Below are 115,343 nucleotides of genomic sequence, written 5' to 3' on the forward strand. Positions count from 1 at the left end.
CCGCCAATTCGGTATAAAAGTCTTCTTTGAGCTTATTAGAAAACCCTTTCCCGAAAAGGACAATTTCTTTCTTCAAAATAGAAGAGATATCCGATTGCTTCTTTTGGGAAACAGCTTTTTTTGGGCTGATATTTTCTAACTTAAAACTCATGGATTCATAAAGGTATTTGCAGTATTTCGCTTGTAAATAAAAATAGCAGCATTTCTAAATTCTTTTCCAGCAGTCAATTTAAACGCATCAATTTTATTAGAATTGGTTTCTACACCTTCAAAGTAAAATTTAGTATCTGTAACAACTACATCAAACGTATCGGTTGCTTTTTGAACCGTTGTTTTATCAAATCTATAACTCACTGTATCAATTTCGGAGATAAAATGAAGTGTATTCTCCAAGTCATCATACTGAATATGATTGGATCGATGGGCATCTATTGTTAATGATTGTTCTAATAAAGTCATACTTGTGGTATGCTGAAAGTTTGTTTTTATACCAAACATTTGCTTTTGTACAAGTTGTAACACAGAAAATGCAATGCCAACCACAATGACCGTAATCATGATCACGATGATGAGTTCACTGAGTGTAAAAGCAGCTATTTTGTGTTTCTGACTATTCATAATGTTCTATATGAATTATTTTGTTGGTTTCTTTATGCGAAGCTTCAAAAATGAGCTTTTTACCTTCTCGTGTTACAGAAATATACCAGTTCTCAAATTCATCATCATACGGAATTGCAATCTGATTATGAGTAGATAAATAAGTTAGCTCCGAAATATGCGTTTTTAAGGTGTCTGTATTTTGTCTAACGGTAGTATTAAATAGTGAATTCAATAAAAAAGTTGAAATCATAAACACTAGTACAATCAATACGGTGGCAACCAAAGTTTCCATCAATGTAGCGGCTTTTATTTTTTTTAGTACAACCATTTCACCACTTTATAATCGAGATTCTCAAAAGGAAAACCTACGTATTCATCTATCAATTCTGTACTTGAAATTACACCATTATAAATATGATTCTGATATACAGAACCATATTGTTTCGTTATAAATCCGCTAGTATAGATACTTCCATACACATTTCCTAACAATTCTATCTGTTGTTCACAATACAAAAAACCTTCAAGTGTTGTGTTTTCTTTTAATAGTACTTGCGGTTCAAATCGATTTTTAGTTTCGTTTTGTAAATAGCAAATAATACCTTTAATACTAGTGTTCTTATCTATAAAAATATGTTTTTTGAGTTCTTGGTTAGAAGGTACTTCTACATCATCTTTAGCAGTTAAGACAAGTGCGGAAGGATACGCTAACTCACAATTTTTTCCAACACTAATTTGTTTGCTAGTAATGGCTTGAAACGTTCCTTTGGTATTGGATTCAATCTCGATTTCTGGTGCAATCAAAATCACATCTTTTAAGCAGCTTGAAGCTGCCACTTTTATTTTTGTATCTGATCGAACTATAATATTTCCAACAAGCTTTACATCAAAAAGATCCAATTCGCCACGACTAAACACTGTTTTTACAGGTTTTGTAAATGAATTTGTGTAGGTTTTTCCTTGTTTGAGATTAATGTAAAGATCATCATCAGTTGGGAGCGGCATTTTTTGTAAAAAAGCCAGATGATTTTTTAATTGCTGCGAAAGTTTAGGAAGTGTTTCGTTACTTTTTAAAATAGTTCCATACACCAATTGACTTCCATAATACGAATTCCCAGAAATGGTTCCTGCTCTAACGCCTCTTGCCGGCAAATACGATTTTCCCTGAATTTTGGTATTACCAACGACAATCAAAGGACGATTTGTTTCTTTTAGATACAATGCAGTTCTATCTATATTGGATTGCCAACCACTCACCAAAGCTAGTCTTTCAAATCCTTTTCCTTTGGTTTCCGTTTGCGCATATACTTTTCCATAGATGCCCCAATAGCTTTTATGAAGTTTGGAAGTTCTATTTTTTTCTTCTTCTAAGAGATTAAAAACAGTATCTTTTTTTACTGAAAAATTAGTGAGTTCTGCAAATAGAACATGCTCTGTTTGCTGAATGGTTTCTATGAGTAGATTGGACTTTTTTTCAAATAACGAATGTGAATGGACCAGCACAATAAAAACAGATAGCAATACAGCAATAATGGCCGAAACCATAATAGCAAATTGTAACGCACCGGCTTTGATTTTGTGAAATTTCATACGCTATTTAGATACTGAAATAGTTTTTCGTTTTCCTTTAAAAGATATGGTGATTGACTTTTTATCTCCTTTCAAAAGTTTTACTTCTTGAATGGTTTTTCCAAGTTTAAAAAGTTGCTGCGTTCCACTAATATCAATGATGTAAATGTTTTCAGAACTTTGCTGTTTGGAAATTACACCTTTGTATGCAATTGGAGGAAAAACGACTGGATCTTTCTTTATGGTTGAAGCTTTTCTGCCTGTACTACTTGTACGCTTCTGTTGATACGGTTTTCCTAAAAAAGGATCACGATGTTCAGTATTAATACGAAAGGTATCCTTTTCAATAGTTTGTTTTGGTGTAAAGCGAATGTCAGTATTTGAAGCAAGCGCAGGCGAATCGTCTGGACTTAGTTTTGAAAAAATCTGATAGCCAATCGTTCCCCAAATCCCTAGTACAACAGTTAATAAGATATATGTCTTCCTTTTTTTTTTCATTATTCTAATGAAAATGTATTGATTGTATATGGTGTTATAGATTCACTATTTATAGCGCGAACACGCCATTGATAGGTGTTTCCAGCTTCTAGTTGAACTGAAATCGAATTCTCTGTAACTGTTGAATCTAGTTCTAACTGAAGAATATTTTCAAAATTGGGACGTACAACCTGTACTTGATAACTTTCTGCATCTTCCACTGTTTCCCAAGATAGAGTCAATGTTGTAATGTTAAGTGTAGCATTATCAGCTGGAGCAACAAGATTCACAGTATTAGAACTGATATCTGGAACTTCAGTAATATTAGCAAATGAATATGTTGTGTAAGGTGTTGCAGAATTACTGTTTTTTGCACGGACACGCCATTGATAAGAATTACCTACTTCTATATCTATCGAAATTGAATTTTCAGTAAGAGTAGAATCTAGTTCAAGTTGTAAAATATTCTCAAAATTGGGACGTACAACTTGTACTTGATAGTTTTCTGCATCTTCTACCGTTTCCCAAGACAACGTTAATGTGGTAATATTAAGTGCAGCGTTATCAGCTGGAGCAACAAGATTCACAGTATTAGAACTGATATCTGGAACTTCAATAATATCAGAGCAACTTATAAAAAAGAACATAACAAATATGCTGTATATATATTTTTTCATCTTTTCTTATAATTTAAAATAATCGTCTTTTTGAACTGCTTTTGAAGCTTTACGATGTGTATTTGGTGGACAACCTTCGGAACCACTGACAATATCAGTAATAACAAGTTTGTGTCTGTTATTTTCTTTCCAACAAAAACCTGAAGTTTGATACGCAAATACAACACTATTAGAAAGTTCTAGAATTTGTTTTTTTCCATCTAAAAAGACAAGTTGTAAACTAAATTTCTTAGAAGTGGATTGTACTAAAAAAACTTCTTCCGCCTTCTTTAGTAAACTAATATCACTTGCAGAAAATGCTACAGAAACACTCGTCACCATTTGTGCATCCTCCTTATTTTCTAAATACGAACGCAACCCTGTATTTTTTGAATTATTCAGCGCTGAGGTAATCGCAACACGATCTACAAATTGTAACAATGCATATTCGGGTTTTACTTTGACTGAATCTACATACGTAAGTGCTACTTTTTTTGTTTGTTCATTTGCTTTCGCGAAGGCCTTAAAAGTCTGTTTTGAAAACGAAACAGGTTGTACGCTCAACTTTATTTCTTTTTTAAAAGTAGGAAGTGCAATGCTCTGATACGAATGCGAAATTACGGTTCCGTTTGACAAACCAATAGAACCTAATTCGACATTGATTTCGGTAAGTTTTTGTGCTTTTTGATGTACAGAAATTGTTTTGCAACCAAACACTAAAAAACTAAGAAAAATAAGGGTTATTACTCTACGCATATAGTCAGTTTTATTCAAAGCTAACTAAAGATATCGGGATTGTTGAAAATAATATATAAGCGTCATTTTTTATCCAGAAACATAGGTTTTATCTTACATAAACATAGATTTGTACAATTTTTGCGCTACTAAGTAGCTTTTACTTATACTGCTATTTGAAGTGGCATTTTTAGTTCTTGATTCCGAATCATTTTGGATAACAAACGATTTTTTCGAAAACTTACAGGTAAAGTAATATCACCTTTCAAATGCACCAATCGGTATTTTAATTCGTATAATTTTATACACGAAAAGTTGATAAGATACGAACGATGAATTCGTATAAATCTAGTATTTTCCATGTTTTGTTCGTGATAGCCAATAGGTTTAGAACTAAGCATTTTTGAGCCATCTTGCAAATGCAACCAAGTATAACTTTCATTGGCTTCTATATATACAATGTGAGATTTGTGGATGTACGTTCCTGGGAGTTAATTTTTGGTTACAATTACTTATTCATCGCTCTTTCTTGAAAATAACGCTTATATTTATTAGGAGGATCAGCGCTGAAATTTAAGAAAGAGAAAATTTTTATAGCTAAAATAATATGATTTGGATTTAATTAACATAATAGACATATTATCTAACGACTTGAAAATAAATCAGGTAGATAAGATATGAATAGCGTAAGTGAATATAGATCAGCAAGTTCGAATTTTCGAACCCACTGTTTTAGGATTCATATTAGTTTTTGAAGGTATATAATTGACAAAAAAATCTATCTTTGAAATTCATTCTGTGATGCAAATCGCAAATACAAAATAATTCTGGTAGAAAGAGTGAAATAATTACGTTCTTTGACGTATTGAGAGATAAAAAAGGTAAAATAAGTATCTATTTTCCAATATAATTACACAGGAACCTTACAACAATAGTTTTTGTTGTATTCTAATCGTTCTTTGTTTGATTTACTTAAGACCAGTTTAGCTTTGGCAAGTTTAGGATTTTCATGCACCTCGCTGGGGGTATAAATTTTATGCTTGTTACAGGGCTTTTCGTCATTGTAATTCTCAACAAAGAAATCGAGTTCTTGATGTATGGTAGTAGAAAGTATCTTTTTGATTCTGAAATAATATGATTTCATAATCTTGTAGGGTCCTTCAACGATGGAGTTTGAAAACGTTACGTCTTTCAGCGCAATCTTTTTATTAATCGTAAGCTGACATTCTTGAATAAACTGATGAATGGTTTTGTTGTTGTTCTCAGTTCCACCATCAACGATAAGGTCAAGGGAACGATCTTTCAGATCAACACCAAACTCTTTTTTGATGGCTTTCTTTACTGTACCGGTTCTTATACTTGCAGATTTTTGTGTAGAAATGTCATAAGAAATAATCTTACGAGAGAAGTTGTCAACCACGGTATATATGTAAAAGGTAATATTATCAAATGTCTTGTACTGAGAAATATCCATGTGCCACGTTTCATTGGGACGAGAGGCATCATACGAACCACGTTTACGTTTGATCTTTTGTGGTTTTCTAGCTTTTGAAAAGCCAAGTTTACGAACGTACTTGTACCATGTAGACTCAGCCATAGAGATAGCACCGTCACGAACAGCTTTACCCCAGACCGAACGAATACACCAAATCTTGTACTTAGGATTGTTCATGTAGCGTTTTAAGGTATTAATTTCCAACGAAGAAATTTGATTGGGTCTTCGTTTAAAGCATTGACCAATAATAGAGGTATTACAATAGGAAGCACGTTCATTGAGCCAAATCATGTACTTATGTTTAGAAATACCAAGAAAACGAAGTAAGATATGCTTACTGATAGGAAAGTCATCTGAGATATTCTCAAAGGCATTAAGAAAAACATCTTTGTTATTTTTGATAAGTTTCACCAAATTCTCTTTACCAATCAGATTAATGATAGTTATATAGAGTCGTGCAAATTGCACAAAAGCTTTTCTGCTAAACATTAAACGTTGATCAAGAAATAACTTTGTGTCATCTAAAGAGCTTTGAATCTTATCAGCGAATTCCCCACCAATATACTTTTGTGGGTCTTCCCTTCTCCAGTAGAAGGATGTACTTCGTGAAATGTCTTTGGTAAATGAATATGGAAGGACTTGTTCGTGGATGCCAAGAGCATATGATGTTTTGACATCGGAATGATACTTTTTATAAATCTGCATGTTCAAAAGAAATAAAAAAGGAATAAAAACTAAAATCTCTCAATATGAAAATCGAATCTTCCTCGATTCGAAAATTCGAACCAAAATAAGGAAAAATACTACTGGTTCGATGCCTAAGAAGGGTCTAAAAAACAGTTAAGTCTCTAAAAATCAAATTAATGTGGTTCGATAATTGACTAAAAGGGGGAGCAAATAAACACCTCTTGAAACTACAAAATCATGATCGAAAATTAGATCAGAAAACAGTCATGATTTTAGATGTCTGTAGAAGAGAATATTGAGCCTTGAAAATTTCATTAACATTTTTTTAACAAGAAATAACATCGTTTTTTGGTTAAAATTCGACGCTTATTTGAAAAATTCGACGCTTACAAAATAATGTTGCAACGAATAAGAAAGATAGTTTCCTTTAATACACAGATACAATACTCAACTGCCAATTTCCCCAACCCATTTAAGAGAGTTATTAACTAAAAACACATTGCATGATGATTCAAAAAAGACAAACCTCAAGGCAGGGCATAACTGATCATAGAAAATACATTCGTATCGGTAGTAAGCATCAAGGAGACTACATTGAAAAGACAAACATTTTATATGTAGAAGCTTGTGAGAGCTACTCATGGCTATATCTTAAAAATGGTTCAAGAATACTTAGCTGTAAAACTATTGGATTTTATGAAGCGCTTTTTTCAACAGAAAATTTTATACGTATTCATCGTTCGTATTTAATTAATCTTTCCTATTTAAAATTGTATGAACCAAAATATAGAATCATACACCTTAAAGGCGAGATTGTTTTACCAGTAAGTCATCGAAAGAATCGCTTAATTTCAAAGATGATAAGTAATAAAGAAACAAATACACCATTTAAAATAGCAGTATGATGCTTCTTGTAAAAGTAGGATTAAACAAAAGCATGAAGCTTTTTAAAAATAGAAAATCACTCAATAAAAAAAGCTTATTCAATATATTTTTATAAATAGTTTAGGTAAGCTTTTTTTAAATAATTACTAAAAGTAGTGCATCAATCCTGATAATCAGGACAACCAAAACATCTCTTTTTTTCAGAATCAAACTGATAAGTAAGTGATAGTTCATATACACCGCCAGTTCGACCAATTTGAGAAGTATTAAAATCATACGATATTCCAAATCGGAAATTGGTATACTGCAATCCTGTAAATGTGTTTACCGAAGTTAACAAATGACTGTTTCCACTATTTTTTCCGGGATTTGTCACTAAAGTAGATCCTACAAAGAAACGCCCAACAGACAATGAAGTTCCCAAATCAAATCGGTTAAAACGACCTTGATGCATATAATTTCCTGTGAGTAATAAACGAGTTTCAAAAGTTAAAAAACTAATATCTATAAAATCAGTAACTAAAAATTCATATCCTGCACTGACGGAGAAAAATGTTTCCAAAGGTGAATTTCCACCAAGGGTAAGAGAAATATTTGGTCGGTTTAAATGTTTGGCAGAAACGCCAATCCAAGCATTTTCGGTATTAAATAACAATCCCGCAGAAATATCCCAAAAACCAATGGCACCATCACTATCAAAGAAAATTGCATCGATAGACGTAGGACTAATAGTGTTTGTTTGAATATTAATTTGATCTTCCAGCAATAATCCTTGGAATCCAATATTTTTCCAACCTCGACCAAATTCCAATCCCGGTCTAAAATACCAGTCTTCTCCAAGTTGTACTTGATAAGCATAATTTACATTTACTTGTGAAAAAGTATATCCGCTTTGGCTTTCACGCTGATTTAAAAAACTAACACCAACACCACTATTTGCTTCAGCAAACCAAGTGCTTGCAAAACCATAATTCGTATCGATTCTAAAACCTAAAGCTGGCCATTGCGTTCTGTGTATAATTCCTATATGTGTGGTTTCTAAAAACCCAGCAAATCCAGGGTTTAAGGTTTGTGGTACCAAAAAGTATTGTGTAAAAATAGGGTCTTGTGCTTTCATTTGAGGAACAAAGCATAAACCAATAATAAAAAGGCATATTTTTAATTTCATACTGTAATTATAAGATTAATGTAAGTGGTCCGTTTTCACGAACAATTGTTCCAAAAAATGTTTTAGCAGTAAATGTATAATAGTAATTTCCGTTTTCGACGAATTCTCCTTTCACCTTTCCGTCCCAACCTTGTACATTGTCTCCGGTTTCCGAATATATCAAGCTTCCCCATGTATCATAAATGTTTAATTCCATAGAATCCAGCCCAATAAAAACAGGTCTGAAACGATCGTTTAAACCATCATCATTTGGAGTAAAAGCTGAAGGCATGATCAATTTATATCCTTTTTCAATAAGCAATGTAATGACTCTTGTATATACACAGCCTTCTGGGAATGTGACCGTTTGTACAACGGTATAACCACCAGGAGCTGAGTAGGAATGCACGGGGTTTTCTTCGTTAGAAAAATTCCCATCGCCAAAATCCCAAGAAATATTTGTGTAATCTCCTGTGGTTGTGTTTGTAAATTGTATCGGATCTATTTGAGAATAAATTCCAAAGGTTTCAAAAGCAGTAGAAGTAGTGGTAAAATCTGGATTGCTATATTCAGGAATATCGACTTCAAATGTATAACTGCTTATACAACCTAATGCATCAGTTGCTTCTAAAATGACCAAGCCATTTTGTGAAGTTGTCATCATTTCATTATTAACACCTGTCACAATTCCGCTTGACCAATTTAAAGAAAATGGCGGAACGCCACCGGAAGGTTGTGCTGTAAAGGTTTGGCTTGCTGTGAAAGTTTCACAATTCACAACAGTTTCTGTGGTAACATCAATTACAATGGCTGGTGGACGAATAATAGTATACGTTTCAGAAGCTTCACAACCATTTGCATCTACAACTGTAACGAAATAATCTCCTGATGTTATATCATCTAAATCTTCGGTAGTTTCTCCATTTGACCAACTAACCATAAACGGTTCAGAGCCTCCAGAAATTATTAAATTAATGGCTCCCGAACTCGCATCGTCACAATCCAAGGCATTGGTTATATTGGCGGATAAAGTTAATTCGGCGGGTTCAATAATAACAAATGTTTCCGTAATTGTGCAGGGCGTTCCATCTACAATAGTAACGGTATATGCGCCAGGACCTAGATTATTACGTTCTACACCTGCATTTGGATCATCTGCCCATGCAAACTCGATAGGGTCTTGTCCACCTTGAAAATTTAAATTGATACTTCCATCGTTTGCTTCAAAACAAGAAATCTGTTGCACAACGGGTTCAATAGTAAATATAGGCGGCTCAGCAATAGTAACCGTCACAGAAGCAGTACAATTATTAGTGTCGGTAACCGTAATGGTATAATCGCCTGCAGATAAATCGGTTTGACTTAATCCTTCTCCAAAATTACTCCACTCAATAGTATATGAGCCCGATCCGCCAGTAATATCTGTAATTGTGATAGAAGCATTGTTATCACCAAAACATAACAATTCAGTAGAAGTAAAAGAAATAACAATCTCGTCAGGTTGTGTCAATACCACACTTAAGGAGTCAGTACAACCGTTTTCATCTGTCACAATAAGATCATAAGTTCCACCTTCTAAATTGCTTATATTTTGATCTGTGCTTGTATATCCATTCGGACCAGTCCAAGCATAGGTATATTCAAATACACCAGGAGCTGTTTCTGTAGGCGTTCCTCCAGTGATGTTGATATCAATTGCTCCTGAAGTTTCTCCAAAACAAGCAACATTAGTCTGACTTACCAAGGAAGCTATTAATTCGTCGGGTTCTGTAATTACAAATGATTGGGTTATTGGACCACAACCATTCGCATCTGTAACGGTTAGTTCATAGGTTGCGGCAGTTAGGTTTGAAATATCTTCATCCATAGAAAAAGCAACACCATTTCTGGTCCAATTATAAACATAATCGAGTGTTCCACCTGTAATTGTAACCGCAATTTCACCGTCATTTTCTCCAAAACAACTAATCGGATTTTCGGTGTCTACCGTAAGTATCAATTCGTCAGGTTCCGTAATTGTATAGGTTTCTGAAAAAGGACAACCGCCTTCATCAGTGACTGTCAACGTATAATCACCAGGAACAAGATTGGAAATAGTAGCGTCACTTGAAGTAAATCCATCAGGACCTGCCCAAGAAATAATATAGGGCGCTCCAGAAGTAAACGGTACGCCACCAGTGATATTGGTAGCAATCTCACCATTATTTGCAGCAAAACAATCAATTTGAGTAATATTGATATTGGCAGAAATTGCAGGGTTGATCGTAATTTCTATCGTAAAAGGAGTTCCATTACAAATCCCAGCAGTTGGTGTTACGGTGTATGTAACAACCGCCGGAGAAGTAGTAATATTTGTTAAAGTTTGACTGATATTTGTTTGTGGCGTAGTTTCGGCACTTGCGCCTGTAATACTTCCAGCAGGTGTTATTGTTGGAGCTGTCCACGTATAGGTTGTATTTGTTGGAACAATATCTCCGTTAGAAGTATCTGGTGTAATTGTAAAACTATTACCGCTACAGATTGTTTCCAAAAAATTACTCACACTCGGAGTTTCATTTACAATAATTTCAGCAGTATTTGACGTAATTTCTGAGCAACCACCTGATGAAAACGTAATAATACAATAATAGTATGTTATTCCTTCTGAAGAAATGTTTGGTGTGTAAGAATCAGTAGTTTCACCAGCAATAGCAGTTCCAGTAGTGGTATCATCAACGGTGTTAGAATACCATTGATACATTGGAGCGCCAACTCCATTGGAATAACTTATGCTTAACACATTTACGGTATCCGCAGTACATAATTCCTGCGATTGTGGTTGTGTGTCTATTTGTGGTCCAAGATTTATAATAACTTCTGAAGGATTACTCGTAGCCGTACAACTTTCACTAGCTGATTGTGAAACCACGCAGTAATAATACAATGTACCTACAGTAGTTGTTGGAGGTGTAAAAGTAGCATTTGTTTCGCCTGTAATTTCTGTTCCGCCAACATTGCTATTTGTGGTATTGCTAAACCATTGATAGGAAAATGTTCCCAAACCACCAGAAGCTTGTACTTCTATGTCTTGTGGAACACTATTTTGACAAAGTGTTTGTGTTGCTATCGGTTGCGCATCAATCACAGGAGCATCCACAACTTCTACTTCTGCAACATCACTTACGATAGAAGTACAACCACTTCCTGTAAACGATAGTGCTACATAGTAATAAAAAGTTCCTGCTGTTGTATATATTGGCGGAGTGTAATCAGCATTTGTAGCGCCTGCAATAGCAGTTCCTCCTGTGTTACTGTTGGTTGTATTGCTAAACCATTGATAAGAAACAGCGCCTGTCCCATCTGCGAACGTGACTGATAATGGACTATCAATAGTACTTCCTACACATAAACTTTGTGTTGTTGTTGGTTGATCCACGATAGTTGCATTCGGTGTCACAGTTACTAACGCAGTTTGAGAACTGAGTAAGGAACAGCCACCAGACGAAAATGTAATTTCACAATAGTAATAAATCTGGCCTACGATATCTGTTGGCGGTATATAATCAGCATTGGTTGCACCTGCAATTAGTGTTCCGCCTGTATTACTATCAACAGTATTACTATACCATTGATATTGTGGAGTGGCTGAGGTATTTCCTAAAGTAATGCTCAATGTGTTTGGTGTTCCATCTTGACAAACCGTACTTGGTTGTGGTTGCATGGTCACTTCTGGAGCGGCATTTAAAGTAATTTCAACCGTAAAAGGCGTTCCAGCACAATTTCCAGCTGTAGGAACTATTGTATAGGTAACTGTTGCAACAGCATCGGTTGTGTTTGTCAAAAATTGACTAATTTCTGTTTGTGGAGTAGTTTCAGCAGTTGCTCCAGTAACACTTCCCGCAGGAGAAATTACAGGAGTTGTCCATGTATAAGTTGTATTCGTAGGAACCGTATCTCCATTGGTATCATCAGGAGTTATTGTAAAACTATTACCACTACAAAGTGTTTCACTAAAGTTACTGATACTAGGTGTTTCGTTCACAATAATTTCCGCAGTAGTAGAAGTGACTTCTGGACAACCGCCAGACGAAAAAGTGATAATACAATAATAATAAGTTGTTCCAATAACAGAAACATCAGGTGTATATGAATCGGACGTTTCGCCCATAATCGCAGTTCCAGAAGTTGTATTGTCTACAGTATTGGAATACCATTGATACGTAGGTGTTCCTACACCATTTGTATAGCTCACCATAAGTGTATTTACTGTATCTCCTATACATAACTCTTGTGATTGTGGTTGAGAGTCGATCAACGGAGCCGCACTTACAATAACCTCTGAAACATCGCTGATAACGGTACAACTTTCGCTTGCAGCTTGTGAAATTACACAATAATAATACAATGTGCCTACAGTAGTTGACGGTGGCGTAAACGTCGAATTTGTTTCGCCTGCAATAGCAGTTCCGCCAGTAGTACTATTTGTGGTATTGCTAAACCATTGATAGGAAAATGCACCCAAACCTCCAGATGTTTGTACTTCTAATATTTGTGATGTTGTATTTTGACAAAGCGATTGTGTCGCTAGCGGCTGTAGATCAATAACAGGTAATGCTACTACAATAATTTCTGAAACATCGCTAACTACATCATTGCAACCACTTCCTGCAAAGGATAAAACTACATAATAATAGTAATTTCCAGCGGTGGTAAATATTGGTGGTGTATAATCAGCATTGGTAGCACCTGCAATAGCAGTTCCTCCTGTGTTACTGTTGGTTGTATTGCTAAACCATTGATATGAAACCATTCCAGTTCCATCTGCAAATGCAACGGATAATGGACTAGTAATTGTGCTCCCAACACATAAACTTTGTGTGGTGCTTGGTTGTGAAGTAATACTTGCGTTTGGAGTTACTTCAACTGCTGCTGTTTGAGAGTTTAAGGAAGAACAACCACCAGATGTAAAGGTAATTTCACAATAATAATATATAGTTCCGACAGTATCTGTTGGAGGCACATAATCTGCGTTAGTAGCTCCTGCAATTGGTGTTCCGCCCGTATTACTGTTGGTAGTGTTGGAAAACCATTGATATTGCGCTGAAACTCCAGAAGTCACAACGCTTAGTGTATTTGGTGTTCCGTCTTGACAAACGATGCTAGACTGTGGTTGCGTGGTGATTTCGGGTGCAGGATTTACCGTAATGATAAAATCTACAGCAGCACCTTCACAATCTCCAATAGAAGGCGTTACGGTATATGTTACTGTTCCAGATGAGGTATTACTTGTGGTAATAATCTGTGAAGGAATTATGTTTGAAGTCCCAGATGTAATAAAACCACTAATTCCTGCCGTTGCCGTTGCCGTCCATGTATATGTAGTACTGGTATTGCTAGACATTAAGTTAATTTCGGTACTTGAAGCTCCAGAACAAATATCTTGCATTAAATCGGTATTTGTAATTACAGGAACTTCTTGAATCGTAAATGTCTCTGTGGCAATTTCTGAAACACCACAATCATTGGTTACTTGTAACGAAATTGTATAAGTGCCGGGCGTAGGATAGTCAATAGCTCCAGGAGATTCTAAATTAGACGAAGTTGTATTTGCTCCTGGGAATAACCAAGAATAGGTAACAGCACCTACATTATCAGTACAAGTTTCAATAACCGCGCTAGGATTGATGGTATTTGAATTACAAAGATCGGCTATAGGATTGATGCTTACTGTTGGCGGTTGTTTGACAATCACTTGTTGTGAATTGCTTTGACTTCCGCAAGCTTCATTGGTTCCAGTTAACTGAATTGTATAAGTTCCAGGTGTTACAAAATTGAATGATGGATTTGCTGAAGTGGCCGAAGTTCCATTGGTAAAACTCCAATCTTCAGGAGCAGTTCCACAAAAATCGGATGTATAGGTAACTTGCCACAGATATTCTGGCGCTTCACAACTAGTAGATTCATCAGTATTGTTGGTTGTAGTCACAGCCAAAGGTGTACAGCCATTATCAGAACTCAAAGTAAATTGTGGATCTACAGGAGCTTCAACGCAAATAGTTTGCGAGATTACATCAATTGCACATGTATTTCCAACTGTTTGCGTAATGGTGTAATTTCCTGGTTGTGTAAAATTGACACATAAATTTTCAGAGCCTGAAATCCAAAGATCAGGATTGGTAGACCCAAAATCATCTCCTAAAGTTCCACTACTTATGGTATAGGTATTTGGAGTTATTTGCCATGTAATGTTTGGATTTGTGTCACAATCACTATTCGTACCATTGGTGGCATTTCCCATAGACAAATCTTCAAAACAAACTTCCGTATTCGTACAGGAAGGTTCTGTAGGAAATGAAAAATCGGCTACTGGATCTGATGAAACTAGAATAGGAGCCACGGTTGCTGTAGATGTTGCACACAAATTGGAAGCAGAGATAGTTGCAGAAAAAGAGTTCATAAATCCGCCACTAGTCGTTCCACAGGAAGTCACATCAAATTGATGCGTTATTGAGGATGGAGGCGGATGTGTAATAGCTGGTAAGGTAGTTCCATCACTAAAAACTACGGTGTAGGTTGTAGATGCTGGATTATTTTCAAAACCTGTAATTTGAAACGTAAGAGCACCGCCCGAACAAATTGTTGTATTTCCTGGTGTATCAAATCCAATTCCTGGTGTGGAACCCAAAAATACAGTGTATTCCTGTACCGTTGTACAACCATTATTCCCTACAATTGTATAGGTAAGCGTATAGGTTCCTTGATTATAATCATGTGTTAATAAATTCCATGTAGTTCCTGTAAAAGGTGCGCTTCCATCTCCCCAATCAATGGTATAATTGGAATTCAATGTTGAAGCTGTGGAAGAAGCATTGGTAAATGTAAACGTAGCAACTGGATCACCATCACAAATACTAAATAAAAACTGACTAGGTTCTGCTCCATCACCATTCATGGCAGGATCAGGACCTTCTGTAACATTAATGGTAATTGTTTGCCCAGTCACCATACTATTAGTTCCAGTTTGGTCTTGAACATTTGTTAAAACGTAGGTAATCATTCCTGAAAAATTCGTAGTAGTAGTTAACGTCACACTGTCCTGACCTGGCGCAGTACTAATTGTTCCAGAGACTCCATTTCGTGTGTAGGAAAACGTATACGGAGCAGTTCCTGCAGATCCTGTAAAGGTAATCACAGGCGAATCATTGTATTGACATACAGTTGTATCATCCACACTAATGGTTGCATTAGGCATCATTGCGGAGTGTGTGTTTTCAGTAATAGACGGCGAGGCACTATTTTTTTGTAAGGCAAAGCAAATCAAAAACAGCGCAAATAAGTATTTATTGCTCATAAGTAGGTTTTTCTTTTGTCAAACGAAATATTCAATTGGCATCTAAAACATATCCTTTAACATATTAAAAGTACTTAATATCTTTTGGTTAATATCAGAAATATGTTAAAAAATAATTAATAACCTGTTCATTTTCAAAATAATTCAATAAAGCGCATTTATTTTTGCGGATTTCCATATTTCGGGTGCTTTTTACAATTCCTTAACATGATTCTGTATTTATTAATGTTAAATTAATTAGAATGCTGTCACTATGAAACCTCAAAAAAGATGATTTTTTTCTCATGGTTTATGAGGGCACAACACTTCAATCTACTTTTACGACAATTCAACAGAAAGCCATATAATTTTAGATACATAAGTTTCATCTTTGAACCATCAATCAAGAAAACGAACTTTTAAAAATCAAGAAATTATGACACCATCAGACGTTTTTTCAATGGCCGGAATGCTCGCCATGCCTATGTGGATTTTGCTGATACTACTTCCAAAATGGAAAGTCACGCGATTCCTAATCGACTACAAAATCATTCCTATCATCTTATCCGTAATCTATGCCTTTTACATTATACAAGCATTAATTGCTGGCGGTATGATGGATTTTGGAAGTCTAAAATCAGTAATGCAATTATTCACGGTAGAAAATGCAGTGCTCGCAGGTTGGATTCACTATTTAGCATTCGATTTATTAGTTGGAATGTGGATTGTAAATCAAAACAAAACGTTAAACATTCATCCTGTAATTCTTGCGCCATGTCTGTTAGGAACATTTTTATTTGGACCTGTCGGGTTTTTAGTTTTCATGATCATCAGAGCTATCACACTTAAAAATTCAAAAGCATGAGACTCGTAAAACACATATTCAACACCGTAAAAAAAGAAAGTCCAATACTATATGCAATCGTACTAATACACATTGTATTTGCACTAGTTTGTATAGTCGGAATCTTTATAGATGAAAGAACAGTTACTGGAATTAGTGTATGGATAAAACCTTTTAAATTCTGGATTTCTGGCGGAATTTATATCTTAACGCTTGGTTTTTTTGTAACCAAATATCCATATTCGACCAAAAAGAAAAACATACTCAGAAATATTGTTTCTTGGACACTATTATTAGAAACAGGAATCATTTTTTATCAAGCAGTTCGTGGTGTACGCTCACATTACAATCAAGATTCAATGTTTGACGGAATGCTATTTGCTGCGATGGGAATTTTAATTGCTATCAATGTATTAGTCATGATTTGGCTTGCTGTGGATGCTGCTCGTTTAAAACTAAAAGTAGCCAAACCTATTCAGATTGCTATCTGTCTCGGTTGGATTGTCGTTATTGTTGGAAGTTGGGTTGGCGGACAAATGATTGGTCAAATGTCACACAATGTTGGTGTTGCCGATGGCGGTGAAGGTTTACCAATCTTAAATTGGAGTACAGTTGCGGGTGATTTACGTGTAGCGCACTTCGTAGCATTGCATGGCATTCAAATAATCCCGTTATTCGCATGGATACTTGTCAAAAAATGGAAGACAACAACGCGCAACAAAGTCATTGCTGTAATTTTATTCGGATTGATATTCGCAGTATGTATTGCATATGTATTCTATCAGGCAAAACAAGGAATTCCGTTCATTAAACTATAAGTGATTATGAAGCTTCTTAATAAAGAAAAACGATTGAAATACATAGGATTCAATGATATTTGGTTCATTGTAATTGGAGTATTTGTGCTAGGTTTCGTAACCGATTATATCTTTGCAAATTCATTTGCTCGCTATCCTTTGAAAAGAGCATTGATCAATTGGAGTATCTCTTTCTTTTTCTCTATTGCGAATTGGTCTATCATGCGAATGAATTTTATTTTTTTGCGAAAGAAATTTCCAAGAGTAGAACAAGTTGGTAAACGTGCAATTATATTATTTTTTACCATTGTAGTTTCAGTGTGTGTTATTGATGCAGTAGGAGGAATTATTATTGCAGCTATTTTAGATGGTAACTATTATTTTACAGAACGTTTTCAAGTATTAATACCAATCATCATTATTAGTGTAATGATCATGGCGATTTATGAAGCGATTTTCTTTTACATTCAACTCAAAGAATCAATTCGAGAAGAAGAACAAGCAAAGCAAGTTGTTGTTCTAGCACAATTAGATGCATTGCGCAATCAAGCACAACCACATTTTTTCTTTAACAGTTTAAACACGTTGCGCGATATTATTGATCAAAATTCCAAAGAAGATGCCAAACAATTTGTAGATAAACTCTCCGATGTATATCGTTATATCTTAGATGCCGGCGATGCAAATGTAATTCCACTACGTGACGAACTTAAATTTGCACGTGCGTACATTCACATTCAACAAGAACGTTTTGGACCAAATTTAAAACTCCATTGGGAATTGCCCGAAACAGCTTTGGATCGTATGATTGTGCCAATGAGTTTACAATTATTACTCGAAAATGCCATCAAACACAATGTCATTTCACGTTCAAAACCGTTGACAGTTCATATTGCAGTTCAAGACGATTATTTAGTAGTCCACAACAAAATTCAACCAAAATCTACACAATTACCATCTACCAAACTAGGTTTAATCAATATTGAAAAAAGACACGCATTAATTTCAGAAAGACGACCAAAAATTGAAAATGATGGCAAAGAATTTACCGTATCCATACCATTATTAAAATCATCTGACTTAAAAACAGAATCATGAATGTACTCATTATAGAAGATGAATTTCGCGCAGCCAATCAGTTGCAAAACATGCTGCAAAAATGTGATTTTCAATACAATTTATTAGATACGATTGATACGGTTGAAGATGCCGTGCAATGGTTTCAAACCAACGAAATGCCTAATTTGGTATTTATGGACATTCAATTGGCAGATGGTTTAAGTTTTGAAATCTTTCAGAAGGTTGAGGTAGAAGCGCCCATTATTTTTACAACGGCTTTTGATCAATATGCGATTCAAGCGTTTAAAGTGAATAGTGTCGATTATTTATTAAAACCAATAAAGGAAGAAGATTTACAAAAAGCATTGGGGAAATTCAACAAATCCAACCAATCGCAACAAATAGAAACTTCAGTATTAAAACAATTATTAACGAGTATACAATCGCAAACCGAACGTAAAAATACCAAACAACGCAGCGGATTGTTAGTAAAAGAAGGAACAGGTTTTGTACAAATCAAAATTGCCGATTTGTTATACGCATACTCAGAAGATAGTGTCACATTCGGCGTCACAGAAAAAAAACGGTATGTCATTGACGAAACTATCGATCAATTATTCAGTACGCTTCTTGAAGATGATTTTTACCGAATCAATCGTGGGCAAATTGTAGCCAAACGCGCCATTCAAAAAATAAATCCGTATTTTAACCATCGTGTAAAACTATCTGTTTCCAAAGAACGCGATCAGGAATTTATCGTAAGTCGACAAAAAACGAGTGATTTTAAGTCTTGGATGAATCAGTAGCTACAAGTTTTAAATTATAAATTGGTATTTTCGTCCTCGTAATGCCAAAAAAACTCAAACTCATACTTATCAACATCGCCATTCTACTGATTGGTGTTCTCATCATTGAACTTTGTTTTGGAGGTTGGTTGAGCAATAGCAATCAGTTGAGTAATCTTGGAATTATAAAAGACGCCAAATTTGAATTCGACGTAAGTCATTTGTACAAAACCAGCAATCCAACAATTACCTATACAAGAGACAAATATGGTTTGCGAGGTGTTTCAACTCATAACGAACCCGAAAAAATAAACATTCTTACTGTTGGCGGAAGTACTACCGATCAACGTTACTTGGACGATTCCCAAACATGGCAAGAAGTCCTGGAAAAAGAACTGCATAGCAATGGCAAAAAAATGTATGTTTCCAATGCTGGTGTTGACGGACAATCTACGTATGGACATCTAAAAAGCACCGAAATTTGGTTTCCTAAAATTGAAAATCTACAACCAAAAATCATTTTATTCTATGTCGGAATTAATGATTTTTACACTGTAAATGGTGATTCCGAATACGATAATATTCAAGAATTGGAAAGTGACGGATTCATGAGTCAACTCAAAGACAAATCGGTATTGTACAATGCCTATCGAAAGCTAAAAGGCATGCAAAAAGCGACTAAATTTGAAGTCGGACATCGCAAAATCAATTTTTCAAGAGTGGATTACACCAAAGAAGAAGTGGTGAATGAAAAACTGCTAGAAATCTATGATGAAACCAATTTAAAAGCTTTCAAAGTACGCATTCAAAAACTTATTGATTACGCACAAAGTATCAAGGCAATTCCTGTATTTGTCACACAACCGACTTTGCATTACAAAATTAGAAATGGTGTTATTTTTGGAACTGAAAAAATCAAATATCTCGAAGACAAATACGCATATAATGGTGTGGGATATTTAAAATTACTCAACAAACTCAACGAAGCCATGAAAGAAGTGGCAACACCAGAATTTGTGATTGATTTTACCAACGATGAAACTTGGAACACTGTGGATTTTTATGATTATTACCATATGACGCCAACAGGAGTCAAAAAACTTGGAGAAAAGTTGTCTCAAAAACTTTCAAAATATGACGTTTTAAAATAAAACGATCTCGTGTCTTCGCAAGGATTTTTCACATTGAGCGTAGTCGAATGAAAAAATATAAATACTTTTACCAAAACGATAATGGTGAAGTGGATACAACAAAAAAGTAACATTGCAATCGGAATTTTATTTCTGATGACCTTGGTTGTGGTTCTTCGCAATCAGACCGAAATGTTTCCAGATTCCATCGGTTATCTCAATATGCACATCATTCGTACACCTGGTTATCCATTATTTTTACAACTGATACAAAACGTTTTTGGAGATTATTATGATTCTGGAATCGCTATTTTTCAAATTGTATTCGGTTGTTTTAGTGTATATTATTTCATTCATAAATTACGATCAAATCAAGTTTTAAATGATTTTTTCAGTGTTTGTTTCGCTTTTGTTTTACTGTTGCCTTTCTTGGTAGGTTTAAAAATTGCCAACAACATTCTTACAGAATCCATCTCATATTCGCTATACTTAATTATTGTAGCAAAGTTTATTTCGTTCTTTATCTCAAAACAAATCAAAGAACTCTATTATTCGTTGCCAATTTTAGCATGCTTACTCATCACGCGTTACCAATTTATATATCTAATTCCCATTGGGTTAGGGTTGATTTTTTGGATCAGCTATCAACAAAAATCATTCAAAAAACACGCCATTAGTATTGTGTTATTTATAACGCTTCCGCTGATCACTTCTTTGATTGATAGAACCTACCACAAAGTAGTTCACGGACATTTTGTAAGTACGCCTTGGACAGGAATGAACATGATTACAGCTCCTTTTTTTGTGTCTGATGCTGAAGATGAAGCTCTTTTTGAAGATCGGATAGAAAAAGAATTCTTTCAAAGAACGCACTACAGTTTGATTGAAAATAACATGAATATCAATGATGTAGATTTGACTGTATTTCCAACACCAACGCAATTCTATATTGGAAGATTTGCAGATATTACGATGGGACCCATTTTTAAAAATGGTAAAAAAGTATTAGAGGATTCGCCTAGCCAAATTGAACGTTTTATAGCATTGGACAAAATGACGTCAAACATGGTAAAACCATTGATTTGGGATAATTTTTCCAAATGGAAACGTCTCTACATTCAAAATGCAATTCACGGTTTTGGCGGCATCAAAAATGTCATATTATATATCTTCATTGCTCTATGTAGTTTATTTTTTCTCTGGAAACAAGATCAAAACACATATAAAGTACTTGGACTTAGTTCATTATTGCTTATTGCTAACGTACTTATAGTCGCCATTGGAATGCACGCAGTCATTCGCTTTACTTTTTACAACGATTGGGTAATATTCCTTACGATTTTTGTATTATTGAATTCGCTTAACAAAAAACTGTATGAATCCTGAATTATCCATCGTAATGCCTTGTCTCAATGAAGCAGAGACGTTGGAAATCTGTATCAAAAAAGCACAAGGTTTCTTTGAGAAACATCAAGTAGCTGGAGAAGTAGTAATTGCCGACAACGGAAGTACTGATGGTTCGCAAGCTATTGCCGAACGATTGAATGCCAGAGTAGTGCCCGTAGCTGAAAAAGGATATGGAAATGCGCTCAAAGGCGGTATTAAAGCTGCCAAAGGGAAATACATTATCATGGGCGATGCAGATGATAGTTATGATTTTTCAAAGCTAGAATTGTTTCTAGAAAAACTACGTGAAGGATATGACTTGGTGATGGGAAATCGTTTCAAAGGTGGCATTAAAAAAGGAGCGATGCCATTTTTACATAAATACTTGGGAAATCCAGTATTGTCATTCATCGGAAGACTCTTTTTCAATATCAAAATTGGCGATTTTCATTGTGGATTGCGCGGTTTTTCCAAAGAAGCATTTCACAAAATGAATCTCAATACTACGGGAATGGAATTTGCTTCGGAAATGATTGTAAAATCAAAACTCAATGGATTAACGTTTGCAGAAGTACCCACAATTTTACATCCTGATGGACGTTCGCGTCCGCCACATTTAAATACGTGGCGTGATGGTTGGCGACACTTACGTTTCTTGCTATTATACAGTCCGCGATGGTTGTTTTTATATCCTGCATTTTTATTGATTATTATAGGAACTGTTTTATCGACACTATTAATTATTGAACCAATCAATTTCAAAGGAATTGTCTTTGATGTACATACGCTTTTATACACGGCAGGCGCTGTTATTGTAGGATTTCAATTTCTTATGTTTTATGGCTTAACCAAAATCTTTGCGGTTGAAAACGGATTGCTGCCCAAAAGTGATCGGTATAGCAAACTCTTCAAGATATTTACACTTGAAAAAGGTTTAATTGTTGGGTTTTTAACGTTTGCATTGGGAATTTACCTTAGTATTTCAGGTTTTTTAGATTGGAAAGCCACGAGTTTTAGCGATTTAAAACCTGCGGAAACATTACGTGTCATTGTTCCGGCAGTATTCACCATCATGCTAGGATTACAGGTGATTCTTTTTAGCTTTTTCTTTAGTATTTTAGGTTTGAAACAGCAGCTTAAAGAAGATGCATAAAACTAAGCAGCATTTTGATACATATTTTTTATCAAGAAAAAATGAACGTTATTAAAATTAGGTTTTAATAACACACACAAACTGATACTTTCCTTTAAAAATATACTTCACTAACGGAAGATGATTGTACAAGTAAATTGGGCAAATCAACTTGATTTCTTGTAATTGTTCTTGTGCTAAAATAGCTTGAAATCGTTCTTTGGAAAAATACCGTTTCGGAATGGAAACGCCGTAGCCATAATTCCCAATAATATCTGCCAATTGTAATAACGATCTTGAGAAAAAACCATACTCAAAATGATCTTTGATAATGATAAAATCGGCAACACGTTTGGCTTCTTGCAATAGTCGATTCATGTTTTCCGCATCGTGATGTAGTACATCGCTAAATAAAACTACATCGTATGATTTATCCGTAAAAGGAAGCGTTTTTCCATCAAACTCAGCATAATGATCCCAGTTTTTAGTATTTGGATAAATATCAACGCCTGTACAGGTAATATTCGTTCCTTTTTCAGCTAAAATATTCGTAATCGTCATATCGCCACAACCAATATCTAACAATTGAATAGCTTCTTTTTTTTCAATGGATATATTCTGAATTTCCTTGATAAAAAGTGCACTCAGGATATCAATTCTGTTGCCATGAGAAGCTTTTTTGTGGAATCGAATCAACAGCTTATCTAGAATACTTTTTTTATCTTTTGCTAATGGAGAACTCATGTAGTTTTACGCTAAGGTGTAAAGATAACCAATATAACTTCTTAATATAAAATTGGCACGCATGCTTTTTTAGTGTAGCATTCAAATGATGAACGCTCATAAATTTGGTTTTATAGTGTTTAATAGTATCTTTAAAAACAAAAAACACTTCACAATAACGAATAGCATACATGAGTTTTTTTAAAAAATTATTTGGAAAGAAATCAGAAAAGAATCAAGCACCTGAAAGTAATCCTGAGAACTTTCAAATAGAACTGCCAGCCACACGTTTACAATCATTGGCAATTTGTGCAAAAGCAGGATTTCAACCAGCAAAATCACTTCCAACAAGTTGGGATACAAAGTTGAGACCTTCCATTGAAATAGCAGGAAGATTGCACGCCATCAAAGCAATGATTTTTTGGCTTTTGGTACCATCTGAACATGTGTCAGACGATAAGATCTTACAATTTATTGATCAAAATAGACTTGAAAAATTCATGACAGATGACGAATTGATAATTTTTAGAGCATCTAGAGACGATCAAGGATTAAAAGATTCCATTGGCTGGAAATTTGAAAACGCTTGGCCATTAGCATGGTATTTTGGGTATGAGGAACCTAAAATTTATGGAAACATGATGGCAGGTGAACAAATGCAAGAAATTCTAATGAATTATACCTGTTCTTTGGATGAAAATCTTAACGAATGGGCTTCTCAACAAGAGACCTTAACAGAAGAAGCTGTGATTCAAAAAGAAGATTTATTTTATTGTTTGCATAATGCTGTTCGAAGTGCGCAATTAGGAAGAGATACAGTTCCTGATGGATTTGATCCTGTTGGAAATGGTGGTGTTATTCACGAACGCAGACATTCGTTAACATGGATGCTTTCTGCTGGTACAACTTGGGATGATACGGATTTGAGTACGTAATTTAGATTAAAACTCCAATCGTATTATAAAATTTAAGTTTTTATCTAGATAAACTCAGTTTTATAGTGGACTGAATATAAGTCTGATAATTTAGTATCTTTGGTATAAATAGAATGAAAATGAATTTAGAGGCTCGAAAAATAGAATTTGTTCAGGAATTTTTGAAACTTCAAAGTGAAGAAATCATTAGTGGTTTAGAAGAATTACTGAAAAAAAGAAAAGTTGAAATGATGGAAAGCAATATCAAGCCTATGACTATGGAACAGTATAATTCTGAAATTGATCAAGCAATGAGTGACTCAAAAGAAGGACGCATGATGAAAGCGACTGATCTTCAATCTAAAATCCAAAAATGGAGTTAGAAGTTTATTGGTTAGAATTTGCTGAAAATAAATTGCATGATATTTATGATTACTATTCATTAAAAGCTAATAAAAGAGTAGCACAAAAATTAGTAAAAGGAATTCTAGATACTACTATAGGTGTTGAAAAACAGCCAAAAATTGGTCAAATTGAAATTAGTCTACAGCATAGAAAAGAGGAATTCCGATATCTAATATTCAAAAACTATAAAATTATTTATTGGATAAATGACGAGTTTCAACGAATTGAAATTGTCAATGTTTTCGCTACAAAACAAGATCCTAAAAAAATTAATGAAATGGAGTAAGGATTAAATTTTTTACATTAAAACTCCAATCGCACCATAAAATTAGGCGTTCTTCCCAAAGAAATTTTATCAATCGTACGCAATTGGAATTCGGCGTTTTGTGTGTTTAGAATAACGCGGTAATTTCGGTTTAAAATATTCCTCTGATTGTAAATATTTAATAAAGAAATTCCCAAAGTAGCTTTTAAATCTTTGTTCTTAAAAGGCTTGATTTCATATTTCGCGGAGAAATCCAAACGATGATACGGATTCAAACGTTCCGCATTTCGTTCGCCATACACAATGGTAATATTATCTGCATTGTCACCTTGCAAACCTGTAGCCAGTGTATACGGACGCGAAGTTCGGTAACGCCAACCCAAGGATAATTCCAAATCGCCAAATTTTGCTGATTGTACTAGTGACAAATAATGTCTGATGTCAAAATTTCCATCAAATGGATTGGTATTGTTCAAATTTTCAAATCGAAATTCATTTTGTGTAAAGGCATAACTCACCAAACTTGTAAAGTTGTAAAAGCGCTTTTTAACCAATACATCCAAACCTGTAATCGTACTTTCACCAATGGAAAGTCCGGTAGTTTCAATATCAAATCCGCGCGTAAGCGAAGTAAGGTTGCTAATTTTTTTATAATAGACTTCGGCATCGACATTCCAAGAATCGTACTGAAAGTTTCCACCCAAACTGATTTGCTCACTGCGCAATACTGGAATTTCATTATCTGTAGCAACCCAAACCTGATTTTCCAATCCAAAGTTTTGCGTTTCAAACTCCGTAATCTGACTGATAAACTGATATTGTCGTTCCGCAGAAAAAACCGCATTCAATTGATTGTTCAATTTTTTGGAAATATGGATACTTGGTTCGAAAAAGAATTTGCCAAGTTCTGTCGCATAATTTCCACGAATGCCTGTAAAAATATTCCAATCGTTTTGCTTCCAGCGATGTTCTCCAAAAATAGCATGAATGGTGTTTTGCGAGTTTTCAGAATTCACAAAAAAATCGGGATCAAAAATAACATCCGATTGTCGTCCGATTGTATAATCTAGTTCATTTAAAATCAGTTCATAACCGCCAATAAAACGATGTTTCTTATTTAAAGTATAGCTCGCTTGTGCATGCAAACCAATTTCGGAAATTCCATTTTCTTTGATGGTTTGATAATCGAATAAGTTGGACAATAATTCTTCACCCAAATATTCTAAATCATACCGAGAAGTCGTCAAATTCAATTCTGTAGCAAATTTTTTGTCCCAAGTCTGCTTCCACGAAACACCAATGCCAAGATTATTGATAAATAATTCATCATCGGTTCGGCGATTAATTTCGTCAAATTGTGATATAAAAATAAGATCATTTTTAGAGACAATAGAACTCACCGAAAGTTGACTGTTTTCAGAAAGTTCGGCAATGACTTTTGCAGTAAAATCGATAAAATAAAAACTATTATTCGTCAGCGAAAGTACATCGCTAAATGTTCCTGTATTGTCAGTAATTTTTGTGTTTTGAAAAATTTGCTCGGAAAACTCATCAAAGGTTACAGTTTCAAACACATCGGAATACGAACGACGAAATGAAGCAATAACAGCTACTTTGTCGCCAATAGGTTGTTGTACAAACGCATCTACATAAATCATATTTGCGCCCAATCCGACAACAGTTTTTTTAGGAATCTTAGAATACGATTCTATATCAACAACGCCCGAAATATGATTCCCGTATCGTGAAGGTGCTGCGTTTTTATAAATATTTACACTTTCAATAAGGTACGGATTAAAGGAAGAAATCATCCCAAAAAAATGATCGTATTGATACATTTTAATGCCGTCCCATAAAATCAAATTCTGGTCTGGAGTTCCACCACGAATGTTCAATCCTGTAGAAGTTTCGTCAGGACTTTGAATACCTGGAATTAATTGTACACTCTGCATAACATCCGATTCTACAAAGCCTGGAAGGACTTGAAAATCTTTTGGGACTGCTTTAATAGCGCCATCAACAGTTTTAGAAAATCCTGTGGTTAAATATTCGGCAATGACAACTTCGTCTAACTTAATAGTGCGCGCTGCCATATTTCTGCTTCTCTTTTTTCGCTTTTTTAGCACGTAAGAGTTTGATGTAATTTTCCGAAAAGTCAATCGTGTTTGTTGCTCAATAATTTCAAAAGTTTCCTGAAGCGTAGCGGGCATTTTTGTCAATGTGATCACTTTGCCTGCTACAATTTTGGAGTTGTATGAAATGCTGACTTTAAAACGTTTTTCAATATCTGATAAGACGGTTTTTAGCGGCGTATTATTAGAAGAAGAGTTTGGCTCCTGAGCATGTACAACTTGGAAGCATACAAGTAAAATATATACTAAATATGCCTTCTTCATCTACTTTTTTGAGAGCGTCACAATGTTAGTATTCAGTTTGTAATCAATATCCATGGCTTCAAATACTGTTTTTAGTGCTACTTCCAAACTATCATTTACGAAGCGACCTGTAAAACGTTCTTGAGCAAAGTTTTCTTTGTTTTTTATAGTAATTTGATATTGATCTTCCAATGCGTCAAGTACTTCCAAAAGCGGCATTTCGTTAAAAGAACTCAAACCAGACATCCAAGTTTCCTCCACAGTATTGAATGTCCAGTTGGTTACTGTAGCATTGTAGGTTCTCACCGCTTTTCCTTTGGTTAAAATATGCGACTTTTTTGCTGTATTAGTCACGTTTACTTTTCCGGAAAAGCACTGTACTTCTAAAAAATTTGTATTGGTATCTACATTGAATTCGGTACCTAGAACTTCGACAGTTCCTTCATCGGTAATGACTTTAAAAGGCGAACCTTTGGTCACTTTAAAATATGCTTCACCATTTAAATGTAATGTTCTTTCTTTGTCCCAAGTATCTTTATCGTAATCTAACGTTGATTTAGCGTTTAAGATAACTTCCGAACCATCTGGAAGATTGATGGCAAGTTGTTGTCCAAAATTTGTTTGATGTGTAATGGTTGCATTTTTCAAGAAAAAGTACAATCCAAACAAAATAACTACAGACGCAGCAGCTGTGTATACATAACGGAAATTCAGTTTTCTAACTTTCGGTTGTGCTGCCAATTTCTCTTTAATTTTAGCCAATACAGCAGCTTCATCATACGCAGGATCGTTTAATTTTTCTGTAGCGTTGATGATTTTAGCATAGGTTTTATAAGCATCAGTTTGCTCAAAAGCCTGCTTTTCTTCTGGAGACAATTCTCCACTAAGCCATTTTGCTAAATCAATTTCGTTATGTTGTTCACTATTCATCATCTCTCTTAATATTACAGACAACTCAAAAGTTGTTTACCCTACCTTTTAATTTTGATTTAAATATCACCAATTTCTTTGCGTAACACTTTTAGTGCATTGTGCATGCGTTTTTCTACGGCTTTCTTTGAAATATCGAGGAATACAGCAATTTCACTATATGTTTTTTTGTCGATTCGATTTAATAAAAATACTTCACGTTGCTTTTCGGACAAGCGCGCGATTGCATTTTCTAATTTTTGTAAAAATTCTTTCTCTTCTAATAAAAACTCAGGACTTTGTATATCTACTTCCGATTTTTTAGTTTGCTCGTGTTGCAATACAATTTTTTGATGCTTTACGACATTCAAAAAAGCATTGTTAGCCACTCTTTTTAGGAAGAATAACGCATTCGCGAATGGAATCTTTTTACAATTATTCCAGAGTTTAATATAGGCTTCTTGTACCAAATCTTCAGCTAAATTTGCATCGCCACATTTATAGTATATATAGTTACGCAAAGTCCTTGAATGCTTCTTAAAAAGAGCATCAAAGTTTTTGGTTTCACAAACTGATTTTTTGGAATTCAAGATGTTAAAAGTTAGTATGAATTTTTATACGATTCAAAAATATGTAAAAAAAACGAACTCATAAATAATTAATAATCAATAAATTAACATTTTATTTAGAATTTTATTTTAGCAAAGGTAGGGTGCTCAGCTATCCAGTTGTCTATAATTCGTAAACACAAAAACAAACAAATCAAAACTAAATATCTATGAAAAAATTTCTTAAATTCTCATTGATTCTTGCACTGGCTGTTTTTACATTTTCTTGTAGTAATGACAACACAGATGTAATCCCAGAAGATCCGCAAGCTAATAACGAAGCAAAAGCGACAATTAAATCAAACATGACAGATTACGCTCGTAATGCAGCTGCTACAGGTCAGGCTGAAAGCATGTTTGAAAACAATGATGAAAACAATGACATGCTTGATGATTGTTTCACATTGAACTTTCCGTATACAGTAACAAACGGTAACACAGTTGCTACAGTAAACAGTCAAGCAGAAGCAGAAAACTTTTTTAATGCAGGGTATATGTTAGCATTTCCTGTAGATGTAACTACTGCTGATGGTGAAGTAGTAACGATTCAAGATGAATTAGGTTTCATTGAATTGTTAGAAGACTGCTTTGAAAATGGAACAGTTGGTGGTGGAAACCCTGGCGGTGGCGGAGAGCCTGGAGGAGAACCTGGTGACCCTTTTGGAAATGACTGCTTCGAGTATAACTTCCCTTTAAGTGTAGCAACTATCGATGGTAACACAGTTGTTGTAAATGACGAGTATGAGTTGTTTACTGTTGAAGGAGCTATTGGATTTGTATATCCTATTACAGTATCAACAGAAAATGGTGATGTAACAATTAACAGTGATGAAGATTTTGATGCTTTATACAATGATTGTTATGATATTGATCCATGTGATGACTGTGTAGATAACTGTTTCGAAATTGTATTCCCATTAACATTAATTGACGATGCAGGAAATGTTACTACGGTAAATGACGATGACGAATTTATTACATACTTAGATGGATTAGATAATAATACATTTTTTACAATCACGTTCCCAATGACTATCGAATACGAAGATGGAACGCAAGCAACAATAAATAGTGAAGATGAATTAATTGCAGCGTTTGACGCTTGTAATTAATAAGGTTTGGTTACGACATTAATAAACAGACGTTTTTAAGCCAACGTACAGTTTTTTAATTACTCACTAAAAAAACCCTTGTTTCGAAAGAAGCAAGGGTTTTGTGAATATCTAAAAGAAAAACTTGAACACTTTACGATTTAATATATGATGACAAATAAGTTTTTTGATAAACGATTCATACTTTTTTTTCTAGTATTAGTAGTTTTATGTTGGCTGATATTGAATATTAAATTAGATACTGTTGGCGATTTTTTTATGGAAGCAATTGAACCTTCTTCTTTAATTATAGCAATGATAGTCATTGTAATAATTATGATTAAAACAGTGACAAACCATAAAAAACAGCAATAAAACATTCGTGAATTCGTGATGAAAAACTTTCAATAACTAGCGCAACTAAAATTCTTTTCAGAACTTTACCTTAAAATTGCGCTCATGAATTCAAATACTACAAAAGAATATTGGTCACAACGGTATAAGGACGAACGTACAGGTTGGGATATTGGTTCGCCATCTACACCATTAAAAGAATATATTGATCAACTAACGGATACAACACTGAAAATTTTAATTCCTGGTGCAGGAAACGCTTATGAAGCTGAATATTTGATAGCACAAGGATTTACCAATGTATTTATTTTAGATATTTCTGAAATTCCGCTGCAAGAATTTCAAGAACGCAATCCAAAATTTCCTTCAGAACAGTTATTGTGTGACGATTTTTTTACACATGAAGGAACGTATGATTTAATTATAGAACAAACTTTCTTCTGTTCATTTCCTCCATTGTCCGAAACTCGAACACAGTATGCGCAACACATGGCTACATTGCTGAAACCAACTGGAAAACTTGTAGGTTTATGGTTTGATATTCCGCTTACGGGCGATTTGGAAAAACGTCCTTTTGGCGGAAGCAAAGAAGAATATTTACTCTATTTTAAACCGTATTTTAAAGTGAAAATATTGGAGAAAGCGTATAACTCCATTCCTCCAAGAGCAGGCAATGAACTCTTTGGGATTTTTGTGAAAAGTTAAATTTTGTTAAAATGGGAAAGGATTGGTAATTAATTCGACAAATTCACCAATCAATAAAGTACCTAACAAAACAAACTTAACTATAGTTTTCATGAAAACTACGCAAACACTATTGCTTATCACGCTATTTCTTAGTTTGATAGCATGCGATTCTAAAGAAAAACCAACAGCACAACAAAAAACAGTTGCTGTTTCAGAAACTACTCCAAAAGAAACTCCGAAAACTGCAGACAAAGCCACTAATGTTCTTCAAGAATCCATCAAAGCACATGGTGGTGAATTGTACGATCAGGCGCATTACCAATTTGTATTTCGTGATAAAGAATATACTTTTAAAAATAATGGTACAGTCTACACATATATTGTAAAAAGTGCCAAAGACGGTAATACAACACTCGACATATTAAACAACGGAACATTCTCACGCCAAGTGAATAATAAACCTGTAACACTTTCTGAAAAGAAAAAAAATAGTGCTATTGGAGCCTTAAATTCTGTGATTTATTTTGCGACATTACCACATAAATTAAACGATGCAGCTGTCAATAAAAAGTTCGTAGAAGAAACGATGATTAAAGGTCAAAAATACGATGTATTGAAAGTGACATTTAATGAAGAAGGTGGCGGCGAAGATCATGATGACGAGTATCATTATTGGATCAATCAAAACACAAAAAAAATAGACTACTTAGCGTATAATTATCAAGTAAATGGTGGCGGCGTTCGTTTTAGAAGTGCCTACAATACACGTGTCGTAGATGGAATCACCTTTCAAGATTACATCAATTACAAAGCGGAAGTTGGTACGCCATTAAAGGATTTGCCAGCTTTATACGAAAAAGGAAGTTTAAAAGAACTATCAAGAATAGAAACAGAGAAAGTAATCAATTTAAAAAAGTAATCATGAAAAAAATCATCATGTTGCTCGCATTTTTTGCAGCAGTAAGTACCGTAAACGCACAAAAATTTTCAAAACTAGGAAAGAGTCCAACAGACATTGCACATTATCCAACAAACGCAGCAAAAAGAGCTTTTGCTAAAACAGCAGAGCAAAAGAAAGCGTTGGAACCAAAAATTAGAGTGATTTATGGAAGACCTTATAAAAAAGGAAGAGAAGTTTTTGGAAGCTTATTAAAGTTTGGAAAAGCTTGGAGAGTTGGCGCTGATGAATCAACTGAAATTTTGTTTATGACAGATGTAATGGTAGGTGATACTAAAGTAAAAGCAGGTCGTTATTCAGTAATCATTATTCCAACAAAAGATTCTTGGACTTTAAAGATAAATTCAGAAAATGACGGTTGGGGAAATTATTCGTACGATGCTTCTAAAGATGTAGCGAGTATTACAGCACCAACACAAAAAAGTGATGAAGAAATAGAGCAATTATCGGTTGTTTTATACGAAAAAAGTAAAAATGTTGTGCATTTAAAAATAGGTTGGGATACTACAATTGCTGAGTTTCCAATCACATTAAAATAATAAGAAAAAGAAGCAATTATTCAATTTTAGTTTAGATTTTTTAATTGAATTTAAAAGCACTTGCGTGAATTCGTAGGTGCTTTTTTTATGTCATTTACCAACTTTTACATAGGTATTTAACGTCAATCCAATCACAATTAAAATAATACCCAGGAGACTCCAAAGCGTGTACGATTCATTAAACCAACTCAATCCGATGAGCATGGTAAAAATGACTTCAATATATTTTAACGGTGCTGCTTTGTTGGTTTCTGCTAGTTGTAAAGCTTTGGTCATGTATAATTGTCCAACATACCCAAAAACTCCCAAACTTAGCAATAAAGCCCATTCCCAGCCTACAGGTGTTTTCCAATACGGAATGCATAAAATACCACCAACAATCAAGGCAATTATCATAAAATAATTAACGACGACAATTGGATGATCGTCCGAACCAATTTTACGAATGATGATAAATACCAAACCACTAAAAAAGGAAGAAGCTATGATCAATAAAAGTCCTGTCGTATCAATTTGCGCATCAAACCCTTTTAAAATAACAACGCCGCTAAATGCAATTAGAAAAAACAACCATTGTATTGGCTTGATTTTTTCTTTTAGAATAAAAAAGGCAAAAACAGCTGCAAAAATAGGAGAGATGTACCGTAGTGAAACTGCCGATCCAATAGGAAGATACTTGATAGACATAAAAAATAAGGACATTGAAGTGACACCTAAAATACCGCGTAAAATTAACAATGTTCTTTTATTTCCTAAGAAAGATAGGTTCAGTTTTACAAGTAAAGGAATGGTGAAAAACAACGTTCCCATAGATCTAAAAAATACAATTTGATACGCATCAAAATCACCTAAATACTTGACAATTGCATTCAGAAAAGCAAAGCCAATGGCACTGATGATCATAAATTGAATGGCTTTTTTGAGCATGAATTTTGTGATGTTTTTTGAAGTCACAAAAGTAATTGAATGTGATCAATAAATTACAAGTATATATATGTTTTTAATCACTTTTTAGCTTAGGTTAACGGAATATGTTGATCATTGGCTCTATCATCATCAGGAGTCGTCCAATGTCCAGTTTTATTCGCTATTGCTCTTTCTACATCAGGTATAGGAGCTTTCTTCTTTTTTGCTCTTTTTGCTTGTTGATCCAGTAAATGTTTAGGCGCGGTTTGGTATTGTTCAGATAAAAATTTACCGCTGCTATCCTGAACCCTAGCAATTGGACCAGCTGCGGCATTTTCAGGAGGATTTTGTCTTGGATCGTTGGTATGTACCCAAATGGAATGTGTTCCTCCTTCTGGATTTGGAATTTCCCACTTTCTACCTGCCCTAATTTCATCTGCGCCTCCACCTCTTGCAGGAGGAAAAGCTACTGCTTTGTGCTTAGGTAATAACGCATTTAGTCTTGCAGTAGATATATTACCGCCTCTAACTAAAGGTTGAAATCGAGCTCGGAAATCGGCTAAATTGAGTCCTGTATGCGGTATTGAAGCACTAGGACTGATAGTATCTAATAAATTTGCTCCAGCGATAGAACCTCTTCTCGCAGGTGTTGCGTTAGGCACATTTCTATGTGTGTGTTCATGATCTTGAAGTATTCCATAAGAAATTGCTTTTACTTTTTCTCTATCAGTTAAAGGAACATTACCAGCAAGTTTTTTACGAATACGAGCTCTCAGACCTTTTTGTTTTAATTGTATAGAGTGCGTAGGATGCGATTGAATTTTATCAAATAGCTTTTGTTGTACAACAGCGGTTACACGATTATCAACCAAAGAAAAATTAGTGCGTTGATTTTGGTGACTACTGTTATGTGACGCCGCAGTAGTTAACAATTTTCCACTATTTTTATTGACTAAGTTTTGTTTCATTGGAAAAACTAGATACTAAACAAATTAGATTAACGATATTTTTTTGAAGAACTACCTTGTCCAAACGTATATCCTTTGTAGTTGCTTTTATTTTTTGCCCACCAATTATTAGCTGTTTTATGATTTTTGAATGAACCAATATATTTTTTATGTCCTGCTTTTACAACCCAATAATGTTTGTCCATTTTTTGAATGACATCAGAACTGGAAGCCAATTGTGCAGTTTCCGTATTTGAAACAGCTTTTCGTTGCAATGCTTTTGCGCCCATAACATCCGCTTCTTTTTCTAAACCAGCATTGTCATTTATTTTTGCACCATTCACCGTTTTTGTAGCTTGTACACGTCCTTGTTTTTGTTGCACCACATGCCATGCTTCATGAGGCAAATGTTTTTCTTGTCCAGAAGCTACATGAATATTAGTTCCTTGTGCGTAAGCATGTGCGTTGAGTTGTGCAGGTTTGGATGAATTGTAATGTACTTTAACATCATCCATAGAATGTCCGGAAAGACTCTCAATACCAGATTTTAAATTATTGGGCAATCCAGTGTTGTTTTTTTGTTGCTGAATCACTGTTTTAGGACGATTATCTTCAAGCGAAATTCCTTGCTTTGTTTGAGCCACTTTATGGTTATGCGCTGCCGCAGTTTGCACTGTTTTTTCTGCTGTTTTTTTGGGAAGCTGTTTTTTCATGATGGTACAATGTTTTTTTAAGTTATAATATAATATCATCTGTAGCCACAATTACAGGACTTTTTCCTCCTGAATAGTCTAACGCAGAACAATAATTATGATGATGGATATAGTGTTTTAAGTGTTTTAAATATGGATCGTAGTATGGCAGATTGACTTCTTTTCCAGTGATTAAAGCTCTGATGTAATCATTTAAAAAAGGATATGGTGTAAATAATTTGTGATACACATGATGTTCTGAATGATATGTGCCATCATATTCGTTCCTCATTTTTTTGTACTCAGCAATGCCCGTTTCAACAGTATGATAAAAATGATAGAGTATTTCTTGAAACGGTGTGTTTTCGCTAGCACCAATTATAAATACGCGTCTAGTTGTAATAAGATATCCTACCAAATTTAAATTCTTATACAATACACAATCATTGAGTGCATTGGCAATGATGATATTCCGAGATACTTCTGGAATTTCAAGTCGCCAAGAATTCATCACCAACAATCGTGAATGCTCTCGTAATAGTATTAATTCTTCGATATCTATCATACAAACAATGGTTACGCTTTTGTAATTGTTTTGTTTTCCTTTTTTAATTCTTTTTGTATTCCTGTTAGCAATTCTTGTTTGTTTACAACCGTATCGCCACGTTGTATCGCTGCTAAGGCACAATAACGAAGTACATTGATAATGGCGCCACCAGCCAATTCATAATCTTCCGAAATTTTATACAAATCAATATCATCTGCCAGTGTACAGGTTCCTGTAAATACATTTTGCCAAAGTTTGAAACGTTCTTCCACAGAAGGCATTTTAAAGTGTATAATGGATTGAAACCTTCTGGAGAAAGCTTTGTCCATATTTGCTTTTAAATTGGAAGCCAAAATGATGCATCCGGGAAAGTCTTCAATGCGTTGCAATAAATAGGCTGTTTGCTGATTGGCATGTCGATCATTTGACGAATTTGCTTTGGTACGTTTTCCAAATAACGCATCGGCTTCATCAAAAAATAGAATCCAGTTTTGATGTGCTGCCGTATCAAAAATTCGCGATAGGTTTTTTTCTGTTTCCCCAATATATTTGGATACAATCATGGATAAATCTACACGATATACATCCAAACCTAAATTTTTACCCAAAAGCGAAACAGTTAAGGTTTTACCAGTGCCTGGCGGACCGTAAAATAAAGCTCTGTATCCAGGTTTTAAATGTTTGGATAAACCCCAATCTTCCAACAAAGTATCTTTATGAGAAAGCCAAGTAGTCAATTCTGCTACTTGATCCATAATATCAGCATTTAATACAATATCATCCCAGTCTAAATTAGTGGTTATTTTTTGAGCAGGAAATGAAACGCTGTGTTCTAATTTTGGTTTTTCTCCAGTAATAAAATAATGCAACCATCGATGATTTAGACTTAGCACACCATTGTATTTTGGCAAATAACCTTCTACAGGTTCCATATTTACTACTTGTTCTTGCTGAAAAATGTGCTTGTTTTCAAAAATGGAAAATACTTCCAATCGCCATTCAGGATTAAGCGCAGTCGTTAGAAATAGTAAAGTTTGACCTGTGGGTAAAAAACCGCTGTGACTTTTGTCGATTACGCCTCCAAATTCTGTAAAACCTCTATTATAAATTTTATTCTGACCAAAGAAAATATCTAATGCTTCCGGAAGAATGTGTGGTGTTATGGCTAAGGCCAAAACAATACGTTCTAAATTGTTCAAATCCCATTCTTTCACCGTATTTGCAAAAGGCGAATCTACTTCAGAAAGATCGGGCATTGGTATATCTGTCCAATGAATATCTTCAGCATCTTCATGTTGCAAATAGCTACTAATTACCTGATTGATGACATTTTGTAACCAACTAATTTCTTCATGGAGTGAAACAATATATTCGTTAGTTTCCATAGGTTCTAAATAGCATTTCTACGTCATCAAGATTGGCATTTGCCCACGAAAAATATTGTAAAGCCGTATTCGGGTTTAATTGATTTGCCTGTAACATATCTAAGGTGCATGCTTGTGCTGTATTTGTAGTTACAGGTGGAGAATATGGACCACCTACATTATAAAAATCGTATTCATAAAAATTTTCTGCCCATACGGGAACTTGCATTCGCTCGCTGATCAATTCGCTTATAAATACATCCAATTTTTCTTGTTGTACAATTAATTTCTTTGCTTTAAAAAAAGAAGGTTTCTTCTTGTCTTCACGATGATAAAATTCGATATCTCTAGCTTGAATGGTTTTCGCACTTGAATCGCCAAAAATATCGACCAATCCAAAGTTTTCGGATTCTGTAGCAATTTCTAATTCAGCTTTGTCTGAACCTGCAATTGCCAAAGTCCAATTTTCTGTTGTAGCACTTTCTGTAACAATATAAAGTTCTCTGAATGAATAGAGAGTTTGGGTCATTTTGATAATAAGCTCTTGCTTAAAATCGCCCCAATTAGCAAATTTAACAGATTCGGGAGCACTACTTTTAAAGAAGAAACTTCCAAATCCGTCAAAAGCTAATACTTGTTTGCTAAACTCAAAATCTCCTTCAATTGGATTGTGTCCAGTATCTCTGCCAGAATATGGCTTGGTAACACCTTCACTAAGGTTCCAATTGGTAGGATTGAGTTTGATTCCACTATTAAAAACTACATCGGTAGTATTGACTATATTTTTTCTAAAAATATTTCCTAAAATGATGATTTCTCCATTTTTGATTTGAAAAAAGTCACCCGGATACATATTTTGATTTAAAGGCTTTGTGGGTATAAAACCATTCGTTTTATTATAAAAACTTCTATAAAACTTTTTAAATACGCTTTCCATAATTTTTGCTTTTAGGTAATTAATAGTCTAAATATACTTTTTTTACGACGCTAATGCTGCGGCATTTGCTGCGGCTAATCCAGCTTGTAATGAATTTAATTTTACTTGTGCTTTGCTCAATGATGCTTTTGCATCGTTTAATTGATTTGTAGTATCATTGGAAGCAGTCAATACTTCTTCGTACATATTGCTCGTAATATTGTAAGCAGTATATAAATAATACTTGAGTGATGTTTGATCAGAAGTCATACCATTCTCAACGCCATCTACTTCGGTTCCCACAATAAATTCATACAATTTTGTAGACTGTAATAATTCTAGTGACATTGCCGATTTTGATTCAATAGTCGTGGCTTGCGACGTAAATACAGATTCTAATGCAACCAAAGTTAATGAAACAGCATTAGTAGCATCTGCACTTGCTTGGTTAACCATTGTAACTAATTCGTCAGAAATTAACGGATTGCTTGCTTTTTTTCGAACGACTAAGTTTGCTAATTTATTGATCACTTCCGCAGAATAAATAAGCTTGTTAATCACCGTATTAATTTCGGTAGCAACGCTTTTAATTTTGGTTTCTGCATCTGCAGATTCTTTATACGTATTTCCGGAGCTTTCATATAAATCTTTTGCATTATTTATAACAGTATCTACAGAGTTTTTGTTAGTTAATGCTTGTGCTTTATTTGCTTCTGCTGTAGCTAATTCGCCTGCTAATTTTGTTGATTTATCTGTTAATGAATCTACAATAGCTTGGTATTGTTGTACTTCACTTTCTGCATTTAAGACTTCCTGTGTTAGTAAGTCTATTTCTTGCTTCTTCTTTTCTGTAATTCCATACCTCTGCGTCGCATCAGTACTAGGAATTAATATAGTTTCTCTACTCATGGTGTATAGCTTTTTTTAATTAGTTTATTGATGTTTGTTTTGGATACGATATCACTTGATTTGTAACAGCATACGGATCATTGTACTCAAAAGCTGCTGTATGCTGGTAATCAGAAAGCGCATTTGTAAACTGAGTGTTTACATTCTCGTCAGGGTTATTTGTAATTGAGATGATTGCAGCAATGTAGTCGTTTTTGTTAATCAAACGATTTCCAAAGTTATCAGTAGTTTCAGGAGCTAAGGTTACTTTTTTACTGTAAAATTTATATCCTCTTGCTAATAAAATTAAATCACTAATTAACTGCCCGTAATTTGAAAGAAGTACTTCCAAACCTTTGTTAATTACTTCTTTGATGACACCTTCTATCAAATCAATAGCATCTTGTATAAACTGTTCGATATCTGCTTGTGATCCTGATTTTTTCGAAACAAGGCTGTTCATACTTGTGTCTAATGATTTCATTTTATCGTCGCCAAGTTTTTTCAAGACACTTTCGTCAATCTCATTTAATAGATATTCAATTAATGTCATATCACCAGGTTCTGCTACTGTATAACTTCCTGCAGGAATTTCTTCCGCAACAGTTAGATTAAAGAAAAATCCTGGTTGTAAATGACTTTCATTGGCTAAGGCTGCTGCTTTTTCCTCTTCTAAAACTTTTAATTCCAGATTTAATAAATCTTTTCGTTGCTTTTCTGTAATGCTTAAAGGATTCGTTTTAGTTACTTTTTTACTGGATGCTTTTGTCGTCTTCGTATCCTTTGTAGGCGTATCTTCAACTTTATCTGCTTTTTGTTGACTGTTTAAAGCATCTATCCTAGCTTGAATATCACTAATTCTTTCGTTGTAAAGTGCTTCAAGTTGTTCTCTGTCTTTTACTTCTTCATCAATATATTGCAATTCATCTGTAGTTAATAAACCACGAACTAAATCTTGATCATTTGGTAAAAACGCACAACGGTATTGAATATTTTTTAACACTTCAGTACCGCTTCCATCCTGTAAATAACTTGGATTTTCAAAAACTCCAAATTTGATCACATTATCAGTATCAGGTGCTTGGATTCCACCTGCGTTAGCTGCACTCAACTGATTTTTTAGTACAAACTTTTTTGATGGTGCAGATAAATAATCGTCAAAAGTATTGATGATTTTTTTATACGCATTCGTAAATACAGCCATGACAAAAACAACATATTCTTTTCCGAGCTCTAAACTTTCTCCTTCCGAATCTGTTAAAACAGGTGTATTCTCAGAATTCTCTCCAGAGATATAAATTTTCTGATAAATTCCATTTACTGTATCCTCACTTGGAGTTATTGATACATAGCGATTTGAATATCCTTCTGTGACCAATGCTTCTGCATCATTAATATTAAAAGTACTACACTTACTATTTTCTACAAGCATAATGTAGTAGTTCTCAACAGGATATCCTGTAGGCTTATCTTTTCCGTCAGCAGACTTTACATTGAATGGACTTTTATAGTTGTTAAAGGAAACAGTATAGCTATCGTGGTCACCAACATTAATTGGAGTTGTTACTTTAAGATTTAAATTTAACTCACTATTATTTAATATATATGCCTCTTTTGTGGCATTGTATGAAACACTGTAGTCTTCCAAAATACCTTCTGCTTTTTTCTCGTTCGTGTTAGCAGTCGCTAATTCAGCACTTTGTGTAGATAATAGCGCGGTAGTATCATCATACTGCTTTGTTACAACGCCTAACAAATCTTTTATAGAAGTATCTGTTACGGTTGCTTTGTCTGCCAAAGTAGTGGTAGTAACTTCTGCAATAGCCGTTGAAGCTTCCATACTGTGTTGTGATGCTTGTTCGGCTTCATACGCTGTATCATTCATCAATACATACGCTTTGTTACTTTGCGCATAAATATCTGTATCAAAGTCTGCCGCATTTACAATACTAAAAATGCTTCCTGCATCACTTGCTAGCTTTAAAATAGCATTTGCCGCAATTTGTACATTTGCTGCTGCAACTGCCGTATTGCTTACAGATTTGTTATTGTAATCTTTCGCATTATTGGCAGATTGCAATACATTAGTAGACAAATCACTATCAATGATAGCTTGCTCATATACTTTTTTCTGAAATGCATATTTTGCAGTAGTTACTTCTAATTCTTCTGCGGTTGTAATTCGTGCACCTTGTGCATAGTAGAGCGAAAACATGGATGTTTCCAAGTTTGCTTCTACAGTTTGTAATTCTAATTCTTGTGCGTCCAATGACGTAACGACACTTGAATGTAGATTTTCATTGTAAGAACTCATAAATTTTATTTTTTAGTTTGTTAATTAATTTTGTAAACCTTTGGTAGGTTGTTTTCTCGTGATCTCTTTTATTTAAAGAGTTAGCTGCTGTCTATTTTGGGTATGTTTTTTCGGTATATTTTCATGGTGATTCGTTTTTTAAAATGGCCAAGTAACATGCAATGGTTTTTCCATCCATGGTAGTTTTATAATTGAAAATGAAAATGGTGATTTTAGCATTAATACATCATACGGTCTTTTCTCCACAGTCAATTCCCATCGTTCTTCAGTTTCCCTCAAAATTCCGTCTCGTACCAACCAATTTCCACGAAATCCATTGGTAGACGTTTGTCCAATTGCAGGCCAGTAACTAATGGCTGCTTGAATCATTCCATTAATCAAGTCTTTTTGATCTTGTGTCATCTCCACAGAATCCTTTACAGGCGTATTTGGCGAAAGCCCTGTTAAGATTTTGTTGAGAGTCAGTAATGATTCTTCTGTTTCCGTTTGTCCCGTAACAATAAATTGGAGATAATGCACAGCATTCATTTGTGCTTCGGCAGAAACAAACGCATTGTCTTTTGCAGCTCCTAAACGTTCTAGCAGCATTAAAAAATACGAGTTAAGCATTACCAGTCCTGCATTCATTATAGGTACACCTTCTGCTGGAAATGTGTTTTTGGTTGATTCCATAACTGATGTATTTGTAATTGTGTTTTCAATATTTTGTGGTGCATTCTTGGAAGATGTATCCTGAGACACCAAACTTTTATAAGTCACTAATAATGCGGTTGGCAACATCGTTTTTATGGAATTGATAGCCGCATAAAAATCTTGCTTTTGAACCGCTTTTTTTCCGCAAGTTTCCCATAACAATTCATTCCAAATATTTGTGCTTGCAATCAAAGACCAATTGGAAGTTTGCCAAGCAGTCACCACTTTTTTGATGATAATTTGTTGTAAGCTTTTGGTCGAAATTCCTCGCATACTGACAAAAGCAATCGTTTCATATAGTTTTCGGATATTCAATAATTCTTTTTGTTGCGCGCTGTATAATTTCAGCAATGCTGCAATAAAAGTTTCAAAATGAATTGTTTGTACAAATTTGATCAACTGTACTTCTGAAATGTGTTGACTGCGAATTGTTTTTAAGATGATCAATGGTTGTTGTGCAACCAATTCGTTTACCACACGTTCATAAGTGTACGATTGTGTGTGTAAAAACCAAGCAGGAATTTCATAATGCGTTAGTAAATGCTTGCTTAATTCCTCAATTTTTTCGGTTGCTGTATATTTTTTAATCGCTTCTGAAAGTGCAATGTCTTGTTTTTGTTCAGTAATCAATTCAAAAACACGATGTCTTTCTACCAACACTGTTTTAAGGATAAGAGGAATATGTATGTTGTTGTTTTGAATGTGTTTTACAATGGTAATTTGATCCAAAGTTGTAATTTCAGAAAGTGCATCAAAAGCGGTTTTCACAAGGAATTCAATGCTCTTTTTTGCGGTTGTTTTTCCTTGAATTAATGCAATAGTTTGTTTCCAAAATATAGCTTGTAAAGCCTTTACTATTTTCGCATTTCCAAGTTGTTTTACAATGTTAAATAACGTGTGCATTGCTTTAAAAGCTTCCGATTGCGCACTTGAAGCATCATTTGCATGAAAGACAATAAAGGTTTCAAATTTGATGGTATCTTTTAAGAAACGAATTTGTGTTTCTGTAATTGCAGTTTCCTGAATGATGGCGCGTATTTTTGCTGGCGACGTTTCCAATCCGAGTGCAATTATTTCTGAGAATGTATAGGTTTTTTTCGCAATTTTAAACTCAGTGTTTGTTGTTTTTAAATGTGCTTGTACAGCTTCAAACAATGCTACTACCGAGATGCGATATGGTATTTGCAAGGTTTGAATTTCCGCCGCAACCTTTTTCGTTTTTACCGTTGGTTTTGCAACCTTTTTTAGTGTTGTTTTTACCGTTGGAAATGTCTGTGCTACCATTTTCTCAAATAGCAATACAAAACTGCGTTCATTGCCACGATGTGTTTGATATGCTACAAGCGATTGCCAAAAAAGCTCTTGCAACATCGTTTTGATTTGTATCGTGTTGAAACTTGTTTTTGTGTTGGTAATTTGCGTGTAAAATGTAGCAAGCATACGTTTGCGAATTTCCACGCCATTTGAAACGAGATAGGCAATTATGGTTGCTTCATTGGCTTTGAATTCAGAAGTCGTTATTTTTTTAGCACGTACTAATTTTGAAATATGTTTGGCAACTTCTGCTTGCTGATTCGATTTTTGTACCAAACTTAGAATTTGTTCCAAAGGCGTTTGCGAACTATACTTTTTATACTGTTTTTCAACTGCAACAAATTCGCGTGCCGACCAAGAAAGTGTTCTAATTTCTTGAGTTTTCAAGATCAATTGAATGACTTCTTGAATGTTTGTTTTGGAAATTCGTACGATATTTTCTTGCTGTTCTAAGTTCTGTAAAAGCTGCGCAAAGAATACAGAAGCAATTGTTTTTGGGTATTTCCAAAGCACTTCAAAACCAGAAACCACCAATATATTTTTGATTGCTCGTAATGCACTTGCTTTTTTGGGTTGCTTTGAAATCAAGGTTTCAATAATTCGCTGAATTTTAGTTAACAACGTATATGTTTCAGGTTGAATCGCTTTTATAAATCGCGCTGTTCCATATGCTGCGACTAATGCAGCAATATGAATACTTACTTTTGATGTTTTTTCTATTTGCTGTACACGATTCCAAAATTTTATTGGCGAAGCAGCCATCCATTTTTGCAATGTTTTTTCTAAGTCTTGTAGCGTGTTTTCGGTACTTGTTTTCTGTTCAATTTCCGCTACATAATGCGCAATGATTTGTTGCAATGCTGTTTCGGAAGTATATGTTTTAGTGTTTATAATTTCTTTTTGATACAGCGTATGTAATTCTTTAAACAGTGAAATAAAACTCGTTTTCTTTTGTGTTTTCGATAGGTTAGCTGCCACAAAATGATCTAAAATAACGAGCTTACTTTGTTGTTGCTGTTTGGCTAATTTTTCTATGATAAAATCTAAGAAAGTACTCTTGGTCACGGATGTATTTTGATGCGCAATGCAAAATGTAATTCCAAACGTATACAAGTCCAACACATCCACTTTTACCTGATTTGTTTGTGGTAATTTTGATAAGAATGAAATCTGAGATAGTATATTTTTTGATAAAGAAGGTGACAATGCTAAAAATAAACGTTCGATGGCTGCAGGAATCAAATCTTTTAAAATGGCTTTCCAAACGGTTGGTTTTTGGGCTACTTTCAGAATGATTTTTTGAAAACGAGTCGCATCAAGTTTTGACAAATTAATCACCAATTCATTAAACTCATTTTTCTGAATATTGGTGCTTCTTGCGGAAGCAGTATTGAAATACGTTTCGACTTTGCCCCAGAAATTTTCTTTTTGTTTTTCGGTTTTTACACGAGAAAAAGAGGTATTGTGTAATTCTTCAGCTAATAATTTTAAAATTGCCATTAAGCCTTTATCTACCTGAGAATATTCATTCGCACGCTCAATAGCTTCTTCAATCAATTCAATCATCGCATCATACGAAATATTAAAATGACTCGCCATTTGTTCCACCGTACTTTTTACAAAGGCAATTCTGTTAAAAATAGTACCGCGTTCCGTAAATAGGTAATTTAAAATCCACAACCAGATATTCTTCTTCAGATCGTTGGTGCTCGTTTGAACAATGGTTTCTTTTTCCTGAACTTTTACAAATTCATCCGAAAAACTAAGGATTTGTTGATGGTTGTTCGGTTCTAATCCTGCAATAATTTTTCTGAGAACAGCATCTGGAAACTGCCAAGCAATGCGCTTACGAACATTTTGTGAAATACCAATTTCTTGAATCATTTGTATGACACTTAAACGATTGTTGGTTAATTGCGAGCGCATGATTTGAATTGCCGTTCCGTAAGCTTCTTGATAATTCCATGGTAGCATTCCTTGTACTAAGAAATCACGCAGTACATTGATTTGCGCAATGTCTTCATGAACAATTTCTAAGGTTTTGTCTCCATTTTTAGGATACATGATCAGGTCGTACAAAGCATTTCGCAGCGCTTCTTCCAAACGTAATGGAAGTTCACTAAGCATGTTTTCATACGTAATTGAACCCAAGTCCACGGCTAATTTTCGAATTTTTAAGGTTTGACCTTGCGGACAAATACTATCAAATACACGATTGATGATGCGCTTCATTTTATACGCACTCCACGCACTAATATCCATCTGCAATTGATGCGCAAGATTTTTGGAATCGAAAGCAGTATCCCATTGGCAACGTGTGATGATATGTGCGCCTTGACTATGCATTGGTTGGTAGTGTGTTTTTAGAAATTTGAACAAGTGTGGTAATAAGAGTTGCGGCACTTGTGGTAAGTGCTGTACTGTCTATATTTTGTGTTTTTGCGTTGTAAATATTAGCATTGTACCAATCTACATATTGTGGAATTAGTGTTTTTAAATCATCTTTACTTGCGTACATCGGATTTGCTGTAATTTGAATTGGCAATTGACTGTCCATAAAATAGGAGAGACGATGTTGCCAATCTGAAGCAATAATTTCTGGAATGTAATTTGGAAAAATCCAAAGCAATGTGTCTTCCAAAAATGGATCAGTGATATACATCGTATTTTCATTATTCCAGTTAACACTAGCAGTCCATGAATATCCTGTATTTTCAATCGCAGTAAATGTGGTGTCTTTAATCGTTGAACTTTCAATTTTTGTGAGCGTGTATGCTGCATTAATGTTCGTTAAATACGTTTGAATATCTTGTGAATCCATCGTGTTTAACTTTGTTGAAAGCATGATGAAATCCACATAATCTAACATCGTATCTAAACGATAATAAGTATTAGATATAGTATGTTCTTTAATATATATTTGAAAACTTCCCGATTGCAATAACAAGTTCGTTTCAATAGCAATCATGCCTTTTCGTTGGGTAAGTAGCCACAATACCATTTCGCTTTGCTGATATGAAAGCGTTAGCTCATCTTGTGTGGTAGTTTCTGGATCTAACTCTAAAACGCCTTGTACAAAATTGACGTAAAAAGGTTTTATCGTCAGCAACATTCCTAATTTCAGCGAAAGCGTGATATAATCTAAACTGTCTTGCGATGTAATTTTCCCTTCTTCATTGATACGATTTGTATCAAAAACACCATTCTTTTTATAGGTTTGCGTTAATATTTTATGCAACTCTTTTTTGGTGTTATATTTTGCTTTGGCAGTTTCAATTTTCTGTTGATTTTCGTCTAAAACATCTGCTAATTTTAGTTGTAAATCCGCTAGCGTTTCCGTGGAATTGATTTTGGATAATTGATCAATAAGTTCAGATGTAATTTCTATAATAAAAGCGTTCAATTTGGTAGCTCCGATATTGTGATATGCTTTTACACGATTGTAAGATAATGCCGTTAAATTCTGTAAATACAGACTTTTAATAATGACACGATCTTTTAGGATATCGCCCGAATATACTGTTCCATATACAAGCGTATTCATTACTCTAGGAGATTCGCCATGTCTTGCCAATAAATGATCGAGCAAATCGTCTCTGCGTTGTAAATTAATGGTGTCGTCTTCATTAATGATCAGCAAACCATACATATACGAGTTGTACGGATCTTCTTGATACGACACCCAATTTTTATGTGAGAGCGTAGCATCAGATTCGGATACAGGACCAAATTTAAAAATGCCGTTGTTTCGTAAAAGCGGTTCTACATTTGGTACACTTTGATATAATGATTGGTAAAAATAGGTTGGTGAAAATACTTCAAACGGAACAGGATATTTTGGATTCGCCTTTTCTTCCGCTGTTTTTGTATTGTAATAGTTTTCAAGATCAGCAGGATTTCCTGTGATGGAATTTTTGAATGAAAAAAGCTTATCAATGTTTGCCAATTGTGCAAATTGATTGCTTAACATTTGATCAAATAAACTCAAATATCCTTTTAACTGTCGTGATTGCGCCATTTGGTACGCAGGCGTATTATCATTCGTAGCATTTAAGCCTACAGCATACGCTTCTGGAAATGTGTGCTGAATGGAATAATAGCTGGTAATATCTCTGTATTTTCCCGTTGGAAGCTTTGGCGCCATTTGTACAGACGCTACTTCATTGATTTGCGAACTTGCTTGCTGCATGTTTGCCAATTCATCTAATAAAGAAGTATTCAAAGATGCATTTAGGTCTTTACCTTCGGTACTTATTTGGAAGTTTGTATTGGTCACAAATGATTCAGAAAAATTGAATTTTAAGATTTCATTGTTCTCACAAGTTGCAGTGTCAGAAGTTGTACTATTATGTGTAAACGAAACTCCTGAAATGGATTGTACACCTTCTACTCCTTGAATTAATTTGGTGATTTCAAAGGCTTGAATCGTATCTTTTTTGGGTTGAATACTTCCTGTTGAAATCCAACCATTATCTAAAGTCGGACCATTAAAAATATCATTGGTTTTTTCGCCTTCAACTTTCAATCGATCATAACCAGTTTGTACAACATCAGGAAAAATATAATCTGTGATGGATTGCATGATTTCTGGCAGAATTGTATGCAAATCGTATCCAGATGCAATGGCAAGCTTTCCGCTAATTATATATTCTTTCCCAATAAGCGTTTGTGGTTTTAAGAATAACTCACTTACGTTTCTGCAACTATTTAGCAAGTAAAAAGTTTCAGTCTCATTCGCTTGGTTAATCGTTGTTATGTCATCATCTGTAGTAGCATTTTCATAACTATTAGGATTTAATAATAAATACACTTCATACACGCCACTTACAAAAGGAAATGCCAAGGTTGTTGGTTGTATAAGCACATTTTTGACATTTGCAATTTGATCAATTACATACTTCACATAATCGTCAATAGTAATTGGTGACGTTGTTAAAATGTTCTGTGGTAAATAAAATTGATTGTCCACAGTTAAATCGCCACTTTTTTGTGTCAAAATATCCTTCATGGAGAAGTTTCCACAATAACCTAGTTCAGTAAATGCATATAATAATTGTTCCAAAATTGTCACACCAGGATCACTTGAGTTTAAGTTGGTCCATTCCATGCCACTATGCTCTTGGATATATGCAAAAGCCTCTGCTTTCAGCGCTTTAAAATCAAGCTCCAAAGGAAGTTGTCCGTCTACTATGTAGTTTTCCTGTGTCATAAATGATACTTGATTAAACTGTTTTTTGTGGTATTATTTAAGGATGGAACTAAAATGCTTCCGTCTCCTTGTGAAACTTCTTGTATGCTTTCTTGATAGTTGATGTTTCCTGTGCTAAAATCTTTCGTGCCTATTTGAAAAGAAAGATTATTGATCTCCAAAATGCTATCGTACGTATTGATAAATGCGGAGAGTTGCGCAGTGTTCAATCCGCTATCAATGGTCAACTGTGATTGTGCACTTGTGATCCAAGGAGCTAGGAAAATATTGATTCCGTCATTCACTTCTTTTTCAACAGTAGTCACATCTTGATCCGATTGTACGGTAATATCACCTGTGATTTTTACATAATTCAATTCAAAATTCTCTACTGCTACTTTTATAAATGCTGAAACACGTTCGGTGATGTATTTTTGAATATCTAATTCATAACATTCGCTTAAAAGCGGTACAAAAGCATTGGTATCGCTCGCGTCAGCAACTCTTTTGACTACATATGTAAATACTTGATTGGATGATTTTTTATAGATTGATTTTGAATAGTATACTTCCTGAAATTGCAATCGGATAGTATTAAAATAATCTTCCATCGTCACCAATCGATCTTTCGTTTTGAGACGTGTACTCACACGTGAATTCATATGAAAATTCGTTTCTGCAGCTTTCCCACCAAACGACGGAAAAGGTTGTACCGTAGCTCCAATTTGCGGAATTGCGGTTTGCGGCGTTGTAATTACATCAGCAGCAATTTGCGGTGTCGTGGTCGAAAAATCATTCTTTGCGACAATGCGCTGCAATGTGAATCCGTTGGTTTTTAAAAACGAAGTTTCTGGGAAACTATCCGGATTATTTGTGGTGCCAATGGCAATCCAATAGTTATTTCCTGCAATTGTGGTATGTTCTGTAGCAATATCATCAGGAATATTGATTGTAATGATTCCGGAACAGGTAAAATTATTCGTGCTATCTTCAATAGACGTTAGCGTTTTCCAACCATCTGTACTCAAATAAGTATAGCTCACATTTTTAGTGGTCAGTACTTTTTCGGTGTATGCACGTGCCAATTCAAAATAAAAACTCACTTTGGCAGGCACAATTAGGTCTTGTAATTCTAAATATAATTGTCCTTTTGTGGCAAAGCTTGGTACTAAAGGTATTGCAGTTAGCGGAATGATTTTTCCGTTTTCATCTCTGGCTGGCGAACTTCCAAAAGTTGTGTTTTTAGTATCAATTTTTTCTTCCAAAGTAGTATCATACACTTTATAATTCTCAAAAGGTGTATTGTAAAAACATTGTAGTGGATAGCTTTGTTCGTTTGTAGAAAAATCATAACTAACTGAAGCAGTATAATTTCCCTCAAAAACGCTTACCATGGGAACAAACGGAATGTTTGCCGGCGCAGCTAAATCTTGTGAATCATTCGGTTTTTTTATTTTTTCAGCGATCACTTCTGCATTAAACAATGCAATGGCCGCGACTACGTTTCCGTATAATGCTGTTCCAAAACCATAGGTTGGATCTGATAATTTCATCTTCAAAAATCCAGTAACAGTTTTGTCTGTAAGTTGCAATGGTGTTTGCTGTAATGTTGGATCAACGCTTGCAGGATCGAGATTCATTCCGGAAAAATCAAACGTACGAGACGAAGGAATAGTCGTTGTATCTGTGGTTGATGAAAAGAATAAATTTTCTTCAGTAATTGATGAAACTGAATTTCCATTCACGATACTATTAAAGCTTTCCCAAACACCATTTTGTAAACGTTGAAAATCTACTAAAAATGAAGTATTAGAGAATTCAAAAGTATCAGTGGTATCCGTCGCTAATCCGGTATTTTTATCTTTACTAAAGATTCCAGTTATTTTTTTGAAGAGCGATTTATTTTCTTGAATGTTGGTTGAAAGCGCCGTGTTTTGAGCGTCTTTAATTTCTTGTGAAACCGTAGTTTTGGTATTGTCAATCTCGTTTAAAATATTCGTTTTAGCAGTGTTTACAGTATCTGAGTCTACTTTATTGGCAGTTTGCATATTTGTAATCAACTCATTTTGAGTACTTGTAATTGCCGTAAGCATTTCAGTATTCAAACCCTTTATTTCGCTGACAAGATCGCCAGCTGCCGCTGCTTTTTTGTCTAATTTTTGTGCTTGTTTGTCTACAAGTTCAGCAAGATCTGTTTGATTTTTTTGAATTAATGAAACAGCATCTGCTACCGTTTTTTTACGCAATACTTTTTTGAACAATTGCTCTTCCGATTTGGTGACATCATCGTAAAATGAATTTTGCAAATTGTTAATTTTTTTGATGATAGATTTCAACTCATCCACATCTACAGTAGTACCAGAGTATGCGCCTTTTAAGTAATTATTGTACGCGTCATAATAGGTGTTAAAGTCAAAATCACTATCAAATGGATTCCACGTCAACGTAAAATCGATATCTTGAACAGGTTTACTAAATACTTCTGCATTTCCCACCATAAAGTTTTGATTCACTTTTGGTGCCGCGCCTAATAGTTGAAAAGGTTTTTTTGGATTTAATTGCCCAAAATCGTTATACAATTGAAAGTTTTGCAAACCATACACCTCAACGTCAATAGATAATGTTTTGATTTGCGGCGGATTTGCCAATACTTCAAATTCTGAAAAAAGCATTTTAAACAATGGCCATTCGCAGGTATATCCATCAGGATTTTTCTTAAAGGCTGTAATGGCAGGATCGGTTTGAAGTAAGGTAATGGTCATTTTCAAATTGCGATCAATAGTCATAGGCAATTTGTACGTTGGCGTCGTAAAGTCGAGATCTACTTGACTGCTTGGAATTTCGAACCACGCTTTTTCAGTACTGAAATAGTAGCTGGTTTGCTCTTGAAGAATAGATGAAAAGGTAGAACTTGAAAATGTAAAGTTTAACGTAATTACTCTCGATTCAGCTTCTGTCAAGTAAAACATTGGCGAACCAAAAGTCATTGCCATCGTTTTAGGATCTTCCGTTTGTGGCAATTGTGTTCCGAAAGTTTTCCAAGTTTTTACCGCGCCATCTTCATCTTTGCTGACTTCATTTACGGGCGGTAATTTTTGTAAATACAATTCGGAATTATAGGTGTTTACTACAGTTTGTGATATAGTATACGCATTTGCAATTTTAGCGGGATTCATGGAAACCTTGTTTGTGGTTTCAAATAAAATGGGCTGCTTGTCTGCGTCAACTCCAGCCGTAAATATTGTTGCTTTAGGTAATTGAAACGTCGCTGTTTTTTTGGATAAATTACTACTTGCAAAAACTGTATCGGGTGTAACACTGTTTGGAAATTGCTTTAAAATATCACTGTAATAAAAATTCAAATGCTTTTTTGACAACGAATTGAATTGCTTCTGGTAAATTTTTAGCAAACTTGTAAATGTTCTTAGCAACATTGTATCTGGGAAACTTCCAGGTGTATTTTGTAAGGTATCCAATTCGGTATCGGCATACGAAATGCATTTGCTGTAAAAAGAAAATACTTTTTTCCCTGTAGTATATAAGCAATTATACAAATCATCTTGCGTAAGATTTTCAATATAAAAACAGTCTTCATCAGGAGCATTTTTACAAGGTGACATTGGCAATCCTAAAACAGTCCAATATGGCGATTCACCTTTGTGTACATTCCATATTTTTTTATCATAATTTTCAAAGGCGTACTGATTTACATTTTGAATGCCGGGAATATTTGGCGTTGTATGTGGTGCTTTTTGATAATTGTACAATTGTTCTCGTAAGTCCAATATTGACCATAATATCAAGCCATATGTGTCTTTTACACTATTGATGATATAAGTTTTCAAGTTATATTCAATAGTGGATTCATTCATATAATGTGTCCAACGTTCTATCACTTGAAACGTGTAGCTCAATTGATCAAAAAGTTGATTAAAAGCATTGGAAATAAAGTCACTCAAGGACGTATTCGAAATTACTTTTTTCAGTTGCAAACAGGTATTTATAAATAGCGAATACGCTTTTTGGAAAGGTGTTTTTGCAATTGAAGCTACTAAAAACACAGGATCTTTCAACAAAAAAGGCGACCAGTTTCCGTTGATAGTATTGGTTCGATCATAAAAATTAAACAAGGTGGCAAATTCGGCAAGCAAACGCAAATTGTCAGTTTCCGTTCTGCTATCTACCAAACCAGTACTTGGCACTAGCGATTTTTCTAGTGAAAGCATTGCCATATGTTGATCGAATTGACTCATGTATTATCGTTGTAAATTGGTTCCTTCTTTTATGTAAAAAGGATACACATAATTGTGTCTTGTGTTGGTTTGATTGTAGAGATAATCAATAGTTACTTCTACCAAACCATTTTGTAAATCTGCAAATGCTACATTTACAGCTAATACTTTTATTCTAGGTTCGTTGTTTAAGAGTGATGTTTTGACGGCTTCTCTTATTTCACCTTGTAATGTTGGACGCATATCTCTAAAGAAAAACGTCTGTAATCCGGAACCAAATTGTGGCGAAAATGGGCGTTCGCCAAAGGTGGTTTTCATGATCAAATCGATCATATCATTAATATTCGTTTCATACTTTGAGAGTTGCAGTTGATGATTTTCCGCAGAAAATGTCACCGGAAATGACCAACCAGAACCTAGAAACTCTTTTTGTATGTTTTCTGTTCTATCCACCGATCATTACTGTAAAGTCTCCCAAAACAATTGATCCGCCATGTGCGGTAGAATCTCCCATTCGCGCGGCTGGCATTCCGCCAATCATAACGGTTGCTGAACCTTGTACTATGGAATCTGGTGGTCCAACGCATACAAGCATATCACCAACGACTGCGGCTGGTAAACTGCCAATAAGCACTGTTGGTATTCCAGGTCCGGTAATAGGCCCGCCAACATGCGGAATCGGTGATGGAACCGCCGGTGTTTGCATCGGACATTCATGAAAATCGGTTAATCTTGCTGCTGGTGGCATAGTTCTTTATTTTTGTTAGTTGTTAGTTGTTAGTTGTTAGTTGTTAGTTGTTAGTTGTTAGTTGTTAGTTGTTAGTTGTTAGTTGTTAGTTGGGTTTTCCAAGTACTTCTCGATACTAAATTTCTACGAAATTTCACTCGAAGTGACGTTTTGTTAGCCAATGGTTCTTAGGTTAATACCCAAGACCTAATACCCAAAACCCAATACCTAATTAATCATCACCATGGCTCCTTTAATGGTCGTTTGTGTTCCACCTTGAAGTGAAGCAGTCATACTTCCTTCCGCAGAATATTCCATGTCTGCCGTTTCTTTAATATTCATTCCTTTGATTTGAACATCGCCGCTGGAAGATTCAATAGTAACTCCCATATCTCCTTGTAATGTTAGGTTTTGAGATGCTTGTATTGTAATGTCTTTATCACTTTTGATGGTAATTCCACTTTCCGACATGACAATGCTGTTATTGTTTTGATCTTGAATGGTGATTTGTTTGTCTTCATCACTAAAAATTGCCTTGTTTTCACTTGGTGTTTGTAGCGTTAAGACTTTATTTTCATCATCAAATTGAATATTGATTCCCGATTTAGATACAAATGCTTTTATTGTATTCTCCTCGTTTGGATCTAAACCATCAAACGGTTTGTTACTAGATGAACTGTACATGCTTCCCAAAATGATTGGATAGCGAGGATCTTCATTCAAAAATCCAACAACAACTTCATCACCAACTTCTGGCATAAAGAATGCTCCTGCACCAGAAGTGGAGTAGAAGTTTGTTAAGCGTGCCCACAAACCTTCTCCATTTGGATCAAATAGTGGAATATCAACTAATACACGATATTGACTGTCTGGATCTTCATACATTTGCTTTACCGTAGCATTGAATAATCCTTGTGCGCCGGGTAATAATCCAGCAGCTGGTGGCGCCATTACATCAGGCTCTTCTGTAAACCAAATTGGAGATAAGCCAACTGAAACTTCGGTTGTCCAGTTTCCATGACCAATGAAATGATGTACATTTGAAATGATGTGATCGCCATTAAAACGATCGCCCAATCCAGCAAGCGTAATGTATTTTCCCGGATCGACTAAGTTGCTTCCTTGAAATTTTACATCTCCTTGAATTTTAGCATACGCACTTTTTACCAAAGCTGCTTTTGACCAATTTGTCAAATCCGTTGCTTCTAATGGAGCCGTACTTTGCAAGTCATATTCTGAAAGTCCTACTACTTCTGAAAGTGTGGAAGACGATAAATTCCCAGGTCCGTCATAACTACTAGAGGCTTCTCCCGAAGCGGTTGCTTGTTGGGTATAATCCCAAGAAGTTGCTTTGGCAGAACCTAATTGCGTTACGGAGTTTAAGGAAGCATTAAATTCTAACAAATTGTCTCCATAAGTAATCTGTAATACAGAAGTTGTATCATTATCAGGCGGAAATACCGATACAGTTCCATTAAGTGTCGTCACAATCATTCCGTTGGTTTCTGCTCTTGCGAGTAAAAAATCCCAATCGGTTGCATAGTATTGTACTTGTTCTGGCCATTGTGTTTCGGTAGCAGTTACATCTGCGGTTAATCCACTATAATTTCCAATAATGGTGCTCATAATGTCACTGTCTTTTTGCTCTGAATAGGTGAGACTTTTACGTCCCACAATCATTTTTACAGCTTCATCACGACATTCAACAATCAATACCGAACCTTCTGCACCATGCACACGAATGCTTTGCTTGGTGATGATTCCTTTGAAAATAGTTTCGTTGGTAGAATCGTATCCAGCTTCAATGGTAATGGTATTTCCAGGAACAAATGTGCTTGACGAACTTACGTCGAAGGTTTCCGTAGCGGGACTTCCATCAAGGATGACGAGCTTTGCTATCGAAATTCGATTCACTCCTTTTTCTACCTCAAAAGACTGTACGTCCATGGCGTCTGGAATAGTATTTCCGTTGGTTTTGATATCGAAGGTGACTAAACCGCCACTCTCTATGGATGTTGGTGCACTCATGTAATTTATGTTGGCTTTATAATTGGCGGAAACAGTAACTGCTGTCCACCTTTTAGTTGTCTGAATTTGTTTAAATCGTTATACTCTGCTACTTGAATGTAATAGTATGGTGTGTTCCAAACTTTGTTTGATAATTGTGGCAAACTATCGCCTTGTACTACTTCAACCAAGTGAGAAATGTCGGGAGAACTTTCATTGTCTTCTTTTTGACGCTTGTCAGCGGATACATATTTTCCGAAGCTTAATGAGATTTTTGCTCTCAGCGGACTTCCATCTGGTTTGAATAATGTATAGGTGGTATCAAACGATTTTAATACGCTGTAAAACACCAAATCGCTTCCCCATTGAATTTTTACGAAATTAGGTCTGTGAATGTCGCCGTTGTATGTGTATACAATGTCTTCCAACGCTTGAATTTCAGAAGTGAGATCCGTTCGTTTACTGTCAACAATACCTGTACAGTCAATAACAATATCAAAACTGAGATTGTCACTTGGTGTATGTTTGTATTTTTGAGAGGACGTACTCGTATCTATCGGTTGTTGTTCATTGTATTCAATACTTCGGCTCCATTTTATAGATTCTGGATTGATCATGAGATTGTACGGATCGCCAGAGATCGCTTGTGTAAAGTCCTCGTCTTTGTATCCTGTTATTTTCATGTATTCTAATGCCATAATCGTAATGTTCTCTAGGAGTTTTATCGGTTATACTTTTCTCGTTTTTGCGCTTCAGAAATCATGCGTCTGCATGTTTCCAATACTTCGTTTTTTAGTTTGGAAGTATCGTATGCATTGCGTTTTGTGTTCAAATTTTCATGAACTGTTTTTATTTCAGTCTTTATGACTAATTCTCTGATTTCTATGGGCATAATTTGAATTGTATACGTTTGTTATGAACTTGATGCAATATTGAAATAGGTATATGCCAATTCAATAGTTTCAATCATAATTTCACTTTCTTGCGATTTTAAATCTGAGACTGCATAATTAATAGGATATGCATTATAAAATGTCCATTTCATTAATACAGTTCCTTCGTTATCGAGCAAATTCACAGATACATCTTGTGTTGTAATTGCGGATGCTAATCCGTTATCAAGCGTGTCAGAACACCAAGTAATTAACTTTGATCCTGTTGGAACAATGGCTCTTTTGAGTACTAGGTTTTTACTGGCGTTTACAGTTGGCAATCGATATTTAAACCGATTTTCTCCACCGCCAGCAACTTCCTCGACTCCAAGCTCTTTACTGATTCCTGAGACTTCTTTAAAAGCCGCATCTTCACCTTCAAACGAAAGTGAAAAATAAAATCCAACAGGATACGCGCTATTATCCATTAGAAATAATTAGTTGTTCGTGTGCTATTTCTAAAGTATCAATGGCAACTTCATTTCCATCAGATTTTAGATCAGTACTCGTAATTTTTGTTGGCCACGCATTGTTTAGTGTCCATTGCATGGTTACTTTTCCTGATTCGTCTAATAGTTTTATGATTACTGTTCTACGCTTGATTGTGTTCATAGAAATTTCTGCATGCCAATCCCAAAATGTATTGTCATTCACAAATACGCCACGTTTCATAGTTACATTTCCATACTTTACAATGCCGGGCATTTTTTCGGTAGAGAAAAGTGTACTATTACTTTTTCGGTATTCAATGATTTGATTTTCTACGTCCATTCCAGAAACTTCTTGGAATGCAACTCCTTTTAGCTCAGTTCCTAGATCGACTTCGAATCGGAACTTTGGCATGGGCCATGTTGACCCTTCTTTACTTCCATCATCTGCCATAATATTATATTTTTTAAATGATTAATTTTTTGTTTTAAATGCTTGTACTTCTATTTAGCTATTAACTAGAAGTTGCTTGTTGTTGTTGGAATGTTAGTACAATAAATTCAGCAGGACGTACTACAGCAACTTTAATAGTTACATTCATAAATCCGTTTAAAATATCGTCTGAAGTCATCGTTGTTCCCAATCCGCATTGTACAGAAAATGCATCGGCAGCAGTTGCTCCTTGCAATCCTCCTTCTTTCCAAATACTTGTTAAGAAACTTCCAATCATAGTTTTAACAGCTTCCCACGTATTTTTATCATTTGGTGCAAATACATAGGCTTGTGCGGCAAGTTTACACGATTGCTCTAGGAAATTCATCGTTCTACGTACTGATAAATAACGCCAATCTTGACTGTTTCCGTCCAGCGTTCTTGCTCCCCAAATTAGGATTCCAAGTCCGTTGAAAAAACGAATTGCATTGATCGATTTTCCAGAAACCGCATCTACATTTAAGTCAGCTTGTTGCGATTCTGAGATTTTTATAGGCAATGACGATGCGCCAACCATAGAGGTATTTGCAGGTGCTTGCCAAGGACCAACTTCGTTATCTGTTACAGTAATTACACCAGCCATTCCACCACTTGGAGGCATCATATTAGCATCGCTCAATACATGATTGATAATTGTACTATACGTTTTACTAGCTGCAATAAGAGAATTGTTGTATTGACTTACCGTTAATGGAGTTCCAGAAGGATTTTCAATGTTTCCGATAATGGTTTCTACAGATTGATTTGGATTATCCGCTGGACTTAATAATGGTTGTAATTGTTTTAAGTCACCTCCAAAAAGATTGGTATAATCAATATCAGAAGTTTGCATAATAGTAGTTCCTACAAACGGATAATAAGCAGTTCCGTAATTTAATCCGTTAGCTCCTGTATTGTCACGAAATGTAGTAATATCGTCCATCCACATCACAGGATCTGGATTTCTTCCACCGATAATATCTAAGATGGCTACAGCTGTTTGCATTTCTTCTGCTTGCAATAACATAGAAGCCATTAAAGTTCCGTTGTTTGCTACAGAAAGTAAGGTTGCTTCTGGACAGATATACATGGTTGGTTCTTGTTCGTTTTTCAACAAAGCCAATCCATTGGTAAGATCGTTCAATTGTACATTTGGATTTACAATTTGGTCACCTGGCGTCATTGGATTTCCTGAAGAAGGTCCATAACTTCCCACAGAAACAATATAAGCATCACCACCGCCATTTTCATAAAATAAGCGAATGCTGTTATACAAATAGTAAATTGTGTTTGGATCTGGTACAATAGAATAATACGTTCCGTCAATAAGCATATAGTCACCTTTTTCGGGTTGACTTTTTTCTGCGACTAAATAATATTCTGGATTGTATTGTTTTGCAGGATCTGCAGGTGGTGCAGGATCAGGTAACATGAAAATTGCCTGAAAATCTGTGAAGGATGTAATTTTGGTTGGCACATTAGTGTACGATTTCCCTTCGTACATGGCTTGTGGAGTATATCCAATAAATGCAGGAACGGCGGTTGCTACAGGAACAACTGAATTTCCGAAACCATTTATTTCGTTGATATAAACCCCTGGAGATTTAATGGTTGATAAATTCATAAAACATAGTTATTAGTTCGTATTAATTTTTATAAGTACTGATAAGGCATGCTAGATATACACGTATATCAAGGATGCTATTGTATGATCGTCTTGTATTTGTAAATTTTGAGGACTTGGAATCGGTAATCCTTTGATAAGGACTTCTTTTCGGTCACCAGAAATTGTTTGTTTTGTGTTGACTAAGTCAAATGTGTAGGTTACTTCATTTTTTAAAGGAATTTTGGTAGTTTTTGATGTAAATAATAATGCTTTTTGTCCGTTTTGAAGTGTTGTTTCCGTTGGTGATGTAAACTGAATTTTGTCACTTCCTTCTATGGCCAATTCATTGTATTCTTGATTGGAATTGTTAATGATGTAATAATTCCATTGTGTTTCACGTGCTTGTAATTGAATTAAAAACGAGATGTCGCTCGTTGTTTTTTGTAAGCGAATGAGATCTTCAAATTTGATGCAGATTGCTATAGTTTTGTCTGCTGTAGTATCCGTAACAAATGTCTCTGTAAGTTGAATTTTGGTATCAGAAGTATTATTACTTACTGTTTGATCGCTTGCAAACGTAAGTACGCCCAATTCATTTATGGGAATGTTGGTGAAATTTGAAAAATTAGGATCTGTGGTAGTTCCTATAAATTCAAAACTCGTTGCGCCAGAAACTTGCGTGATATAATGTAAATGTGTTTCAATAGATTGATTGGATGAGGTATACAATTCAAAACCATCGTTCACCAATCGCAATACAAAACCATATTTGTTCATCATTGTTGTTGTTTCTTGACTTGCCTGATATCGCAAACATTCACAAATATTTGACGCATAGTATGTATGCGAAACCGTTACTTTACATAAAGATGTATAGGTCATATTCATGGTTTCTCTTCTGTATTGGTGTTTACACTGTTAATAGCGGTATCAAATCCTTCAACTTCATCAGAAAGAATCGTTACTAATCTCACTTTATAAATCACAGATGGTTGGTATTTGGCACCAAGTGCGGTCCAAAGGTTTTGCATCTGCATATAATTTTCTCCTTTTTGAAATTCGTATTCTAGTTTGCCCAATTCAGGAGGAATTGCTGCATTTTTGGTAGCGTCAATCATTTCATTGATTTGAAAAAACTGAATAGAAGCATCTAAAAACTTGATGGCTTCTATATAATCGTTAAAGTTTGGAGTAATCAATGTAAATAAGTTGTAACGCTGCGTTTTAGAAGCTCTTTGGTAATTTCCGTCTTCTAATTTTAGATTCCTATTGTAGAATTGTTGCGTGGTGTCTTGTTCTACGTGAATCAATGAAATAATGATTTTGTTTTGATTTTCTGCTGGGACAACGCCGTTTTGATCAATAATAGGATTGATCTTTACAACGTCTTCGTCTAAGCCAAATTTTTTCTTGACAAATTGGTTCAGTGCTTTTCCTGTAAATTGGAGTGCTTTTTCAATCATGTTGGTTAAATGGTTTGGTTAGCTAGCTTGCAGCATGCTAAAATTAATAATAGAATGAGCGCATGCAGTGAAGTAGGCGTATACGATTCATGCACATTTAAGAGGTGTACGAAATTTTCCGTAGACAAATCGTAGACAAAACGAGATAAACGTCAACACGTATTCCGTATCGCGTACAATATGATATGTGCGTAAGTATATTTTTGGGGCATGAAGTAGTCAGCAATACTTCCTGTTGTTAAGATATGGAAATATTGAAAAATGAAGTGTTTACTTCGCCAAAAAAATAGCTAAAAAACTGGTTATATGTTGGTTATTCATACTTTGAAGGAGCAAGACTCATAGCTTGAGGATACTTTTTAGCTCTACTAGCACGATAATCTTCTTTGGCTTTCTCCAATTTTCCTAACTGGTCATAACAATACCCGCGACTGTATTCGGCTTTTCCATCTTTAAATGCCTGCGCTTTAATGACACGAGATAAATTCTTGATGGCAGCTTCATAGTTTTTATTCACCAAATCAATGATTCCAATATTTTGAATGGAAAGAAAATCTTTAGGATTTGTTTTTAAGATTTCCTGATACACAACTCTTGCCTTTTCGTATTGTTGTATTTTAAAGAAATCATACGCTTTTTGGTGTTTTGCTTTTACTTCTTCTTTGCTTAAATATGATTTGAATTTTAACTTTCCTAAGATTTCTTTTTTAGCATCTATCAGTTTTTCACTGTATGCATTTAGTGCCAATGCCGTATCTAATACCTTTAACATTAAATCACTGTCTTTGGTATGTTCATAAATGGTGTTCGCTTTGGTTTTCCATTCATTAATATCTCTATGATTATAATTAGAATAGCGATGCATTGCTTTTACCAGACTTACCGTATCTCTTTGTTTTGCATAAATCTTTTTAAGCATGTAATAATTGGTCTTAAATGCAGGATAAATATCAAACACTTGCTCCGAATAATACTGTGCACTGTCCAAATTATCTTTAATATTTAAAAAGATCTCTGCTTTAAAAGCCTTCACCAATAAAGCATCAGTATTATAGGATTTTGACTTGTTCAATATGTCCAAAGCTTCATCATATCTTTTAGCCTTAATAGCATAGTTTGCTAAAAACACATTATTTACGGTTCCTACATAGCTTAACTGTGGATAGTTTGTCCATTGTTTCTTGACTGTTTCAAAATCGTTGCGAAGCTTTTCTTCTGTAAAAAGTGTTTTTCCTTTCAAGTCGGTTCGCAAGCTACGTTGTAGTTTATATGCATTTAAAATAGCATAATTAGAAGCCGTACTTGCCAAACTGAATAAAAATAATACTCCAAATAGTATCGGAACTAATTTTTTATTTTGTGTTGCAGTTTCTTCTGTATTTTTCTTTCTAGCAAACGCAATCATAAGGCTGACCATCAAAATAAAATATAACTGAATTGGTGGTCGCTCTAGCGGAAAATTCAAAAGTGCATCAAAGGTATAAGCACTTGCCACAAGAAATATAGAAAGATACATCCATTGCGTTTTGGGATCTTTTTCTTTGCGCAACAATCCAATAAACCAAAGTAATGGCACTACAAATAAGGAAACATACAATAGAAACCCAAAAATGCCTGTTTCTGCTAGTTTTTCTAAAAAGTCATTGTGTGCACGTCTCGGATTGGCAAAAGCTCCTTTGTTGTTTGCAAAGTTTTGGTAATGTTCTTTTTTGCCGACTGCTTTGTAATTTCCATACCCAATTCCTAGTATTGGACTTTTCTTAAAGTTACGAATTGCCAATTCCCATAAAGAAAAACGCCCTGAGCTAATGCGAGATTTTAACTGTACATTCAAATTTACAGGCATTAAGTTTTGCTCGTTAGAAACATTCGTGCTTACAGCGTTTCTTCCTTTATAGAAGTCAATATTCTTAGGGTTTAGAATATCGCTTATTGAATTCATAGCACCTTTTTCAACTCTATTTACATTCAGTACTAAAAAAATAATTAATACAGGCGCTACAGCTAAAACAATAGTTTCTCTTTTTAAAGCGATGTTTTTCTTAGTAAGAATTCCAAAAACTAAAATTCCTAAAGTTGCGATAATTATAAAGCTTAAAGAAAGCAATGCGGTTCTCGATCCTACAAAGAGTAATGCTGTAATTCCGATAAGAGTAACAATTCCCGATGCATATTTCCAAAACTTTGTGAAATACAGAAAACCATATATCAATAAAGGGATTTGAACAGCAATAAAAGCCGTGTAAATATTAATACTTGAAAATCCACTTCTAAGTCCATTTACAAATTCGAGTGAACGTATAAGGTCAGCGTTTCCAATGAAATAGTTAATAGCGCGCCAACCATAAAAAACCACTAAAAAAATAGAAATTTTACAGGCGAAGTTAAAAAAGATTTTAGGGTCTTTTTTAATAAAAGTATATACACAAAAAAACGCGACTACAACATTGACAAGGCGTGACAAGTGTACCAAGCTTTCACTAACATTAATTGCCGTAATCATAGATAAGCAACTTACAGCGAAAAAACCGGTCAATAAACCCATGTATAATTTTGCCTTTTTTTGCAATTGAAATGCTTGAAAGAATGCATTATTCTTAAAAATAAAGATCAATGAAACAATATTGAGTAACGAAATGTATAACCATTGCGGCGCATCGTAATCCATAGCATTGAACAATGGAACAAAGCATGAAATTAAATAGAACACAAGGAACAGATGGGAAACAATAAGCTGATTTGGCAATTGACTTTTTGAAGTGACAGTTTTGTTTTTAGGCTTGGTTTTTGGCATTGCTTGGATTTTACGTCAAGAAAAATACTAATTTTCACTTTGTGAGTCAAATACATATCTCTGACCACAATCGTGTTGCTAGCTGAACAAATTACGAGAAAAATATGGAAATCTGACCGATTGTTTTTTGAAAGTATTCCAGAAACCCGATTAAATGCATAAATACTGTGTTGATTGCTGTTACAATTACAACTGATTTCCTTAAAAAAGTGACATTAGATTCTATGAATAGTTAGTATCTTTGTAATGTTATAAAAATAGCACATGTTAGACATTCAGAAGATACGCAAAGACTTTCCAATTCTCAACAGAGAAGTAAACGGAAAACCCTTAATATACTTTGACAATGCGGCCACTTCACAGACGCCACAACAAGTCATAGATTGCATTACGGATTATTACACAAATTACAATGCAAACATACATCGAGGTGTACATACTTTAAGTCAGGAAGCAACAGATGCGTATGAAGAAGCACGTATTAAAATTCAAAAACATTTTAATGCAGCAAAACCGTATGAAATGATTCTTACTTCAGGAACCACCGATAGTATTAATTTAGTAGCCAATGGTTTTGCTTCTTTACTAAAAAAAGGAGACGAAATTATTGTTTCTGCTTTAGAGCATCATTCAAATATTGTGCCTTGGCAAATGTTGTGTGAACATACAGGCGCTCATTTAAAAGTGATTCCGATGTTTGAAAGTGGACAGTTAGACATGGACGCTTATACTGCTCTGTTGAATGAACGTACGAAGTTGGTTTTCTGTAATCATGTGTCAAACGCATTAGGAGTTATCAATCCAATTGAATTCATCATTGAAAAAGCACATGAAGTTGGTGCTGCGGTTTTAATTGACGGCGCGCAAGCTTCGCCACATATCAAAGCAGATGTGCAAGCATTAAATGTAGATTTCTATGTAGCTTCTGCACACAAAATTTGCGGTCCAACAGGCGTTGGTTTATTATATGGAAAAGAAGAATGGCTTACCAAACTTCCTCCATACCGAGGCGGCGGCGAAATGATTGATCAGGTGACATTTGAAAAAACAACCTACGCTGGTTTGCCACACAAATTTGAAGCTGGAACACCAAATATTTGTGGTGTTATTGCTTTTGGAGCTGCGCTCGATTATATGAATGACATCGGTTTTGAAGCGATTGCAGCCTATGAAAACGAATTGTTGGAATATGCTACGGAAAAATTACTCGCTATTGGCGATGTTACCATTTATGGTTCAGGCGCAAAAACAGCGGTGATTTCGTTCAATATCGAAAACATTCATCCGTATGACATTGGAACCATTGTAGACAAGCTAGGAATTGCAGTGCGTACAGGACATCACTGCGCGCAACCAATTATGGATTTCTATAAAATTCCAGGAACCGTGAGAGCTTCGTTTTCATTCTACAATACCAAAGAAGAAATTGATAGTTTTATTGAAGCTACTAAAAAAGCAAAAATGATGCTTTCGTAGTATAAAATGCTCATTAAAAACAGCTTAACTATAGAATCGATCCACTGGTCGATTCTTTTTTTTGCGATTAATTTAAAAAACAGGTGTGTGTTTTATCGATAAACCTACTATTCTTCACTTGTAGTTTCATTTGCACAAATTGTTATAAATGTAACAAAATGAAATAAAAAATGCGATTTATCTAAAAAATTAGTAAAAAATGTAAATAATACTTAAAAATATATACATTTGACAGAATTTTTTTAACCCGAAAACACTAATAATTAAATTATGAAAAAACTTCTATTAAGCATGGCAGCTCTTGCTTTGGTTATGGTGTCTTGTAGTGATGACCAGACTACAAACACAAACAATCTAGAGGAGCAAGGAGTCGATATGAGCGACTTTTACTTGTACACTGAAAATAGTGAAAAAGCCGCAGGCGGATGTTTTACTATGCAGAAATTGAACGCACAACTTGACAAAGATTCTGAATTATTTAACAGAATGTATGACATTGAGAAAAAGTACAGAGAAAGATCTATAGCTAAAAAACCAGGTAATGGAAATGGTAACGGAAATGGCGGCGGCGGAAACGGTGGCGGAGATCCAGAACCACCAGGAGATAACTTAGGTGTTGTTACAATTCCTGTATATATACACATAGTATATAGTAACAACAATGAAAACATTAGCGATGCGCAAATCAATTCGCAAATGGCAGTATTAAATGACGATTTTAGAAGAGCAAACAATGATGCAAACCAAACGCCATCTTTATTTGAGCCTGTAGCAGCTGATACTGAAATTCAATTTACATTGGCAGGAGTTTTCAGACATGCTAACTCAAGAACTTCTTGGGGGACAAATGACTTAGTAAAATCACAATATCCTCCAGTGACTCCAAGTACACACTTAAATATGTGGGTTTGTAATATTGGTGGAGGAATTTTAGGGTATGCGCAATTCCCAGGTGGAAACCCAGCAACAGATGGTGTTGTAATGTCTCCTCAATATTTTGGAACTACAGGATATGTAGCGGCTCCATTTGATGGAGGTAGAACTACTACACATGAAGTTGGACACTACTTAAACTTACGTCATATTTGGGGAGATGGAAGATGTAACAGAGATGATTTTGTTTCTGATACACCAACTTCTGATGCACCAAACTACGGATGTCCATCATTCCCAACAACAAATTGTCGTTCTACTGATATGACAATGAATTATATGGATTATACTGATGATGCTTGTATGAATATGTTTAGTGCAGGACAAAAAAGCAGAATGCGTGGAGTATTGGTTCCAGGCGGAGCAAGAGAAAGTTTAGTAAATTAATCTCATAAAAAGTGCTAAATTTAAAATAGGAAAGACGCCAATTTTGGCGTCTTTTTTGTATTATTATAAAATCTGAACTTAAAAAAACTCTTATGAAATATCTATTTGTTCTATTCTCTGTCGCGTTATTTACCAAAGGTTGTGGAGATAAAGAAACACAAGAAGAAACGGTAAAAAGTGCACAAGACGATATTTCAATACAATACGAAGCAGTTTCGCGTGGATTTTATGAAAGAATACAAGTTTCTAAAGAACAACTTGCATTGACAAAAGTACAAGGTGGAAAAGTATCTGCGCTACAAGAAATGGCAGAAAGCGATTGGAATGAAATTGTATCATTATTATCAAAAATAGACGCTGAAAAAATAAAAACATTGGAAGCGCCGTCTGCAAAACGATTATACGATGGTGCCGCACATGCTGTTTTAACGATACAATACAAAGATGTGGAAGTGTCTTCAAACTCTTTTGATCATGGAAATCCACCAAAAGAACTTACCGCTTTGGTAGATAAAATGCAAGCAATGGCAAAAGCTGTTGATAAACAGTAATAGTTGTTGTATTTTTGCGTCTAATAAACAATCGTGTAAACGAAGAAGAAATGACGATACAAGAAATACAGGATGAAATAGTAGACGAATTCAGCATGTTTGATGACTGGATGCAGCGCTACGAATACATGATTGATTTAGGAAAATCATTGCCTTTAATCGATGAGAATCTCAAGAAAGAGGAAAATCTTATCAAAGGTTGTCAAAGTAAAGTATGGGTTCATGGCGAAATGCAAGCTGATAAACTAGTTTTTACGGCAGATAGTGATGCCATTATCACCAAAGGAATTATTGCCATTTTAATTCGTGCATTTTCAAACCAACATCCAGCGGCTATTATCAACGCAAGTACTGATTTTATTGATGAAATTGGTCTTAAAGAACACTTGTCGCCAACAAGAGCCAACGGATTGGTAAGTATGATTAAACAACTAAAGCTATACGCAATTGCGTATCAAACACAATTAAATTAACATGTCAGAAATCACAATAGATACAGCAGCACTAGGCGAAAAAATAGTACGCGTTTTAAAAACCATCTACGATCCAGAAATTCCTGTAGACATTTACGAACTAGGATTAATTTATGATGTTTTTGTAAACGAAAATTACGATGTAAAAATCTTAATGACCTTAACATCGCCAAATTGTCCTGTAGCAGAAACACTTCCGCTAGAAATAGAAGAAAAAGTAAAATCGCTCAAAGAAGTCAACAATGCTACGGTTGAAATTACTTTTGAACCTGAATGGAGTCAGGATTTAATGAGCGAAGAAGCAAAACTAGAATTAGGTTTATTATAAACTATGGCAGACGAAATCATCAATAGAGTTGCGCAAAGCAAATTAGTCACATTCGATTTGGAAGATTATTATCCTTCCGGTGAACGTGTGCTTTTTGATATTTCCGATTGGCTCATGGAAGGCTTAATTCTTCGCGAAAAAGACTTCCGTAATTATGTTGCTGAGCACGATTGGTCACAGCATAAAAACCAGTATATAGCGCTACATTGTAGTACAGATGCCATCGTTCCTGCGTGGGCATATATGTTGGTGAGCGTACATTTGACACCTTTTGTCGAAAAAGTTATAATTGGCACCTTGGAGCATCTTGAAACTTCCATTTACCAAGAGATTATTGGAAATTTAGATGTTTCAGACTATCAAGACAAACCTGTAATTATAAAAGGTTGTGCCAACAAACCTATACCAGACAACGCTTACACGATGATGATTCAGAAACTACATGGTACGGCTAGAAGCATTATGTATGGCGAAGCTTGTTCGTCAGTTCCTTTATACAAAAAGAAGAAAAACGCTTAAAAATCATTTAACTTACTGATTATCATTTGTTTAAATAATTTATGATATTTTTGTGAACTGAAACGCAAATTTTATATTTGCCATCGCAAAAATTAAAGTGAAGAGATGTGAAATAAATTCTTACATTAGTTATGATGAACTAAGTAAATTAGAATAATTTTGCATCACTGATAACCTAATAAAAATAGACAAATGAAAAAAATCGTATTTGCCATCGCATTATGTTTGGGAATGAGTTCAATGAACGCACAAACCGCAGAAGAACTAAAAGCGAAAAAAGCAGAAAAGCAAGCAGAAGCCGATGCTATTCAAGCAGAAGCAAATGCTATTCAAGCACAAATTGATGCACTTCCAGGATGGAAAAAAGGAGCTTTTGGAACCATTGGAGGAAGCATCTCAGAATTCAGTAATTGGTACGCACAAGGAATTCCTAACAACTCTTCAGGAAATATTGGATTTACAGTAAATGCTTTTGCAAACTTAAATCAAGAAAAGTTTTTCTGGAACAATAGTGCTAATGTTAACTTAGCTTGGGTAAAACTTGACAACACTGACGATCCAACAGATAGTGATAAGTTTAGAGAAGCTACAGATGTATTCAATATTAGTTCTTTATACGGACGTAAATTAAGTGAGAAATTCGCAATTTCTGGATTGGCTGAATATAGAACAACTATCTTAAGTAACTTTAACGATCCTGGATATTTAGATGTAGGTGTTGGTGCTACTTGGACACCAATTACAAACTTAGTTGTGGTAATTCACCCATTAAACTACAACTTTGTATTTGCTGATAATGATACTGTATTTGAGTCTTCTTTAGGTGCAAAAATCGTTGCAGATTATACAAGAAGCATTGGTGCTATCAACTTTAAAACGAACTTATCAATGTTCCAAAGCTATAAGAGTAGTGATTACTCAAACTGGACATGGACTAACTCATTTAGCTACACATTGTGGAAAATGATTGGTGTTGGTTTCGATTTCGGATTAAGACAAAACAAGCAAGAAGCTGTAAACTTCAATCTTGCACAAGGAAATACAGGAACTACATTTGATAATGTAGACAACAAATTACAATCATACTGGACAATTGGTTTAAGCTACAACTTATAAAATAAAGTCCATCAATAGTATAGAAAAGCGTTTCCATTTGGAAACGCTTTTTTTGTTTCACACATTTTGATTTCAAATTTTCAGCATATATTTTTGCCCACTTATTTGTGATATACTATGAAACATACCATAATACTGTGTCTCCTATTCATAGGATTAACCGCTAAAAGTCAAGAACTACAAAAATCAACAGCAATAGAAGCTGCCATACAAAACGCTGTAGCTGTTAAAAAACCTGTTGTTGCAAAAGATACACTTCCAAAAGGTTGGCGATCTAAGGGAAATGTATCCTTTCTATTTAATCAAGCTGCATTTTCCAATTGGGCAGCTGGTGGAGAAAACAGTATCTCTGGGACTTTAGGGTTGAACTACGATTTAAATTATCATCAAGAAAATTGGGATTGGGACACTAGAGTTGTAGTTGCTTATGGTTTAACACAAACCAAGAACAGTGAATTTACTCGAAAAACCGACGATCGATTTGAACTAAATTCTGTGATTGGTAAGAAAGGAGAAAACAATTGGTTTTATTCGGCTTTCTTGAATTTTAGAACACAAATGACCAAAGGATTCAACTTTAGTACAGACGAGAATGGAAAAGAAATCCGTACGCAAAACACCAATATTTTATCGCCTGCATATTTGTCGCTCGGACCTGGAGTTTTATGGAAAAAGAGTGACAATCTTAACTTTAATATTGCGCCTGGAACTTCTAAAATGACGATTGTTGATACAGATTTTACCTTACCAAACTCAGCATATTTTGGGGTGGAAGAAGGTGAAAGTATTCGCTATGAATTGGGCATGTATGCTTCAGGTTATTACAAGTTTACATTGTTGGATAATATTGTGATGGAAAACATTTTGAATGTGTATTCTAATTACTTAGAAAAGCCTGAAAATGTTGATATCGATTACAATGTAAATTTAGTCATGACGATTAATAAATACTTGACGACAAACATCAACTTTCAAACTATTTATGACGACAATGCTTTCCGAGGTTTTCAAACGCGTGAAGTACTTGGTTTGGGCGTGAATTATGGATTCTGATGAAAAAAGTCGTCTTGACTTGATTTAGAATCTTTAATTTTTAATCAATTTCTTCATAATATATTGGTTGTTTTCGAAATAGACTTTTACAAAATACACACCTTTAGATAAGAAGGATACATTAGTTTTCATTAGATCATTTTGATACACTTTTACAATGCGTCCAGAAACATCAATGATAGATAGTTTGTTTGGAACTTTGTTTTTTGAACTCAGCAGTAACACATCAGTTACCGGATTGGGAAGCAATTGCACATCATTTTGCAAATCAAAAGATGGTGTCGAAAGTTCACAGTTAATAGCAGGAGTAATTCCTGCTTCCATATGATCTTGCATGGCAGCATGTTCTTGCGGAAGATCGTCAATGCAAGCATAACTTATATTTTCGGTATAGAACAATGAGAAAAATCCACTTGGAAAGCTATTGTTTTGCATGTTCAAATAATCGAGCGAAAGGTCTTCTATTCGCTGGTTCACAATATTCGGTAAATCGGAAATATCTATTCTTTTCAAAGAAGCACAAGATCCAATTTGTAAATCGGTAATATTTGTAAGACCCAATAATTCAACTTGTTCCAAGCTTGCTAACCAAAGAATGCGAAGCTTTTCTATATTTTCAAAATGATGTAAATCGTCTACGGATGTTATATGATACGTATCAGGAAAACTTCCCAACATCAAACTGGTTACCGCCAAAGCTTCGCTAAGTTGTATTTCATTATCATCATTGGTATCCACATCATTATCTGCAATGCCATCGTTATTGCTATCTACACAGTTTTCAGATATCAAATAGGACTTTAAATTCGCGTCAGCAAAATGAATATTCTGTGCAAAAGCGGCAATTCCAAACCCTACAAACATGCTAAAAAATAATATCTTTTTCATTCTTTGCATTTTATAACAAGGTACAATTATTTTTTAGTTCGTACTATGAAAATAAGACTAATAAATAGTATGTTATCAGAGACTTACAGCTTTCGCAACTGATTAAAATCCAAGAAATATGTCATCTTCAACGAAATGGTATTGCTATTGTCTTGTTGTAACGTATTTTTCAAATTGGTGCCGTAACTCGAATTGATTTGATTGTTAAACAAGTTCGCGCCCAACTTATAATTAAAGCTCAACTCGCTGGCTGGTGCAAATTGCCATCGCGCAATATAATCGATTGTAAAAGAGTTGAAATTATCATCAAAATCGTTTGGATCAATCGTAAAATTATTGCGAACTAAATCTCCTTGCGTATTCAGCGAAAACTGATCGTCATAATCTACCTGAATCCAGTAATGACGCACGCGAATATTCATGCTCAATTTTGAATAAATTGCATAACTCGCTTCAAATGTATTGGTGAGTTCTTGAACGCTGCGTTTCCCAAAAATCAAGTCATCATCTGCACGTCCCACAAAACCAGCATTACTCGGAATATTGGTTAAATCTTGCCTAAAATTTAAGGAAACATGTTGCCCAAGTTGAGCGCGCAATCCGTAACCTGCAATAAACTCGTTTGAAAAAATATCAGAGTCCAAGGTTTTCACATACACAGCATAACCTGCAAATGAAAAATTCTTGTTGCTATTGGTTTGATATTCTGCAAAATATTCCAACTGCGCAGGTTTGTTAAAATGACGATCTTTGGTACGCGGTTCAAAAAAATCCTTTCGAGGTTCTATATAAGCAAACGAACCAAAAACGACACTATTATTCTTCAATGTTGCATCTCCTTGAAGCTTGAAATAGGCAAATTCTTTTTCAAATAGACTGTAATAATAGCGCTGCGAATGATCGATGCCAACCGAATACTGATTGAACCATTTTTTAGGATTATTATTTTGATAATTGATGTTGGCACGAACCGAAAACTGATTGTTTCTAGGGAGAAATCCGAAGTCATTATTGTCAAACTTTTCATCATATAAATTTGCTGAAATTCCGCCTGTCCAATTGCCACTTACTTTTGACAAATAGGCAAAATACTGATGTCCGAATTCGTTTTTTTGATCGGAGAAATACTTTTGCGAAACGGCTTTTTTAACATACAAAGAATAGGTTCTGTTTTTGGTATATCCGCGGAACAGTAAGGCTGAAAAATTGCTGTCATAATCCTTTCCGCTTCGCCAAACAGAATTGTTTAAAAAGGTAATGGATGAGTTATTTTTTAAGGTTTGATCGAGCACCAAAGCATTATAATTTGTAAACGGATTTGTCTGCACGTTTCGAAATTCATTCGTTTCCGTATTTCGAATCGTAGCTTCACTTTTGTTCGTAATACCGTTTAAAACTCCGATAGAAAAACCTTTGGACGATTTCCCAGTGACTTTGACAAGATTAAGGATGTTAGAAGCAATCGGATTGTTTATGATTTCTTCGTTTTCGCCTAAAGAAATATTATTGATGTTGATAGGAACGCCGCCAATTCTTCGTGTGTACAAATAACCGCCTTTGTCAAAAATCTCGGTGCCTTCAATAAAAAACTGTCGGTTTTCATTGAAACGAACTTCAAACGGAGACAAGTTAAAAATTTGATTGTCAGACAAGGCTTGACTAAAGTCTGGAATGAGCGAAACATCTAAAGTATACGAATTGTCGTGTACATATTTTACATCCAAACCGCCGTTAAAATTGGTTTTGCTAGTTCCGTCAGGACTTTTTTCGTTCACCACAGAAACAAAAGGCAATAACGATAAGTTTAATGGTGGCGTAATTTTTGGCAAACCTTCTAATGTCCCAAATTGGTTTAAATATCCATCAACTTCAGGCTTTATAGGACTCCAATATGATTCTTCGTTCAATTTTGTGGAGACTCTTTGAAAATTGATTTTGAAATTGTCCATGGCTTCTTTAGGAAATCGAATACTATTGAACGGAATTTTAAATTCTGCAATCCATTTGTCATCATACAATTTTACAGCACTGTTCCAAACTACATTAAAGTTTCCATAGGAATCGTTCTGACTCAATTTTATATCGGTTTGCACATTGGCTGCTGTAATGGTAAAATCGTATCCTTCACGCGTTTCGCCAAAAGGATCAATCTGCAAGGCAAAAATATCTGCATTTCCTGTATTGTCACGCGCGCTTAATTGACTGCTAATTTCATCTTTGCTTTCTACATGCATGATTCCCAAAACATACAAATAGCTTTCATCGTACAATACTGCAATTTCCGTTTTGCGTGCAGAAGGCTTTCCGTTATCAGGTCGTGTTTGTGTAAAATTGCCAATTTCGGCATACTGTTTCCAATCCGTTTCATCGGCAATACCGTCAATAGTAATTGGAGAAGAAACTTTATGAATTTGAATAGATCGTTGTGCGTATAAAGACACGCTACAGAATAAGAAAGTATAAAAAATAATAAAATGTCGCATTTGATTGATGAGTTGATTTTACAATGCAAATGTGAAGAAGTCGCTTAGATAAACAGGTTAAACCGAAGTTAACGAGGAGTTAAGGTGTTTTTTAACATAAAAGGAAGTTCTGTTAACATAGAATGAGAAACTCAGTAAAACCAATAGTTTTCAGCGTTTTTTAGGTTAATGATCGGTTAACGATGTTGTTTTTTATGGCTACAAATGCCCGAATGACTACTTTTGAAATGTTGAAACTGCAAAATCAGTAAACAACCAACAATAACCATTGAATGAAAAATAAAATTACCATATTAATTATTGCGTCCATTGCTACTGTAATTGCTTTATCAGGAATTCAAGCATATTTGGTAGAAAGTGCATATCAACTTAAAAAGACTGCATTTCTACAAGAAACCAATGATGCAATTTCGGATATAGACAATCATCCCGAATTGGATTCATTAATGGATGTTTTGGCAGAAGATTTACGTGATAATTTGGGTGATTATAAAAACGAACGTATCACCAAACCTGAAGTCATTCAAAAATTACGCATCAAAAGCGATAGTATCAACATACCATACATGCAACGTTATGATAAAGAATTGAAAACTATAGATTTAGGTTATAAAATTCGTTACAAGCGAGAAATATCAAGTGTTGTACTATTTAATGGAAAGCAAACGGATACTATTTTTCCAATTCCAACTATAAAAGATGGTGCTATTTTGGGAGAAAAATTTGATAATAAAGATTCACACACTATCAAAACATCGCGCACGTTTACAGAGTTTAGTTATTATGTGACTGGTGAAAATGATAGTATTTATAGTAAAGCACTCGATGTAGAAATAAAAACGAAAGATATTATTTTAATTACCGATTGGAAAAGTATCGTATTTCGTCGTTTGGCAACCTTATTAGTCTGTGCAGTATTGCTCTTTTTATTTGTGGTCGGATTGTTCTATTATTCAATTAAAACACTCATTAATCAGAAGAAAATTACGGAAGTCAAAACAGATTTCATCAACAATATTACACACGAATTAAAAACGCCGCTGGCAACGTTAGGAGTCGCTTCCAAAAGTTTAAAAAACAAGGAAATTCGAAATTCTGCGGAAGCGTTTGACCATACTTTAAATATTGTAGACCGACAGAATACGCGTTTGCAAAAACTCATTGATCAAGTGTTGACAAATAGTTTGAGCGCCAATGATATTGTATTGTCGAAAGATACTGTGGTAGATAATGAATACTTTGAAGATTTAATTGCCGATTTTAAACTGTCAACACAACAGCGACACTTAAGTATTATTAATAATGTATGTGCCGAAGAAGTATTGTTGCGTATTGATACATTTCACTTTACCACTGCGCTTTTCAATATTTTGGAAAATGCGGTAAAATACGGAAACGATCAAACAGAAATTATCATAGAAACATCGCTGAAAGGCAATGAATATAAAATTGAAATTACGGATAATGGAGTCGGAATTGCCACCGAAGATATAGCACAGATTTTTGATAAATTTTACAGAGTTAGCCACGGAAATGTACACAATGTAAAAGGACTCGGACTCGGATTGTACTATACAAGCCAGATTGTAAATGCACACAAAGGAAAAATTTCAGTGCAAAGCGAATTAGAAAAAGGAACCACTTTTATCATATTAATACCAATTAACTAATGCAAAAAACCAAAGTTTTACTCGCAGAAGACGATTATGATTTCGGAAGTATTTTAAAACAATACTTAATGATTCACAATTTTGAGGTCACTTGGGCAAAAGACGGTCAAGAAGCTTTTGCGCTTTTTACAGCGGATGAACATCAACAAGAACAAGCATTTGATATTTGTGTATTTGATGTGATGATGCCAAAGCTAGACGGTTTTTCATTGGCAGAAAAAGTGATTCAACACAACCCAGAAATTCCCTTCATCTTTTTAACCGCTAAGAAGATGAAAGAAGATAAAATACGAGGACTAAAACTCGGAGCCGACGATTATATCGTCAAACCATTTGAAGCAGATATTTTAGTATTACGCTTACAAAACATATTGAAACGAGCTCAAAAAATGATCATTTCATCAAAAAACGAACAGCAATATGCCATCGGGAAATATGTTTTTGACACCGTAAACTATCAATTGAAATTCAATGGAGAAACACAGCGAATTACTGAGAAAGAAGCGCAACTTATTCAGTATTTCTACGATCACAAAAACCAAATGATAAAACGAGAAGACGTTCTTGAAAATGTTTGGGGAAATGATGATTTCTTTTCGGGAAGAAGCATGGACGTATTCATTAGCCGACTCCGGAAATATTTTAAGAAAGATTCTACAATTGCCATTGAAAGTACACGTGGCGTGGGATTGACTTTTAAAATCATCACAAATTAAGAATTAAAAATTCATCAAAAAATTAGAAAACATGCAAAAAATATTCATAACAACCGTTTTTATACTTGCGTTTTTGGTTGGAAATGCACAAACAACACCAGAACCGCCAACGCCACCATCTACGAGTTCAAGCTCAAGCTCAAGTTCATCATCGACCTATAGTAGTTCATCAACAAGTAGTGATTCTAATGAAAGCACTTCAATTTCTATTAGTCATACCGAAGATGATTATAAGCTTCGTGCGCGTTTTCCAAAAAATAGATACCAAAAGCTTAAAAATTTAATTGAAGAAACCTTAGGTGGAAAAAATATGGATATCGGATCAGGATATTCTAAATGGAGTAGCGATGAAAAGGTATATTATGTAAAACTTACCAAAAAAAGTTTGCGTATTTCTTTAGATCTGAATGTAGCTTCTCCTGAATTGGCTGAGAAATTTGAAAATCTAGGAAAAGATATTAAAATTATTGTTTCGGGAAGTTCTGTAAAAGTAGAGAAGGAGCGTATGCAACGTGAAGCTGATCGTATGCGAACAGAAGCAGAGCGTATGAAGCGTGAAGCAGTACGTTTGGAAAGACAATACCAACGTGAGTCAGAACGTATTGAGCAACAAGCAAAGCGTGAGTTAGAACGTGCAAAAAGAGAGGAACACCGTAAAAAAGAGCAATTGGAACGCGAGGCAAAACGTATGGAACGTGATGCAAAACGCATTGAGCGCGAAGCAAAGCGTGTAGAACTCGAAGCAAAACGTTTGGAAGAAAAAGCACGTCACAAAGGTGGCGTGAGTAGCTACATCAAACGCTTATTAGAAGATCCAAAAACAAAATATACATCAATTTCTTCTGGTTCAAATCTTAATTGGATTTGGCCAGAAGTGCAAGAAAATTTATTGACTTCGTTGCAAAAAGACAATTTGATCAAATCTACTTCCGAAGTCATATTTACCAGCGAAAAAGATCATATGTATGTAAACGGAGCAATACTTGCCGAAGCACAATATGAGAAGTATTTACAGATGTTTCGTAAAGCAGGAATCCAATCGAATGCGGATTTTTCATTTTACAAAAAAGGAGATCATATTGTGGTCATTGGTTTAAATGCTAAAATTAAAAAGGTATTTAATGATTTGCATAAAAAAGGCTATATCGCTTCTACGGATGAAGCTGTAAAACTATTAATTGATGGAGATAAGATTACTCAAAACGGACAAAAACTGACTTCAAATTTGGTAGCTACTTACAATGCAATTCTCCGTGACAACGGAATCATTCCAGCGCCAGGAAAATATATTGAAATGAAAGAAGCAGGAAGCTATCGTTTGGGATATAGTTTGGGAAGCAAAGGAATTATAGGAACTTGGATTGAAGAAGATAGATAATATAAAGTCAGAAGTAATTACTTCTGACTTTATAAAATAAAATTTTTTTAAGATTGTGGATTGTTATTTAAAGGATCCTCTTTCTTTACCTTACACATCCATGGACATTTTGTTGGAGGTATACTTTGAATTGCATTAGCTCCACCAACGAGAGCAATACTAGTCTCTAATTTTGAAACAACTTTTTTGTTAAGTTTTAATGATTTAAGATTTCTTTTTTTCATGTTAAAAGTTTTAAAATTTATTTTGTTAAAGTAGAAAGAAAGGAAATATTTACAAAAAAACTTATGAAATTTTCTCTTTTAACATGAAAATCAAACACGCTATTGAAGCTCCTCATAATCAGGATACAAAAAGTTGTTGTATGGAAAACGAGTTACATGAATTTCGCGCACTACATTATATACTTTGCGTTTAAATTCATCTAAGTTTTCTTTATTAATAGCAGAGATAAATAAAACCTTTTCTGCAGATGAGCTCATCCATGTTTTTTTCCAGTCTTCTAATGTATAATGTGCTTTGGTTTTTTCGGTAATCAAATCATCACTAGCAATAGTTTCATGCGTATATGCATCAATTTTATTGAAGACCATTACTGTTGGTTTGTCTGCACTTTTAATTTCACTCAAAATCTGGTTGACAGAAGCAATATGATCTTCAAAATTAGGATGAGAAATATCTACAACATGCAACAATAAATCAGCTTCGCGAACCTCATCAAGTGTACTTTTAAAAGAATCGACTAATTGTGTAGGCAACTTTCGGATGAATCCTACAGTATCACTTAATAAAAAAGGTAGATTTCCAATCACAACTTTACGAACGGTAGTATCTAGCGTAGCAAACAATTTGTTTTCGGCAAATACATCACTTTTACTAATTACGTTCATTAAGGTAGATTTCCCAACATTGGTATATCCTACCAAAGCCACACGAATCAGTGCGCCTCTATTTCCACGTTGCACGGCCATTTGTTTGTCAATCGTTTTCATCTTTTTTCGAAGCAACGAAATTTTATCACGTACAATACGTCTATCGGTTTCAATCTCTGTCTCTCCTGGTCCACGCATTCCAATTCCTCCTCGTTGACGTTCCAAGTGAGTCCATAATCCTGTTAATCGTGGTAACAAATATTGATATTGCGCCAGTTCTACCTGTGTACGTGCGTAACTTGTTTGTGCACGTTGCGCAAAAATATCTAAAATCAATCCGGTTCTATCAATAATCTTACATTTCAGCAAACGTTCAATATTTCGCTGTTGTCCCGGAGACAATTCATCATCAAAAATTACAGAACCAATTTCATTCGCATTCACAAACTGCTCTACTTCTTCCATTTTTCCTGTTCCAATAAATGTCTTTGGATTCGGAATATCAATCTTCTGTGTAAAACGTTTTACAACTTCACCGCCTGCAGTATATGTCAAAAACTCAAGCTCGTCCAAATACTCTGTTGATTTGGCTTCATCCTGATCTTTTGTAATTACTCCTATAAGTACAGTGCGCTCGTAAGCAATAGTTTTCTTCTCTAACATAAATAAAATTAAAAGACAAAGTTACACATTTACTTTTTTGATTTTAGTACTTTTATATTTTATTAAATACACTTTTATAGCACTTATGGAGAAAAAAGAGACGATTCGAAAATATCACACAGTAGCATTTTATAATCTTGAGAACTTATTTGATACTGAAGATGATAAATACATTCTTGACAATGATTTTTTACCTGAATCAGATCGTAATTGGACTCCAAAACGTTATGAAAAGAAAATCTACAAGCTTGGTTCTGCTATTTCAAGTTTAGGACCAGAAGATGCGCAAAATGCTCCTGTATTAATAGGCGTTGCTGAGGTAGAGAATAAAAAGGTGTTGAGTGATTTGATAGCATCAAAACAACTGGAAGAATACAATTATGATTTTGTGCACTACAACTCGCCTGACGAACGCGGTATTGATGTCGGTTTATTGTACCAAACGGAGTACTTTGAAGTCATAACGTCAGAATCTATTCCTATCTTATTATATGATGAAGAAGGAAATCGCGATTTTACACGAGATACATTATATGTAAAAGGATTATTAAACAATGAGCCCATTCACATATTTGTCAATCATTGGTCTTCACGAAGAGACGGAGCAGATGAAACGGCTCACAAACGTATCAAAGCAGCAGAAGTAGTACGCGAGAAAATAAATTACATTCAAACAGAAGAAGAAGATCCTCATATCATTATTATGGGCGATTTTAATGACGATCCTACTAGTAAAAGTATTCAGCAATATTTAATGGATACGGATTTGTACAATCCGATGGAAAAATTATTGACTATATATAAAGGTAGTCTAAACTACAAAGGAGAATGGAATTTGTTTGATCAAATCATTTTCACAACCAATTTCTTCGATTATAAAAAAAATACACACAGTTTTGCGTCTGCAGATATTTTTGACGATCACTTTTTAACACAGTGGAAAGGAAAGTACAAAGGCAATCCTTTTAGAACCTATGCAGGTAGAAAATATTTGGGTGGTTATAGTGATCACTTTCCTGTTTACATAAGATTAAAATTTAACGCCTAACCTTTATTTTTTTCAACTAAAGTGTTAAAGTAAAGTTAAGTTTATATTTTTTTACTATTTTTAGGGCTACTAACTATTAACCAACTTTTTTATGAAAAAAATTACCTTGTTGATCATGGTGACATTTTTCAGTGCGTTATCATATTCACAAACAGTAGACTGTGCTGTGGGACCTATCAATAATACTGGGTTCTGTTATGGAAATAATGATACTACATCTTTCACCTACACAAGTAGTGATGGATCGCCACTGGCAGTCATCTTCAACGCCGGACAAGTAGAGAATAACTGGGATGAACTAATCATCACTGACTCTGACGGAACTACTCAAATTTATAACGGTTACGGAGCAGGAGGAGACTTAACAGGTCTTTCTTTTGAATCTACAGGAGATACCATTACTATTGGAATTACATCTGATGGTTCGGTAAACTGTACTGGAAATGGCTTTACGCCATGGGACTTTACAATTTCCTGTGTAGATACTACGCAACCACCTTCCTGTGTTGCCGTTACTGGACCAGCTGGTGGTTCAGTTGATGTGAATGTAGAAAGTGATATTACTTGGGGATCTGCAACAGGAGGACCAACAGGATATTTAGTTTCTATTGGAACAACACCAGGAGGAACAGATATCGCCAATATGGTTGATGCTGGATTGGTAAACACGTATGATCCAGGAACACTCCCTTATTCTTCGGACATTTTTGTTACTATTACACCTTACAATGCGAATGGAAATAGTGCAGGATGTACGGAATCTATGTTTACAACAGAAGACGATCCAAATACACCTGTAGACTGTGCTGTTGGACCTGTAAATAACACAGGATTCTGTTATGGAAACAATGACAACACTATGTTTAACTTCGCAAGTACGGATGGTTCAAACTTAGCAGTTGTGTTTAATGCAGGGCAAGTAGAAAATAACTGGGATGAATTAATCATCTTAGATTCTGATGGAGTTACTGAATTGTATAATGGATATGGAAATGCTGGTGATTTAACTGGACTTTCTTTTGAATCTTCAGGATCTTCTATTATCGTTATGATTCAATCTGACGGAATCTTTGGTTGTCAGTCAGAAGGATATACTCCTTGGGATTTTACAGTATCATGTGTGGACGATTCAGTTCCTCCAACATGTGTGTCTTTAACTTCTCCAACAGATGGAGCTACTGATATTAACGAAGATGATGATATTAACTGGGGAACTGCAACAGGTGCTCCAACAGGATATTTAGTTTCTATTGGAACAACTCCAGGAGGAACAGACGTTGCTAACATGGTTGATGTTGGATTAGTAAATACATACGATCCAGGAACATTAGATTTTTCTACTACATATTATGTAACAATTACACCTTATAATGCAAACGGAAACGCTACAGGTTGTACTGAAGAAAGCTTTACGATTAGAGATGATCCTTTCGAAGTAGTAGATTGTAGTGCTGCACCAATTAACAATACAGGTTTCTGTTATACAAGTGGTGTAACAACTCGTTTTAGCTACAGAAGTTCTGACGGTACTTCTACACTTGCAGTAAGCTTTAATGCAGGACAAGTAGAAAATAACTGGGATGAATTAAATATTTATGACTCTGACGGTGTAACATTATTATACTCAGGTTATGGAAATGCTGGAGATTTAGCAGGACTTGCTTTTGAATCTACAGGAGATAGCATTATTATTGAAGTAACACCAGATGGTTCTATTAGCTGTCAAACACAAGGATATACTCCTTGGGATTTCATCGTAGGATGTATTGATCCATTGGCGCCGCCATCATGTGTATCTTTAACATTCCCAACGAATGGAGCAACTGCTGTTGAAATAGATCAAAATATTACTTGGGGATCTGCAATTGGATCACCAGCAGGATATATTCTTACTGTAGGAACAACTCCAGGAGGAAATGATATTGTAAACGGAGAAGATGTAGGATTAGTAAATACGTATGCATTAGATACGGATTACTCTACAACATACTACGTAACAATTTTACCATATAATGGAAACGGATTGGCAACAGGATGTATTGAAGAAAGCTTTACAACAAGACCTGATCCAAATCAAGTATTTAACTTAGTTTGTGCTGACGGACCAATCAACGTAAGTCACTGTTATACAAACAATGACGATAATACATTCTTATTTACTTCAGATACTGGATTCCCAGTAAGACTTTCATTCCTTACAGGAACAATTGTAGATGATTTTGATACAATTACTATTTATGACGGATCAGATGCAACAGCACCAGTATTATTTGATGGTAACAACGCAGGAGATTTAACAGGTTTAATAGTTGAATCTTCAGGAGGAAATATCTTTATGGTTATCAACAGTGGAGGATTTACAAGTTGTGCTTCTGGAAACGGAACTACTTGGGATTGGACTGCAGAATGTTTAACATGTTTCAAACCAACAGCTACGTATACTGTAGTTGAAGATTGTGCAGCAGGTGAACAATTCTTAGTTGATGTTGAAATTTTAGCTACAGGAGATGCAATGTCTATCACAATTTCTGATGACTTTGGAAGTGCACCACAAGTAGTAACTGCAGCTGGAGTATATACTTTTGGACCATATCCAAATACAACACCGGTAGTATTTACAGTAGCTGATACTGATGATACGAACTGTGTATTGACAAGTGAACCACAAACGCAAGCGTTCTGTCCAGATCAAGCATGTCGCATTATCAATGCAGGATACGATCAATTACAAACATGTGATGTAACTTCAACAGACTTATCTGCTACATTCATGGCAAGTTCTATAACGTCTGATACAAGTACATATACAATTAGTGACTTACAATGTCCTCCAGATAACTTAACAGGGCTGCCAACGTCTATTACATTAGATGATAGATGGTCTTCTGTGATTAACTTAGACTTTAATTTCCAATACTTTGGAAACGATTATAATAGTGTAATTATTGGAGCAAACGGATTACTTTCATTCGATATTGCGGATGCTGGGAACTTCTGTCCTTGGAATATAAATGCGGCAGATTTATTACCATCGCCAAACCTTCCTTTGAATGCAGTTCATGGAGCATATCACGATATTGATCCTGGTGTAGCTGGAGATCACTATATTGAATATACAACTGTTGGTACTGCACCTTCAAGACAATTTAAAGTAACGTTCTTCCGAATCCCACAATTTGGATGTAATGAACTCTTAACAACACAGCAGATCATTTTATATGAATCTTCTAATGTTGTAGATGTTCTTTTAATAGAAAAGCCACTTTGTACAACATGGAATGGAGGTCTTGCTACTACAGGTATCCAAAATATTACTGGAACTGTAGGATATGCACCTACTGGTAGAAATACTGGAGCATGGGAAGTAACTGAGCAAGAATTATGGAGATTTGTACCAGATGGTAATCCAAACTACACATTTGAGTGGTTAGATGAAGATGGAAACGTAATTAGTAATGATACTGATATTACGGTTTCTCCAACAGATGATGCAACTTATACAGCGTCTATTACCTATGCTTTAGCTGACGGATCGTTAGTAACCTTAACAGATGATGTTACAGTTACTGTACAAAAAAATCCTGAAGTTGGACCTGCAGGCCCAATTGAAGTATGTGATGAAGATCTTGATGGTAGTACGGATTTTGATTTAACATCTGTAGAAACTGATTTACTATTACCAAACGATCCTGCTGATCCTATCACAGTTACCTATTATGATTCGATGGCGGATGCAGAAGCAGGAAATAACATGCTTGCTGATCCTACAGTATATACAAGCGCAGGAGGAACTGTATATGTTCGTCTACAAAATGATGATACTGGATGTTACGCAACTGGAAGTTTTGAAGTTGTAGTATTAATGCAAATTGATCCAGCAAACATCGCTTTAGAAGGTGAGTGTATCAATGATGAGTATACAATTACTGTATCTCCTTTAAATAACGGATATGATCCAGCAACCGTAACATATGACTGGTCTGGTGGTTCATCATCTGCAAATGATGGTTCGCAATTTATTGCAACTGACGATGGAGAGTATACGGTGACAATTACAACTGCTGACGGTTGTTCAAGTTCACAAACATTTACAGTAATCAACTCTATGTGTTCATTCCCACAGGGAATTTCGCCAAATGGAGATAACTTAAATGATACTTGGGATTTAAGAGCATTTAGAGTACAAGAATTAGAGATATTTAATTCTCATGGTCGTTCTGTATACCAAAAGAATCAGTATGCAAATGAATGGAGAGGTCAAACAAATGATAATGATGAATTACCAGTAGGAACTTATTTTTATGTATTGAGACTTGAAAATGGACAAGCTAAAAATGGATGGATTTATCTAAACAAATAGGCTTCCCTAAAATTAAACATCTAAATTCTTAAAAATAATATTACATCATTTATCATGAAGAACTTATATATCGCACTATTTGTATTACTTTTTTCACTACCATCTCTTGCACAGCAAGATCCGCAGTACACACAGTACATGTACAATATGGCAGTAATCAATCCTGCATATGCAGGATCTAGAGAAGGAATATCTTTAGGAGCATTATACAGAAATCAATGGACCGGATTTGACGGTGCCCCAAGAACGTTTACGTTCTTTGGGCATTCGCCAGTCGGTAAAAACGTTGGATTAGGATTATCTTTAATTGCAGATCAAATTGGACCTGTAAAAGAGACTAATACGTACGTTGACTTTGCATATACACTAAATTTAGGAGGCGCTCACAAATTGGCGTTCGGGATTAAAGGAGGACTTACTTTCCACGATATTGGATTGTTATCTCAAGTAAACCCAACACTTATTGATCAAGGAGATGAAGCCTTTTCTAGTGATGTAAACGAGACAACTTTTAACATTGGAGCTGGACTTTTTTACTACTCTGACAATTACTACTTAGCATTATCGGTTCCTAACTTTTTGAAAGGAAAACACCTAGACGTTAATGGTAGAGCGTATGGTTCAGAAATACAACATTACTTCCTTACGGGTGGTTATGTTTTTCAAGCGAGTCCAAATACCAAAATCAAACCTTCATTCTTAGTGAAGTCTGCATTTAATGCACCGACGTCATTTGACCTTAACTTGAATGCATTATTCTATGAAAAGTTTGAAATTGGAGCTTCATACCGTTTGGATGACTCTTTTAGTGGAATGGTCAACTTTGCGATTAACCCGAGATTACGTATAGGTTATGCCTATGATGCCGTAACTTCAGAAATCTCTTCTGTAGCAAGCGCATCTCACGAAGTATTTTTATTATTTGATCTATACTTCCCAAGAAAAGTTTCTCGTTCGCCTAGATATTTCTAACACCTAAACGCCAAAAAAACAATGAAAAAATTATATATATTATTTCTAATTCTAGCGACATCAAATGTGTTTGCTCAGAATGATAAAACCAAAAAAGCAGATAAGCTTTATAACAGACTTGAATTTGTAAAAGCGGCCGAGGAGTATCAAGAAATTGCCATTGAAGAAGCTGATGCTTATGTATATGAGCAACTAGCGAATTGTTATTACAATCTTTTCAAAACGAAAGATGCAGAACGTTGGTATAGCCAAACTATTTCTGAAGGGAATACAAAGCCAGATGTGTATTATAAGTATGCTCAAATGTTGAAAGCTAATGGAAAATACCAACAGCACAACGAATTCATGGCAAAGTTTGCAAAAGCGAAACCAAGAGATAAAAGAGCTATAGCTTTTAATAAAAATCCAAACTATATTCCGCAAATCTTAGCGAAAGTGACCAAGTTTGAAGTGAAAAACTCTGAGATTAACACAAAGAACTCTGATTTCGGAGCAATCTCAGCAGGAAACACTGTATACTTTACGTCTACGCGTGATGGTGGAAGAAAATATGGATGGAACGATCAACCATACTTAGACATTTATATGGCTACGTATGATGGTGATGGCGAATTATCAAATGCAATCGCTTTATCAAAAGACATCAACACAAAGTTTCATGAAGGAACCGTAAGTTTCTCTCCTGATGGTAAAACAATGTATTTTACGCGTGAGAATTACTATGATGGTAAATTCAAGAAAAGTGAAGAAGGACAAGGTACATTAAACTTGTATACAGCAACAATGTCTGGTGGAGAATGGACAAATGTAAAATCCGTTCCATTTAACAATGATGAGTATTCTGTAGGACATCCAGCAGTAAGTGCAGATGGTAAAACATTATACTTTGCTTCTGATATGCCAGGAGGTTTAGGTCAGTCTGACTTATATAAAGTTGCTATTAATAGCGATGGATCTTTTGGAGAACCAGAAAATTTAGGTGGAGATATCAATACAGAAGGAAGAGAATTCTTCCCATACATCAGTAGCAATAATACTTTATACTTTTCTTCTGATGGTCATTTAGGTATTGGAGGATTAGATGTATTTGCTGCTAGAGTAAAAGATGCTTCTTATGGAGCGGTTCGTAACTTAGGAACACCATTAAACAGTAATGCAGATGATTTCTCATTTACATTTAATGAAGAATCTAAAAAAGGATTTGTTGCTTCTAACCGTGAAGGCGGAAAAGGAGATGACGATATTTACGAAGTAAACTTAGTCAACCCTATTTGTGATGTTGATTTTGTGATTACTGTAACAGACAAAGAAACTGGAGTTATCTTAAGTGGAGCAAAAGTTGTATTGGCTGACGATCAAGGAAACAGCGTTGGTACAAAAACTACGGATGCAGAAGGAAAAGTAGTTTTTAAAGTAGAATGCGATAAGTCTTCTCAATTAGAAGCTAGTATTGATGGATATGTTCCTGAAAAACTAGATGTAAGCAGTGGAGATAATCCAGAAAGATCTATAGGCATTCCATTAGCACCAATTGAAGAAATTATCGAAGAAGAAGTAATTGTATTAAATCCAATTTACTTTGACTTTGATAAGCATAACGTTAGACAAGATGCTGCTTTTGAATTAGATAAAGTTGTTTCTGTAATGACAAAGTATCCAAACATGGTGATTAAAGTAGAAACTCATACAGATTTTAGAGGTCCTGCTTCATACAACCAACGTTTGTCTGAAAGAAGAGCAAAATCTACAGTACAATACATCATCTCTAAAGGAATTGATGCCTCACGCTTAAGCAGTGAAGGAAAAGGAGAAAGTACTCCATTAATTGACTGTAAAAAATGTACGGATGAAGAACACCAGCAAAATCGTCGTTCTGACTTCATTATTGTAAGCAAAGACTAATTACAATTACTCTTATATACAAAACCTGCAACTCCCGTAGTTGCAGGTTTTTTTATGCAATACACTTTCAAGTATAATCCAAAATTAGTAAGTTTATTAAAAATCATTTCTATGACAATAACTATTAAGGATGAATCCCTTACGGGCGATATTCTCAATCAAATACAAATTGCTGTCGAAAGTGAAATCGTCACAGTAAAAGATATTATTGAAGCAAGAGTTACCTCAGAAGTAGAAGCGTATAATAACAAACGTCCAGATTATTTTAAAGGCTTTATTCGTCCCACAGCATCCGAAGAAACACTTAATGGTTACAAACTCAAAAAAAACCGTGCTAAAATTGATGCTGAACAACAAACATTCATCGCTTTAAATGCATTTCAGCAAAATGGATATCTCGTTTTAGTAGATGATCAACAAGCAGAAAATTTAGAACAAGAAGTGCTCGTTACAGCTACCACAACCGTTAGCTTTGTGAAACTTACGCCTTTAGTAGGTGGATAAAATGATACCATGGGATTTACAGACAGTCTAAAACATTTATTTGGCGCTAAAAAAGAAGAGATCACTTCAGAAAATGCTGTGTATGAAGAACAGCTAAGAGAAATTAGAGAAGAAGCCTTTTTAGAAGGATATACTTATTCAATAGCGTTTTCAAAATTAAAATCGTATAAAGAACTTAAAGCAAAAGAAGCCGCTTTTAAAAAAGAATTTGTCCAATACTTAGCCGAAAAAAGCATTGCATTACTCAAGAAAACTACTCGAAAATCACTCACAAATATTGAAACTACCACACGACACGTCTGTGATGATTTATTAACTACACTCTTACGTGGAAATCTTGAATATGAACCAACGGAATTTGCCAAATTGATGGATTTCTTTGAAGAATCATCGTCTTCTAAAAAGAATCTTATACATTTTTCAAATTGGCCAATCGGCTATGCAGCACAGCAAATAGAAAAAAGCGTCAAAAAAAATGGATTATCTCCAGAGTGGAAAACGTATATAGAAAAATTTCTAGCTTCTCCAGCAATGAAAAATAAAAATAATTATTGGGGAGCTGATTTGGACAAAGTGGAAACTAAACTCAAAAAACTACTCTTTGAAGATCAAAATGCCGCAGGAAAAATACTTCCGTACACACATATAGACGATCAATTTGGTAAAATATTTAATGCTGAAATCATTACCGTAGAAGAAAATCTTCGCGATCATTTTTACCAACTTTGTCATCTTTTCACAAAAGCAACCAGCGGAAAGCCTTCACAACGTTTTCTTAAAAACACCAGTAGTATCATTGATGAAATTGGTATTGCCAAATACAAAGCAGTCATACATCCTTGGTTGGAACATGTAATACAACTTAAAGAAATAGAAACTGTTACAAGAAGTACCTATGCAGGGCAAACGTATGAATACACAAATTATGAGTTTTTACAGGAAAAAAGTACCGTATTTCTAAAAGGTTTGGTGTGGAGTTTGACAAAATTTCATGATACAGCAACTTTAGCCTTAGTAGCGAAACTTGCAGAACGTTGTTATAAAAAAATTCCTGGTGTAGGTCCTGCCGCTGGCGCAGTTGGAAATGCATGCATCTATGTGTTGGGAAATACAAAAGGATTGGAAGGGATTAGTCATCTATCACGATTAAAACTAAAAATTAAGCAGAACAATACACGAAAACTTGTTGAAAAATATATTGAAGCAGCTTCTGTAAAACTTGGAATTTCTTCTTCTGAAATAGAAGAACTTTCCATTCCTACGTTCGGATTGGAAGATGGAGCAAAAACATATGTATTTGACGATTATACACTTGAAATTGCAATTGAGGAACTAGGGAAAGTAAATTTGATTTGGAAAAAACCTGATGGTAAATCGCAAAAAACGACGCCTTCATTTGTTAAAAACACTGCAAAACACGCAACAAAGCTTAAAAAAGCAAAAAACGATGTAGCACAAATCAAAAAATACCTGACAGCACAACGTGATCGCATTGATCGTTTATATTTGGATAATCGTATTTGGAGTTATGAAAACTTCAAAAAACATTATTTAAATCATGGTTTGGTTAGTTTTATCGCAAAAAGACTCTTATGGCAATTTAAAAAAGGAGAAAATTTTGTTACCGCTTTATATATCAATAATCAGTGGACAACTCAAGAAGATACTACACTAGATTGGATTACGGAAGAAACGGAAGTTCGTTTATGGCATCCAATTCATGAAACAGTGGATGGTGTATTATTTTGGAGAAAAAAGTTAGAAACACTCGAACTCAAACAACCACTTAAACAAGCCTATCGCGAGGTATACATATTAACTGATGCTGAGGTCACTACAAAAACGTATAGCAACCGAATGGCGGCGCATATTTTAAAGCAACATCAATTCAATGCATTGACAAGTATTCGTGGATGGAAATATTCATTGTTAGGTGCGTATGATGATGGATATGACCGACAACTGGCAACCATTAACGTAAAAGCGCACCACATAGAAGCACAATTTTGGATTAACGAATTGAATGCAGATGATCAATTTAATGATGCTGGAATTTGGAATTATGTCGCCACCGATCAAGTACGGTTTATTAAGAATAATGAAGTCATGGATTTGCTCGATGTGCCCAAACTCGTATTGTCTGAAATTTTACGTGATGTAGATTTATTTGTGGGCGTTTGTAGTGTTGGAAACGATCCGGAATGGAGAGATAATGGTGGATTGCCACAATATCGCGACTATTGGACTAGCTATTCTTTTGGAGATTTAACGGAAGTTGCAAAAACCAGAAAAGGCATTTTAGAAAAACTATTGCCACGATTAAAAATCAACAAAGTAGCTACAATTGACGGGAAGTTTTTACGTATCAAAGGAACCAGACGCACCTACAAAATCCACATTGGAAGTTCTAATATTTTGATGGAACCCAACGATCAATATTTATGTATTGTTCCTGCGAGAGGGAAAGATAAAAATACAAGCAATATCTTCTTGCCTTTTGAAGGCGATCGTGGATTATCATTGGTGTTAAGTAAGGCGTTTTTATTGGCAGAAGATGATAAAATCACAGATAAAACCATTCTAAGTCAAATCAAATAATGAAGGAGGCAGAAGCGTTTAAAGCAAAATTAGCACAAAGCCATATTGCCGTCATCGGTTGTGGCGGTTTGGGTTGTGGAACGCTTATGTCTTTGGCACTGCTTGGTGTTGGAACTTTGACACTTATTGATGACGATCTTGTGGAAGAAGACAATTTGCAACGTCAATTATTATATGACTTAAATGCTGTTGGAAAGTACAAATGTGACATCGCGAAAGCACAACTACAAGCACGCAACACAACGATTGAAATTAGAACATTCAGAGAACGATTAACGTCTAAAAACAGTGAACAATTACTTCAGGAAGTAGATCTTGTTTTAGATTGTACCGATAATTACGCCGCCCGATTGGTGATTGATGCTTTCTGTAGCAAACATCAAATTCCTATGATATATACAGGCGTAAAAGCTTCTGAAGGTCATATTTCGGTATTCAATTACAAAGGAGGAAAATCAATGGAGGAAACCTTTATAAACGATCAAAACATTTTCCAAGCAGAAGATTGTAATGATTCCAGAGTCATGCCGCAAATAGTCGCAATGGCATCTAGTTTTCAGGTCAACGAAGTGATCAAAATTCTGCAAGAAGCTTCAAATGTATTGCAAGGAAAGCTACAAGTATTCAATCTTTCTAAAAATGTATTTCGGGTGTTTGATTTAAGATAAAATTCTTACAAAAAATAATCACGTAGTATCACGCTATTTATAACCAATTCTCCTTTCTATATTTGGAATAACCAACCATTTCATATTATGAAAGTCATTGATATTATTCCGATAACACAAACTGGCGCCTATGCAAACGAACATTATATTGATGGCCGTCCTTGTTTTAGTCCCGATGGAAATACGGTTCTTTTTGAACGCAAAGGAAACGGTATAAACATACAAGAATTTTGGATAGTTGATATAAACACCAATATAGAAAGTGTGTATTATAAAAGCAATACATATGGCTGTTCTAGAGCTTCTTGGTCATGGAACTCAAAACAAAACAAAAACCAAATTGCTTTTACAGGCGTTTTCCCGAAAGGTAATTTGCCAAATGGAAGAATCATGCTTTTAGACGAAAATGGAGCAAATAATAGTGCGCAGCAACTCACAGTTACAGGGTATGCAAAAGCAGAACTATTTTATCCAGCATGGTATGCCAATGAACCAAAGTTATTAGTTACTGATTACTCAAATCAACAACCAAAACTTTTAAAAGTAAATATCAATTCTTTACAATCTAAAGAGTTAACATATAAAGGGTATTGGTCAGGAATGGGAACTGTAAACCCTGTAGATTCAGACTTAATTGCGTATGCGGGACAACCAATAACAAGTGGTGGGTACAATCAGCAAAATAATAAAGTCTATCTTCAAAATGGAAATAATAAACCCATAATATTTTCTTCTCCAGCTAAGAATGTTAACGGCCGTGCTCCTTGGTTTAGCAGTGATGGTCGTGTCATGGCTTTTGAATCACAATCAGGAAAGACGCCACTTCAAATTTTTCTAAAAAGGGTAGATTTAAGCAAGCCGAGCACGCCAATGATTCCTGTAAGCAACCTTAATTTTGCAGCACAACATGCTAAGTTTTCACCAGATAGTTCGCGATTAGTTTGGGCGCAAAATGATGGAGAAGGTAGATCTCGAATCTTTATGGGAACCATTGTGTACTAAATTTTAACAGTAAAACGTCAAAATCAAGTATTTCTACCGTATTATTTTAAAACTTTTAATTCTACATTTGAAATTACCATTTTTGATGTGATTCCCCAATAATACACTATTACATTTTTGAAATATAAATATAGTGATGACAACACACGAAAATATACTTATTGGAAGCGATACTTCATCTTCGTTAGCAACTATTTTAAAAAGTTTGCAAACGATGGATCAGTATAGCTTTATTACAGCAACACGTGTGTCAGACATTGTGCAACTTTCTAAATCCATTCAGCCAGTTTTACTTATTTTGAGTTTTAGAGACCATCAAAATGTAATTAATTCCTTATTGTCGTATAATCGTGATTTTTCAATTCCTATTGTGTGTTTGCGTTCTAGAAATGAACGTCGAGACTTGCAATTTCGCGAAAACTTAGTCGTGTTTACTCAATCGTTTGAATATGGAATGCAGGCAAACAATCTTATAACTAACATTCTTGGAATTTTAAACTTGATCAAAAAAACACAAGCCGTTTCATTATCAAAAACATTTGTGCCAAAAGGAAAACTATCTGAAGAGCAAAGTAAAGATTTAACACGCTACACGCTTGAACTTGATCAAAAAAAAGCCGTGTTAGATAAAATTAAAGATCGCATCAAACAATTGTATAGCAATGTGGATGCTTCTACCAAAACACAATTAATGTCTATTGTCAATACCATCAAAATGACACGCAACGATCGAAAACATTGGGATGACTTTAAACATTATTTTGAAAATGTAAATCCTAATTTCCTAAAAGAACTGAGCGCTAAATTTCCGTGTCTTACTTCAAAAGACCTAAAATATTGCTGCTATCTTAAAATGAACATGTCCAATGAAGACATTCGTTTAATCTTAGGAATCAATCAAGAAAGTGTACGTACACACAAATATCGCCTAAAGAAAAAAATGGTCTTAGAAAAAGATCAGGACTTACGCAATTATCTACAAACTTTTGCAAATTAATACTCAAAAAAGAAGCTGCCTATTACAGCAGCTCCCAAACTATAGTTTTATATACTTGTTTTTAGAAAGGACAACCTAAAGCAGATTGGCATCCGTCTACTATTGATTGACAACCAGGACCTCCAACAGTTTGAATCGTTCCGCACTCAATAATATTCAGTGTTTCGCAATTAAATCTTGTCAAACAAAAACGTGTTGGACAAAACAAAGTCACTGGGCAAGCAGCCGTAAGGAATGTTCCTCCACTCACTTGACTCTTTTCTAAATTAGACACAATATTCTTATTCAGTGTCAACTTCTTTAAACTCTTTTTATTTTTTTTCATGATTTGAAAATTTTAATGGATTAATTAAAATGGACAACCAACTGTGTCAATAGGACAAGCGATTGTATCAATAGGACATGCTAAAGTATCAATTGGACAATTCCAACGTGTATCAATAGGACAAATCCATGTTTGCGGACAATTTGCAGTCAAAATAGGACAGTTCCAACGTGTTTCAATAGGACAAATCACTACTGTATATGAACCAGTACCTCCATTGGCTTGTTGTCCTTTCAATTTAGACACTACCTTCTTGTTTAGTGTCAACTTTTTTAAACTTCTCTTGTTTTTTTTCATGGTTTTCAAGTTTTTAAAAATTATACTTCTTTACCGTTACGTAACAGTTTTACAAAGGTGATTCTATTTACTAGATTGATAAACAGCTTTCTGGATACTTTTTATGAGTGCTTTTCCTGTTTTTTAATTAGGAAAAACACCATGAAAACCGTTGCAATAATTTTCATTTTAATATATTTGAAAGTGAACTCATGTATATTGACAAAAACAATATGTTAGTGTACTAAAAAAATCAAAGAAGAGAAGATGAAAAAAGCCTTGAAAATTTTAGCGGTTATACTTGTACTTATAGTAATACTAGTTGCATTTAACTATTCTAAATTGAATATTATTTCTGGCTATTCGGCAAAAAATATGAGTTCTTCTGTTTTTGTGGCTGGAAGAGCACCTGCGTTTACAGATAGTACAGATAATGGTTTTACACCAATCAATATTGCGAGAGATTTTGTAGACATCAAAAAGAAATATGCTTCTGCTTCTGTATATGGTTTGATGGAGCGTAAAGCAATATATCGAAAAGGTTTAGGAAGTGTACTCATTGATGATGATTATGATGTGACACAAGAAACTCCAGTGCCACATCGTACAAACATTGCACGCATGTCGCCGTATCCATACGGAAACATGAAACAAAAAGATACTACGTTTTCTAATGTAGATTATGGTAAAGTTGAAAGCGCTGTAAACTATGCATTTTCAAAGGTAGAAGGAGAAGATGTTAAAAAAACACGTGCTGTATTGGTTTTATATAAAGATCAAATCATCTCGGAAAAATATGCAGAAGGCTTCAATAAAGATTCTAAGTTTTTGGGTTGGTCCATGACAAAAAGTTTATTGAGTACGATGTACGGAATTTTGCAGTACCAAGGAAAACTAAATGTGTGGGACAAAGCACCAGTAGAAGCTTGGAAAAAGGATGAGCGAAACAATATTACACTACACAACTTATTACAGATGAATAGTGGTTTGGAATGGGTAGAAGATTATGGTAAAATATCGGATGTTACCAAAATGCTCTTTCTTGAAAAAGATATGACAACTTCGCAAATAGATAAACCTTTGGTAGGAAAGCCAAACGAAACTTGGAATTATTCGTCAGGAACTTCAAACTTGCTTTCGGGAATTTTGCGTAAACAATTTAATACGCATCAAGAATACTTAGATTTTCCATATGACAACTTTATTGATAAAATAGGAATGCATTCAATGCTTATAGAAGCTGACATGGAAGGAAACTATGTAGGTTCTTCCTATGCTTGGGCAACACCACGCGATTGGGCAAAATTCGGATTGCTATACTTACACAGAGGCGATTGGAATGGTACACGTATTTTTGATGATTCTTGGGTAGATTATATCACAAAATCAACACCAACTTCCAATGGACGTTACGGAGGTCATTTTTGGCTCAATGCTGGCGGATTTCATCCAGATGTGCCAAAAGGCATGTATTCTGCCAACGGATATCAAGGACAACGCGTCTACATTATTCCTTCAAAAGATTTAGTAGTCGTGCGTTTCGGATTGGTTGGAAAAGATGAACTGGACTTCAATAAATTTTTGAGCGAAATCTGTAATTCAATTCAATAAAAAAAGCTACTGTAACTACAGTAATCATATACCTATAAAAGAGATGTATTCTATGCTTTTTGCGTATTTTACATCTCTTTTTTGATGCACAAAATCATCAAATTCTTCATAAATACAACACTTTTCTGTGCAACTTTCTATACACAGGAACATATTGCAACATATTGCTGATATTTTGTATTTTTACAATAAATAATGATGTAATATGTTTTAAATTACAAACATTTGTTGTATATTTGCATTGTAATTCTTTCGGAAGAATATAATTTTAAGCTTAAAACCTTGTAAGAAATTGTTCGCGACTATTTTTTTACAACCCAAGGAGAAAGCCGAAAAGCCTTTTACAAAGAGTAGGTGAAAAATTTTAAAAATTACAATTATGCCAGTTAGTCCAAATGAAATTGCAAGTATCAATTTCAGTGCAATGTTAGGGAAACCTTTAACAGCAGTTATCGATGCGCAAGCAGCAGCAGCTTTATCAACAGTAGATTTTATCAATGAAGTAGGATTAAACGATGATGGAACTGTAAAAACAGTTTCTTTCGATTACCTTAAAGATGTTGGTGGTACCGTTTCTTTAGTGAAGTTGACAACACCTTTGTTAACAATTGTACCAATTCCTTTCTTACGTGTAGCAGATACTACGATTGATTTTAACGCAAAAATCTCAAGTGTAACAAAAGTAGAAACAACTGCTTCACACAAGTTAGATTTAAGCGCTGAATTAAGTTTACGTTGGGCTTTTGGTCGTTTTAATTTCAAAGGAAGTTATTCGTACCAAAAGAAAACCTCATACTCTGATGAAGCTAAGCGTTCATACAGTATGAATGTTAAAATTCATGCAGTACAAGATGAAATGCCAGCAGGAATGAGTAGAGTATTAGATATGCTTGAAGAGTCTATCAGAGAAGCTTAGACCTAATTTCACAAAACTAATGAAGGAAACCTCTCCGGAGGTTTCCTCGCTAAAAAACAAAAGTAATGATTACATTAAAAGATTATATCGGAAAGATTTATAAAGAAGTCACCAATGCAAAAGTGCAATCAGATATTGAAACCTTGGCTATTGCGCAAGAATATATTCAAAATCCAATGCTAAAGCATTTTGCAGTTCCCAATATTCGTATCAAAGACATGGAGCTTACAATTCCAGTGGCGGTAGATACAACGCAAACTGTTACTAGAGAATATACTGAAAGAGAAATTCAAGATGTATACGAAAAAGCATTCTATAAAGTAATGGATGACATATATCCAAATCAGACAGAAGATCAAGCGGCATACTTACAAAGTATCAAACCACAAGTAATTTCTAAAGCACAAGCACAATCTGAAGAAGCCGTTGTTGATTTACGTCAAGCAACCGCAGCAGATCAAGCAGTAGCTACACCACAAACTGATACAGCTGCAACTACGGATTCTGCTAGCAGAACAGTACAAACAGAAGATGTAAGAACAACAGAACAGGCTTCGGCTGAATCATCATCAAACAATTATTCAGTAGCAGTAAATAAAGCAGCAATCAAATTTGCAGAAGTATCTTTTGCTTTTGTAGGTACAGCATATATGGAAGAACAAGCATATAGAGATGCATTAGTGCCAGAAATTGTAGCCAATTTACAGCCTAAATCACCAGAAATTGAAGAGCTTCCTGTAATTATAGAAACACAACGATTAAAAGAAATCAACGATCCAGCAAGCTTAATCAGTATTAAAGTCAATATTACAGACGATGCTATGGAATGGACAACAGATGTTGATGAAAATGGCAATGCTGTACAAGTGTTAGATTACCAATAAACTCACTGTACTTCATGCAAATTGTGTATGAAGCACCACAAAACAGAAACAAATGAAAACAAGTATAATAGAAAAAAATACCTTCTTTGAGGCTTCTATTTTTAAAGTAGGCTTGATTTCTGAATTGCTTCGTTCCAAATCTTCTCGCTTTTTAGCAGAGATTGAACGTTGGCTTTCAGAAAATCAAGAAGTGTTGAAGCAGTTTGGGTTTGTAGAATCGAGCCGCATGAGTATTTTGCAAAATCAACTTTTTGTAGCAAAAGCGAAAGATGTTCCGCAAAAAAGAAGACATTTAATGATGGTTGGAGCGCATTGTTTAGAAAATGCACATGAAATGCTAACAGGTTTACACGAGCCTATTAAAACAAAACTCACACAAGGAAGAGAGACTATTCAGCAAATTTTAGTCATGGTGAAAGAAGATCCTGCATACCAAAAAGGAACACGAGAAAACTTTAATCAATATGTAAAAAATACCTGGAAACGTTTACGCCAAGACCCGCAATTTAGTTCTGTAGCCATACAATTGCAAACAGTACTTCCTGAAGTAGATATTTACAGAATTATTGCGGAAGAAGTACAACTATAAGCTACTTTCAATATAATAATGCGTAGTTATTGAGTTGCTTAATTTTCTATGCTATGAAAATGAATGTCAAATCGAGCGCAGTCGAGATGCTATAGAAACAGAAATGTTCTTTAGTTTCCGGACTGCGCTTGAAGCGGCACCTGTATAAAACGCATAAAAAAATCCCAAAGCTTTCACTTCGGGATTTTCATTTCTCTTTTTCTTTCCTTTATAGATCGAATCCTAAATTTACACCTAATTTTTGTGCAATTAACTTGTTGATTCGAGTTTTAATGGCGTTTATCTTCACGCTTTCTAAAACGTTATTAGCAAAAGCATACATTAGTAATGCTTTTGCTTCCTTCTCAGGAATTCCGCGTGAACGTAGATAGAATAATGCATCTTTATCCAATTGACCAATAGTACAACCGTGCGAACATTTTACATCATCTGCAAAAATTTCCAATTGCGGTTTGGTATTAATAGTTGCTTTATCGTCTACTAAAATATTGTTGTTTGCTTGAAATGCATTTGTCTTTTGCGCTTCTTTCTCTACGACTACTTTTCCGTTGAAAACTCCCGTAGAACGATCGCCAAAAATACCTTTATAATCTTGGTGACTTTCACAATTTGGTTCAATATGATGTACCAATGTGTTGTGATCTACATGTTGCTTATCACCAATAATAGTGATTCCTTTCATCGTAGAATCAATACGTTCTCCTCTTTGGAAAAACTGTAGATTGTTACGTATTAACTTTCCACCAAAAGAAAATGTATGTACAGACACATTACTGCTTTGCTTTTGTGAAATAAACGTATTATCAATCAAAGAAGCTTCTTGATTGTCATTTTGAATCTTATAATAATCAACAATTGCACGTTTATTGGCAAAAACTTCTGTTACTGAATTTGTCAATACTACATTAGATGTTAAACTTTGATGACGCTCAATAATTTGCACATGTGAGTTTTCATCTACCACAATCAAATTACGTGGTTGCAACATCACTGAAGTTTCATTTCCGGTAGAAAAGTGTACAATTTGTATTGGTTTCTCAACTACTTTATTTCTTGGAATATGAATATAAGCACCTTCCGAAGCAAAAGCTGTATTCAAAGAAGTCAAACTATGATCAGCTTTTGCAGCTTTGTTATAGTATGAATCCATAATGATCTTGTACTTTGGTTTGTTCAGTGCAGAACTCATCAAACAAACATCAATGCCGTCATGTGTTGTTTCCGAAAGGAACGAACTATATTTTCCATCAATAAATACAATTTTATAGGTATCAATATCGTGGATAAAATATTTCTTTACATCTTTAAACTCAATAGCAGACTCTTGCTGTGGAGAAATCGTATAATCGTGCTTCAACAAAGCATTCAACGAAGTATATTTCCAATCTTCATCTTTCTTGGTAGGAAATCCTTTTTGCTGAAAGTTTTTAATCGCAGTATTTCTGATTTCATTTATGTTTTTTGACTGATGGTTTACACGATCTTCAAAAACCATAAAGGATGACAATAATTTATCTTTTAACTCCATGTATGCTGCTTAAATAGTTGCTTCTTGCTTAATCCAATCGTATCCTTTTTCTTCTAATTCTAAGGCCAATTCTTTGGTTCCTGACTTTACAATTTTTCCGTTGTGTAATACATGAACAAAATCTGGTACGATATAATCTAACAAACGTTGGTAGTGTGTAATGACAATAACTGCATTGTCTTTGCTACGTAATTTATTCACGCCATTGGCAACAATTCGCAAGGCATCAATATCTAGTCCAGAATCAGTTTCATCTAAGATGGCTAATTTTGGCTCTAACATGGCCATTTGGAAAATTTCGTTACGTTTTTTCTCTCCACCAGAAAATCCTTCGTTTAATGAACGAGATAAAAAGCGTCTGTCAATTTCTAACAATTCAGCTTTCTCGCGAATTTTCTTTAGCATTTCACTTGCAGGCATGTCTTCCAAACCTTTTGCTTTGCGTGTTTCGTTGATCGCTGTTTTTACAAAGTTGGTTACAGAAACTCCAGGAATTTCTACAGGATATTGAAATGATAAAAATACGCCTTCGTGTGCGCGTTCTTCTGGACCTAATTCTTCAATATTTTCTCCATTTAAGAAAATTTCTCCATCAGTAACTTCATACTCTTCTTTTCCTGCAATAACAGATGATAAAGTACTTTTACCTGATCCGTTTGGTCCCATAATCGCATGTACTTCTCCTGCTTTTACTTCAAGGTTAATTCCTCTCAGAATTCCTTTTTCTTCAATACCTGCGTGTAGATTTTTTATGTGTAACATTGTAAATGTGATATTTTTTAAATCGAATTATTGATTGTTTGTGATGATGATAGTACCATCTTGTCCGCTTGGTTGTTGTACCGAAAGAATTTCTTTAATTTCAATGACTTCTTTCCAAGCATTTTCTACTGGATTTGGTTTCTTGATGCCTCTAACAACAACAGGAACCATATCGTGAGCATTCTTTTTGAATTGTTGACATTGCTTGTTAAGCTCATGCATTTTTTCGTCAATAACCACGCCGTACATAATACTTCCTGCGGTTTGTAAAACAGCGGCTTTTTCACTGTCTAGATATAAAAACATTCCAGAAAATGTGTCATTGACATCTCCAACAGTACGCGTCGCTGTAATTCCCGATTCGTTTTGTGTTTCAGATTTTGTTTCTGTTTCGTTCGCTTTTTCTTCAGATTTAGAATTGTTACCACAACTTACTATGAGTAAGCTAAGTGCGAAGATGAAATAGATTTTTTTCATTTTGTAATATTTATGATTGATTATCCAACAGAACCTTCTAATGAAATTTCTAGTAATTTTTGTGCTTCTACAGCAAATTCCATTGGTAATTTGTTCAACACTTCTTTACTGAAACCGTTTACAATTAAAGCAATTGCTTTTTCAGTATCAATTCCACGTTGGTTGCAATAGAAAATTTGGTCTTCTCCAATTTTGCTAGTCGTGGCTTCGTGTTCTATTTGTGCAGTTTTATTTTTTGCTTCTATGTATGGAAACGTGTGTGCACCACATTTATTTCCCATTAAGAGTGAATCACATTGCGAGAAGTTACGTGCATTTTCAGCTTTGGAAGCAATTTGCACCAAACCTCGATAACTGTTTTGTGATTTTCCAGCAGAAATACCTTTAGAAATGATCGTACTTCTGGTATTCTTTCCAAGGTGAATCATTTTTGTTCCAGTATCTGCTTGTTGGTAGTTGTTAGTTACTGCAATGGAGTAAAATTCTCCAACCGAATGGTCACCTTTCAATACACAACTTGGATATTTCCATGTTACTGCGGAACCTGTTTCAACCTGTGTCCAAGAAATTTTAGAATTGGTTTCGCACAACCCTCTTTTGGTTACAAAATTGTAAACGCCACCTTTTCCTTCTGCATTTCCTGGGAACCAGTTTTGAACTGTAGAATATTTGATTTCGGCATCGTCCATCGCAATCAATTCTACAACAGCAGCATGCAATTGGTTTTCATCACGTGACGGAGCAGTACAACCTTCAAGGTAACTTACATAACTGCCTTCATCAGCAATTACAAGCGTACGCTCAAACTGTCCAGTTCCAGCTTCATTGATTCGGAAGTATGTTGATAATTCCATCGGGCAACGAACGCCTTTTGGAATATAACAGAAAGATCCATCAGTAAATACAGCTGAATTTAAAGCTGCATAGAAGTTGTCTTTTTTAGGAACCACAGTTCCTAAATATTTCTTAACCAATTCTGGATGTTCTTGAATGGCTTCAGAAATAGGGCAGAAGATAATGCCTTTTTCGGCCAATGTTTTTTTGAATGTTGTAGCTACAGAAACCGAATCGACTACAATATCAATCGCAACTCCTTGAAGTTTCTTTTGTTCATCGATAGAGATTCCTAATTTTTTATACATTTCCAACAACTCAGGATCTACATCATCTAAAGTTTTATTTGGATCTGCTTTTTTGGGAGCTGAATAATACGAAATTGCTTGAAAGTCTGGTTTTTCATAATGTACATTTGCCCATTCTGGCTCTTCCATTTCTGACCAAATTTTAAAAGCGTCTAATCGCCATTCGGTCATCCATTCAGGTTCATTCTTCTTCTTTGAAATGGCACGAACTATATCTTCATTGAGACCTTTTGGAAACGTATCGCTTTCAATGTCGGTATAAAAACCGTACTCATACTCTTTGGTTTCCAGCTCTTTTTGTAATTCTTCTTCAGTATATTTACTCATTCTTTTGTTTGTTCAAAGTTTAAAGTTCGATGTTTAAGGTTGTGTGTTTTTGTACTTACTTCCTTTCATGTCACTTTTTGACAAATAATTTATAAATGCGCTTATTTTTTTACTTAATACAAGTGTTTTTGTTTTAATTGTTCAAAATTCTCACTTGTAATATATTTTCTGTCTACAATTCTATACAATTGTGATCTTGTTTCTCCGCAAGATGCTTTTGCAATTGATAAGAATTGTATAAATTCTCTATTCCCGTTTCGCTCAAATCCTTCAGCAATATTGTCCATAATTGAACCTGAAGAAGCATTTATTTGATTGTAGAGTTTGTAATCATTTTTTAACCCTGTATTGCTGTTCGCTATTTCAAAAATATCTTGACAAAGTGTTCTAGCTATTTTCCAGATTTCTAAATCTTCAAACTGTTTTATAGTCGCCATGTGAACTTAACCTTGAATCAAAAACATTGAACTTTGAACAAACATTACAAAGAGAACGACTCTCCGCAACCACAAGTGCGCTGTGCATTTGGATTGTTAAAAACAAATCCTTTTCCGTTCAATCCACCAGAATATTCTAACGTGGTTCCTACGAGATACAAGAAGCTTTTTTTATCTACAATAATTTTCACACCATTGTCTTCAAATACTTTGTCTTCTTCTTTTTGACTTTTGTCAAATGTTAAATCATAAGATAGTCCGGAACATCCACCGCTTTTCACGCCAACACGAACATAATCAGCAACGGCATCAAAACCATCATCGGTCATGAGCTCCACTACTTTTTTACGGGCTGTGTCTGAAACTGTTATCATTTTTTAATTTACATTTAATTTGTACTTGCAAAGATACGCTATTTGCCGCTTTATTTTAAAAAACCTAACATTTATATAATAAATTATCCAATAGAATTTTTTGATGATGATTTTTTGAGTCTTTTTTTGAAGAGCATTTGCAATTTTGTAGTGCGTTTATTTATGTTGTAATTCAATAACTTTTGCGCCAATAAGTAAGCGTGTTACAGTTTGTTTTTAGGAATAGAAGCTGCAAATTACACAATGATTTTTGCTTTTTTTTTGACCTTCAATTTTGCTTAAAACCGTTTTGATAATTCAGCAAATCATTAGATGGTTATTTTATCTTTTTCATGCACGATATAGCTAATACTGTTTGCAATCTTTCATAGTTTCTAAAAGAATGGATCTGTTGTCATTTCTAAAAAATAAATACATGCTACGACAGAAAACCCTATAAAAACCCTAATATTCAGTGCTTTATGAATAGTTTAAATGTTAAATTTATGTTAATATTGATTCTAGAAAAGCAGCTGTATTTGTAAGAATATTTTGCTTATAAACTCATGCTTATATTTTAATTAAAATGCTGATTGTGTGACAGTTATGTTTTTAGTTCTATGGAATTTACATAAAAGATTACGAACTGAATATAAAAATATGTAAAACATGTAGATGAAAGTCGTATTAGAAGTGAAAGAATTGTGCTATGTAATTTTACCTGTTGTTATCAATTGCGTAATTCTCTGTGTCTCGGTATCCCTTGAAACTACTAGATTTGTCTCGTTCGCAAAATAAAACTACTGCGATAATATTTTTTAAAAAGACAATTAAATTATTAACCCCTATTATTAATTAAAACATTGTAAACAGATGAAACAACATTACATTTTTTTATTAGCATTTTTAACAGCAGGCATTTTTAGTGCCAATGCACAAGTCTTGGGATATGCCATCTGCTTTGATGGTGTCAATGACTTTGCTCCAGTATACAGGTCGACAGAGACAGGAATTTTTGGAACCAACGCTAACAACGATAGTTTTACCATTGAATTTTGGGTAAAAGACAATGGAAACGGAGGAAAGCACATGTATGCTAAACACTATGATAGTGGAACAGCAAAAGAAGGATACTTTATTGAAAGAGATGCTACTACAGGATTCGTGACTGCTGGAATTGCAAACAATACAAATAATTGGACTACAATTACTGGAACTAGAGCTATCAATGATGGAAATTGGCATCATGTTGCAGTTACTTTTGATATTACTATAGGTCGATTAATGTTGTATGTTGATGGACATTGGGAAGCTACTGCTAATGGAATTACACCTGTATTTGGGAATAATGTAGATGCACGCTTGGCGAGTTCTGAATATGAAAATACGTATTTTGGAGGTGCGTATGATGAAGTAAGAGTATGGAATACTATAAGAACAGCTTCAGAAATTAATATTGGAATGAACATGGAAATAGATGTTGCTTCAACAGGTTTAATTCAATACTTCAAGTGTAATGAAGGAATTCCTGATACAGATAATTGGATATTATATCAGTTAGTAGATCATACAGGAAATTCACGTCCAGGTGATTTATGGAATGTTTTTAGACTAGGACCTTGTTCAAATTGGGTACATACAGTGGCAGATTCAGTATTATCTACTGAAACGTTTACAGCAGCTACTGAAGGATTAAATTTGTATCCAAACCCAGCAAAGAATTTTGTTCAAATCAATGGATTAAAAGTTGACGAAGCATATACAATTTACAATACAATTGGTGCTGTTGTAAAAAGAGGAACAGTAGCAAACAATGAAGAAATTGCTATTGACAATTTAACAAATGGGATGTATTTCTTAAAGTTAAGCGGTAACAGAACGTTGAAGTTTATTAAGAAATAACCAATTTAAATATCAAATCATGCGCAGTTGAGATTCAAAAGAAAAAGATTGTTTAGGTATGTTTCTAGACTGCGTTTGAAGTGATTTAAAATTTATCAGACTTATTTACAAGATAGTAGCGAATGACTTCGGTTGTTCGCTATTTTTTTTGAATTGTGTTTCTACTTCGCTCAATAGGAATTTAAGTAATGCGAACCTCGTTAAAATTCCGAAAAACGCTGGTCAAAAATAAAATCCGTATCGGTTAAGGTTTTTAAGAAGTCAATAATGCGGGCTTTTTCTTCATCAGTCATCGGAATTCCTAAACTTCCGTCAGTTTGTTGAAAGATAGGATCTAAGTTTTCAGTATTGTTGATGCCAGTTCGGTAATGTTCCAACACATCTTCTAAACTCGCAAAACGTCCATCATGCATGTATGGAAATGTAACTTCAATGTTTCGAAGGTTGGGTACTTTAAATTTGTAATTGTCTGCTGGAAATCCTGTAACACGCGCGCGTCCAATATCGTTGTATTGCGGATCAATAGCCAATCCATTATTACGATAGGATTGATCTGTAAACAATTCACCAGCATGACAGGAAGCGCATTTCTGATTGAACAATTCCATACCTTGGGTTTCGTTGGCAGTTAGTGTTACATTTCCTTCATTACGACGGAATTTATCGTATTTACTATTTCCAGTCACCATCATTACCATAAATTGTGATAGCGCTTTTAGGATATTTTCTGAGTTGATTTCGCCATTTTCAAAAGCTTCACGGAACAATCGCGGATAATCTGGATGTGCTTGTAGTTTTGCGATAACATTGGTAAATGTTTCGTTCATTTCCACTTCATTCGTAATTGGAATGATAGGTTGTGTATCTAAATGGATGGCAGCACCATCCCAAGTAAATTCGTTTTGAAAAGCTAAGTTGTGTAACGGTTGTGCATTTCTGCTTCCCAACGCGCCATCAACGCCGTGACTGATAATATGTGTATGATGTGTAAAGGCAAATTCTTGAATATGGCAAAATCCGCAGGCAACTACATTATCAGATGCCATACGACCTTCATAAAACAAGCGTCTTCCCAATTCAAAACCAGTTTCTGTCGGCGGATTCGATTCTATATCATACACCAAAGGCGGAAAATTAGAAGGCACATTAAAATCCAACGGCACATTTTGGAATTCGCCAGTTTGTTGTCCGGGAATTTCCTCATACGGTTCGTTTTTGCACGCCACAAATAGGAGCGCAACAAATACATATATGTAATAGTTGAATTTCATAGCAGTTGCTAAGATACCAAATGTCTTGTGATTGGGCAACAATTCATATTGTATGAAGCTTTACAATTCCTAGTCCATAAACTCTTTTATGAGTTTAATTTGCCCTTCAAGCATTTCAATTCCTGTATGAATGGTACATCCAAGCTCTTTCGCCTTTTGTAAAGTACAAGTGATTTCAGGATGTGTAATAATGTCGGCAACAAGTGTGTTTGGGTTTAAATTTGTCAATGATAATACAGGTTTATCACTTATTTTCATACCAACCGAAGTACTATTAATCAAAACATCAATATCATTTGAAATATGATTGCTGTAAGAAATGTCAATCGAAGGATAAAAGCGTTTTAATTTCTCAATTAGTAGCAAAGCTTTGGTGTCAGTTCTGTTGTAAATTGTCAACTTTTTAATTCCATTTTCACACAAAGCAAATGCAATTGCGGCAGCAGCACCGCCAGCACCAAGTAAAAAAATATGTTTTTCTGTAAGTGTATAATTATATTTTTTTAATCCTTCAATAAAACCATTTCCATCTAAAAGTGTTCCTTTTATCAATCCGTCGGGAGTTCTTTTAATTACATTGCAAGCTCCAATACGAAGTGCTTCTGTTGACACTTCATCCACATATTTGATGATTTCTGTTTTATGTGGCATGGTAATTACCGCGCCTTTAAAATTTTGAATATTCTTTAATCCTTCTACAACCGATTGCAATCCGTTATCGTGTACGTGAAATGGAATAAGTACCTTATTCTCGTTACTTTCCTGAAAAATAGCATTCATCAGTCTGGGAGCTGCAACATGCGCAATAGGATCGCCTAAAATGGCATACATAGCTGTTTTTCCGTCAATTTTCATCAATGATTTGGTGTCGAAGTTGATTCTTATAAAACTACAGCTAACCGCAGAAATATCAAAATCATAAAAAACATTTTGCCATTATTTTTTGTGAGAATATGGACTTGGTAAAACCTACTACATTTTGTACTATTTTTCAAGGAAATAGATGGCTTTTGGGAGAATCCTACATTTTGAACGATTCTGCGTTTTGGATTCCGAACTAATTTTGAATCAAACATAAAATCAAAACATTATGAAAAAACAAGGAATGAAAAACAAATTGAACTTGAAGAGAAATGTCATCTCAAATTTTGAAAGCAATGAAGTCACAGGAAAAGGTCCTGAAACTTGGACGTGTGATTGTTGGACGCGCAGAAAAGATTGTAAAACGTATGAGCCAACACAAGATGGTTGTCAAAGTTTCTGGTGTTCAGGAATTGGATGTAGCTAATATTGAATCTTTATGAGATAATTTTTTAGTTTTACTACTAAACTCACAGTTGGCAACACAAAGTTCTTAGGTTTATTTGTTGCGCTGTGAGTTTTTTCAAATCATTTTCTTTTCGTTTGCCAATTGTATGGCTTCCGCTTTGGAGTTGACATGTAACTTTTGGTAAATGTTTCGAATATGTGTACGAACGGTAGTTTTAGACACAAACAATTCTTCTGCGATATTGCTATAGGTTTTTCCTTGTGCAAGCAATGTTAATACTTCTTTTTCACGTTTGGATAAGGTATTGTCTTGATGATTTAGCTGAAAAGATTCCACGACCATTTTTGCAATTTTATTGCTCATCGGAGCGCCGCCTTTTTCCAAATTTTCCAATGCTTTGTTGAGTTCTGGTAAGCCTAAACTTTTGGTTAAATATCCGCAAGCACCAGCTTTTAACGCTTCAAACACCATATTACTATCTTCAAAAACGGTTACAATAATCAATTCGGTTTTCGGAAATTGTTGTTTAATGCGCTTGGTACCTTCAATACCATTAATACCAGGCAATCCAATATCCATTAATACAATATCGGGATGATTTCCTGATTTAAAATCGTTGAAAGCTGTTTCAAAACTTTCATAAGCACCTAGCAAAAAATAATTGTTGAGTTGCTGAATATAGGCGACCATATTTTCTCGAAATATGGCATTGTCTTCTATGACTGAGATATACTTTTTTTTCATCATTCGTTTATATTGGTTAATTCTTCCTGTAAGTCTAAAATAAAGGTGTAAAAAACACCCTCTGATTTTTCAATATGCATTTCGGCATTGATCATTTCCATTCGTTTTTTGATGTTTTTTAAACCATTTCCATGTGTGGAAATATTATTGTTGAATCCAATTCCGTTATCTTGAATTTGAATCTCGAATTTTGTGTTTTCCAATTGTACTTTAAACACAACTTTTGTGGCCTGTGAATGTTTGAGGATATTTGCCAAAATCTCTTTAAAAGCCAAAATAATGTTTCTGCTTTTTATGTATGAAATGTCAATAGGAATGATGTCTATTTCTTGGTATAAGAAGTCAATCTCCTCAAAAAGATCAAAGAAATTTTCTCCGTAATCTCTCAGGTATTTACACAAACTATCAATATTATTATTTTTAGGATTTAGTGACCAAACAAAGTCTTTGGCTGTATGATAAATTTCTTTGGAAAGCGATGCTATTTTATCAATTTTGGGCGAGTTTACTTTTTCGCTGTGTTTGATGTTGTTGGATAAGCCAATGACAGAGGCAATTTTGTTTCCAATCTCGTCATGGAAATCGCGCGCAACTTCTTCCCGTAAATTTTCTACTTTATGTTCTAAAAAAATACGTCGGTTAATTTCGCTTGATAGAGTTTCGTTTCTGCGTTTAATCACGCGTAAGCGATATGCTAGAAATCCGAGTAGAATGATTGTAATTGCGATAAAAATCAACACTTTAATCACGGTAATTTGATACCATTTTGGTTCAATGCTAAAGCGAACAGTTTTTGGAATAGACCATTCACTATTGAAATGTTTTCCACGAAAAGAAAGGGAATAATCGCCAGGTCTTAAATTGCTCATATCTAGCTTTTTTCGTTGAATTCTTCGCCATTGAGAATTGTTGATTTTATATTCAAAGATGACCGCTTCCGAAAATTCACGTGTAATACTTTTAAAAGCAATACTCACATGATCGTCTTTAATATTTTTTTTATCGACTTCTATTTGTGGCGGAATTGTTACGTCTAATAATTGTGGATTAAACTCCATGATTCCGTTTCCGGAAGTAATCCAAATAATGCCTTTTGAATCCTGATAAAACGAATAAATATTGTTGGAATTGGTGCCATTTTTTGTGTTGAAATGATATTGAAAATTATTCGTAATCACCCAAAATCCTTTGTTCGTACCAAAGTATATATTGTCGGCAGCATCTATAAAAGTATCGTTGATATATACATTTTCTTTTGTGAATAATACAGGCGTAACCTCACGTTCATCATACATATAAGCTTCGTAAGGCGTGGTGATGATAAGGTCTTCTTTATGTGGAAGTATCTCTCTTATGACACGCTGTTTAAAATTTTGATGCAGCAACGAATCAAAAGTTTTTTCCCAAACATCAACATCATTTTTTATAAACTTTTTAATGCCATTTTGTGTGCCTATAAATACGTTATTATGATGCTTAACTCCGGTATTTATTTTCTTGTCTTTTTCGTTGTATTCAATGCAGTATACATCTTTCCGAATTCCTTGATGATACCGAATTAAAAAGTATTTGGAATAATATAGCGTATCATTTTTTTCTGCGTGCACAAAGTTGTTTACACGATTTTTGATAATTTTTTCTAGCTTGGAATTGAATAGATTTTCATGCGAAGATAAATAGTAATCTTCTTGAAATTCGAAAATAGTATTCAATCGAAATGGATTTTTTTTCTGAATAAAAGAATCATTTTCTTTGAGAACATAAGAGATATTTTCGGTAGCAAATACCATATTTCCCGCATTATTTTCATAGCTGAATTTTGTGGTTGGAATTTGGTGATCTTTGTTTTGATACGATTTTAAAAGTGATGGAAATATTTTATAAATTCCATTCCCATAACTCGCTATATAAATGGTGGAACAGTCTATAAAAATATCACTGATTCCATATTTGATATTCAACATAGATTCTATGTTCGTAATCTTAGAATAGGTTTCGTCAAAAGTAAGCATGTACAAACTGTTATATTCAGCACGATGCTCTAATTGGACTAACATTTGCCGTTTTTTATACGGAACAATTCTTTTAACTGAGGATGGTTTTTTGAATTGATGTGTATTGATTACTTCAGGATTTTTTTTAGAAACCCACGATAATGTACCTTGTTTATCTCCAAAAAATAAAAAGTCATCAATACTGTAGATTACTTCGATTTTTTCTTCAGGTTTGTACGGAAAATCTTGTGTTGGTTTGCCATTCCAATTGTATGTTTTAATTTCTTTTCCTTCGCTGACGTAAATGCGAGATTTATCTATGGCGATACGTCTTTCGGTATTCACTTCTTCATTCATGTAGATCAAAGTGTCAATTGCTTTGTTTTGATCGAGCACTAAGAGTGTATAACGGCGATATGTATTGTAAATTAAAGATTTGCCTTCATTTTTTAGAATTCTATTGATGCGAGCAGGATACAAATTTTTGATCTCATGGTCGTCTTTGGTTATAATACCATCGAGCCAAGAACCAATATAAAGAATGCTATCGTTTTGGTTGAGAAGCGAAACTGGATATCGAATTTTTTTTCTATTGTGAAGTTTAAAATTGACACCATCAAAAGTAACCAATCCGCCATCGGTAGCAACATAGATTTCGCCTTTAAATTTTTCAATAGCAAAGGTATAATTGTCGGGCAATCCATTTTCCACATTGAAGTGCTGATTTGTCCAATATTGTGCATTTAGGACAAAACAACTCAATAAAAAAATGCTATGTAGTATGGTTTTCTTCATGTAAGGAAACGTACGTTTCCTTAAAAGTAAGAATTATGAAACACTTGCAATACTACAAATTGTAGTATTTGTGTATACTGAAAATCATACAAAACAAAAAGCAGTTTGTATGTTAACTGCGTTCATTTTTGTTTTTAGAAATGTATATATAGTATAAAGGCTAGTTAATCACGATAATTAACTAGCCTTTGAAAAAAAGAACTCAAAATAATACTACTGTTTATTTTTTCTCTGCCAATTTTGCTTCCAAAGCTTTGATGCGCTTTTCTTGTTCTATAGTGTATAAGGTAAGTTCTTCTACTTTTTGTAATAAAATAGTAGTCATTTCTTTGAGTTGCATGCCTTCTTCTTTTACTTGGGCTGCACTCGGAACGTTTGGCAAATGATGGTTTGTTTTGGTAAAAGCTTCTACTTCTTCAAGTGTTGGCATTTCATAATCTGCTTTTAGGCTAGAAGAACCTGTGTAATATTTTTGAAATACATAATCAGGTAATACATCTTGTATAACTTCCACTTCTTCACAAAGAATTTTTCCGTTTATTAACAGTTTCCCATCATCTTGTGTGAAATTTGAGGTTCCAATACCTACTTTTTCTCGGACTAATAAATGACCTTCGCCTAAATCTGGTAAAGCATTATTAGCATATTGTCCCATAACAATTCCACCATTCCAAAACATGGTATTTCCATCTCTAGAAATTATTTGTGTTAAAGCTGCACCTGTGTTATTTGTTGGATCATCAAAATCTCTTAATCTTAAATATTGACTTAAAGTTGTGCTTCCGTTTTTTACATCAAGTTTAAACTCAGGTGTTGAGGTTCCAATACCAACATTACCTTGAGTGTCAATTTTCAATCTTTCCTGACCGTTTGTAGAAAAACCTAAATAACCTCCAAAAGTTCCATTACCACGATAAAAGGAAATGAATCCATTGTTTTCATCGGTGTTGTACTTTAATCCTAGTCTAAACATTTCTGTATTTACAATTCTATCTAAGGTTTTGGTATATAGAGAGAAAGGAGCTTCAGAGCTATTTGCAAGGATGGCTCCGTAAGAGTGATTTCCGTTAAATATGTGTAGTTTTGCTGTCGGATTTGTGGTTCCAATACCTACATTTCCAGCCGTACTTCCTGTGTCATTCGTAGTTGTAGTAACAGTACCTTGTGGTGTGCTAATTTGTCCAAAAGACAATCCTGTAATTAGTAATGCTATTGGTAAAAGTATCTTTTTCATAATATATCGTTTTAATTGTTATTGTAAATGCTTAAAGTGTATTACACCTATTTTTAAATTTGAGGAAGCAACGTCATCTTATTTAGTTGGTGTATTTCTAATTTTTAATAATGGATTTAGTGATTTGTTCGCCGTTTTCTAATACTACTTTAAGTAGATAAATACCTTCTTTTAGATGTTTAAAATTGTAACTGTAGCTTAAAGTTGGCTCTAAGGTTTCTTCTTGAATTTTGATGCCATACATATTGTAAATGCTGTACTTCTGTATTTTGGAAGAACTACTGGAAAATGTAGTGCTACTTTTAGTTGGATTGGGAGAAATGCTCACAGTAGAGAATATTAATTCATTCTCATTGGTTGGTCTCCCTAAACCTCCATCATTTCCTCCATTTCCGTTGCCGCCTGCTGTTGTTCTGTGCGCTTCCGCAGTATGTTCTTGTCCATCATTATACTCGGGAATTAGTCTTACTTTGCTGTAGCCTGGAATAATTCTGATACTTCCATTTTCGGAATATATGATTCCTGAGACAACAGTACCTATTGTACCCTCGTCATAAGTTGAAGTTACTACGATATCGTCTTCGCAATTTTGATGTGCATGTCCATATCCGTGAAAGTCTTCTCCACAACGCGTAGTTAAAATTTGCGAATATGAATTTATGCTATACATGAAGACAAGCATAAAAGTCATTTTAAGTAAAAGAAAGTTAATTTGTTTCATCTGTTTGCAATTTTTTAGTGATTACTTGGGAATATTCAAATTTATTATAATCATTATTTTAATAAATTTGGAATATCGTAAAATTGTAAATAAAAGTAATGTAAAACCATACCGAATTTATGGTATTTTTGTAAAAACACTAAACCTCTCTTTTTTGAATACTATTAAATATATATTCACAATTCTCTATTTTATTGTACAATTCAGTTTCGCTCAGAATGTAGACTCGATCACTAATTTACATGAGCAATTTGAAAAAGCTGTACAAACCGATTTTGAATTGGCTAATTCGATTGCGTTAGAAGCTGTGAAAAAAAGTGAATTGCTGCAAGACGATTCTCTACTATTACAATCATATTTTAATCTGAGTACTATTCATTCTATTCAAAAGAAAAATGATTCAGCAAGTAAGTATGCAAATAAAGCACTAGAATTAGCATCTAGACTAGACAATTTTGAAATGCAAGCTTTTTTGTACAATAGGTTTGGATCTTTAACGCAAAGAGAGGGTTCTTATACCAAAGCTATTACAAACTATAAAAAGGCATTACGAATTACTGAAGAACATTCGCTCCTTCATCAAAGAAGTACAATATATAATGGTTTAGCTTGGTTGTACAAGGAAAAAAGAAATAAGAAAAAGGCTTTCGAAGAAATAGAAAAAGCAATCACAATAGCGAAAAAACATAATTTTAAAACAGAATTAATTAGGAGTTATAATGTAAAAGGAGTATTGTTTTTTAATACTTCAAAAAAAGAGATTGCTCATGCTAAAGACAGTGCTATGCGTTATTATGAAAAAGCACTTTCTCTGTCCAATCAAATTAAACACAAGCATTTACAAGGTGTTGTGCTGTCAAATTTAGGAGATATTTATTTAAATATAGGAAAGTACGAGTTAGCTTTTGAATGTTTAACAAAGGCTAGAGCTACAGCATTACAAGTGCACGATTATTCAACTTTACATTATGTAGAAGTATCTTTGGGTATTTATTATGAAGAAGTAGATAATTTTCCAGAAGCCGTACGTATTTACCAAAAATCATTAAAAGAATATGGACAATATATAAGTGATGCTCAAAAGTTACGAGTATATTGGTTGTTGCCTGGAGCATATTCTCATAACAAGCAGTATAAAGAAGCATTTGAATATCAGGAAAAGTATACTGAACTCACTAAAGATTTATTTAATATAAAAAAGTCTAAAGAGTTTGACGAGATACGAACCATATATGAGGTAGAAAAGAAAGATGCTCGAATTACCTTATTAGCCAAAGAAAATGAATTGGCTGCTACACGCAGAAATTGGATTATCATTTCAAGTATCATCTTAGCAATTCCTTTAATTATTTTGATATTTTTCTATAGACATCGTGTAAAAACGCAGCGAACTATACGAGCGCAAGAAGCACAATTGCATCTAAAAGAAAAAGAACGCTTACAGAAAGAGCAAGAGGTGAAGCAGATTCAAGCCTTGATTGACGGACAAGATAATGAACGCAATCGCATTGCTAAAGAATTGCATGATGGTATTGGTGGGCAATTGGCAGGAATGAATTTGCGATTAACTCAAATCAATTCCGAAATAAACAATTCAGAGATCAAAGGTGTCAATCAATCATTGGCGAATACCTTCAAAGAATTACGCATTTTATCACACAATTTGAGCGCCAACTATTTTAGAGATAAAGACATTATTTCGTTGCTTTTGGATTTGAAGCAGCAATATGAAGGCAATGATAGTTTTATCACAGAAATCTCAGTTTTTCCTGAAAAAAATGCATTACTGCTCGATAGTGAAGTAAAACATCATTTGTATCGTATTGTACAAGAATTGCTCAGCAATGCAGCAAAACATGCCCAAGCACACACCGTTGAAGTATCTATAAATATACATGATGACGAATTAATTTTGATGTATGAAGATGATGGAACAGGATTTGATGCTACTATTGCTCATAAAGGCATAGGATTTCAAAACATGAAAGAGCGCGTTACTATAATTAATGGAAACATTACGTTTGATACGCAATTGGACAAAGGTACGCGAGTTGTGATAGAAATTCCTATGAGTAAATAAACTGTGTATGGCTAAAATAAGACTCGTTATTGTTGATGATCACCAAATGTTTTTAGATGGAATCTCTAATGTCCTCTCCAAACAAGATGATATGGAAATTTTAAAAGTTGTAGATAATGCTAATGAAGCTTTACACTTTTTAAAAGACACTATTCCCGATTTATTAATTACAGATATTTCCATGCCAGAAATGAACGGACTGGAATTTGTGAAAATTGTAAAGCAGCAATATCCAGATGTGAAAATATTGGTTGTTAGTATGTTTCAGCAAATACAATCGTTTAAAGGAATTGATGGATATTTGCTAAAAGAAACAGGCTTTGACGAACTTATTAAAGCAATTTATCAAATAGTAGTAGATGATAAACCGTATTTCTACAGTGATTACAAAGCGTCGAATCAAGAATTAGATTTCAATAAAAAAATAATCACACGCAGAGAAAAAGAAATCATACAATTGATTGCTCGAGAATTGACAACCGATCAAATTGCAGACACTTTATTTATAAGCAAGCATACGGTGGAAACTCACAAGAAAAATATCTTTTTAAAACTACAAGTCAATAGTGTAGTAGGTTTGATGAAAAAAGCACTTTATTTTGGCTATGTGAGTTGATAAAAAACGCTAACGAATACTTTTTTATAGTGCGCTAAATGTACTCTCTAAATTTTTCGCGATTCTTGGTGCATTTATAGGATCTACCTGAATGTCACTAGTATCTTCTAATTTGATTTGATTGGTAGCATCAATAATATTTTTAACATACGCTTCTACATTCACAGAAGCTGTATTCCCTGTAGCTATATTGATGTTGTTTGCCAATGGAAGTGTTACAAATTTATAATTATCTAAGTTTTGCCCATGACTTCCCACATGAATTACAAATGGACTTTCCGTGCCACCTTGTGGTGTATACGTTCCTTCAAATTTGATGAATTTATAACCTGCTGCCCAATTCCACAACATGCCCGCTTCTTCTGCTTGAGGAATGAAGTTTAATACGCCACCATCTAACGGATATTTGGATTGATCAACGCCAATTCCGAACGAGATTTGCGTATAATTTCCAACAGGAATTCCTGTCAAACTCAATGTCAAACTACTTGGATCTGCTTCATTAATAACAAAGTAAGAGTCTTCTTTTGGATATTCGAAAACAGTTCCGTTATCTTGAATTAAGGCAATGTTTGAAATGA

At 34.6% G+C, this 115,343-nt stretch carries 98 protein-coding genes and 1 pseudogene (2 of these 99 running past the window's edge); 43 read left to right on the plus strand and 56 right to left on the minus strand.

The window, feature by feature from the left end; all coding sequences use genetic code 11:
* The 9 genes from Q0845_RS00505 to Q0845_RS00545 all read right to left on the minus strand — a co-directional run.
* Window positions 1–151: the 5' portion of a type II secretion system F family protein gene (locus tag Q0845_RS00505; RefSeq protein ID WP_298507510.1), read on the minus strand. The gene continues 989 nt to the left of window position 1, outside the view; only the first 151 of its 1,140 coding nucleotides appear in the window; the start codon lies at window positions 149–151; the stop codon falls past the left edge of the window.
* On the minus strand, window positions 148–618 hold the full coding sequence (locus Q0845_RS00510) for a hypothetical protein (RefSeq protein ID WP_298507513.1): 471 nt from the start codon (window positions 616–618) through the stop codon (window positions 148–150). The genes Q0845_RS00505 and Q0845_RS00510 overlap by 4 nt, the downstream gene beginning before the upstream one ends.
* The gene (locus Q0845_RS00515) at window positions 611–928 is read right to left on the minus strand and encodes a hypothetical protein (RefSeq protein WP_298507515.1); all 318 of its coding nucleotides are present in this window, start codon (window positions 926–928) and stop codon (window positions 611–613) included. Before Q0845_RS00515 ends, Q0845_RS00510 begins: the two co-directional genes overlap by 8 nt.
* Window positions 916–2,190: a hypothetical protein gene (locus Q0845_RS00520; protein ID WP_298507517.1), complete on the minus strand. Its 1,275-nt coding sequence runs from the start codon at window positions 2,188–2,190 to the stop codon at window positions 916–918. The genes Q0845_RS00515 and Q0845_RS00520 overlap by 13 nt, the downstream gene beginning before the upstream one ends.
* A gap of 3 nt (window positions 2,191–2,193) precedes the next feature.
* The gene (locus tag Q0845_RS00525) at window positions 2,194–2,667 is read right to left on the minus strand and encodes a hypothetical protein (RefSeq protein ID WP_298507520.1); all 474 of its coding nucleotides are present in this window, start codon (window positions 2,665–2,667) and stop codon (window positions 2,194–2,196) included.
* On the minus strand, window positions 2,667–3,323 hold the full coding sequence (locus Q0845_RS00530; RefSeq protein WP_298507524.1) for a hypothetical protein: 657 nt from the start codon (window positions 3,321–3,323) through the stop codon (window positions 2,667–2,669). The genes Q0845_RS00525 and Q0845_RS00530 overlap by 1 nt, the downstream gene beginning before the upstream one ends.
* 6 nt (window positions 3,324–3,329) lie before the next feature.
* Window positions 3,330–4,058, minus strand: coding sequence for a hypothetical protein (locus Q0845_RS00535; RefSeq protein ID WP_298507526.1), 729 nt, complete (start codon window positions 4,056–4,058; stop codon window positions 3,330–3,332).
* A gap of 143 nt (window positions 4,059–4,201) precedes the next feature.
* On the minus strand, window positions 4,202–4,513 hold the full coding sequence (locus Q0845_RS00540; protein WP_298508757.1) for a LytTR family DNA-binding domain-containing protein: 312 nt from the start codon (window positions 4,511–4,513) through the stop codon (window positions 4,202–4,204).
* A 434-nt stretch (window positions 4,514–4,947) separates the two neighbouring features.
* Window positions 4,948–6,237, minus strand: coding sequence for a DDE-type integrase/transposase/recombinase (locus Q0845_RS00545; protein WP_298507529.1), 1,290 nt, complete (start codon window positions 6,235–6,237; stop codon window positions 4,948–4,950).
* Window positions 6,238–6,722: 485 nt separating this feature from the next.
* On the opposite strand from Q0845_RS00545, the gene Q0845_RS00550 reads away from it, so the two are divergent.
* A complete protein-coding gene (locus Q0845_RS00550) occupies window positions 6,723–7,124 on the plus strand; it encodes a LytTR family transcriptional regulator DNA-binding domain-containing protein (RefSeq protein WP_298507531.1) in 402 nt (133 codons plus the stop codon).
* A gap of 140 nt (window positions 7,125–7,264) precedes the next feature.
* Here Q0845_RS00550 and Q0845_RS00555 read toward each other — a convergent pair whose 3' ends face one another.
* Together Q0845_RS00555 and Q0845_RS00560 are read right to left on the minus strand one after the other, a co-directional pair.
* Window positions 7,265–8,272 (minus strand): PorP/SprF family type IX secretion system membrane protein, encoded by a 1,008-nt coding sequence (locus Q0845_RS00555; protein ID WP_298507534.1) that lies wholly within the window; start codon window positions 8,270–8,272, stop codon window positions 7,265–7,267.
* 7 nt (window positions 8,273–8,279) lie between these two features.
* A complete protein-coding gene (locus Q0845_RS00560; RefSeq protein WP_298507537.1) occupies window positions 8,280–15,581 on the minus strand; it encodes a PKD domain-containing protein in 7,302 nt (2,433 codons plus the stop codon).
* A 415-nt stretch (window positions 15,582–15,996) separates the two neighbouring features.
* Here Q0845_RS00560 and Q0845_RS00565 point away from each other — a divergent pair, with 415 nt between their 5' ends.
* The 7 genes from Q0845_RS00565 to Q0845_RS00595 all read left to right on the plus strand — a co-directional run bounded on the left by Q0845_RS00565 (window position 15,997) and on the right by Q0845_RS00595 (window position 22,714).
* Entirely contained in the window at window positions 15,997–16,425 is a 429-nt protein-coding gene (locus Q0845_RS00565; protein ID WP_298507539.1) for an ABA4-like family protein, read from the plus strand.
* Window positions 16,422–17,222 carry a hypothetical protein gene (locus Q0845_RS00570; RefSeq protein ID WP_298507541.1) on the plus strand — a complete coding sequence of 267 codons (801 nt, stop codon included), beginning with the start codon at window positions 16,422–16,424 and terminating at the stop codon, window positions 17,220–17,222. Before Q0845_RS00565 ends, Q0845_RS00570 begins: the two co-directional genes overlap by 4 nt.
* Before the next feature lie 6 nt (window positions 17,223–17,228).
* Window positions 17,229–18,299, plus strand: coding sequence for a sensor histidine kinase (locus Q0845_RS00575; RefSeq protein WP_298507543.1), 1,071 nt, complete (start codon window positions 17,229–17,231; stop codon window positions 18,297–18,299).
* Window positions 18,296–19,066: a LytTR family DNA-binding domain-containing protein gene (locus Q0845_RS00580; RefSeq protein WP_298507545.1), complete on the plus strand. Its 771-nt coding sequence runs from the start codon at window positions 18,296–18,298 to the stop codon at window positions 19,064–19,066. The genes Q0845_RS00575 and Q0845_RS00580 overlap by 4 nt, the downstream gene beginning before the upstream one ends.
* Window positions 19,067–19,107: 41 nt before the next feature.
* Entirely contained in the window at window positions 19,108–20,196 is a 1,089-nt protein-coding gene (locus tag Q0845_RS00585; protein ID WP_298507547.1) for an SGNH/GDSL hydrolase family protein, read from the plus strand.
* Window positions 20,197–20,280: 84 nt separating this feature from the next.
* Window positions 20,281–21,561 carry a hypothetical protein gene (locus Q0845_RS00590; RefSeq protein WP_298507549.1) on the plus strand — a complete coding sequence of 427 codons (1,281 nt, stop codon included), beginning with the start codon at window positions 20,281–20,283 and terminating at the stop codon, window positions 21,559–21,561.
* Window positions 21,551–22,714, plus strand: a complete 1,164-nt coding sequence (locus Q0845_RS00595) for a glycosyltransferase family 2 protein (RefSeq protein ID WP_298507552.1) — start codon at window positions 21,551–21,553, stop codon at window positions 22,712–22,714. Before Q0845_RS00590 ends, Q0845_RS00595 begins: the two co-directional genes overlap by 11 nt.
* Window positions 22,715–22,771: 57 nt before the next feature.
* Here the strand turns inward: Q0845_RS00595 and Q0845_RS00600 are convergent, their stop codons facing one another.
* A complete protein-coding gene (locus Q0845_RS00600; RefSeq protein ID WP_298507554.1) occupies window positions 22,772–23,437 on the minus strand; it encodes a class I SAM-dependent methyltransferase in 666 nt (221 codons plus the stop codon).
* 170 nt (window positions 23,438–23,607) lie between these two features.
* On the opposite strand from Q0845_RS00600, the gene Q0845_RS00605 reads away from it, so the two are divergent.
* The 3 genes from Q0845_RS00605 (at window position 23,608) to Q0845_RS00615 (ending at window position 25,021) form a co-directional block, all read left to right on the plus strand.
* On the plus strand, window positions 23,608–24,351 hold the full coding sequence (locus Q0845_RS00605; RefSeq protein WP_298507557.1) for a DUF4272 domain-containing protein: 744 nt from the start codon (window positions 23,608–23,610) through the stop codon (window positions 24,349–24,351).
* Window positions 24,352–24,470: 119 nt separating this feature from the next.
* Window positions 24,471–24,713: a hypothetical protein gene (locus Q0845_RS00610; RefSeq protein ID WP_298507560.1), complete on the plus strand. Its 243-nt coding sequence runs from the start codon at window positions 24,471–24,473 to the stop codon at window positions 24,711–24,713.
* Window positions 24,704–25,021, plus strand: a complete 318-nt coding sequence (locus tag Q0845_RS00615; protein WP_298507563.1) for a type II toxin-antitoxin system RelE/ParE family toxin — start codon at window positions 24,704–24,706, stop codon at window positions 25,019–25,021. The genes Q0845_RS00610 and Q0845_RS00615 overlap by 10 nt, the downstream gene beginning before the upstream one ends.
* Before the next feature lie 17 nt (window positions 25,022–25,038).
* Here Q0845_RS00615 and Q0845_RS00620 read toward each other — a convergent pair whose 3' ends face one another.
* The 3 genes from Q0845_RS00620 to Q0845_RS00630 are packed head-to-tail and all read right to left on the minus strand — an operon-like array spanning window position 25,039 to window position 28,874.
* Complete coding sequence (locus tag Q0845_RS00620; RefSeq protein WP_298507566.1) at window positions 25,039–27,396, minus strand: TonB-dependent receptor; 2,358 nt, start codon at window positions 27,394–27,396, stop codon at window positions 25,039–25,041.
* Window positions 27,397–28,329 (minus strand): FecR family protein, encoded by a 933-nt coding sequence (locus tag Q0845_RS00625; RefSeq protein ID WP_298507570.1) that lies wholly within the window; start codon window positions 28,327–28,329, stop codon window positions 27,397–27,399.
* A 35-nt stretch (window positions 28,330–28,364) separates the two neighbouring features.
* Window positions 28,365–28,874 carry a sigma-70 family RNA polymerase sigma factor gene (locus Q0845_RS00630; protein ID WP_298507573.1) on the minus strand — a complete coding sequence of 170 codons (510 nt, stop codon included), beginning with the start codon at window positions 28,872–28,874 and terminating at the stop codon, window positions 28,365–28,367.
* Window positions 28,875–29,062: 188 nt separating this feature from the next.
* On the opposite strand from Q0845_RS00630, the gene Q0845_RS00635 reads away from it, so the two are divergent.
* From Q0845_RS00635 to Q0845_RS00650, 4 genes are all read left to right on the plus strand, one after another.
* Window positions 29,063–30,004, plus strand: coding sequence for a hypothetical protein (locus Q0845_RS00635; protein ID WP_298507576.1), 942 nt, complete (start codon window positions 29,063–29,065; stop codon window positions 30,002–30,004).
* A gap of 438 nt (window positions 30,005–30,442) precedes the next feature.
* Window positions 30,443–31,042 carry a methyltransferase domain-containing protein gene (locus Q0845_RS00640; RefSeq protein WP_298507579.1) on the plus strand — a complete coding sequence of 200 codons (600 nt, stop codon included), beginning with the start codon at window positions 30,443–30,445 and terminating at the stop codon, window positions 31,040–31,042.
* 91 nt (window positions 31,043–31,133) lie between these two features.
* A complete protein-coding gene (locus Q0845_RS00645) occupies window positions 31,134–31,943 on the plus strand; it encodes a DUF6503 family protein (protein WP_298507582.1) in 810 nt (269 codons plus the stop codon).
* A 2-nt stretch (window positions 31,944–31,945) separates the two neighbouring features.
* Window positions 31,946–32,521, plus strand: a complete 576-nt coding sequence (locus Q0845_RS00650) for a DUF2911 domain-containing protein (RefSeq protein ID WP_298507584.1) — start codon at window positions 31,946–31,948, stop codon at window positions 32,519–32,521.
* 90 nt (window positions 32,522–32,611) lie between these two features.
* Here the strand turns inward: Q0845_RS00650 and Q0845_RS00655 are convergent, their stop codons facing one another.
* The 22 genes from Q0845_RS00655 to Q0845_RS00760 form a co-directional block, all read right to left on the minus strand.
* Entirely contained in the window at window positions 32,612–33,448 is an 837-nt protein-coding gene (locus Q0845_RS00655) for a DMT family transporter (protein WP_298507586.1), read from the minus strand.
* Between the two features lie 89 nt (window positions 33,449–33,537).
* The gene (locus Q0845_RS00660; RefSeq protein WP_298507589.1) at window positions 33,538–34,395 is read right to left on the minus strand and encodes a hypothetical protein; all 858 of its coding nucleotides are present in this window, start codon (window positions 34,393–34,395) and stop codon (window positions 33,538–33,540) included.
* A gap of 29 nt (window positions 34,396–34,424) precedes the next feature.
* A complete protein-coding gene (locus tag Q0845_RS00665) occupies window positions 34,425–35,087 on the minus strand; it encodes a DUF4157 domain-containing protein (protein WP_298507592.1) in 663 nt (220 codons plus the stop codon).
* A 22-nt stretch (window positions 35,088–35,109) separates the two neighbouring features.
* On the minus strand, window positions 35,110–35,631 hold the full coding sequence (locus Q0845_RS00670) for a hypothetical protein (protein WP_298507594.1): 522 nt from the start codon (window positions 35,629–35,631) through the stop codon (window positions 35,110–35,112).
* Between the two features lie 11 nt (window positions 35,632–35,642).
* On the minus strand, window positions 35,643–36,998 hold the full coding sequence (locus tag Q0845_RS00675) for an ATP-binding protein (RefSeq protein ID WP_298507596.1): 1,356 nt from the start codon (window positions 36,996–36,998) through the stop codon (window positions 35,643–35,645).
* A complete protein-coding gene (locus Q0845_RS00680) occupies window positions 36,988–37,914 on the minus strand; it encodes a hypothetical protein (protein WP_298507597.1) in 927 nt (308 codons plus the stop codon). Before Q0845_RS00680 ends, Q0845_RS00675 begins: the two co-directional genes overlap by 11 nt.
* Before the next feature lie 42 nt (window positions 37,915–37,956).
* On the minus strand, window positions 37,957–38,802 hold the full coding sequence (locus tag Q0845_RS00685) for a hypothetical protein (RefSeq protein WP_298507600.1): 846 nt from the start codon (window positions 38,800–38,802) through the stop codon (window positions 37,957–37,959).
* Window positions 38,803–38,821: 19 nt separating this feature from the next.
* The gene (locus Q0845_RS00690; RefSeq protein WP_298507603.1) at window positions 38,822–41,095 is read right to left on the minus strand and encodes a hypothetical protein; all 2,274 of its coding nucleotides are present in this window, start codon (window positions 41,093–41,095) and stop codon (window positions 38,822–38,824) included.
* 138 nt (window positions 41,096–41,233) lie between these two features.
* Window positions 41,234–45,448 carry a contractile injection system tape measure protein gene (locus Q0845_RS00695; RefSeq protein WP_298507607.1) on the minus strand — a complete coding sequence of 1,405 codons (4,215 nt, stop codon included), beginning with the start codon at window positions 45,446–45,448 and terminating at the stop codon, window positions 41,234–41,236.
* Window positions 45,441–48,311: a hypothetical protein gene (locus Q0845_RS00700; protein WP_298507609.1), complete on the minus strand. Its 2,871-nt coding sequence runs from the start codon at window positions 48,309–48,311 to the stop codon at window positions 45,441–45,443. Before Q0845_RS00700 ends, Q0845_RS00695 begins: the two co-directional genes overlap by 8 nt.
* Complete coding sequence (locus Q0845_RS00705; protein ID WP_298507611.1) at window positions 48,308–52,543, minus strand: hypothetical protein; 4,236 nt, start codon at window positions 52,541–52,543, stop codon at window positions 48,308–48,310. The genes Q0845_RS00700 and Q0845_RS00705 overlap by 4 nt, the downstream gene beginning before the upstream one ends.
* Window positions 52,544–52,546: 3 nt before the next feature.
* Window positions 52,547–52,975, minus strand: coding sequence for a GPW/gp25 family protein (locus tag Q0845_RS00710; protein WP_298507613.1), 429 nt, complete (start codon window positions 52,973–52,975; stop codon window positions 52,547–52,549).
* On the minus strand, window positions 52,968–53,270 hold the full coding sequence (locus tag Q0845_RS00715; RefSeq protein WP_298507616.1) for a PAAR domain-containing protein: 303 nt from the start codon (window positions 53,268–53,270) through the stop codon (window positions 52,968–52,970). The genes Q0845_RS00710 and Q0845_RS00715 overlap by 8 nt, the downstream gene beginning before the upstream one ends.
* A gap of 207 nt (window positions 53,271–53,477) precedes the next feature.
* Window positions 53,478–55,277, minus strand: a complete 1,800-nt coding sequence (gene vgrG, locus Q0845_RS00720; protein WP_298507618.1) for a type VI secretion system tip protein VgrG — start codon at window positions 55,275–55,277, stop codon at window positions 53,478–53,480.
* Between the two features lie 5 nt (window positions 55,278–55,282).
* The gene (locus Q0845_RS00725) at window positions 55,283–55,954 is read right to left on the minus strand and encodes a hypothetical protein (protein ID WP_298507621.1); all 672 of its coding nucleotides are present in this window, start codon (window positions 55,952–55,954) and stop codon (window positions 55,283–55,285) included.
* Window positions 55,955–55,977: 23 nt separating this feature from the next.
* Window positions 55,978–56,148: a DUF5908 family protein gene (locus tag Q0845_RS00730; protein ID WP_298507624.1), complete on the minus strand. Its 171-nt coding sequence runs from the start codon at window positions 56,146–56,148 to the stop codon at window positions 55,978–55,980.
* Window positions 56,149–56,169: 21 nt separating this feature from the next.
* Window positions 56,170–56,616, minus strand: coding sequence for a phage tail protein (locus tag Q0845_RS00735; RefSeq protein ID WP_298507627.1), 447 nt, complete (start codon window positions 56,614–56,616; stop codon window positions 56,170–56,172).
* Window positions 56,609–57,070 carry a phage tail protein gene (locus Q0845_RS00740; RefSeq protein WP_298507629.1) on the minus strand — a complete coding sequence of 154 codons (462 nt, stop codon included), beginning with the start codon at window positions 57,068–57,070 and terminating at the stop codon, window positions 56,609–56,611. The genes Q0845_RS00735 and Q0845_RS00740 overlap by 8 nt, the downstream gene beginning before the upstream one ends.
* 61 nt (window positions 57,071–57,131) lie before the next feature.
* Window positions 57,132–58,712 carry a phage tail sheath C-terminal domain-containing protein gene (locus Q0845_RS00745; RefSeq protein ID WP_298507632.1) on the minus strand — a complete coding sequence of 527 codons (1,581 nt, stop codon included), beginning with the start codon at window positions 58,710–58,712 and terminating at the stop codon, window positions 57,132–57,134.
* A 51-nt stretch (window positions 58,713–58,763) separates the two neighbouring features.
* Window positions 58,764–59,576, minus strand: coding sequence for a hypothetical protein (locus Q0845_RS00750; RefSeq protein ID WP_298507635.1), 813 nt, complete (start codon window positions 59,574–59,576; stop codon window positions 58,764–58,766).
* A gap of 2 nt (window positions 59,577–59,578) precedes the next feature.
* Window positions 59,579–60,157: a DUF4255 domain-containing protein gene (locus Q0845_RS00755; protein ID WP_298507638.1), complete on the minus strand. Its 579-nt coding sequence runs from the start codon at window positions 60,155–60,157 to the stop codon at window positions 59,579–59,581.
* Between the two features lie 313 nt (window positions 60,158–60,470).
* Window positions 60,471–62,951 (minus strand): O-antigen ligase family protein, encoded by a 2,481-nt coding sequence (locus Q0845_RS00760; RefSeq protein WP_298507640.1) that lies wholly within the window; start codon window positions 62,949–62,951, stop codon window positions 60,471–60,473.
* A gap of 264 nt (window positions 62,952–63,215) precedes the next feature.
* Here Q0845_RS00760 and Q0845_RS00765 point away from each other — a divergent pair, with 264 nt between their 5' ends.
* The 8 genes from Q0845_RS00765 (at window position 63,216) to Q0845_RS00800 (ending at window position 69,787) form a co-directional block, all read left to right on the plus strand.
* Entirely contained in the window at window positions 63,216–64,427 is a 1,212-nt protein-coding gene (locus tag Q0845_RS00765) for an aminotransferase class V-fold PLP-dependent enzyme (protein WP_298507644.1), read from the plus strand.
* A 270-nt stretch (window positions 64,428–64,697) separates the two neighbouring features.
* Entirely contained in the window at window positions 64,698–65,747 is a 1,050-nt protein-coding gene (locus Q0845_RS00770) for a zinc metalloprotease (RefSeq protein ID WP_298507646.1), read from the plus strand.
* A gap of 92 nt (window positions 65,748–65,839) precedes the next feature.
* Window positions 65,840–66,298: a hypothetical protein gene (locus tag Q0845_RS00775; RefSeq protein ID WP_298507648.1), complete on the plus strand. Its 459-nt coding sequence runs from the start codon at window positions 65,840–65,842 to the stop codon at window positions 66,296–66,298.
* A gap of 50 nt (window positions 66,299–66,348) precedes the next feature.
* Entirely contained in the window at window positions 66,349–66,771 is a 423-nt protein-coding gene (locus Q0845_RS00780; protein ID WP_298507651.1) for a SufE family protein, read from the plus strand.
* A gap of 1 nt (window position 66,772) precedes the next feature.
* Entirely contained in the window at window positions 66,773–67,099 is a 327-nt protein-coding gene (locus Q0845_RS00785) for an iron-sulfur cluster assembly protein (RefSeq protein WP_298507653.1), read from the plus strand.
* A 3-nt stretch (window positions 67,100–67,102) separates the two neighbouring features.
* Window positions 67,103–67,618, plus strand: a complete 516-nt coding sequence (locus Q0845_RS00790) for a DUF2480 family protein (RefSeq protein WP_298507656.1) — start codon at window positions 67,103–67,105, stop codon at window positions 67,616–67,618.
* 192 nt (window positions 67,619–67,810) lie between these two features.
* On the plus strand, window positions 67,811–68,734 hold the full coding sequence (locus Q0845_RS00795; RefSeq protein WP_298507659.1) for a DUF3078 domain-containing protein: 924 nt from the start codon (window positions 67,811–67,813) through the stop codon (window positions 68,732–68,734).
* Window positions 68,735–68,851: 117 nt separating this feature from the next.
* Complete coding sequence (locus Q0845_RS00800; RefSeq protein ID WP_298507662.1) at window positions 68,852–69,787, plus strand: DUF3078 domain-containing protein; 936 nt, start codon at window positions 68,852–68,854, stop codon at window positions 69,785–69,787.
* Between the two features lie 33 nt (window positions 69,788–69,820).
* On the opposite strand, the gene Q0845_RS00805 is transcribed toward Q0845_RS00800, so the two are convergent.
* Both Q0845_RS00805 and Q0845_RS00810 read right to left on the minus strand, forming a co-directional pair.
* Window positions 69,821–70,675 carry a T9SS type A sorting domain-containing protein gene (locus tag Q0845_RS00805; RefSeq protein WP_298507665.1) on the minus strand — a complete coding sequence of 285 codons (855 nt, stop codon included), beginning with the start codon at window positions 70,673–70,675 and terminating at the stop codon, window positions 69,821–69,823.
* Between the two features lie 83 nt (window positions 70,676–70,758).
* Window positions 70,759–73,158: a DUF5916 domain-containing protein gene (locus tag Q0845_RS00810; RefSeq protein ID WP_298507668.1), complete on the minus strand. Its 2,400-nt coding sequence runs from the start codon at window positions 73,156–73,158 to the stop codon at window positions 70,759–70,761.
* 272 nt (window positions 73,159–73,430) lie between these two features.
* Here Q0845_RS00810 and Q0845_RS00815 point away from each other — a divergent pair, with 272 nt between their 5' ends.
* The 3 genes from Q0845_RS00815 to Q0845_RS00825 are packed head-to-tail and all read left to right on the plus strand — an operon-like array spanning window position 73,431 to window position 76,922.
* Window positions 73,431–74,828 (plus strand): HAMP domain-containing sensor histidine kinase, encoded by a 1,398-nt coding sequence (locus tag Q0845_RS00815; RefSeq protein ID WP_298507671.1) that lies wholly within the window; start codon window positions 73,431–73,433, stop codon window positions 74,826–74,828.
* Window positions 74,828–75,544, plus strand: a complete 717-nt coding sequence (locus Q0845_RS00820; RefSeq protein WP_298507674.1) for a response regulator transcription factor — start codon at window positions 74,828–74,830, stop codon at window positions 75,542–75,544. The genes Q0845_RS00815 and Q0845_RS00820 overlap by 1 nt, the downstream gene beginning before the upstream one ends.
* Before the next feature lie 31 nt (window positions 75,545–75,575).
* Window positions 75,576–76,922 (plus strand): hypothetical protein, encoded by a 1,347-nt coding sequence (locus Q0845_RS00825; protein WP_298507677.1) that lies wholly within the window; start codon window positions 75,576–75,578, stop codon window positions 76,920–76,922.
* 47 nt (window positions 76,923–76,969) lie between these two features.
* On the opposite strand, the gene Q0845_RS00830 is transcribed toward Q0845_RS00825, so the two are convergent.
* Together Q0845_RS00830 and hflX are read right to left on the minus strand one after the other, a co-directional pair.
* A complete protein-coding gene (locus tag Q0845_RS00830; RefSeq protein WP_298507680.1) occupies window positions 76,970–77,146 on the minus strand; it encodes a hypothetical protein in 177 nt (58 codons plus the stop codon).
* A 99-nt stretch (window positions 77,147–77,245) separates the two neighbouring features.
* Window positions 77,246–78,457: a GTPase HflX gene (hflX, locus tag Q0845_RS00835; RefSeq protein WP_298507682.1), complete on the minus strand. Its 1,212-nt coding sequence runs from the start codon at window positions 78,455–78,457 to the stop codon at window positions 77,246–77,248.
* A gap of 85 nt (window positions 78,458–78,542) precedes the next feature.
* On the opposite strand from hflX, the gene Q0845_RS00840 reads away from it, so the two are divergent.
* The 9 genes from Q0845_RS00840 to Q0845_RS00880 all read left to right on the plus strand — a co-directional run bounded on the left by Q0845_RS00840 (window position 78,543) and on the right by Q0845_RS00880 (window position 92,508).
* Window positions 78,543–79,505, plus strand: a complete 963-nt coding sequence (locus Q0845_RS00840) for an endonuclease (protein ID WP_298507685.1) — start codon at window positions 78,543–78,545, stop codon at window positions 79,503–79,505.
* Window positions 79,506–79,596: 91 nt separating this feature from the next.
* Window positions 79,597–83,865, plus strand: a complete 4,269-nt coding sequence (locus Q0845_RS00845) for a gliding motility-associated C-terminal domain-containing protein (protein WP_298507688.1) — start codon at window positions 79,597–79,599, stop codon at window positions 83,863–83,865.
* A gap of 54 nt (window positions 83,866–83,919) precedes the next feature.
* Complete coding sequence (locus tag Q0845_RS00850) at window positions 83,920–84,837, plus strand: type IX secretion system membrane protein PorP/SprF (RefSeq protein ID WP_298507691.1); 918 nt, start codon at window positions 83,920–83,922, stop codon at window positions 84,835–84,837.
* Between the two features lie 21 nt (window positions 84,838–84,858).
* Window positions 84,859–86,739: an OmpA family protein gene (locus Q0845_RS00855; RefSeq protein ID WP_298507694.1), complete on the plus strand. Its 1,881-nt coding sequence runs from the start codon at window positions 84,859–84,861 to the stop codon at window positions 86,737–86,739.
* Between the two features lie 111 nt (window positions 86,740–86,850).
* Window positions 86,851–87,243 (plus strand): hypothetical protein, encoded by a 393-nt coding sequence (locus tag Q0845_RS00860; RefSeq protein WP_298507698.1) that lies wholly within the window; start codon window positions 86,851–86,853, stop codon window positions 87,241–87,243.
* Window positions 87,244–87,252: 9 nt separating this feature from the next.
* On the plus strand, window positions 87,253–89,841 hold the full coding sequence (locus Q0845_RS00865; protein WP_298507700.1) for a DUF4132 domain-containing protein: 2,589 nt from the start codon (window positions 87,253–87,255) through the stop codon (window positions 89,839–89,841).
* The gene (locus Q0845_RS00870; RefSeq protein WP_298507704.1) at window positions 89,841–90,509 is read left to right on the plus strand and encodes a HesA/MoeB/ThiF family protein; all 669 of its coding nucleotides are present in this window, start codon (window positions 89,841–89,843) and stop codon (window positions 90,507–90,509) included. Before Q0845_RS00865 ends, Q0845_RS00870 begins: the two co-directional genes overlap by 1 nt.
* An 87-nt stretch (window positions 90,510–90,596) precedes the next feature.
* A complete protein-coding gene (locus tag Q0845_RS00875; protein ID WP_298507707.1) occupies window positions 90,597–91,511 on the plus strand; it encodes a hypothetical protein in 915 nt (304 codons plus the stop codon).
* 133 nt (window positions 91,512–91,644) lie between these two features.
* A complete protein-coding gene (locus Q0845_RS00880) occupies window positions 91,645–92,508 on the plus strand; it encodes a hypothetical protein (protein WP_298507710.1) in 864 nt (287 codons plus the stop codon).
* 61 nt (window positions 92,509–92,569) lie between these two features.
* Here the strand turns inward: Q0845_RS00880 and Q0845_RS00885 are convergent, their stop codons facing one another.
* Entirely contained in the window at window positions 92,570–92,833 is a 264-nt protein-coding gene (locus Q0845_RS00885; protein ID WP_298507713.1) for a hypothetical protein, read from the minus strand.
* 24 nt (window positions 92,834–92,857) lie between these two features.
* Window positions 92,858–93,130, minus strand: coding sequence for a hypothetical protein (locus Q0845_RS00890; protein WP_298507716.1), 273 nt, complete (start codon window positions 93,128–93,130; stop codon window positions 92,858–92,860).
* Window positions 93,131–93,376: 246 nt separating this feature from the next.
* On the opposite strand from Q0845_RS00890, the gene Q0845_RS00895 reads away from it, so the two are divergent.
* From Q0845_RS00895 to Q0845_RS00910, 4 genes are all read left to right on the plus strand, one after another.
* On the plus strand, window positions 93,377–94,720 hold the full coding sequence (locus Q0845_RS00895; RefSeq protein ID WP_298507720.1) for a serine hydrolase: 1,344 nt from the start codon (window positions 93,377–93,379) through the stop codon (window positions 94,718–94,720).
* 379 nt (window positions 94,721–95,099) lie between these two features.
* On the plus strand, window positions 95,100–95,636 hold the full coding sequence (locus Q0845_RS00900; RefSeq protein WP_298507723.1) for a DUF2589 domain-containing protein: 537 nt from the start codon (window positions 95,100–95,102) through the stop codon (window positions 95,634–95,636).
* A gap of 65 nt (window positions 95,637–95,701) precedes the next feature.
* Window positions 95,702–96,520 (plus strand): hypothetical protein, encoded by an 819-nt coding sequence (locus Q0845_RS00905; RefSeq protein ID WP_298507726.1) that lies wholly within the window; start codon window positions 95,702–95,704, stop codon window positions 96,518–96,520.
* A 52-nt stretch (window positions 96,521–96,572) separates the two neighbouring features.
* On the plus strand, window positions 96,573–97,109 hold the full coding sequence (locus Q0845_RS00910; protein WP_298507729.1) for a hypothetical protein: 537 nt from the start codon (window positions 96,573–96,575) through the stop codon (window positions 97,107–97,109).
* 208 nt (window positions 97,110–97,317) lie between these two features.
* Here the strand turns inward: Q0845_RS00910 and sufD are convergent, their stop codons facing one another.
* The 6 genes and pseudogenes from sufD to Q0845_RS00940 form a co-directional block, all read right to left on the minus strand.
* Window positions 97,318–98,637 (minus strand): Fe-S cluster assembly protein SufD, encoded by a 1,320-nt coding sequence (sufD, locus tag Q0845_RS00915; protein ID WP_298507731.1) that lies wholly within the window; start codon window positions 98,635–98,637, stop codon window positions 97,318–97,320.
* Window positions 98,638–98,646: 9 nt separating this feature from the next.
* Window positions 98,647–99,399, minus strand: coding sequence for a Fe-S cluster assembly ATPase SufC (gene sufC / locus Q0845_RS00920; RefSeq protein ID WP_298507733.1), 753 nt, complete (start codon window positions 99,397–99,399; stop codon window positions 98,647–98,649).
* Window positions 99,400–99,426: 27 nt separating this feature from the next.
* Window positions 99,427–99,876, minus strand: coding sequence for a hypothetical protein (locus tag Q0845_RS00925; protein WP_298507736.1), 450 nt, complete (start codon window positions 99,874–99,876; stop codon window positions 99,427–99,429).
* 20 nt (window positions 99,877–99,896) lie between these two features.
* Window positions 99,897–101,345: a Fe-S cluster assembly protein SufB gene (sufB, locus tag Q0845_RS00930; protein WP_298507739.1), complete on the minus strand. Its 1,449-nt coding sequence runs from the start codon at window positions 101,343–101,345 to the stop codon at window positions 99,897–99,899.
* Window positions 101,346–101,378: 33 nt separating this feature from the next.
* Window positions 101,379–101,782, minus strand: a pseudogene (locus Q0845_RS00935) (four helix bundle protein).
* A gap of 44 nt (window positions 101,783–101,826) precedes the next feature.
* Window positions 101,827–102,156 (minus strand): iron-sulfur cluster assembly accessory protein, encoded by a 330-nt coding sequence (locus Q0845_RS00940; RefSeq protein WP_298507742.1) that lies wholly within the window; start codon window positions 102,154–102,156, stop codon window positions 101,827–101,829.
* 852 nt (window positions 102,157–103,008) lie between these two features.
* Here Q0845_RS00940 and Q0845_RS00945 point away from each other — a divergent pair.
* Window positions 103,009–104,037, plus strand: coding sequence for a LamG-like jellyroll fold domain-containing protein (locus Q0845_RS00945; protein WP_298507745.1), 1,029 nt, complete (start codon window positions 103,009–103,011; stop codon window positions 104,035–104,037).
* Window positions 104,038–104,237: 200 nt separating this feature from the next.
* Here Q0845_RS00945 and Q0845_RS00950 read toward each other — a convergent pair whose 3' ends face one another.
* Both Q0845_RS00950 and Q0845_RS00955 read right to left on the minus strand, forming a co-directional pair.
* Entirely contained in the window at window positions 104,238–105,308 is a 1,071-nt protein-coding gene (locus Q0845_RS00950; protein WP_298507749.1) for a cytochrome c peroxidase, read from the minus strand.
* Window positions 105,309–105,377: 69 nt separating this feature from the next.
* Window positions 105,378–106,163: a hypothetical protein gene (locus Q0845_RS00955; protein WP_298507752.1), complete on the minus strand. Its 786-nt coding sequence runs from the start codon at window positions 106,161–106,163 to the stop codon at window positions 105,378–105,380.
* Window positions 106,164–106,398: 235 nt separating this feature from the next.
* On the opposite strand from Q0845_RS00955, the gene Q0845_RS00960 reads away from it, so the two are divergent.
* A complete protein-coding gene (locus Q0845_RS00960; RefSeq protein ID WP_298507755.1) occupies window positions 106,399–106,596 on the plus strand; it encodes a hypothetical protein in 198 nt (65 codons plus the stop codon).
* Between the two features lie 96 nt (window positions 106,597–106,692).
* Here the strand turns inward: Q0845_RS00960 and Q0845_RS00965 are convergent, their stop codons facing one another.
* From Q0845_RS00965 to Q0845_RS00980, 4 genes are all read right to left on the minus strand, one after another.
* The gene (locus Q0845_RS00965) at window positions 106,693–107,325 is read right to left on the minus strand and encodes a response regulator transcription factor (RefSeq protein ID WP_298507758.1); all 633 of its coding nucleotides are present in this window, start codon (window positions 107,323–107,325) and stop codon (window positions 106,693–106,695) included.
* Window positions 107,322–110,111 (minus strand): ATP-binding protein, encoded by a 2,790-nt coding sequence (locus Q0845_RS00970; protein WP_298507761.1) that lies wholly within the window; start codon window positions 110,109–110,111, stop codon window positions 107,322–107,324. The genes Q0845_RS00965 and Q0845_RS00970 overlap by 4 nt, the downstream gene beginning before the upstream one ends.
* Before the next feature lie 220 nt (window positions 110,112–110,331).
* Entirely contained in the window at window positions 110,332–111,345 is a 1,014-nt protein-coding gene (locus tag Q0845_RS00975) for a hypothetical protein (RefSeq protein ID WP_298507764.1), read from the minus strand.
* 97 nt (window positions 111,346–111,442) lie between these two features.
* Entirely contained in the window at window positions 111,443–112,066 is a 624-nt protein-coding gene (locus tag Q0845_RS00980) for a T9SS type A sorting domain-containing protein (protein WP_298507767.1), read from the minus strand.
* 154 nt (window positions 112,067–112,220) lie between these two features.
* Here Q0845_RS00980 and Q0845_RS00985 point away from each other — a divergent pair, with 154 nt between their 5' ends.
* Together Q0845_RS00985 and Q0845_RS00990 are read left to right on the plus strand one after the other, a co-directional pair.
* The gene (locus tag Q0845_RS00985) at window positions 112,221–114,146 is read left to right on the plus strand and encodes a tetratricopeptide repeat protein (protein WP_298507770.1); all 1,926 of its coding nucleotides are present in this window, start codon (window positions 112,221–112,223) and stop codon (window positions 114,144–114,146) included.
* Window positions 114,147–114,153: 7 nt separating this feature from the next.
* On the plus strand, window positions 114,154–114,762 hold the full coding sequence (locus Q0845_RS00990) for a response regulator transcription factor (RefSeq protein ID WP_298507774.1): 609 nt from the start codon (window positions 114,154–114,156) through the stop codon (window positions 114,760–114,762).
* A 24-nt stretch (window positions 114,763–114,786) separates the two neighbouring features.
* On the opposite strand, the gene Q0845_RS00995 is transcribed toward Q0845_RS00990, so the two are convergent.
* Window positions 114,787–115,343: the 3' portion of an MbnP family protein gene (locus Q0845_RS00995; RefSeq protein WP_298507778.1), read on the minus strand. Its footprint extends 202 nt past the window's final position; the window shows 557 of its 759 coding nt (coding positions 203–759); its start codon lies beyond the right edge, outside the window; its stop codon occupies window positions 114,787–114,789.

The organism is uncultured Kordia sp., from assembly GCF_947489565.1.
Taxonomy (GTDB): domain Bacteria; phylum Bacteroidota; class Bacteroidia; order Flavobacteriales; family Flavobacteriaceae; genus Kordia.

Excerpts from the sequence above, each read along its gene's own strand:
- Q0845_RS00510 (WP_298507513.1), bottom strand. The coding sequence starts at position 618 with ATGAATAGTCAGAAACACAAAATAGCTGCTTTTACACTCAGTGAACTC.
- Q0845_RS00515 (WP_298507515.1), bottom strand. The coding sequence starts at position 928 with ATGGTTGTACTAAAAAAAATAAAAGCCGCTACATTGATGGAAACTTTG.
- Q0845_RS00520 (WP_298507517.1), bottom strand. The coding sequence starts at position 2,190 with ATGAAATTTCACAAAATCAAAGCCGGTGCGTTACAATTTGCTATTATG.
- Q0845_RS00525 (WP_298507520.1), bottom strand. The coding sequence starts at position 2,667 with ATGAAAAAAAAAAGGAAGACATATATCTTATTAACTGTTGTACTAGGG.
- Q0845_RS00530 (WP_298507524.1), bottom strand. The coding sequence starts at position 3,323 with ATGAAAAAATATATATACAGCATATTTGTTATGTTCTTTTTTATAAGT.
- Q0845_RS00535 (WP_298507526.1), bottom strand. The coding sequence starts at position 4,058 with ATGCGTAGAGTAATAACCCTTATTTTTCTTAGTTTTTTAGTGTTTGGT.
- Q0845_RS00545 (WP_298507529.1), bottom strand. The coding sequence starts at position 6,237 with ATGCAGATTTATAAAAAGTATCATTCCGATGTCAAAACATCATATGCT.
- Q0845_RS00550 (WP_298507531.1), top strand. The coding sequence starts at position 6,723 with ATGATGATTCAAAAAAGACAAACCTCAAGGCAGGGCATAACTGATCAT.
- Q0845_RS00555 (WP_298507534.1), bottom strand. The coding sequence starts at position 8,272 with ATGAAATTAAAAATATGCCTTTTTATTATTGGTTTATGCTTTGTTCCT.
- Q0845_RS00560 (WP_298507537.1), bottom strand. The coding sequence starts at position 15,581 with ATGAGCAATAAATACTTATTTGCGCTGTTTTTGATTTGCTTTGCCTTA.
- Q0845_RS00565 (WP_298507539.1), top strand. The coding sequence starts at position 15,997 with ATGACACCATCAGACGTTTTTTCAATGGCCGGAATGCTCGCCATGCCT.
- Q0845_RS00570 (WP_298507541.1), top strand. The coding sequence starts at position 16,422 with ATGAGACTCGTAAAACACATATTCAACACCGTAAAAAAAGAAAGTCCA.
- Q0845_RS00575 (WP_298507543.1), top strand. The coding sequence starts at position 17,229 with ATGAAGCTTCTTAATAAAGAAAAACGATTGAAATACATAGGATTCAAT.
- Q0845_RS00580 (WP_298507545.1), top strand. The coding sequence starts at position 18,296 with ATGAATGTACTCATTATAGAAGATGAATTTCGCGCAGCCAATCAGTTG.
- Q0845_RS00585 (WP_298507547.1), top strand. The coding sequence starts at position 19,108 with ATGCCAAAAAAACTCAAACTCATACTTATCAACATCGCCATTCTACTG.
- Q0845_RS00595 (WP_298507552.1), top strand. The coding sequence starts at position 21,551 with ATGAATCCTGAATTATCCATCGTAATGCCTTGTCTCAATGAAGCAGAG.
- Q0845_RS00600 (WP_298507554.1), bottom strand. The coding sequence starts at position 23,437 with ATGAGTTCTCCATTAGCAAAAGATAAAAAAAGTATTCTAGATAAGCTG.
- Q0845_RS00605 (WP_298507557.1), top strand. The coding sequence starts at position 23,608 with ATGAGTTTTTTTAAAAAATTATTTGGAAAGAAATCAGAAAAGAATCAA.
- Q0845_RS00610 (WP_298507560.1), top strand. The coding sequence starts at position 24,471 with ATGAATTTAGAGGCTCGAAAAATAGAATTTGTTCAGGAATTTTTGAAA.
- Q0845_RS00615 (WP_298507563.1), top strand. The coding sequence starts at position 24,704 with ATGGAGTTAGAAGTTTATTGGTTAGAATTTGCTGAAAATAAATTGCAT.
- Q0845_RS00620 (WP_298507566.1), bottom strand. The coding sequence starts at position 27,396 with ATGAAGAAGGCATATTTAGTATATATTTTACTTGTATGCTTCCAAGTT.
- Q0845_RS00635 (WP_298507576.1), top strand. The coding sequence starts at position 29,063 with ATGAAAAAATTTCTTAAATTCTCATTGATTCTTGCACTGGCTGTTTTT.
- Q0845_RS00640 (WP_298507579.1), top strand. The coding sequence starts at position 30,443 with ATGAATTCAAATACTACAAAAGAATATTGGTCACAACGGTATAAGGAC.
- Q0845_RS00645 (WP_298507582.1), top strand. The coding sequence starts at position 31,134 with ATGAAAACTACGCAAACACTATTGCTTATCACGCTATTTCTTAGTTTG.
- Q0845_RS00650 (WP_298507584.1), top strand. The coding sequence starts at position 31,946 with ATGAAAAAAATCATCATGTTGCTCGCATTTTTTGCAGCAGTAAGTACC.
- Q0845_RS00655 (WP_298507586.1), bottom strand. The coding sequence starts at position 33,448 with ATGCTCAAAAAAGCCATTCAATTTATGATCATCAGTGCCATTGGCTTT.
- Q0845_RS00660 (WP_298507589.1), bottom strand. The coding sequence starts at position 34,395 with ATGAAACAAAACTTAGTCAATAAAAATAGTGGAAAATTGTTAACTACT.
- Q0845_RS00665 (WP_298507592.1), bottom strand. The coding sequence starts at position 35,087 with ATGAAAAAACAGCTTCCCAAAAAAACAGCAGAAAAAACAGTGCAAACT.
- Q0845_RS00670 (WP_298507594.1), bottom strand. The coding sequence starts at position 35,631 with ATGATAGATATCGAAGAATTAATACTATTACGAGAGCATTCACGATTG.
- Q0845_RS00675 (WP_298507596.1), bottom strand. The coding sequence starts at position 36,998 with ATGGAAACTAACGAATATATTGTTTCACTCCATGAAGAAATTAGTTGG.
- Q0845_RS00680 (WP_298507597.1), bottom strand. The coding sequence starts at position 37,914 with ATGGAAAGCGTATTTAAAAAGTTTTATAGAAGTTTTTATAATAAAACG.
- Q0845_RS00685 (WP_298507600.1), bottom strand. The coding sequence starts at position 38,802 with ATGAGTAGAGAAACTATATTAATTCCTAGTACTGATGCGACGCAGAGG.
- Q0845_RS00690 (WP_298507603.1), bottom strand. The coding sequence starts at position 41,095 with ATGAGTTCTTACAATGAAAATCTACATTCAAGTGTCGTTACGTCATTG.
- Q0845_RS00695 (WP_298507607.1), bottom strand. The coding sequence starts at position 45,448 with ATGCATAGTCAAGGCGCACATATCATCACACGTTGCCAATGGGATACT.
- Q0845_RS00700 (WP_298507609.1), bottom strand. The coding sequence starts at position 48,311 with ATGACACAGGAAAACTACATAGTAGACGGACAACTTCCTTTGGAGCTT.
- Q0845_RS00705 (WP_298507611.1), bottom strand. The coding sequence starts at position 52,543 with ATGAGTCAATTCGATCAACATATGGCAATGCTTTCACTAGAAAAATCG.
- Q0845_RS00715 (WP_298507616.1), bottom strand. The coding sequence starts at position 53,270 with ATGCCACCAGCAGCAAGATTAACCGATTTTCATGAATGTCCGATGCAA.
- vgrG (WP_298507618.1), bottom strand. The coding sequence starts at position 55,277 with ATGAGTGCACCAACATCCATAGAGAGTGGCGGTTTAGTCACCTTCGAT.
- Q0845_RS00725 (WP_298507621.1), bottom strand. The coding sequence starts at position 55,954 with ATGGCATTAGAATACATGAAAATAACAGGATACAAAGACGAGGACTTT.
- Q0845_RS00730 (WP_298507624.1), bottom strand. The coding sequence starts at position 56,148 with ATGCCCATAGAAATCAGAGAATTAGTCATAAAGACTGAAATAAAAACA.
- Q0845_RS00735 (WP_298507627.1), bottom strand. The coding sequence starts at position 56,616 with ATGGATAATAGCGCGTATCCTGTTGGATTTTATTTTTCACTTTCGTTT.
- Q0845_RS00740 (WP_298507629.1), bottom strand. The coding sequence starts at position 57,070 with ATGGCAGATGATGGAAGTAAAGAAGGGTCAACATGGCCCATGCCAAAG.
- Q0845_RS00745 (WP_298507632.1), bottom strand. The coding sequence starts at position 58,712 with ATGAATTTATCAACCATTAAATCTCCAGGGGTTTATATCAACGAAATA.
- Q0845_RS00750 (WP_298507635.1), bottom strand. The coding sequence starts at position 59,576 with ATGACCTATACATCTTTATGTAAAGTAACGGTTTCGCATACATACTAT.
- Q0845_RS00755 (WP_298507638.1), bottom strand. The coding sequence starts at position 60,157 with ATGATTGAAAAAGCACTCCAATTTACAGGAAAAGCACTGAACCAATTT.
- Q0845_RS00760 (WP_298507640.1), bottom strand. The coding sequence starts at position 62,951 with ATGCCAAAAACCAAGCCTAAAAACAAAACTGTCACTTCAAAAAGTCAA.
- Q0845_RS00765 (WP_298507644.1), top strand. The coding sequence starts at position 63,216 with ATGTTAGACATTCAGAAGATACGCAAAGACTTTCCAATTCTCAACAGA.
- Q0845_RS00770 (WP_298507646.1), top strand. The coding sequence starts at position 64,698 with ATGAAAAAACTTCTATTAAGCATGGCAGCTCTTGCTTTGGTTATGGTG.
- Q0845_RS00775 (WP_298507648.1), top strand. The coding sequence starts at position 65,840 with ATGAAATATCTATTTGTTCTATTCTCTGTCGCGTTATTTACCAAAGGT.
- Q0845_RS00780 (WP_298507651.1), top strand. The coding sequence starts at position 66,349 with ATGACGATACAAGAAATACAGGATGAAATAGTAGACGAATTCAGCATG.
- Q0845_RS00785 (WP_298507653.1), top strand. The coding sequence starts at position 66,773 with ATGTCAGAAATCACAATAGATACAGCAGCACTAGGCGAAAAAATAGTA.
- Q0845_RS00790 (WP_298507656.1), top strand. The coding sequence starts at position 67,103 with ATGGCAGACGAAATCATCAATAGAGTTGCGCAAAGCAAATTAGTCACA.
- Q0845_RS00795 (WP_298507659.1), top strand. The coding sequence starts at position 67,811 with ATGAAAAAAATCGTATTTGCCATCGCATTATGTTTGGGAATGAGTTCA.
- Q0845_RS00800 (WP_298507662.1), top strand. The coding sequence starts at position 68,852 with ATGAAACATACCATAATACTGTGTCTCCTATTCATAGGATTAACCGCT.
- Q0845_RS00805 (WP_298507665.1), bottom strand. The coding sequence starts at position 70,675 with ATGAAAAAGATATTATTTTTTAGCATGTTTGTAGGGTTTGGAATTGCC.
- Q0845_RS00810 (WP_298507668.1), bottom strand. The coding sequence starts at position 73,158 with ATGCGACATTTTATTATTTTTTATACTTTCTTATTCTGTAGCGTGTCT.
- Q0845_RS00815 (WP_298507671.1), top strand. The coding sequence starts at position 73,431 with ATGAAAAATAAAATTACCATATTAATTATTGCGTCCATTGCTACTGTA.
- Q0845_RS00820 (WP_298507674.1), top strand. The coding sequence starts at position 74,828 with ATGCAAAAAACCAAAGTTTTACTCGCAGAAGACGATTATGATTTCGGA.
- Q0845_RS00825 (WP_298507677.1), top strand. The coding sequence starts at position 75,576 with ATGCAAAAAATATTCATAACAACCGTTTTTATACTTGCGTTTTTGGTT.
- Q0845_RS00830 (WP_298507680.1), bottom strand. The coding sequence starts at position 77,146 with ATGAAAAAAAGAAATCTTAAATCATTAAAACTTAACAAAAAAGTTGTT.
- hflX (WP_298507682.1), bottom strand. The coding sequence starts at position 78,457 with ATGTTAGAGAAGAAAACTATTGCTTACGAGCGCACTGTACTTATAGGA.
- Q0845_RS00840 (WP_298507685.1), top strand. The coding sequence starts at position 78,543 with ATGGAGAAAAAAGAGACGATTCGAAAATATCACACAGTAGCATTTTAT.
- Q0845_RS00845 (WP_298507688.1), top strand. The coding sequence starts at position 79,597 with ATGAAAAAAATTACCTTGTTGATCATGGTGACATTTTTCAGTGCGTTA.
- Q0845_RS00850 (WP_298507691.1), top strand. The coding sequence starts at position 83,920 with ATGAAGAACTTATATATCGCACTATTTGTATTACTTTTTTCACTACCA.
- Q0845_RS00855 (WP_298507694.1), top strand. The coding sequence starts at position 84,859 with ATGAAAAAATTATATATATTATTTCTAATTCTAGCGACATCAAATGTG.
- Q0845_RS00860 (WP_298507698.1), top strand. The coding sequence starts at position 86,851 with ATGACAATAACTATTAAGGATGAATCCCTTACGGGCGATATTCTCAAT.
- Q0845_RS00865 (WP_298507700.1), top strand. The coding sequence starts at position 87,253 with ATGGGATTTACAGACAGTCTAAAACATTTATTTGGCGCTAAAAAAGAA.
- Q0845_RS00870 (WP_298507704.1), top strand. The coding sequence starts at position 89,841 with ATGAAGGAGGCAGAAGCGTTTAAAGCAAAATTAGCACAAAGCCATATT.
- Q0845_RS00875 (WP_298507707.1), top strand. The coding sequence starts at position 90,597 with ATGAAAGTCATTGATATTATTCCGATAACACAAACTGGCGCCTATGCA.
- Q0845_RS00885 (WP_298507713.1), bottom strand. The coding sequence starts at position 92,833 with ATGAAAAAAAATAAAAAGAGTTTAAAGAAGTTGACACTGAATAAGAAT.
- Q0845_RS00890 (WP_298507716.1), bottom strand. The coding sequence starts at position 93,130 with ATGAAAAAAAACAAGAGAAGTTTAAAAAAGTTGACACTAAACAAGAAG.
- Q0845_RS00895 (WP_298507720.1), top strand. The coding sequence starts at position 93,377 with ATGAAAAAAGCCTTGAAAATTTTAGCGGTTATACTTGTACTTATAGTA.
- Q0845_RS00900 (WP_298507723.1), top strand. The coding sequence starts at position 95,100 with ATGCCAGTTAGTCCAAATGAAATTGCAAGTATCAATTTCAGTGCAATG.
- Q0845_RS00905 (WP_298507726.1), top strand. The coding sequence starts at position 95,702 with ATGATTACATTAAAAGATTATATCGGAAAGATTTATAAAGAAGTCACC.
- Q0845_RS00910 (WP_298507729.1), top strand. The coding sequence starts at position 96,573 with ATGAAAACAAGTATAATAGAAAAAAATACCTTCTTTGAGGCTTCTATT.
- sufD (WP_298507731.1), bottom strand. The coding sequence starts at position 98,637 with ATGGAGTTAAAAGATAAATTATTGTCATCCTTTATGGTTTTTGAAGAT.
- sufC (WP_298507733.1), bottom strand. The coding sequence starts at position 99,399 with ATGTTACACATAAAAAATCTACACGCAGGTATTGAAGAAAAAGGAATT.
- Q0845_RS00925 (WP_298507736.1), bottom strand. The coding sequence starts at position 99,876 with ATGAAAAAAATCTATTTCATCTTCGCACTTAGCTTACTCATAGTAAGT.
- sufB (WP_298507739.1), bottom strand. The coding sequence starts at position 101,345 with ATGAGTAAATATACTGAAGAAGAATTACAAAAAGAGCTGGAAACCAAA.
- Q0845_RS00940 (WP_298507742.1), bottom strand. The coding sequence starts at position 102,156 with ATGATAACAGTTTCAGACACAGCCCGTAAAAAAGTAGTGGAGCTCATG.
- Q0845_RS00945 (WP_298507745.1), top strand. The coding sequence starts at position 103,009 with ATGAAACAACATTACATTTTTTTATTAGCATTTTTAACAGCAGGCATT.
- Q0845_RS00950 (WP_298507749.1), bottom strand. The coding sequence starts at position 105,308 with ATGAAATTCAACTATTACATATATGTATTTGTTGCGCTCCTATTTGTG.
- Q0845_RS00955 (WP_298507752.1), bottom strand. The coding sequence starts at position 106,163 with ATGAAAATTGACGGAAAAACAGCTATGTATGCCATTTTAGGCGATCCT.
- Q0845_RS00960 (WP_298507755.1), top strand. The coding sequence starts at position 106,399 with ATGAAAAAACAAGGAATGAAAAACAAATTGAACTTGAAGAGAAATGTC.
- Q0845_RS00965 (WP_298507758.1), bottom strand. The coding sequence starts at position 107,325 with ATGATGAAAAAAAAGTATATCTCAGTCATAGAAGACAATGCCATATTT.
- Q0845_RS00970 (WP_298507761.1), bottom strand. The coding sequence starts at position 110,111 with ATGAAGAAAACCATACTACATAGCATTTTTTTATTGAGTTGTTTTGTC.
- Q0845_RS00975 (WP_298507764.1), bottom strand. The coding sequence starts at position 111,345 with ATGAAAAAGATACTTTTACCAATAGCATTACTAATTACAGGATTGTCT.
- Q0845_RS00980 (WP_298507767.1), bottom strand. The coding sequence starts at position 112,066 with ATGAAACAAATTAACTTTCTTTTACTTAAAATGACTTTTATGCTTGTC.
- Q0845_RS00990 (WP_298507774.1), top strand. The coding sequence starts at position 114,154 with ATGGCTAAAATAAGACTCGTTATTGTTGATGATCACCAAATGTTTTTA.